This window comes from Acidovorax sp. Root267 (assembly GCF_001429215.1).
Lineage (GTDB): Bacteria > Pseudomonadota > Gammaproteobacteria > Burkholderiales > Burkholderiaceae_C > Acidovorax > Acidovorax radicis.
The window spans coordinates 56,061-167,237 of the sequence record NZ_LMJC01000033.1; the positions used below are offsets into that span (position 1 = coordinate 56,061).

The 111,177-nt window shown below is 64.9% G+C and carries 106 protein-coding genes, 2 tRNA genes and 1 riboswitch (2 of these 109 running past the window's edge); of the genes, 36 read left to right on the top strand and 72 right to left on the bottom strand.

Annotated features, from left to right (window positions below; translation table 11 throughout):
* Together ASE39_RS23680 and ASE39_RS23685 are read right to left on the bottom strand one after the other, a co-directional pair.
* A protein-coding gene (locus ASE39_RS23680) for an NAD(P)/FAD-dependent oxidoreductase (protein WP_057272726.1) crosses the window boundary here: on the bottom strand, window positions 1-168 show its beginning. Its footprint begins 789 nt before the window's first position; only the first 168 of its 957 coding nucleotides appear in the window; it begins with the start codon at window positions 166-168; its stop codon lies off the left edge, out of view.
* The gene (locus ASE39_RS23685) at window positions 155-619 is read right to left on the bottom strand and encodes an Rrf2 family transcriptional regulator (protein WP_057272727.1); all 465 of its coding nucleotides are present in this window, start codon (window positions 617-619) and stop codon (window positions 155-157) included. The genes ASE39_RS23680 and ASE39_RS23685 overlap by 14 nt, the downstream gene beginning before the upstream one ends.
* 248 nt (window positions 620-867) lie before the next feature.
* On the opposite strand from ASE39_RS23685, the gene ASE39_RS23690 reads away from it, so the two are divergent.
* Window positions 868-1,590 carry a class I SAM-dependent methyltransferase gene (locus tag ASE39_RS23690; RefSeq protein WP_057272728.1) on the top strand — a complete coding sequence of 241 codons (723 nt, stop codon included), beginning with the start codon at window positions 868-870 and terminating at the stop codon, window positions 1,588-1,590.
* Window positions 1,591-1,710: 120 nt separating this feature from the next.
* Here ASE39_RS23690 and ASE39_RS23695 read toward each other — a convergent pair whose 3' ends face one another.
* On the bottom strand, window positions 1,711-2,649 hold the full coding sequence (locus ASE39_RS23695; RefSeq protein WP_057272729.1) for a LysR family transcriptional regulator: 939 nt from the start codon (window positions 2,647-2,649) through the stop codon (window positions 1,711-1,713).
* 118 nt (window positions 2,650-2,767) lie between these two features.
* On the opposite strand from ASE39_RS23695, the gene ASE39_RS23700 reads away from it, so the two are divergent.
* Window positions 2,768-3,166, top strand: a complete 399-nt coding sequence (locus ASE39_RS23700; RefSeq protein WP_057272730.1) for a 4-oxalocrotonate tautomerase family protein — start codon at window positions 2,768-2,770, stop codon at window positions 3,164-3,166.
* A gap of 37 nt (window positions 3,167-3,203) precedes the next feature.
* A complete protein-coding gene (locus ASE39_RS23705) occupies window positions 3,204-3,680 on the top strand; it encodes a cupin domain-containing protein (RefSeq protein ID WP_140426869.1) in 477 nt (158 codons plus the stop codon).
* A gap of 173 nt (window positions 3,681-3,853) precedes the next feature.
* Here the strand turns inward: ASE39_RS23705 and ASE39_RS23710 are convergent, their stop codons facing one another.
* Window positions 3,854-5,572, bottom strand: a complete 1,719-nt coding sequence (locus ASE39_RS23710; RefSeq protein WP_057272732.1) for a hypothetical protein — start codon at window positions 5,570-5,572, stop codon at window positions 3,854-3,856.
* 300 nt (window positions 5,573-5,872) lie between these two features.
* Here ASE39_RS23710 and ASE39_RS23715 point away from each other — a divergent pair, with 300 nt between their 5' ends.
* The 6 genes from ASE39_RS23715 (at window position 5,873) to ASE39_RS23740 (ending at window position 13,168) form a co-directional block, all read left to right on the top strand.
* Window positions 5,873-7,081: an ROK family transcriptional regulator gene (locus ASE39_RS23715; RefSeq protein WP_057272843.1), complete on the top strand. Its 1,209-nt coding sequence runs from the start codon at window positions 5,873-5,875 to the stop codon at window positions 7,079-7,081.
* Window positions 7,078-8,568 carry a sugar ABC transporter ATP-binding protein gene (locus ASE39_RS23720; RefSeq protein ID WP_057272733.1) on the top strand — a complete coding sequence of 497 codons (1,491 nt, stop codon included), beginning with the start codon at window positions 7,078-7,080 and terminating at the stop codon, window positions 8,566-8,568. The genes ASE39_RS23715 and ASE39_RS23720 overlap by 4 nt, the downstream gene beginning before the upstream one ends.
* Complete coding sequence (locus tag ASE39_RS23725) at window positions 8,549-9,565, top strand: ABC transporter permease (protein ID WP_010461100.1); 1,017 nt, start codon at window positions 8,549-8,551, stop codon at window positions 9,563-9,565. The genes ASE39_RS23720 and ASE39_RS23725 overlap by 20 nt, the downstream gene beginning before the upstream one ends.
* 128 nt (window positions 9,566-9,693) lie before the next feature.
* Window positions 9,694-10,680, top strand: a complete 987-nt coding sequence (locus tag ASE39_RS23730; protein ID WP_057272734.1) for a substrate-binding domain-containing protein — start codon at window positions 9,694-9,696, stop codon at window positions 10,678-10,680.
* Window positions 10,681-10,795: 115 nt separating this feature from the next.
* On the top strand, window positions 10,796-11,809 hold the full coding sequence (locus tag ASE39_RS23735) for a sugar phosphate isomerase/epimerase (protein WP_057272735.1): 1,014 nt from the start codon (window positions 10,796-10,798) through the stop codon (window positions 11,807-11,809).
* Between the two features lie 171 nt (window positions 11,810-11,980).
* Complete coding sequence (locus tag ASE39_RS23740) at window positions 11,981-13,168, top strand: Gfo/Idh/MocA family oxidoreductase (protein WP_057272736.1); 1,188 nt, start codon at window positions 11,981-11,983, stop codon at window positions 13,166-13,168.
* A gap of 88 nt (window positions 13,169-13,256) precedes the next feature.
* Here ASE39_RS23740 and ASE39_RS23745 read toward each other — a convergent pair whose 3' ends face one another.
* Together ASE39_RS23745 and ASE39_RS23750 are read right to left on the bottom strand one after the other, a co-directional pair.
* Window positions 13,257-13,607, bottom strand: coding sequence for a hypothetical protein (locus tag ASE39_RS23745; RefSeq protein ID WP_057272737.1), 351 nt, complete (start codon window positions 13,605-13,607; stop codon window positions 13,257-13,259).
* Between the two features lie 269 nt (window positions 13,608-13,876).
* The gene (locus ASE39_RS23750; RefSeq protein ID WP_057272738.1) at window positions 13,877-15,130 is read right to left on the bottom strand and encodes a GNAT family N-acetyltransferase; all 1,254 of its coding nucleotides are present in this window, start codon (window positions 15,128-15,130) and stop codon (window positions 13,877-13,879) included.
* An 80-nt stretch (window positions 15,131-15,210) separates the two neighbouring features.
* Between ASE39_RS23750 and ASE39_RS23755 the strand changes: the two genes are divergently transcribed.
* Together ASE39_RS23755 and ASE39_RS23760 are read left to right on the top strand one after the other, a co-directional pair.
* Window positions 15,211-16,869: an NAD+ synthase gene (locus tag ASE39_RS23755; protein ID WP_057272739.1), complete on the top strand. Its 1,659-nt coding sequence runs from the start codon at window positions 15,211-15,213 to the stop codon at window positions 16,867-16,869.
* A gap of 55 nt (window positions 16,870-16,924) precedes the next feature.
* Window positions 16,925-17,263 carry a P-II family nitrogen regulator gene (locus ASE39_RS23760; RefSeq protein WP_007857855.1) on the top strand — a complete coding sequence of 113 codons (339 nt, stop codon included), beginning with the start codon at window positions 16,925-16,927 and terminating at the stop codon, window positions 17,261-17,263.
* Between the two features lie 112 nt (window positions 17,264-17,375).
* On the opposite strand, the gene ASE39_RS23765 is transcribed toward ASE39_RS23760, so the two are convergent.
* Genes ASE39_RS23765 through ASE39_RS23790 form a run of 6 tightly spaced genes read right to left on the bottom strand, consistent with a single transcriptional unit; the run spans window position 17,376 to window position 20,947 of the window.
* Entirely contained in the window at window positions 17,376-17,969 is a 594-nt protein-coding gene (locus ASE39_RS23765) for a TIGR00730 family Rossman fold protein (RefSeq protein ID WP_057272740.1), read from the bottom strand.
* Window positions 17,962-18,372 (bottom strand): diacylglycerol kinase, encoded by a 411-nt coding sequence (locus ASE39_RS23770; protein ID WP_029413728.1) that lies wholly within the window; start codon window positions 18,370-18,372, stop codon window positions 17,962-17,964. Before ASE39_RS23770 ends, ASE39_RS23765 begins: the two co-directional genes overlap by 8 nt.
* A gap of 55 nt (window positions 18,373-18,427) precedes the next feature.
* Window positions 18,428-18,976 carry an RDD family protein gene (locus tag ASE39_RS23775; protein WP_057272741.1) on the bottom strand — a complete coding sequence of 183 codons (549 nt, stop codon included), beginning with the start codon at window positions 18,974-18,976 and terminating at the stop codon, window positions 18,428-18,430.
* A 44-nt stretch (window positions 18,977-19,020) separates the two neighbouring features.
* Complete coding sequence (locus ASE39_RS23780; RefSeq protein ID WP_057272742.1) at window positions 19,021-19,905, bottom strand: DUF3106 domain-containing protein; 885 nt, start codon at window positions 19,903-19,905, stop codon at window positions 19,021-19,023.
* Between the two features lie 23 nt (window positions 19,906-19,928).
* Entirely contained in the window at window positions 19,929-20,381 is a 453-nt protein-coding gene (locus tag ASE39_RS23785) for a DUF3619 family protein (RefSeq protein ID WP_057272743.1), read from the bottom strand.
* Window positions 20,378-20,947 (bottom strand): RNA polymerase sigma factor, encoded by a 570-nt coding sequence (locus ASE39_RS23790; protein ID WP_010461112.1) that lies wholly within the window; start codon window positions 20,945-20,947, stop codon window positions 20,378-20,380. The genes ASE39_RS23785 and ASE39_RS23790 overlap by 4 nt, the downstream gene beginning before the upstream one ends.
* 295 nt (window positions 20,948-21,242) lie before the next feature.
* Between ASE39_RS23790 and ASE39_RS23795 the strand changes: the two genes are divergently transcribed.
* The 6 genes from ASE39_RS23795 to pbpG all read left to right on the top strand — a co-directional run bounded on the left by ASE39_RS23795 (window position 21,243) and on the right by pbpG (window position 28,845).
* Window positions 21,243-23,036: an acetolactate synthase 3 catalytic subunit gene (locus ASE39_RS23795; RefSeq protein ID WP_010461113.1), complete on the top strand. Its 1,794-nt coding sequence runs from the start codon at window positions 21,243-21,245 to the stop codon at window positions 23,034-23,036.
* Between the two features lie 145 nt (window positions 23,037-23,181).
* Window positions 23,182-23,673, top strand: coding sequence for an acetolactate synthase small subunit (gene ilvN, locus ASE39_RS23800; RefSeq protein WP_007857867.1), 492 nt, complete (start codon window positions 23,182-23,184; stop codon window positions 23,671-23,673).
* 161 nt (window positions 23,674-23,834) lie between these two features.
* Window positions 23,835-24,851 (top strand): ketol-acid reductoisomerase, encoded by a 1,017-nt coding sequence (gene ilvC / locus ASE39_RS23805; RefSeq protein WP_010461114.1) that lies wholly within the window; start codon window positions 23,835-23,837, stop codon window positions 24,849-24,851.
* Window positions 24,852-25,043: 192 nt separating this feature from the next.
* A complete protein-coding gene (gene pssA, locus ASE39_RS23810) occupies window positions 25,044-25,877 on the top strand; it encodes a CDP-diacylglycerol--serine O-phosphatidyltransferase (protein WP_010461115.1) in 834 nt (277 codons plus the stop codon).
* Window positions 25,878-26,089: 212 nt separating this feature from the next.
* On the top strand, window positions 26,090-27,628 hold the full coding sequence (locus tag ASE39_RS23815; protein WP_010461116.1) for a 2-isopropylmalate synthase: 1,539 nt from the start codon (window positions 26,090-26,092) through the stop codon (window positions 27,626-27,628).
* Between the two features lie 116 nt (window positions 27,629-27,744).
* Window positions 27,745-28,845, top strand: a complete 1,101-nt coding sequence (gene pbpG / locus ASE39_RS23820; RefSeq protein ID WP_057272744.1) for a D-alanyl-D-alanine endopeptidase — start codon at window positions 27,745-27,747, stop codon at window positions 28,843-28,845.
* A gap of 144 nt (window positions 28,846-28,989) precedes the next feature.
* Here pbpG and ASE39_RS23825 read toward each other — a convergent pair whose 3' ends face one another.
* The 6 genes from ASE39_RS23825 to ASE39_RS23850 all read right to left on the bottom strand — a co-directional run bounded on the left by ASE39_RS23825 (window position 28,990) and on the right by ASE39_RS23850 (window position 32,264).
* Window positions 28,990-29,817: an IclR family transcriptional regulator gene (locus tag ASE39_RS23825; RefSeq protein ID WP_010461118.1), complete on the bottom strand. Its 828-nt coding sequence runs from the start codon at window positions 29,815-29,817 to the stop codon at window positions 28,990-28,992.
* Between the two features lie 56 nt (window positions 29,818-29,873).
* Window positions 29,874-30,632 carry an arginyltransferase gene (locus ASE39_RS23830; protein WP_010461119.1) on the bottom strand — a complete coding sequence of 253 codons (759 nt, stop codon included), beginning with the start codon at window positions 30,630-30,632 and terminating at the stop codon, window positions 29,874-29,876.
* Complete coding sequence (gene aat, locus ASE39_RS23835; protein WP_057272745.1) at window positions 30,629-31,384, bottom strand: leucyl/phenylalanyl-tRNA--protein transferase; 756 nt, start codon at window positions 31,382-31,384, stop codon at window positions 30,629-30,631. Before aat ends, ASE39_RS23830 begins: the two co-directional genes overlap by 4 nt.
* Before the next feature lie 110 nt (window positions 31,385-31,494).
* Window positions 31,495-31,570 (bottom strand) — tRNA-Asn (locus ASE39_RS23840).
* Window positions 31,571-31,621: 51 nt separating this feature from the next.
* Window positions 31,622-31,697: transfer RNA gene (locus ASE39_RS23845), tRNA-Asn, on the bottom strand.
* 147 nt (window positions 31,698-31,844) lie between these two features.
* Window positions 31,845-32,264 carry a YbaN family protein gene (locus ASE39_RS23850; RefSeq protein ID WP_057272746.1) on the bottom strand — a complete coding sequence of 140 codons (420 nt, stop codon included), beginning with the start codon at window positions 32,262-32,264 and terminating at the stop codon, window positions 31,845-31,847.
* 106 nt (window positions 32,265-32,370) lie between these two features.
* Here ASE39_RS23850 and def point away from each other — a divergent pair, with 106 nt between their 5' ends.
* Window positions 32,371-32,910: a peptide deformylase gene (gene def, locus ASE39_RS23855; RefSeq protein ID WP_057272747.1), complete on the top strand. Its 540-nt coding sequence runs from the start codon at window positions 32,371-32,373 to the stop codon at window positions 32,908-32,910.
* Between the two features lie 10 nt (window positions 32,911-32,920).
* Here def and ASE39_RS23860 read toward each other — a convergent pair whose 3' ends face one another.
* The 3 genes from ASE39_RS23860 to map all read right to left on the bottom strand — a co-directional run bounded on the left by ASE39_RS23860 (window position 32,921) and on the right by map (window position 37,181).
* Window positions 32,921-33,358: a universal stress protein gene (locus ASE39_RS23860; protein ID WP_010461123.1), complete on the bottom strand. Its 438-nt coding sequence runs from the start codon at window positions 33,356-33,358 to the stop codon at window positions 32,921-32,923.
* Between the two features lie 306 nt (window positions 33,359-33,664).
* Window positions 33,665-36,274, bottom strand: coding sequence for a [protein-PII] uridylyltransferase (locus tag ASE39_RS23865; RefSeq protein ID WP_057272748.1), 2,610 nt, complete (start codon window positions 36,272-36,274; stop codon window positions 33,665-33,667).
* 91 nt (window positions 36,275-36,365) lie between these two features.
* Window positions 36,366-37,181 (bottom strand): type I methionyl aminopeptidase, encoded by an 816-nt coding sequence (gene map, locus ASE39_RS23870; RefSeq protein ID WP_057272749.1) that lies wholly within the window; start codon window positions 37,179-37,181, stop codon window positions 36,366-36,368.
* 136 nt (window positions 37,182-37,317) lie between these two features.
* Here map and purL point away from each other — a divergent pair, with 136 nt between their 5' ends.
* Window positions 37,318-41,325 carry a phosphoribosylformylglycinamidine synthase gene (gene purL, locus ASE39_RS23875; RefSeq protein ID WP_057272750.1) on the top strand — a complete coding sequence of 1,336 codons (4,008 nt, stop codon included), beginning with the start codon at window positions 37,318-37,320 and terminating at the stop codon, window positions 41,323-41,325.
* Window positions 41,326-41,390: 65 nt separating this feature from the next.
* On the opposite strand, the gene ASE39_RS23880 is transcribed toward purL, so the two are convergent.
* The 6 genes from ASE39_RS23880 to ASE39_RS23905 are packed head-to-tail and all read right to left on the bottom strand — an operon-like array spanning window position 41,391 to window position 46,304.
* Entirely contained in the window at window positions 41,391-41,720 is a 330-nt protein-coding gene (locus ASE39_RS23880) for a non-heme iron oxygenase ferredoxin subunit (RefSeq protein WP_010461129.1), read from the bottom strand.
* 6 nt (window positions 41,721-41,726) lie between these two features.
* Entirely contained in the window at window positions 41,727-42,215 is a 489-nt protein-coding gene (locus ASE39_RS23885) for an aromatic-ring-hydroxylating dioxygenase subunit beta (protein WP_199864326.1), read from the bottom strand.
* A gap of 2 nt (window positions 42,216-42,217) precedes the next feature.
* Window positions 42,218-43,477 carry an aromatic ring-hydroxylating dioxygenase subunit alpha gene (locus ASE39_RS23890; RefSeq protein WP_057272751.1) on the bottom strand — a complete coding sequence of 420 codons (1,260 nt, stop codon included), beginning with the start codon at window positions 43,475-43,477 and terminating at the stop codon, window positions 42,218-42,220.
* A gap of 24 nt (window positions 43,478-43,501) precedes the next feature.
* A complete protein-coding gene (locus tag ASE39_RS23895; RefSeq protein WP_057272752.1) occupies window positions 43,502-44,197 on the bottom strand; it encodes a fumarylacetoacetate hydrolase family protein in 696 nt (231 codons plus the stop codon).
* Between the two features lie 39 nt (window positions 44,198-44,236).
* Entirely contained in the window at window positions 44,237-45,286 is a 1,050-nt protein-coding gene (gtdA, locus tag ASE39_RS23900; protein WP_057272753.1) for a gentisate 1,2-dioxygenase, read from the bottom strand.
* A gap of 34 nt (window positions 45,287-45,320) precedes the next feature.
* Window positions 45,321-46,304, bottom strand: a complete 984-nt coding sequence (locus ASE39_RS23905; RefSeq protein ID WP_057272754.1) for a 2Fe-2S iron-sulfur cluster-binding protein — start codon at window positions 46,302-46,304, stop codon at window positions 45,321-45,323.
* 143 nt (window positions 46,305-46,447) lie between these two features.
* Here ASE39_RS23905 and ASE39_RS23910 point away from each other — a divergent pair, with 143 nt between their 5' ends.
* Window positions 46,448-47,368: a LysR family transcriptional regulator gene (locus ASE39_RS23910; protein ID WP_057272755.1), complete on the top strand. Its 921-nt coding sequence runs from the start codon at window positions 46,448-46,450 to the stop codon at window positions 47,366-47,368.
* Between the two features lie 83 nt (window positions 47,369-47,451).
* Here the strand turns inward: ASE39_RS23910 and ASE39_RS23915 are convergent, their stop codons facing one another.
* Complete coding sequence (locus ASE39_RS23915) at window positions 47,452-48,138, bottom strand: methyltransferase domain-containing protein (protein ID WP_057272756.1); 687 nt, start codon at window positions 48,136-48,138, stop codon at window positions 47,452-47,454.
* Window positions 48,139-48,410: 272 nt separating this feature from the next.
* On the opposite strand from ASE39_RS23915, the gene ASE39_RS23920 reads away from it, so the two are divergent.
* Both ASE39_RS23920 and ASE39_RS23925 read left to right on the top strand, forming a co-directional pair.
* On the top strand, window positions 48,411-49,397 hold the full coding sequence (locus ASE39_RS23920) for a DUF808 domain-containing protein (RefSeq protein WP_057272757.1): 987 nt from the start codon (window positions 48,411-48,413) through the stop codon (window positions 49,395-49,397).
* 130 nt (window positions 49,398-49,527) lie between these two features.
* Window positions 49,528-50,118: an OmpW family outer membrane protein gene (locus ASE39_RS23925; RefSeq protein ID WP_057223739.1), complete on the top strand. Its 591-nt coding sequence runs from the start codon at window positions 49,528-49,530 to the stop codon at window positions 50,116-50,118.
* 138 nt (window positions 50,119-50,256) lie between these two features.
* Here the strand turns inward: ASE39_RS23925 and ASE39_RS23930 are convergent, their stop codons facing one another.
* From ASE39_RS23930 to ASE39_RS23940, 3 genes are all read right to left on the bottom strand, one after another.
* A complete protein-coding gene (locus tag ASE39_RS23930) occupies window positions 50,257-50,889 on the bottom strand; it encodes a LysE family translocator (protein WP_057223741.1) in 633 nt (210 codons plus the stop codon).
* Window positions 50,886-51,134 (bottom strand): DUF1272 domain-containing protein, encoded by a 249-nt coding sequence (locus ASE39_RS23935; protein WP_057272758.1) that lies wholly within the window; start codon window positions 51,132-51,134, stop codon window positions 50,886-50,888. The genes ASE39_RS23930 and ASE39_RS23935 overlap by 4 nt, the downstream gene beginning before the upstream one ends.
* 203 nt (window positions 51,135-51,337) lie before the next feature.
* Window positions 51,338-52,012, bottom strand: coding sequence for a protocatechuate 3,4-dioxygenase (locus ASE39_RS23940; RefSeq protein ID WP_242421549.1), 675 nt, complete (start codon window positions 52,010-52,012; stop codon window positions 51,338-51,340).
* Window positions 52,013-52,334: 322 nt separating this feature from the next.
* Between ASE39_RS23940 and egtD the strand changes: the two genes are divergently transcribed.
* Together egtD and egtB are read left to right on the top strand one after the other, a co-directional pair.
* Entirely contained in the window at window positions 52,335-53,255 is a 921-nt protein-coding gene (gene egtD / locus ASE39_RS23945; protein WP_057272759.1) for an L-histidine N(alpha)-methyltransferase, read from the top strand.
* Window positions 53,256-53,268: 13 nt separating this feature from the next.
* Window positions 53,269-54,540: an ergothioneine biosynthesis protein EgtB gene (gene egtB, locus ASE39_RS23950; protein ID WP_057272760.1), complete on the top strand. Its 1,272-nt coding sequence runs from the start codon at window positions 53,269-53,271 to the stop codon at window positions 54,538-54,540.
* A 27-nt stretch (window positions 54,541-54,567) separates the two neighbouring features.
* Here the strand turns inward: egtB and ASE39_RS23955 are convergent, their stop codons facing one another.
* From ASE39_RS23955 to ASE39_RS24045, 19 genes are all read right to left on the bottom strand, one after another.
* Window positions 54,568-55,017, bottom strand: coding sequence for an energy transducer TonB (locus ASE39_RS23955; protein ID WP_010461158.1), 450 nt, complete (start codon window positions 55,015-55,017; stop codon window positions 54,568-54,570).
* Between the two features lie 82 nt (window positions 55,018-55,099).
* Entirely contained in the window at window positions 55,100-56,383 is a 1,284-nt protein-coding gene (locus ASE39_RS23960) for an aminotransferase class I/II-fold pyridoxal phosphate-dependent enzyme (protein WP_010461160.1), read from the bottom strand.
* Window positions 56,384-56,511: 128 nt separating this feature from the next.
* Window positions 56,512-57,309 carry a Crp/Fnr family transcriptional regulator gene (locus ASE39_RS23965; protein ID WP_010461162.1) on the bottom strand — a complete coding sequence of 266 codons (798 nt, stop codon included), beginning with the start codon at window positions 57,307-57,309 and terminating at the stop codon, window positions 56,512-56,514.
* Between the two features lie 89 nt (window positions 57,310-57,398).
* Window positions 57,399-59,294, bottom strand: coding sequence for a VWA domain-containing protein (locus ASE39_RS23970; protein WP_057272761.1), 1,896 nt, complete (start codon window positions 59,292-59,294; stop codon window positions 57,399-57,401).
* A gap of 1 nt (window position 59,295) precedes the next feature.
* On the bottom strand, window positions 59,296-60,396 hold the full coding sequence (locus ASE39_RS23975) for a 4Fe-4S binding protein (RefSeq protein ID WP_057272762.1): 1,101 nt from the start codon (window positions 60,394-60,396) through the stop codon (window positions 59,296-59,298).
* Window positions 60,397-60,421: 25 nt separating this feature from the next.
* Window positions 60,422-61,231, bottom strand: a complete 810-nt coding sequence (locus ASE39_RS23980) for a CbbQ/NirQ/NorQ/GpvN family protein (protein ID WP_057272763.1) — start codon at window positions 61,229-61,231, stop codon at window positions 60,422-60,424.
* Between the two features lie 19 nt (window positions 61,232-61,250).
* Window positions 61,251-62,687 (bottom strand): cbb3-type cytochrome c oxidase subunit I, encoded by a 1,437-nt coding sequence (locus ASE39_RS23985; RefSeq protein ID WP_057272764.1) that lies wholly within the window; start codon window positions 62,685-62,687, stop codon window positions 61,251-61,253.
* Between the two features lie 15 nt (window positions 62,688-62,702).
* Window positions 62,703-63,137, bottom strand: a complete 435-nt coding sequence (locus tag ASE39_RS23990) for a cytochrome c (protein WP_057272765.1) — start codon at window positions 63,135-63,137, stop codon at window positions 62,703-62,705.
* A 193-nt stretch (window positions 63,138-63,330) separates the two neighbouring features.
* Window positions 63,331-63,603: a cytochrome C oxidase subunit IV family protein gene (locus tag ASE39_RS23995; protein ID WP_057272766.1), complete on the bottom strand. Its 273-nt coding sequence runs from the start codon at window positions 63,601-63,603 to the stop codon at window positions 63,331-63,333.
* An 8-nt stretch (window positions 63,604-63,611) separates the two neighbouring features.
* On the bottom strand, window positions 63,612-64,214 hold the full coding sequence (locus tag ASE39_RS24000; protein ID WP_242421551.1) for a cytochrome c oxidase subunit 3 family protein: 603 nt from the start codon (window positions 64,212-64,214) through the stop codon (window positions 63,612-63,614).
* Window positions 64,211-65,791, bottom strand: a complete 1,581-nt coding sequence (locus tag ASE39_RS24005) for a nitrite reductase (protein ID WP_242421560.1) — start codon at window positions 65,789-65,791, stop codon at window positions 64,211-64,213. The genes ASE39_RS24000 and ASE39_RS24005 overlap by 4 nt, the downstream gene beginning before the upstream one ends.
* Window positions 65,792-65,891: 100 nt before the next feature.
* Window positions 65,892-67,130 carry a heme d1 biosynthesis radical SAM protein NirJ gene (nirJ, locus tag ASE39_RS24010; protein ID WP_057272767.1) on the bottom strand — a complete coding sequence of 413 codons (1,239 nt, stop codon included), beginning with the start codon at window positions 67,128-67,130 and terminating at the stop codon, window positions 65,892-65,894.
* Window positions 67,117-67,614, bottom strand: coding sequence for an AsnC family transcriptional regulator (locus tag ASE39_RS24015; RefSeq protein ID WP_057272768.1), 498 nt, complete (start codon window positions 67,612-67,614; stop codon window positions 67,117-67,119). Before ASE39_RS24015 ends, nirJ begins: the two co-directional genes overlap by 14 nt.
* Window positions 67,604-68,083: an Lrp/AsnC family transcriptional regulator gene (locus tag ASE39_RS24020; protein WP_057272769.1), complete on the bottom strand. Its 480-nt coding sequence runs from the start codon at window positions 68,081-68,083 to the stop codon at window positions 67,604-67,606. The genes ASE39_RS24015 and ASE39_RS24020 overlap by 11 nt, the downstream gene beginning before the upstream one ends.
* Window positions 68,076-69,065, bottom strand: coding sequence for an Lrp/AsnC family transcriptional regulator (locus ASE39_RS24025; protein WP_057272770.1), 990 nt, complete (start codon window positions 69,063-69,065; stop codon window positions 68,076-68,078). The genes ASE39_RS24020 and ASE39_RS24025 overlap by 8 nt, the downstream gene beginning before the upstream one ends.
* A gap of 1 nt (window position 69,066) precedes the next feature.
* Window positions 69,067-70,260, bottom strand: a complete 1,194-nt coding sequence (locus ASE39_RS24030; protein ID WP_057272771.1) for a cytochrome D1 domain-containing protein — start codon at window positions 70,258-70,260, stop codon at window positions 69,067-69,069.
* Window positions 70,257-70,550 (bottom strand): cytochrome c, encoded by a 294-nt coding sequence (locus tag ASE39_RS24035; protein ID WP_242421561.1) that lies wholly within the window; start codon window positions 70,548-70,550, stop codon window positions 70,257-70,259. Before ASE39_RS24035 ends, ASE39_RS24030 begins: the two co-directional genes overlap by 4 nt.
* Before the next feature lie 64 nt (window positions 70,551-70,614).
* Window positions 70,615-70,938: a c-type cytochrome gene (locus ASE39_RS24040; protein WP_057272772.1), complete on the bottom strand. Its 324-nt coding sequence runs from the start codon at window positions 70,936-70,938 to the stop codon at window positions 70,615-70,617.
* 160 nt (window positions 70,939-71,098) lie between these two features.
* Entirely contained in the window at window positions 71,099-72,820 is a 1,722-nt protein-coding gene (locus tag ASE39_RS24045) for a nitrite reductase (protein ID WP_057272847.1), read from the bottom strand.
* A gap of 208 nt (window positions 72,821-73,028) precedes the next feature.
* Between ASE39_RS24045 and cobA the strand changes: the two genes are divergently transcribed.
* Window positions 73,029-73,862 carry a uroporphyrinogen-III C-methyltransferase gene (cobA, locus tag ASE39_RS24050; RefSeq protein ID WP_057272773.1) on the top strand — a complete coding sequence of 278 codons (834 nt, stop codon included), beginning with the start codon at window positions 73,029-73,031 and terminating at the stop codon, window positions 73,860-73,862.
* A 52-nt stretch (window positions 73,863-73,914) separates the two neighbouring features.
* On the opposite strand, the gene ASE39_RS24055 is transcribed toward cobA, so the two are convergent.
* Window positions 73,915-76,587, bottom strand: coding sequence for a cation-translocating P-type ATPase (locus ASE39_RS24055; protein ID WP_057272774.1), 2,673 nt, complete (start codon window positions 76,585-76,587; stop codon window positions 73,915-73,917).
* Window positions 76,588-76,621: 34 nt separating this feature from the next.
* Complete coding sequence (locus ASE39_RS24060; RefSeq protein ID WP_057272775.1) at window positions 76,622-78,625, bottom strand: U32 family peptidase; 2,004 nt, start codon at window positions 78,623-78,625, stop codon at window positions 76,622-76,624.
* A 219-nt stretch (window positions 78,626-78,844) separates the two neighbouring features.
* Between ASE39_RS24060 and ASE39_RS24065 the strand changes: the two genes are divergently transcribed.
* The 5 genes from ASE39_RS24065 (at window position 78,845) to ASE39_RS24085 (ending at window position 83,796) form a co-directional block, all read left to right on the top strand.
* Window positions 78,845-79,519 (top strand): hypothetical protein, encoded by a 675-nt coding sequence (locus ASE39_RS24065; protein WP_057272776.1) that lies wholly within the window; start codon window positions 78,845-78,847, stop codon window positions 79,517-79,519.
* 146 nt (window positions 79,520-79,665) lie between these two features.
* Window positions 79,666-80,895 (top strand): branched-chain amino acid ABC transporter substrate-binding protein, encoded by a 1,230-nt coding sequence (locus ASE39_RS24070; protein WP_242421552.1) that lies wholly within the window; start codon window positions 79,666-79,668, stop codon window positions 80,893-80,895.
* A gap of 134 nt (window positions 80,896-81,029) precedes the next feature.
* The gene (locus ASE39_RS24075) at window positions 81,030-81,284 is read left to right on the top strand and encodes a hypothetical protein (RefSeq protein WP_010461206.1); all 255 of its coding nucleotides are present in this window, start codon (window positions 81,030-81,032) and stop codon (window positions 81,282-81,284) included.
* A gap of 58 nt (window positions 81,285-81,342) precedes the next feature.
* The gene (gene tadA / locus ASE39_RS24080; RefSeq protein ID WP_057272777.1) at window positions 81,343-82,734 is read left to right on the top strand and encodes a tRNA adenosine(34) deaminase TadA; all 1,392 of its coding nucleotides are present in this window, start codon (window positions 81,343-81,345) and stop codon (window positions 82,732-82,734) included.
* A 78-nt stretch (window positions 82,735-82,812) separates the two neighbouring features.
* Window positions 82,813-83,796: an LD-carboxypeptidase gene (locus ASE39_RS24085; RefSeq protein WP_057272849.1), complete on the top strand. Its 984-nt coding sequence runs from the start codon at window positions 82,813-82,815 to the stop codon at window positions 83,794-83,796.
* A 66-nt stretch (window positions 83,797-83,862) separates the two neighbouring features.
* On the opposite strand, the gene ASE39_RS24090 is transcribed toward ASE39_RS24085, so the two are convergent.
* Window positions 83,863-84,216, bottom strand: a complete 354-nt coding sequence (locus tag ASE39_RS24090; RefSeq protein ID WP_057272778.1) for a hypothetical protein — start codon at window positions 84,214-84,216, stop codon at window positions 83,863-83,865.
* 331 nt (window positions 84,217-84,547) lie between these two features.
* On the opposite strand from ASE39_RS24090, the gene ASE39_RS24095 reads away from it, so the two are divergent.
* The 3 genes from ASE39_RS24095 to ASE39_RS24105 all read left to right on the top strand — a co-directional run bounded on the left by ASE39_RS24095 (window position 84,548) and on the right by ASE39_RS24105 (window position 89,151).
* Complete coding sequence (locus ASE39_RS24095) at window positions 84,548-85,477, top strand: adenylate/guanylate cyclase domain-containing protein (RefSeq protein WP_029413749.1); 930 nt, start codon at window positions 84,548-84,550, stop codon at window positions 85,475-85,477.
* A gap of 118 nt (window positions 85,478-85,595) precedes the next feature.
* A complete protein-coding gene (locus tag ASE39_RS24100) occupies window positions 85,596-88,121 on the top strand; it encodes a penicillin acylase family protein (protein WP_057272779.1) in 2,526 nt (841 codons plus the stop codon).
* 22 nt (window positions 88,122-88,143) lie between these two features.
* Complete coding sequence (locus ASE39_RS24105) at window positions 88,144-89,151, top strand: asparaginase (RefSeq protein ID WP_057272780.1); 1,008 nt, start codon at window positions 88,144-88,146, stop codon at window positions 89,149-89,151.
* 71 nt (window positions 89,152-89,222) lie between these two features.
* Here ASE39_RS24105 and ASE39_RS24110 read toward each other — a convergent pair whose 3' ends face one another.
* A complete protein-coding gene (locus ASE39_RS24110) occupies window positions 89,223-89,849 on the bottom strand; it encodes a hypothetical protein (protein ID WP_082615562.1) in 627 nt (208 codons plus the stop codon).
* A 221-nt stretch (window positions 89,850-90,070) separates the two neighbouring features.
* On the opposite strand from ASE39_RS24110, the gene ASE39_RS24115 reads away from it, so the two are divergent.
* A complete protein-coding gene (locus ASE39_RS24115) occupies window positions 90,071-90,802 on the top strand; it encodes a hypothetical protein (protein ID WP_029413754.1) in 732 nt (243 codons plus the stop codon).
* A 219-nt stretch (window positions 90,803-91,021) separates the two neighbouring features.
* Here the strand turns inward: ASE39_RS24115 and ASE39_RS24120 are convergent, their stop codons facing one another.
* The 5 genes from ASE39_RS24120 to ASE39_RS24140 form a co-directional block, all read right to left on the bottom strand.
* Entirely contained in the window at window positions 91,022-92,296 is a 1,275-nt protein-coding gene (locus ASE39_RS24120; RefSeq protein ID WP_057272781.1) for an acyl-CoA dehydrogenase family protein, read from the bottom strand.
* Window positions 92,297-92,348: 52 nt separating this feature from the next.
* Complete coding sequence (locus tag ASE39_RS24125) at window positions 92,349-93,434, bottom strand: phosphotransferase (protein ID WP_010461225.1); 1,086 nt, start codon at window positions 93,432-93,434, stop codon at window positions 92,349-92,351.
* Between the two features lie 25 nt (window positions 93,435-93,459).
* Window positions 93,460-94,179: a Crp/Fnr family transcriptional regulator gene (locus tag ASE39_RS24130; RefSeq protein ID WP_010461226.1), complete on the bottom strand. Its 720-nt coding sequence runs from the start codon at window positions 94,177-94,179 to the stop codon at window positions 93,460-93,462.
* A 185-nt stretch (window positions 94,180-94,364) separates the two neighbouring features.
* Entirely contained in the window at window positions 94,365-95,144 is a 780-nt protein-coding gene (locus tag ASE39_RS24135; protein ID WP_057223795.1) for an enoyl-CoA hydratase, read from the bottom strand.
* A gap of 36 nt (window positions 95,145-95,180) precedes the next feature.
* Window positions 95,181-96,704, bottom strand: coding sequence for a 3-hydroxyacyl-CoA dehydrogenase (locus tag ASE39_RS24140; RefSeq protein ID WP_057272782.1), 1,524 nt, complete (start codon window positions 96,702-96,704; stop codon window positions 95,181-95,183).
* 71 nt (window positions 96,705-96,775) lie between these two features.
* Between ASE39_RS24140 and ASE39_RS24145 the strand changes: the two genes are divergently transcribed.
* Entirely contained in the window at window positions 96,776-98,998 is a 2,223-nt protein-coding gene (locus tag ASE39_RS24145) for a hypothetical protein (protein WP_242421553.1), read from the top strand.
* A gap of 40 nt (window positions 98,999-99,038) precedes the next feature.
* On the opposite strand, the gene thiE is transcribed toward ASE39_RS24145, so the two are convergent.
* From thiE to ASE39_RS24165, 4 genes are all read right to left on the bottom strand, one after another.
* Complete coding sequence (gene thiE, locus ASE39_RS24150; RefSeq protein ID WP_057272852.1) at window positions 99,039-99,941, bottom strand: thiamine phosphate synthase; 903 nt, start codon at window positions 99,939-99,941, stop codon at window positions 99,039-99,041.
* Window positions 99,934-100,746, bottom strand: coding sequence for a thiazole synthase (locus tag ASE39_RS24155; RefSeq protein WP_057272783.1), 813 nt, complete (start codon window positions 100,744-100,746; stop codon window positions 99,934-99,936). Before ASE39_RS24155 ends, thiE begins: the two co-directional genes overlap by 8 nt.
* 83 nt (window positions 100,747-100,829) lie before the next feature.
* The gene (thiS, locus tag ASE39_RS24160; protein WP_057272784.1) at window positions 100,830-101,027 is read right to left on the bottom strand and encodes a sulfur carrier protein ThiS; all 198 of its coding nucleotides are present in this window, start codon (window positions 101,025-101,027) and stop codon (window positions 100,830-100,832) included.
* Window positions 101,024-102,154 carry an FAD-dependent oxidoreductase gene (locus ASE39_RS24165; protein WP_057272785.1) on the bottom strand — a complete coding sequence of 377 codons (1,131 nt, stop codon included), beginning with the start codon at window positions 102,152-102,154 and terminating at the stop codon, window positions 101,024-101,026. The genes thiS and ASE39_RS24165 overlap by 4 nt, the downstream gene beginning before the upstream one ends.
* A gap of 274 nt (window positions 102,155-102,428) precedes the next feature.
* Here ASE39_RS24165 and thiD point away from each other — a divergent pair, with 274 nt between their 5' ends.
* Complete coding sequence (thiD, locus tag ASE39_RS24170) at window positions 102,429-103,292, top strand: bifunctional hydroxymethylpyrimidine kinase/phosphomethylpyrimidine kinase (RefSeq protein ID WP_057272786.1); 864 nt, start codon at window positions 102,429-102,431, stop codon at window positions 103,290-103,292.
* Between the two features lie 68 nt (window positions 103,293-103,360).
* On the opposite strand, the gene ASE39_RS24175 is transcribed toward thiD, so the two are convergent.
* The 9 genes from ASE39_RS24175 to ASE39_RS24215 form a co-directional block, all read right to left on the bottom strand.
* Window positions 103,361-104,641: a cytosine permease gene (locus ASE39_RS24175; protein WP_057272787.1), complete on the bottom strand. Its 1,281-nt coding sequence runs from the start codon at window positions 104,639-104,641 to the stop codon at window positions 103,361-103,363.
* A 72-nt stretch (window positions 104,642-104,713) separates the two neighbouring features.
* A riboswitch (TPP riboswitch) is annotated at window positions 104,714-104,817 on the bottom strand.
* Between the two features lie 35 nt (window positions 104,818-104,852).
* A complete protein-coding gene (locus ASE39_RS24180) occupies window positions 104,853-105,734 on the bottom strand; it encodes a helix-turn-helix domain-containing protein (protein WP_057272788.1) in 882 nt (293 codons plus the stop codon).
* Between the two features lie 12 nt (window positions 105,735-105,746).
* A complete protein-coding gene (locus tag ASE39_RS24185) occupies window positions 105,747-106,106 on the bottom strand; it encodes a nuclear transport factor 2 family protein (RefSeq protein WP_010461256.1) in 360 nt (119 codons plus the stop codon).
* Window positions 106,107-106,231: 125 nt separating this feature from the next.
* Complete coding sequence (locus tag ASE39_RS24190; RefSeq protein ID WP_057272853.1) at window positions 106,232-107,287, bottom strand: NAD(P)/FAD-dependent oxidoreductase; 1,056 nt, start codon at window positions 107,285-107,287, stop codon at window positions 106,232-106,234.
* Window positions 107,288-107,411: 124 nt separating this feature from the next.
* A complete protein-coding gene (gene fdxA / locus ASE39_RS24195; RefSeq protein WP_056744243.1) occupies window positions 107,412-107,741 on the bottom strand; it encodes a ferredoxin FdxA in 330 nt (109 codons plus the stop codon).
* A gap of 114 nt (window positions 107,742-107,855) precedes the next feature.
* Window positions 107,856-109,223: a GTP-binding protein gene (locus tag ASE39_RS24200; protein ID WP_010461261.1), complete on the bottom strand. Its 1,368-nt coding sequence runs from the start codon at window positions 109,221-109,223 to the stop codon at window positions 107,856-107,858.
* Window positions 109,223-110,185: a sulfate adenylyltransferase subunit CysD gene (cysD, locus tag ASE39_RS24205; protein ID WP_010461263.1), complete on the bottom strand. Its 963-nt coding sequence runs from the start codon at window positions 110,183-110,185 to the stop codon at window positions 109,223-109,225. The genes ASE39_RS24200 and cysD overlap by 1 nt, the downstream gene beginning before the upstream one ends.
* A 19-nt stretch (window positions 110,186-110,204) precedes the next feature.
* Complete coding sequence (locus tag ASE39_RS24210; protein WP_010461266.1) at window positions 110,205-110,828, bottom strand: phosphoadenosine phosphosulfate reductase family protein; 624 nt, start codon at window positions 110,826-110,828, stop codon at window positions 110,205-110,207.
* A 40-nt stretch (window positions 110,829-110,868) separates the two neighbouring features.
* On the bottom strand, window positions 110,869-111,177 hold the 3' portion of the coding sequence (locus ASE39_RS24215) for a DUF934 domain-containing protein (protein WP_029413763.1). Its footprint extends 81 nt past the window's final position; only the last 309 of its 390 coding nucleotides appear in the window; the start codon falls outside the window, past its right edge; it ends in the stop codon at window positions 110,869-110,871.

A 111,177-nucleotide genomic window follows, 5' to 3' on the forward strand; every position in this document is an offset into this window, starting at 1 on the left:
TTCGCCGTCTTGCCCAAAGAACCCGTGCGACGCGGCGGCAAACCGGTTGCGCGGCTGGCCTGCGTCCACCACGCACACGCGCCGCCGCGCCCGCGCCAGTTGCATCGCGGCCGACAGGCCCGCAAAGCTGCCACCAATCACGATGGCGTCGTGGTCATAAGTGTTCATGTGCAAAGTCCTTGTGCGCGTGGCCCCTGGCCACCATGCGTTCATGAAACTGGGCAGACAACTGCGCCAGCGTGACCTCGCCCAGCCGCGTCAGCAGCACCTGCTCCGCCGCCTCAAAGGCATCTGAAAGCGCTTCATTCACCGCTTGCTCGACCACGCAGCCAGGGCTCTCCACCCTGTTGCCCACCGCCAGCAACGTGGGCGCGCCCAGCGCTTCATGGATGTCGCGCAGCGTGATGTCCGCCAGCGGGCACGACAGCACCCACCCACCGCCATGCCCCTTGGCCGACGAGACAAACCCCGCATACCGCAGCCCCGCCATCAGGCGGCGGACCACCACAGGGTTGGTCTGCATGGCCTGCGCCAGTGAGTCGGACGTGGCGGGGCCGTCCATCTCTGCCATGTGCAGCAGCGCGTGGAGGACGTTGGAAAGGCGGCTATCTCGTTTCATGCAACATTCAAAGTTGCGTGATGTTAGCATGCAGCCATAAACGATGCTGGAGCACGAACGTACGACTACTGAATTGATAGCGGCTAGCGCTTGATGGATAAGCGCTAGAGGCCAATTCGGCTTGATTTTGTCAAACGTTGCCCACCCCTAACCGTTCGGGTTGAGCCTGTCGAAACCCTGCGCTGCGCTGGCAATCCCGTTGGCCAAGCTCAACGCGAAAGCGCCGTATCCACCACACGCCACACACCATGACCCATCCCACCGCGTCCCCCTTCACCGACCCCGCCGCCGTCGCCCGCTACGCCGAAGGACCGCGCCGCAACGTGCCCGGCTACGACAGCCTGCTGCCCATGGTCCGCATCCTGCTGGCCGAGCGCGTACCTGCCGACGGCCGCGTGCTGGTGGTGGGCGCAGGCGGCGGGCTGGAGCTGGAGGACATGGCGCGGGCGCACCCCGGCTGGTGCTTCGACGGCGTGGACCCCAGCCAGCCCATGCTGGACCTGGCGGCGCAGCGGCTGCAGAGCGCGGGCGTGTCGGGCGACCGCGTGGCGCTGCACCACGGCTATGTGCAGGGCGCACCGGCCGGGCCGTTCGATGGCGCGACGTGCCTGCTGACCTTTCACTTTGTGCCGCGCGAGGAGCGTGCGGCCATGGTGGCCGAGATCCGTCGGCGGTTGAAGCCCGGCGCGCCGTTCGTCGCGGTGCATCTGAGCGTGGCCGATGGTGATGCTGGCGATGACGGCGGGGCAGGGGAGCGCGACCTTTGGCTGTCGCGCTATGCGGCATTTCAGGTGGTGTCCGGCATGGCGCCGGAGATGGCAGACCGGGGGCGGGCCAAGGTGGCTGCGGAGCTGGCGGTGCTGACGCCCCAGGAGGACGAGGCGATCCTGCGCGATGCCGGGTTCGGCGATGTGCGGATGTTTTACATGGGGTTTGCGTTCAGGGGTTGGGTGGCAACGGCCGCCGAGTGACTGCTGAACGGAAGGCGGCCCTTGATCCCGGATGAACCGCGCCTGGCTGATCTCCATGCGGGCTTGCTGCACCGGGCCGTCAGCCCCCGTGCCAGCCAGTTGATGTTGAACAAGCAACCTTCAACGCACAGGCGCCAGCGCCCACCGGTCCTTCGCCGCTTTCGCCAAAAAATCAATCACCGCCTTCACCCTGGCCGCATTGCGCCGGCCCGGTGACGACACCGCGTACAGCGTGTGCACGGTGCCGGACGCAAAAGGCGCCAGCACCTCCACCAACCGGCCTTGCGCCACATCGGCCGCCGCAAGCGGGGCGGACAACATGCCGATGCCCGCGGCGCCCACCAGCGCGTGGTGCACCAGTGCCGAACTGCTGGCGGCCAGGCGCGAGCGCACGGTCACCTCCAGCGGCTTGCCTTGTGCATTGCGAAACGCCCAGGTCACCGCTGGCCCCTGCGCCGTGTGCGTCACGGTGTGGTGCTGCTGCAGATCGCTAGGCTCGGCGGGCGTGCCGTGCTGTTCCAAATATCCAGGGGCCGCGTACAGGCGCCGCTCGAACCGGCCCAGCGCGCGCGCCACCACCAGGTCGCTGTGGCCCACGGTGGTGCGCAGCGCCACGTCGATGCCCTCCGTCACCAGGTCGGCCACGCGGTCATCGGCCAGCAGTTCCACCCGCAGCGCGGGGTAGCGCGCCTGCAGGTCCGCTAGGTGGGGCAGCACCAGCGCCTCGCAGATCTCCTGGCTGGAGGCCAGGCGCAAGGTGCCCGCCACGCGGCTGCGCTGGTCCGACAGCGATGCCCCGATGTCCTCCAGCTGCGCCAGCAAGGCACGCGCTTCCTGCACCAGCTCTGCGCCCTCGGGCGTGGCCGACAGGCCGTGCGTGGACCGGCGCAGCAAGCGCACGCCGTAGCCGGCCYCCAGCCGGTCCACACCGCGCGCTACCACCGACACCGCCACATCCATCTCGCGCGCCGCCGCAGAAAACGAGCGCAGGTCGAGCGACCGCACCAGCCACCGCAGGTCGGCCGGATCGGGGAGGAAGGAGCGAGGTTCTTTCTTCATCGTGCGCGCCTTTGCGTGCGGAGCAAAAGCCATTATCGCCACGGGCGGTTTCCGTGGCGGGGCGCAATTTCTACAGTGAAGGCTCCTTATCAACCAACGCATTCAACAGGAGCCCTCCATGCCCATCCTCAACGTCAAAGTGTCTGCCCAACGCACGCCCGAGCTGTCTGCCCGCATTGCAGAAACTCTGCTGGACCTGACCACCCGCGTGCTCGGCAAGCGGCGCGACCTGACCGCTGTGGTCATCACCTTTGTCGACCCCGCCGACTGGTACGTCGCCGGCCGGTCCCTGGCCGACCTGAAACAGTCGAGCTTCTACTTCGACGTCAAGGTGGTGGACGAGACCAACACCAAGGCCGAAAAGGCGCGCTACATCACCGAGGCGTTCGCAGCCTTCGAGGGCCTGCTGGGCGCGCTGCACCCCGAAAGCTACGTCTACGTGCAGGACGTGCGCGCCACCGCGTACGGCTTTGGCGGCCGCACGCAGGAATACCGCCACCAGCACCCCGAGCAATAAGCAAGCAATCCACCAAAAACTACCCAGGAGCACCGACATGACGACGATGACGACAACGAACAACCCCCTTGCCGACGTGATCGTGGCCCAGACGCTGGGGCGTGCAGGCCTGGCGGGCTGGATCCCCGAAGGCGAAGGCAAGTGGTCCCTGCCCATCCAGTTCCTGCCCGACGATGCTGGTTGGGTGGAACTGATGCGCCTGTCGCCCGGCACGCGGCTGGGCCTGCACCGTCACACGGGCGAAGTGCACGCCCTGACGCTGGTGGGCGAGCGCCGCCTGAACGATGGCCGCGTGGTGCGGCCGGGCGACTACATCCATGAGCCCGCCGGCAATGTGGACTGGTGGGAGGCGACGGGTACCGAAGAGCTGCTGGTGCATGTGGTGGTGAAGGGCAGCGTGGAGTACCTGGGGCCGCACCATGCGGTGTTGCAGCGGATCAGTACGGCCGATAGGCGGGCGGACTACCGCCGATGGTGTGAAGCGGAGGGGGTGGTGCCACGAGATTTGAGTTGATGACGTGTTTCACGCATCGCGCTCGCGGGCGCGCTGCGGTCCGGGGCGGGCTACAGGAGAAATATGAATGAAACCAGGCTCCAGCGCTCTCTGGTCAAGCGCTGGTAGCTCTTAAAACAAGAGCAGACGTGCCCACCGATGGCCGCGTGCCGAAATTCAACTATCGCCTCCCGTCAAACCACAGCGCTAGCGACGGGACCATCCAACAAATGACTTTGTTTCGAGTCAGCAAATAGCGTCTTTATCAGTTTGCCAAGCCGGCCCGTGTTCGGGTCTTGTGCGAGATTTTTGCAGGCCTCAACGAACCGATCCGTGGCTTGGCCGAAATGCTGGCGATAGCCGCCGGGCTGCATCGTCATCTCCAGCATGCGCCGCATAAAAATCCGCAGATCATCGATATCAATATCTCTGATGGTGCTCTGGAAGTCGGCTACGGTAGCCGCCTTCATGGCTAATTCTTGACGCGTGTTCCATCCACTGTTTTTCGCAATAAATACACACGCGTCGAGTAACGTCTCTGTGGCCTGAGCATGATTCTTTACCAACTGGAATTCAGCTTTGATCGCCGGGTGCAATTTGCGTCCGAACATGTCATCGTCGTCAAAGTCTTCGTGCTTTTTTTTCCTGAACTCTGCGATCCAGCGTTCCAGCATGGTTTTCGCCACGACATCGCCTCCCGGTAACTCTTCGACCGATTCGCAAAGGGCAGTGAGGCTATAGGCGTCTATGAAGTTGATCCGCGGAATAATACTCTTCGCTTCTTCGAGCAACTCCGCCTCGGTGAGGCGGTGATTCCAGATCAGTCGTTGGAAAAATTTCTTAAGATTATCCCTGACGGTCATTGCCTCTTCTTCTGTTGCGTATCGGCCGATGATTGCTTTCACTTTTGTCGGATCGAACATGCCTGATTGCAAAAATTCAATTACCAGCACCTCGTACTCGTCACAACTATGGATATCAAGATCATTGAGTAGTAGCTTCCACTTGGACTTGCGTTGGCTTTCTTTATCTACGTCTTTGTCTTCGTGCTGATTTAGATATTTGCTCCAGTCGTTGGGTGTGCCTTGTGCTAGAACGAAATCAAAGTCAGGGCCATCCTCAATACCTTTGTAATGAATGGCTGAGAGTAGAACTGTCGACGGCACAACCCGAGTTAACAGTACATCTGACAAGTCCGCCTGATTTCCTAAGACACGGTTCACCGCTTTGATGACTTTGCGAATGATCCTTATGTTCGTAATGTCGCACCGCTGGATGGCATCCCGTATACGATCCCCGTACTCTGGCGGTGTGAGCCCGCAGGCGATGGCAAATGCCTCTTCAGTAGAGGTGCTCAACCGAAGTTCTTGGTCGACAACTTTCTCTCGAAGAACGTCCCAAACCTTGCGGTTGTCGAGCTGGTCACTATTGAGGATCAGCACGAAGCGAGCTCCATATTGCTGGGTGAATTCGTCGATAAACCCAAGAACTTCTTCGATACTCAGTTTCTCATGCTTGCGCTCAATGTCATCCAGAACAATGACCCTGTCTTTTAGTAGCGTCGGTACGGCAAGCAATGCCAGTTCGTCTAGTGCGGAAAAGCCTTTGTGCAACGAATTCAGCATCTTCCTTGCGGCCTCTGCTCCGATCCGTAATTTCTCCCACATTGCGTTGTTTTTTTCCGCGCTGGGAAGTGCGCTCTGGACGAGTTTGAGCTTGATCTGATTCATATGACTCAGACCGAAGAGCGAAACATACAGAGCACCTTTAACTGCATCGTCAGTCGAATCGGCTTTTACTTCCCGCCAAAGGTGGCTTTTTCCGGTACCCCATTTCCCTGAGAGAGCGATCACTTTGTTGTCTTGATCCGCTAGCAATTGGATCAAATTTTCCTTGGTTATCTTCAGCGTCACAATCTTTCCTTTAAGGCTCTCGCCAATCCTGCTCCAGTGCGGATGAAGTTGTTCCGTGAATAGGACCCATCAACACCCGATATTGCGGCCAAGGAGGGTACTACTCACTTGCTTGTCTGTCTAAAGAAGAGGTCCATACACGCCATCTTTGGGCTAATTTAGGTCAAAGTTCAGTCTTGCCCGGCCAAAGTAGACCGCATAGCATCCCTGTCAAGCACCCACCCCCATGAGGTGCTACACAACAACGACAGGAGACAAGCCTTGCCATCCACCCGCTGGAGTCACTGCGGCACCGAAGACCTGGACGTCTTGCAGACCATCTTCTGGTCCGCAGGCGCGTCGCGCAATGCGCTGGCGCAGCGCCTGGCCTATTCCAAGAGCAAGGCCAACGCCATGGTGGCGGCGCTGCTCGATGAAGGCCTGCTCGACGAGGTGGGCCTGCAGGAATCTTCTGGCGGCCGGCGTGCCGAAACCCTGCGCCTCAGCGAAACCCTGGGCGTGGTGATTGGCGCCGACCTGGGCGCGACCAGCATGCAAGTCGCAGTGATGCGGCCCGATATGACGGTGCTGGCGCGGCACCGTGAGCCCATCGATGTGCGCCAGGGGCCGGGTGTGATCTTGGCGCGGCTGCGGGGCCTTATGCGTGAACTGCTGGCGCGCTGCGGGGTGCAGGCTTCGCAAGTGATCGCCATCGGCATGGGCGTGCCGGGGCCGGTGGATTTTGAAAGCGGCCAACTCGTCAACCCGCCGCTGATGCCCGACTGGGACGGCTTTTCCATCCGCGATTACCTGCGCGAGGCGTTTGCCGCGCCGGTGTTTGTGGACAACGACGTGAACCTGATGGCGCTGGGCGAGCTGTGGCGGCTGCAGCGCAACCTGCCCAACTTCCTCGTGATCAAGGTGGGCACGGGCATTGGCTGCGGCATCGTGTGCCACGGGCAGGTGTACCGGGGCGCCAATGGGTCGGCCGGTGACGTGGGCCATATCTGCGTGGACCAAAGCGGGCCGCGCTGCCACTGCGGCAACCAGGGCTGTGTAGAGGCGATGGCCGCTGCACCCGCCATGGCGCGCATGGCGATGGAGGCCGTGGAGCGCGGCGAGAGCGCGATGCTGGCCGAGCGCCTGCAGGCCACCGGCACGCTGACCACCGAGGATGTGGCCCAGGCCAGCCGGGCGGGCGATGTGGCGGCCAACGCGATCATCCAGCGGGCGGGCAGCCTGGTGGGGCAGATGCTGGCGTCCATCGTGAACTTCTTCAACCCGTCGCACGTGTTCATCGCGGGGCGGGTGACGGACATGGGGCCGCTGTTCCTCGCGTCGGTGCGGCAGAGCGTGTACCACCGGTCGCTGGCGCTGTCCACGCGGCACCTGGAGATCCAATACGCGCCGCTGGCCGACGATGCGGGTGTGGTGGGCGCGGGCGTGCTGGCGATGCAGGAAAGTTTGGCGCGGTCTTCTTCACGCCCGACCGCAACGGTTGGCGTTGCAACGGCAGGAGCAATGCGATGAGTGTTGCTGTCGAGTTCCGCAACGTGACCAAGGAGTTTGGCCCCGTGCGCGTGCTGCACGGCGTGGGCTTTGCGCTGCAGCCGGGCCGGGTCTACGGCCTGCTGGGCGAGAACGGCGCGGGCAAGTCCACGCTGATGAAGATTTTGGCGGGGTACGAGAGCCCCACTACCGGCGAGGTGGTGGTGGACGGCGCGGTGCGCGCGCCCGGCGGCGGATCGCGTGCGGCCGAGGCGCAGGGCATTGTGCTGATCCACCAGGAGTTCAACCTGGCGGACGACCTGACGGTTGCGCAGAACATCTTTTTGGGCCATGAGATCAAGCGCGGCCCTTTCCTTGATGACAAGGCGATGCGTGAGAAGACGCGTGCGGCCTTGGCGCAGGTGGGTTTGCCGCTGGACCCGGACACGCGCGTTCGCAAACTCATCGTGGCAGAAAAACAGCTGGTGGAGATTGCCCGGGCGCTGGCCCGCAATGCGCGCCTGCTCATCATGGACGAGCCCACCGCCACGCTGACCCCTGGCGAGACCGAGCGCCTGTTTGCGCTGATGGCCGAGTTGAAGGCGGCGGGCGTAACCATCATCTACATATCGCACAAGCTCGACGAAGTGGAGCGCACTACCGACGAGGTGGTGGTGATGCGCGACGGCCTGCTGGTGGCGCGCGAGCCCACGGCCAGCGTCACGCGGCGGCAGATGGCCAACCTGATGGTGGGCCGCGAGCTGGCCGATTTGTTCCCGGCCAAGCTGCCTGCGCCTGCGGGTGGAGAGCCGGCCATCCAGGTGCGCGGCCTCTCGGTGCCGGGCTGGGCCGAGGACGTGAGCTTTGACGTGCGGCGTGGCGAGATCCTGGGCTTTGCCGGGCTGGTGGGCGCTGGCCGCACCGAGCTGTTTGAAGGCCTGCTGGGCCTGCGCCCACGCAGTGCAGGCACGGTGGAGTTGGCGGGCAAGCCGGTGAATTTGAAAAGCCCTCGCGACGCGGCGCGCCACGGCCTCACGTATCTGAGCGAAGACCGCAAGGGCAAGGGCCTGCACGTGCACTTCAGCTTGCGGCCCAACCTGACGCTGATGGCTCTGGAGCGCTATGCCAAGCCCTGGCTCGACCCGGCGGCCGAGCAGGCTGCGCTGCGCGATGCGGTGCAGGAGTTCGGCATCCGCACCGGGTCGCTGGAGGTGCGCGCGTCGTCGCTGTCGGGCGGCAACCAGCAAAAGCTGGCGCTGGCCAAAGTGCTGCACCCCGGGCCCAGCGTGGTGGTGCTGGATGAGCCCACGCGCGGCGTGGACGTGGGCGCCAAGCGCGAGATTTATCACCTGGTGCAGCGCCTGGCAGAGCAGGGGCTGGCGGTGGTGGTGATTTCTTCCGAACTGATGGAGCTGATCGGCCTGTGCCACCGCGTGGCAGTGATGCGCGCCGGGCGGCTGCAGACCACGCTCCAAGAGCCAAATTTGACCGAAGAGGAGTTGATCGTACATGCCACAGGTACCCGCTGAAAACGCAACCACCGCAGCGGGCCGCCACGGCGGCGCCACGGCCTGGTGGGGCAAGCTGCACGGGCTGGGCCCCGTCATCGGGCTGGTGCTGCTGTGCATTGCCGGCACGCTGCTCAACAGCAACTTCGCCACCTACGACAACGTGATGAACGTGCTCACGCGCACGGCCTTCATCGGCATCATCGCGGTGGGCATGTGCTTTGTGATCATCTCGGGCGGCATCGACCTGTCGGTGGGCTCCATGGCAGCGCTGATCGCGGGCTCGGTCATCCTGTTCATGAACGCCATGGCGCCCGTGCTGGGCTCGCCCATGGCAGCCGTGGTGGTGGGCATGCTGCTGGCGGTGGTGCTGGGCGCGGTGTTCGGGCTGGTGCATGGCCTGCTCATCACCAAGGGCCGCATCGAGCCCTTCATCGTGACGCTGGGCACGCTGGGCATCTTCCGCGCATACCTCACGTATTTTTCGAACGGCGGCGCCATCACGCTCGAGAACGATCTGTCGGACATCTACAGCCCGGTGTACTACGCCAACTTGCTGGGTGTGCCCATCCCCGTTTGGATCTTTTTGCTGGTGGCTGTCATCGGCGGCGTGATCCTGAACCGCACGGCCTATGGCCGCTATGTGCAGGCCATCGGCTCCAACGAGCAAGTGGCGCAGTACGCCGCGGTGGACGTGCACAAGATCAAGATCCTGACATACATGCTGCTCGGCGTGTGCGTGGGCATTGCCACGCTGCTGTACGTGCCGCGCCTGGGTTCCGCATCGCCCACCACAGGCCTGCTGTGGGAGCTGGAGGCGATCGCCGCGGTGATCGTGGGCGGCACCGTATTGAAGGGCGGAGCGGGCAGCATCACCGGCACGGTGGTGGGCGCGATCCTGCTGTCGGTCATCAGCAATATCTTGAACCTGACCAGCATCATCAGCGTGTACCTGAATGCGGCGGTGCAGGGATTCGTGATCATCGCCGTCGCATTCATGCAGCGCGGCAAGAGGTGACGAAGGGGCTGGAACAACTTGAGTTCTCCAGCCACTTTTCACGCGCATTTTTTCGAAGGTGTTCCCCAGTCGGCCAGGCTTTCATGGCCATTTTTCAGCAAAGCAATAGCAACAGGAGACAACGCATCATGAATAGCAAGACAACTTCTTCCTTCACCCGCCGCCTTGCCCTCTCGGCCGTGGGTGCCGCAGCCGCCTTGGCGCTGGCGGGCCCGGCGATGGCGCAGGCCAACAAGACGGTGGTGGGCGTGGCCATTCCGTCGGCCACGCACGGCTTCACCGGTGGCATCGTGTACTGGGCCAACCAGGCGAAGAAGGACCTGGAAAAGGCCCACCCCGGCCTGCAGGTCATCGTCAAGACCGCAGGTGGCGCGCCTGAGCAGGCCAACCAGCTGCAAGACTTGGTCACGGTGAACAAGATCAACGCGCTGGTCATCTTCCCGTTTGAATCGGCCGCGCTGACCAAGCCCGTTGCCCAGGTCAAGGCCAAGGGTGTATACGTGACGGTGGTGGACCGTGGCCTGACCGACACCAGCGCGCAGGACGCGTATGTGGCCGGTGACAACACCGCGTTTGGCAAGATTCCGGCCGAGTACATCGCCAAGGCGCTGGGTGGCAAGGGCAACGTGGTGGCCATGCGCGGCATTGCGACCACGCTCGACAACGAGCGCATGGACGCGTTCAACAGCGTGCTGAAGAACCACCCCGGCATCAAGCTGCTGGACGCCAAATACGCCAACTGGAACCGCGACGACGCCTTCAAGGTGATGCAGGACTACCTGACCCGCTTCCCGCAGATCGACGCGGTGTGGGCCGCCGACGATGACATGGCCGTGGGCGTGCTCAAGGCCATCGAGCAGGCCAAGCGCAAGGACATCAAACTGGTGTTTGGCGGCGCGGGTGCCAAGGGCATGATCAAGACGCTGATGGACGGCAGCAACCCGCTCATCCAGGCCAACGTGTCGTACAGCCCCAAGTTCATCTACGACTCGATCAAGCTCACGGCCGAGGCGCGCATCAAGGGCGAGAAGCTGCCGGCGACGACCATCATTCCGTCGGTGCTGATCACGAAGGAAAACGCGAAGAGCTTCTACTTCCCAGACTCGCCATTCTGATGGTGTTTTTGAGTCAAATAAGCCTCTAGCGCTTATCCATCAAGCGCAAGCAGCTATCAAAAATATAGCTGCTTGCTGCTTCGCACCTGCAACCCCCCGCCCCTTGGGAGCCGCCATGCCAAGACCCGTCACCCTTTTCACCGGCCAGTGGGCCGACCTGCCGTTGGCAGAACTCGCGCCGCTGGCAAAAAGCATGGGCTACGACGGCCTGGAGCTGGCCTGCTGGGGCGACCATTTCAATGTGCAGGAGGCGCTGTCGTCGCCCCAGTACGTCAAAGACAAACATGCACTGCTGGCGCAGCACGGGCTGCAGTGTTTTGCCATCGGCAACCACCTGGTGGGCCAGGCCGTATGCGATTTGATCGACGAGCGCCACCAGTCCATCCTGCCGCCCCATGTGTGGGGCGATGGCGAGCCTGAGGGCGTGCGCCAGCGCGCCGCCGCCGAGCTGGCCGACACGGCGCGCGCTGCAGCCAAGTTCGGTGTGAAGACGGTCACGGGCTTCACGGGCTCGTCGGTGTGGCATTCGATCTACGCGTTTCCGCCCACCACGCAGGCGTATTGGGACAAGGGCTTTGCTGATTTCGCCAAGCGCTTTGGCCCCATCCTTGATGTGTTCGAAGAGCACGACATCAACTTCGCGCTGGAGGTGCACCCCACCGAGATCGCGTTCGACATCGCATCGGCCGAGCGCGCGATTGCTGCTGTCGGCGGCAACAAACGCTTCGGCTTTAACTATGACCCGAGCCATCTGGCCTACCAGGGCGTGGACTATGTGAAGTTCATCCGCCAGTTTGCCGACCGCATCTACAACGCCCACATGAAGGACGTGTGGTGGGGCAAGGGCGATGGCACGGTGGGCACCTTTGGCGGGCACACCAGCTTTGGCGATGCGCGCCGTAATTGGGACTTTCGCAGCGTGGGGCGCGGAATGATCGATTTCGAATCCATCATCGTTGCGCTCAACGACATCGGCTACCAAGGCCCGCTCTCGGTGGAGTGGGAGGATAGCCGCATGGACCGCGTGCATGGCGCCACGGAGAGCGCGGCGTTCTGCAAGCGGCTGGACTTCAAGCCGGCAGCGGGTGCGTTTGACGCAGTGTTTGCGCGGGACAAGCAGAACGTGTGAGTGCTCTCCACCCATCGCCACCATTCAACCGCCATCCACCACTCCCTCACCGTTCGGGCTGAGCCTGTCGAAGCCAGGGCAGGGTGGTGACAGCCCTTCGGCAAGCTCATGGCGAGCGGCCGGGTGGTGACGACAGCAGCGAATAAAGAACAACAAACAAAGGCCTTCAGTATGTCCAGTGAAGTCAGAAAGCTCCGCTACGCGATGGTGGGCGGCGGCCACGGCGCCTTCATCGGCGCGGTGCATCGCAAGGCCATGGCGCTCGACGGCCAGTTCGAGCTGGTGGCTGGCGCGCTCTCGTCATCGCCTGAGCGGGCCCGCGCATCGGGTGCCGAGCTGGGCCTGGCGGACGACCGCAACCATGGCAGCTGGCAGGACCTGCTGGCCGACGAGCTGCGCCGCAGCCCCGGCGAGCGCATCGACCTGGTGAGCATCGTCACCCCCAACCACGTGCACCACCCGGTGGCCCTGGCCTTTGTGCAGGCGGGCTTCCATGTGGTGTGCGACAAGCCGTTGGTGCACACCAGCGCGCAGGCCGATGAGCTGGTGGCGGCGGTGAAGAAGGCCGGCACCGTGTTCGGCGTGACCTACAACTACACCGGCTACCCCATGGTGCGCGAGGCCCGTCACCTGGTGCACAGCGGTGCCCTGGGCACGCTGCGCAAGGTGACCGTGGAATACAACCAGGGCTGGCTGGCCACGGCGGTGGAGCAGGGCGGCGGCAACAAGCAGGCCGACTGGCGGCTGGACCCCGCGCGCAGCGGCGCGGTGGGCACCATGGGCGACATCGGATCGCACGCCGAGAACCTGGCCGCCACCGTCACGGGCCAGCGGCCCGAGGCGCTGTGCGCCGACCTCACCACCTTCGGCGCAGGCCGCCAGCTGGACGACGATGCACAGCTGCTGCTGCGCTATGCCAATGGCGCACGCGGCGTCATCGTTGCGTCGCAGGTGGCGGCGGGGCTGGAGAACGATGTGCGCCTGCAGGTGTCCGGCACCTTGGGCACGCTGGTGTGGCGGCAGGAGGACCCCAACCACTTGGTGCATTCGCCGGTGGACGGGCCGCGCCGCATCCTCACGCGCGGATCGCCCTGGCTCAGCGAATCGGCGCTGCGCGCAGGGCGCATCCCGGCGGGGCACCCCGAGGCTTTCATCGAAGCGTTTGCCAACGTCTACCTGGGCGTGGCGGCGGACATCCGGGCGCGGGCGTCAGGCAGAACCGCCAGCGCGCTGGAGGCCGATTACCCGCGCGTGGGAGACGGGGCCGAGGGCGTGCGCTTTATTGAAAAGGTGGTGGAGTCTGCCGGCAGCAAGCGGAAGTGGACCGCATTGGCAGACGGCGCCGGCCAGAAAATTTGAATGAAATCAGCCTGTATCGTTTATGCAAAAAGCGCTAAATGCTATCTATTTGTGAGCGTTTTGCAGGCCCTCAGCGCACGCTAACTAGTTAGTTGCCTGCCAGCTGAAACCGCTGGTCAAAGTTCATCTTGCCCAGCACACGCAGTGCCGCCGTGCGGGTGGCGTTGTCGACCTTGCTGATGTCCAGGCTGTAGCGCTTGGCGGTGGACACCACGTCCACGCTTTTGGGGCCCCACTGCACCGCGACCAGCAGGGCGGGGCGCTGGCCCGCTTCGGCGCCCACCGACACGCCGCGCTGCTCGGGCCGCAGCATGAACTCCAGCCGGGGGGTGCGCACCAGTGTGAGGCGGTGGACACCTTGCGGGCCGAGCGCGAACGAGACGACCCAGTCGTCTTCGTCTTCCACCGTCAGAAACGGGACATGCTGGGGAGCGGCCATGAATAAGGGGCTTTGGGGTTACGGGCGGGCGGATGGGCCGCCGTGGTGCACAGCCCGTGGTGCGGGCGGCCGCCAGTATGCCGTTGCAAAAGCTGTGCCGAGGTCGGGAGAACCCGAGGTTGGGCACATCCAACGCGGCGTTGGTGTTGTCAGCTTGGTGCAAGCTGGCGTGGGCCCGGGCTGGCGATGGGCCACATGGGCGACGAAATGTGCCCCGATGCTGGCCGCCCAAAGGTGCTCCGACGGCCATGGAGCGGCTTTGCGCCGGCTCAGCCTGTCTTGAACGGGCTGCGTTCTTGCAGTTCGCTCAGGTAGTGCCCCACCCCCTCGCTTTCGCGCGCCAGAAACCGCTCCACCGCCTCGGCAAAGGCCGGGTGCGCCAGCCAGTGTGCGCTGGTGGCCTGTACGGGCAGCAGGGCGCGGGCCATCTTGTGTTCGCCCTGGGCGCCGCCTTCAAAGCGCTGCACGCCATGGTCGATGCACCACTGCAGGGGCTGGTAGTAGCAGGCCTCAAAGTGCAGGCAGTCAACGCGCTCCAGCGCACCCCAATACCGGCCGTAGGCTACCAATCTATGGTCTTTTTGGCTGCTAGCGCTTGATGGTAAAGCGCTGATAGCTATCAAACTACTAGCAATCGGCAGGCCATCGCGCTCGGCCACAAACAGCAGCCAGGCCTCGGGCATGTGCGCCGCCATGCGGGCAAAGAAGTCCCGCGTGAGGTAGGGCGGGTTGCCATGTTCGAGGTAGGTGCGTTCGTAGCAGCGGTAGAAAAAATCCCAGTCGGCCGCGCTGATGTCCGCGCCGCGTGACCAGCGGAAGGTGACTCCGGCCTCCGCCACGCGGCGGCGCTCCTGGCGGATTTTTTTGCGCTTGTCCTGGGCGAGGCTGGCGAGGAAGTGGTCGAAGTCTGTGAACGGTTGACTCTCGCCACCGGTGGGCGGGGACCCCTCGGGGGGCAGCGAACCACGTGCAGCTGGGAGCGTGGGGGGCACATTCTTCCAATGGAATTGCACGGTGTGCCGCAGCATCAGGTCTTGCTGCGCACTGGTCAGCACATCGTCGTCGCTGGCAAACAGGATGTGCACGGACGACACGTTTTCGTCCTCGCACCACTGGCACACTGCCTGCACCAGCAGCGCGCGCGCGGCATCGTCGCGGGCCATCAGACGGGTGCCCGGCACAGGGGTGAAAGGCACGGCGATCACGGCCTTGGGGTAGTAGGGCACGCCGTGCTGCTCGTAGGCGCTGGCCCAGGCCCAGTCGAAGACGTATTCGCCGTAGGAATGGTTCTTGAGGTACAGCGGGCAGGCGGCAATCAAGGTGTCGCTGTCCCACAGGGTCATGAAGCGCGCCGCCCAGCCCGTGCGCGGGGTGGCACTGCCGCTTTCTTCCAGGGCGGCCAGGTACGCGTGGCGCATGAAGGGCGTGGGGTGGCTTTGCCGGGCCAGCAGGGTGTTCCAGGCCACAGCATCCACCTCCAGCACAGAGGCAAGTACGCGGGCGATAATGGCAGATTCAGCCATGCACACCCCGGTTTTGCTTTGCAAGCTGCGGGCCCGTGTGGGCAGTATTCAACCTGGCCGCAGGGGCCGATTCCAGTTCCATGACGCTCTCCATTTGCACTGCGCAGCTCAACTTTGTCGTGGGCGACATGCCCGGCAACGCCCAAAAGATCATTGCGGCGGCCCGCGAGGCCTATGCCCAGGGGGCAAGATTGCTGCTGACGCCCGAGCTGGCGATTTGCGGCTATGCGGCCGAAGATCTGTTCCTGCGCCCCGCGTTCATTGCGGCCTGCGATGATGCCGTGAAAACCGTGGCCCGCGAGACGGCAGGGTTGAAAGGCCTGGCCATCGTGCTGGGCCACCCGCAGGCCGTGGTGCCCGATGCGCCTGCATTCAGCGCCTGCCTCAACGCCGCCAGCGTGCTGCGCGACGGGCAGATCGAGCAGACCTATGCCAAGCGCGAGCTGCCCAACTACCAGGTGTTTGACGAGCGCCGCTACTTTGTGGCGGGCAGTGCGCCCTGCGTGTTCGAGGTGGAAGGCGTGCGCGTGGGCGTGCTGGTGTGCGAAGACGCCTGGTTTGCCGCCCCCGCACGGGATGCCGCAGCGGCGGGTGCACAGCTGCTGGCGGTCATCAACGCATCGCCGTTCCATCTGGGCAAAGGCGCCGAGCGTGAGCAGACCATGCGTGAGCGTGTGGCCGAGACGGGCTTGCCACTCGTGTACGCGCACCTGGTTGGCGGCCAGGATGAGGTCGTGTTTGAAGGTCGCTCGTTCGCGCTCAACGCCGATGGCTCGGTGGCCTGCCGGGGGCCGAGTTTTGAAGAAAAACTGGTGTTTGCGAAGTTCCATCAAGCGCAAGCAGCTATCAAAATTGAAGCAGAGATAGCCCCAGAGAAAAGCCTGGAGGCCGACCTGTGGGACGCCCTGGTGCTGGGCGTGCGCGACTATGTGGGCAAGAACGGCTTCCCAGGCGCTCTGCTCGGGCTGTCGGGTGGCATCGATTCGGCCCTGGTGCTGGCGGTGGCCGTGGATGCGCTGGGGGCTGACAAGGTGCGCACGGTGATGATGCCTTCGCCCTACACGGCCGACATCAGCTGGATCGATGCGCGCGACATGGCCACGCGTTTGGGTGTGCGCTATGACGAGATCTCGATCAAGCCGCAGTTCGAGGCCTTCAAGGCCGCGCTGGCCAGCGATTTTGCGGGTCTGGCCGAGGACACGGCCGAAGAAAACCTGCAGGCACGCATCCGGGGCACGCTGCTCATGGCGCTGTCCAACAAGTTCGGCTCCATCGTGCTCACCACGGGCAACAAGAGCGAGATGTCCACCGGCTACTGCACGCTGTATGGCGACATGGCGGGTGGTTTTGCGGTGATCAAGGACGTGGCCAAAACCCGCGTGTTCGACCTGGCCCGCTGGCGCAATGCGAACGACCCGTATGGCACGGGCGTGAGCCCCATCCCCGAACGCATCATCACGCGCCCGCCCAGCGCCGAGCTGCGGCCCGACCAGAAGGACCAGGACAGCCTGCCGCCCTACGAGGTGCTGGACGCCATCGTGGCGCGCTACATGGAGAACGATGAGCCCATCGAGTCCATCATCGCGAGCGGCTTTGAGCGCGCCGATGTGGAGCGCGTGACACGCCTCATCAAGCTCAACGAGTACAAACGCCGCCAGGCTCCTGTAGGGATTCGCGTCACGCGCCGCAGCTTCGGCAAGGACTGGCGTTACCCTATCACCAGCAAATTCAGGGCATGACGCTTCGGCGTTGCGCCTTCAGCCCCCATTTTTTACATCCTCCAGGAGACACGCCATGAAAATGATCACCGCCGTCATCAAGCCCTTCAAGCTCGAAGAAGTCCGCGAAGCCCTGGCCGAATGTGGCGTGACCGGCCTCACCGTGACCGAGGTGAAGGGTTTTGGCCGCCAGAAGGGCCACACCGAGCTGTACCGTGGCGCAGAGTATGTGGTGGACTTTCTGCCCAAGGTGAAGGTCGAGGTCGTCGTGAAGACCGAGGACGTGGACCGCTGCGTGGACGCCATCGTGAACGTGGCGCGCACGGGCAAGATCGGCGATGGCAAGATTTTTGTGACGGCCGTGGAACGTGTGGTGCGGATTCGCACCGGTGATTTGGACGACGCGGCGGTATAAGCTCCCCCTGAGTCGCTTCGCGCCTTCCCCCTGAGGGGGACGCCACCAGTGGCCTGGCAAAGCCAGCTCCACGGCGGCACTGGCCTTGCGCTGCGCCAGTTTTTGAAGGCGGTCAGATCACCGAGCGCAGCGGGACGGGGGCTTGGTCTGGCCCCGCGTCTTGCACCAGCGTGCGCAGCAGGGCCTCGGCATCGGTGGAGGCGTGCAGCAGGCCCATTTGCCATTCGCCCATGAAGCCACTGGCCACGCTGGTCTGCAAGAAGCCCAGCAGGCCGTCGTAGTAGCCCGCCACATTCAGCAAGCCCAGGGGCTTGTCGTGGTAGCCCAGCTGGCGCCAGGTCCACACTTCAAACAGTTCTTCAAAGGTGCCGATGCCGCCGGGCAGGGCCAAAAAGGCGTCGCTGCGTTCGGCCATCATGGCCTTGCGTTCGTGCATGGTCTGCACGATGTGCAGCTCGTCGCATTGGCGGTTGGCCAGTTCCTTGTCGACCAGGGCCTGGGGAATCACGCCCACCACACGCCCTCCGCCCAAGCGCGTGGCCTCGGCCACCATACCCATCAAGCCGCTGCGGCCGCCGCCGTACACCAGCTGCCCGCCGTGCTGGCCAATCCACCGGCCCACGGCCTTGGCCGCGTCGGCAAAGGCTGGGTTCTCCCCGGGGCGCGAACCGCAGTACACACAAACGGAAAAAGCAGGTTCAGCCATGAAAAATCCTCTGAAAAACAGCTGCGCCCCAGATGCCCATGCACAGCAGCAGGGCCAGCAGCACAGCGGCGCTGCCCATGTCCTTGGCGCGTTTTGAAAGGTCGTGCCATTCGGGGCCAATGCGGTCGATGGCGGTTTCGATGCCGGTGTTGAGCAGCTCCACGATCATCACGATCACCACAGAGCCTGCCAGCAGGGCCGTTTCTACCCAGTTTTTCCCCAGCCACAACGACACGGGCAGCAGCACCATGGCGGCAACAGCTTCCTGGCGGAATGCCTTTTCGTTCCACCCCGCGCGCAGTCCTTCAAGGGAGTAGCCCGCCGCGTGCCAGATGCGGTTCAAGCCCGTGCGGGTCTTTTGAGGGTTGGCAGGTGCGATGGACTCAGGTGGGGGCAGGGGCATGAAGGTATTGTCTCGCAGCCGCATGACAGCGGGCGCAGCCGCCCGCCCTGGAGCGCTACTTTTTCGGAAGCTCGAAATGCATGAGGCGGGTGCCTGCCATCGCGTCGTGCCAGAACTGCCGCTGTGGATGAAAGCGGCTCAGGATGGCCCAGATGGCCACCCAGCCGAACAGCAGCACCAGCACTTCAATGGCCGAGACACCCAACAGATAGGCTGCCAGGGGCGGCAGGAACCACACCCAGCTCAGCAGATAGCGCAACAGTGCACGCGCCTGGGTAATGGGTTGCCCGGCGGCATCCACGACACGGATGAGCCAGGTCTTCTGGGCCAGGGTCTGGCCCTTGGCCCAGAACCAGGTGAAGTAGATGCCAAACACCACGAACAGAAACGCCTGCAGGGCATGCCGGTTGTCCAGGGCATGGCGGGTCTGGCTGAGGGTGCCGAACAGATAACCGGCAATGAACACCACCCCGAACATCAGCATGCCTTCATACAGCCAGCAGGCCATGCGGCGCCACAAATTGGGCGTGTGGCCGACGGCAACTGCAGAAAGGGTTGCCGAGGGGGTTGCCTGTGGTGCAGATGCGGGAGGGGTGGCGGTCATTCCAGGGAGCGAAAACGAGGCGGAGGGTGCCGGTCAGCGGCGGGTTATTGGGGGTACAGGCCGGAATTGTCGGGGGTGACCGTGGGGGCAGCGGGGGTTGTTTCTGCGGAGCCAGCGCTCAGAGGCGGCAATGCCGCTGGCACCGCCACTGGCACCGAAACGGGTGCCGTCTCGACCACCGTAGGCGCAGGGTTTTGCGCGGATGCGCCCGTCGCCGGGGGCGCTGCGGGGGTGACTGGCGCCGCCACCCGGGGTGCACTGTGGTCGAGCGGCGGGATCTTCGGTGCGTTCGGGCGGCTGGGGTTGGCCTGTGTGGCCGCTGGAACCTGGGCCAGCTTCTTGGGCGACACGGGCTGCAGTGCCGTGGCGGCACCCTTGGGCTTGGGGGCCGCACGTGCTGCCAATGCACGTTTTTCTTCGTCGGACAGTGCCTGGTAGGCCTCCCACTGGGCGCGTTTGTCGTCACGTGCGAGCCGGTTGGTCACGGCGTAGTTCAGCCGGGCCTGGTTGCGCTGCTGCGCGCTCAAACTGGCCCAATCCGTCATGCGGTCATGGAACTTGGCCTGCTCCTCCTCGGGAAGCAGCGAAAAATTGGCTGCCAGCGCCAGCCAGCGGCGCTTTTGAGCCTCGCTGATGAGGGCCCAGCGCTCCGCCAGTGGGTACAACGCCATTTTTTGGGGCGTGGTCAGGGTTTCCCAGCCCGGGCCGGTCTCAACCTGGGGCACCGCCGTGGTGCCCTGCCGGGAGGGTGTGCGGGCATTGTTGGGGCTTGCCACCGCCGCTTCTGCACCCGCCGACAGCAAAGTACCCGGTGCCATGCGCATCTGCACCAGCACCTGGCCACCCACTGCGGCGAGCACGCCCAAGAGCGCCAAAGCCAGCACGAAGGCTGGCAGGGCGGGGGAAGCGTCTGGAGAACTTGGGTGCATGCAGTACGTTGTCGGGGGCGGGCTCAGTTCGACGGTGCAGAGGTTTTGAGGAATTGTACGAAGCCGGGGTCTGCGTAGGCTGCGGGCGGCAGATCATCGGTCAACAGGGCGGCATCCACTTCGGCCACATCGTTGACGCTGTTTTCATCCTGGGCAATGTTGATCACCACCAGCCCCACCACCAGCGCCATCAGCGGAACGGCAGAGACCAGCGCATTCCACCAGCTGCCACCTTCGTTGCCACCACGGCCCAGCGTCGCACTGCCACCCGCATGCACCACCACGGGTGCAGCCAGGCGCACCGGAGCGATGTCTTTCTTGCGCTTGGCCAGTGCCTGCATGCGCGAGGCGCGCAGCCGTTCGGAGATGTCGTAAGGCAATTCGTCGGCGCCGCCCGACAACCGCGCCGCGACGCGCAGCGCAAAGCGCTCTGCCGCAGCTTCTGCCTGTGTCGATGGGGTTTGTACAGTGTTCATGGCTCGATTCCTTTGGCCTTCAGTGCCTTGCTGAGGGTTTGTATGGCACGAAAACAGTGCGTTTTGACGCTGCCCTCGGAGCAGCCCATGGCGGCCGCCGTTTCTGCAACATCCATTTCTTCCCAGTAACGCATGAGGAACGCTTCCCGTTGACGTGGAGGCAGTTCGGCGATTTCGGCTTCGATGCCGTGAAAGATCTGCGCCCGGCGGGTCAGATCCTCGGCGCTCTCTGCCCGTTCCCCATCGTCCGGTCCTGAATACGCTTCCAGCAGATCAAAATCCATGCCATCTTCGCCAGGGCCCTCGAAGTCGCTCATGCTCGAAAACAGTGCATTGCGGGTTTTCTGGCGGCGAAACCAGTCGAGCGTGCAGTTGGAAAGAATCCGCTGGTAAAGCATCGGCAACTCTGCTGCCGGCTTGTCTCCGTAGTGCTCCGCCAGCTTGAGCATGCTGTCCTGCACGATGTCGAGCGCCGCTTCCTCATTGCGAACGTGGTAGACCGAGCGCTTGAATGCGCGCTTTTCTACACTTTTGAGGAAATCGGAGAGTTCTCGTTCGGTTGCCAAGAGGGGTCAGCCCGGGAGGGGATCGTTGCGGGTGTAGCCGCAAAAAATGTGGCTATCCGGTACGTGAAGCCTTTGATTATCGCATCCGCGGGGGTTTTTTTAGACGGTCGGCGGTTTTACATGTGTTGCAGTGCGATAATCGCCCCTGCAATTCAAAAGGCAAACGGGTCACGGTCCGGCGCGGCAATCATCCCGCCCATGTCCTTGGCCTCAAGTTCCAAGCTGGCTTCACAAGAGCGCGTGCAAGGAGCACCCAAGGTTTTTCGTCAGAGAAATTCACAAAGGTTGATCGATCATGGAAATCTCCAAGGCTGAACTCAGTTCGGCGGCCGCTGCTTCGCAGGGCAACACTCCCTCCGCTTCCGGCTCGCAGGACCTCATGGGTTCTGAGATCCTCATCAAGTCGCTTCAGGCTGAGAACGTCCAGTACATCTGGGGCTACCCCGGTGGTGCGGTTCTCTACATTTACGACGCGCTCTACAAGCAAGACACCATCCAGCACGTGCTGGTGCGCCACGAGCAGGCTGCGGTGCACGCTGCCGACGGCTATGCCCGAGCCACGGGCGAAGTCGGTGTGGCGCTCGTCACCTCGGGCCCTGGCCTGACCAATGCTGTCACGGGTATTGCCACGGCATACATGGACAGCATTCCGATGGTGATCATTTCCGGCCAGGTGCCCACGCCCGCCATCGGGCTGGATGCCTTCCAGGAATGCGACACGGTTGGTATCACTCGCCCCATCGTCAAGCACAATTTCCTCGTCAAGGATCCCAAGGATCTGGCCATGACGATGAAGAAGGCCTTCCACATTGCACGCACCGGCCGCCCTGGCCCTGTGGTGGTGGATGTGCCCAAGGACGTTTCCTTCAAGAAGGTGCCGTACAGCGGCTATCCACAAAGCGTGGAAATGCGCTCGTACAACCCGGTGCGCAAGGGCCATGGTGGCCAGATCCGCAAGGCGCTGCAACTGCTGCTGGCCGCCAAGCGTCCCTATATCTATACCGGCGGCGGCGTGCTGCTGGGCAATGCCACCAACGAGCTGCGCACGTTGGTCGACATGCTGGGCTATCCCGTCACCAACACGCTGATGGGCCTGGGGGCTTACCCAGCCTCGGACCGCAAGTTCCTGGGCATGCTGGGCATGCATGGCACCATCGAGGCCAACAACGCCATGCAGAACTGCGACGTGCTGCTGGCCGTGGGTGCACGCTTTGACGACCGCGTGATCGGCAACCCCAAGCACTTCGCCCAGAACGACCGCAAGATCATCCATGTGGACATCGACCCGTCGAGCATTTCCAAGCGCGTGAAGGTCGACATCCCGATCGTCGGCGACGTGAAGGATGTGCTCACCGAGCTGATCTCCATGATCCGCGAGAGCAGCACCCGCCCCGACGCCGGCGCCCTGGCCGCTTGGTGGGACACCATCGAAGGCTGGCGCAAGCGCGACTGCCTGAAGTACAGCATGGGCAGCCCCGACGTCATCAAGCCACAGTATGTGGTCGAGACGCTGTGGAACATGACCAAGGACGTCGACACCTACATCACGTCCGACGTGGGCCAGCACCAGATGTGGGCCGCGCAGTATTACCGCTTTGACGAACCCCGCCGCTGGATCAACTCCGGCGGCCTGGGCACCATGGGCGTGGGCATTCCCTACGCCATGGGCATCAAGCTGGCCAAGCCGGATTCTGAGGTGTTCTGCATCACGGGCGAAGGCTCGGTGCAGATGAACATCCAGGAGCTGTCCACCTGCCTGCAGTACAACACGCCGATCAAGATCTGCTCGTTGAACAACCGCTACCTGGGCATGGTGCGCCAGTGGCAGGAGATCGAGTACTCCGGTCGCTACAGCCACAGCTACATGGATGCGCTGCCCAACTTCGTGAAGCTGGCGGAAGCCTATGGCCATGTGGGCATGCTGATCGAGCACCCTAAGGATGTGGAGCCCGCGCTGCGCGAAGCCCGCAAGCTCAAGGACCGCACGGTGTTCATGGACTTCCGCACCGACCCCACCGAGAATGTGTTCCCGATGGTGCAGGCCGGCAAGGGCATCACCGAAATGTTGCTGGGGTCGGAAGACCTTTAAGTCAAATCGGCCTCCAGCGCTTGTTCATCAAGCGCTAATAGCTATCAAATAGATAGCAATCACTTTTTTTGACGAATCTATTGCCTGCCAAGCCCGTGTATTACCGTGCACGGGGGAGGGCAGCGAAAAGAGGAATCTCTTCATCATGAAACACATCATTGCCGTTCTGCTGGAAAACGAACCCGGCGCGCTCTCACGCGTTGTGGGCCTGTTTTCTGCCCGTGGCTACAACATCGAATCGCTCACTGTGGCGCCCACCGAGGATCCATCGCTCTCGCGCATGACGATCCAGACCACGGGCTCTGACGACGTGATCGAGCAGATCACCAAGCACCTGAACCGCCTCATCGAGGTCGTGAAGGTGGTGGACCTCACCGAAGGTGCCTACACCGAGCGCGAGCTCATGATGGTGAAGGTGCGTGCGGTGGGCAAGGAGCGCGAGGAGATGAAGCGCATGGCCGACATCTTCCGTGGCCGCATCATCGACGTGACCGAGAAGAGCTACACCATCGAGCTCACCGGCGACCAGTCGAAGAACGACGCTTTCCTGCAGGCCATTGACCGCACGGCCATTCTCGAGACCGTCCGCACTGGTGCCAGCGGCATCGGCCGCGGCGAGCGCATTCTGCGCGTGTGACGGATTGGCCTTCGACCGGCTAGCGTCGTTGGGGAGCCTTGCCGTGCTACAGCACTGTCTGCGGCTCCCCGCCTAGCCATCCGGCCGAATCTCAATCCGATGTAAGACAATTGACTGTTTATTTTTCAACCCCCAACAACGCATTTCAACCGGAGCGACCCATGAAAGTTTTCTACGACAAAGACACCGACCTGAGCCTGATCAAAGGCAAGACCGTTGCCATCATCGGCTACGGCTCGCAGGGCCATGCCCACGCACAAAACCTCAACGACAGTGGCGTGAAGGTCGTGGTCGGCCTGCGCAAGGGTGGTGCATCGTGGGACAAGGTCGGCAAGGCTGGCCTGACGGTTCTGGAAGTCAACGACGCCGTCAAGTCCGCTGACGTGGTCATGATCCTGCTGCCCGATGAAGACATCGCAGCCGTGTACAAGAACAACGTTGAACCCAACATCAAGCCAGGCGCCTCGCTGGCATTCGCCCACGGCTTCAACGTGCACTACAACCAGGTCGTGCCCCGCGCTGACCTGGACGTGTGGATGGTGGCCCCCAAGGCCCCTGGCCACACCGTGCGCAACACCTACACCCAAGGTGGCGGCGTGCCCCACCTGGTCGCCGTGCACCAGGACAAGTCCGGCAAGGCCCGTGACCTGGCCCTGAGCTACGCTGCAGCCAACGGCGGCGGCAAGGCCGGCATCATCGAGACCAACTTCAAGGAAGAAACCGAGACCGACCTGTTCGGCGAACAGGCCGTGCTGTGTGGCGGTGCCGTCGAGCTGATCAAGATGGGTTACGAAACCCTGGTCGAAGCCGGCTACGCCCCTGAAATGGCCTACTTCGAGTGCCTGCACGAGCTCAAGCTCATCGTGGACCTGATCTACGAAGGCGGCATTGCCAACATGAACTACTCGATCTCGAACAACGCCGAGTACGGCGAGTACGTGACCGGCCCTGAAGTGATCAATGAGCAGTCGCGCGCTGCCATGCGCAATGCTCTGAAGCGCATCCAGAACGGCGACTACGCCAAGATGTTCATCCAGGAAGGCCGCCTGAACTACCCAAGCATGACGGCCCGCCGCCGCAACACGGCTGACCACTCCATCGAAAAGGTGGGCGGCCAACTGCGCGCCATGATGCCTTGGATCGCCAAGAACAAGCTGGTCGATCAGACCCGCAACTGATGTTTCATTCCTGAAGCGTCAAAAGGCCACTTCGGTGGCCTTTTTCATTGGCGGTGGGCCCTGTGGGCAGGCGCTACACTGCGGCCTTCGCCTTTTGCACGCACGGCGACCTGCCTGTCCTGCGGGAAATTGCTGAATACTATAAATTTAATAGCTGCTTGCGCAATATCGGCAAGCGCTGGAGGTCTTTTAATGCATGACGGCAATGAGTCCACCGACAACCCTGGTGTGATGGTGCGCAAAAGGCGCAAGGGCATCTACATCCTGCCCAACCTGTTCACGCTGGCGGCCTTGTTTGGGGGGTTCTACTCCATCGTGATGGCCATGAATGGTCGTTTTGACATGGCGGCCGTGGGCGTCTTCTGTGCCATGGTGCTCGACAGCCTCGATGGCCGTGTGGCGCGCATGACCAACACACAGAGTGCGTTTGGTGAGCAGATGGATTCGCTCTCCGACATGGTGTCTTTTGGGGCAGCTCCCGCGCTCATTGCTTACGAATGGGCGCTTCAGGGACTGGGTCGCTGGGGCTGGATTGCCGCTTTTGTGTACTGTGCCTGTGCGGCCCTGCGTCTGGCGCGCTTCAATGTGAATACCGGCGTCGTGGACAAGCGCTACTTCCAGGGCTTGCCGTCCCCCGCCGCCGCTGCCCTGGTGGCCGGTTTCATCTGGTTGATGACCGAACTGGGTGTGCATCCGGGCGAAGACCTCTGGCTGTCCTGGAACCAGATCACCTGGACCATGTTTGCCTTCACGCTGTATGCAGGCCTGACCATGGTCACTAATGTGCCGTTCTACAGCTTCAAGGACATCCAGATGAAAAAAAGCGTGCCCTTTGCGGCGATCGTGCTGATCGCGCTGGGTATCGCCATCATCAACATCCACCCCCCCATTGTGTTGTTTGGCGTGTTTGTGTTCTATGGCATCAGTGGCTATGGCGTGTACGCCTGGCGCAAAGCCAAAGGACAGCACAGCAGTGTGATCAGCACATCGACCGATGAGCCCGACGAGCGCGGGCTCCACAAGTGACTGCGGCAGCATTGGCGACATGTGCTACATTGCATTCCATGAACACGTTTGCGCTGGCCCTACTGCTACCTCCCCACGGGCGGAGACAGTAGGCGCACGCGCACACTTTTCCACAAAGGCCCGTATGCACCCGCAACGGGCCTTTTGTTTTGGGCGCCGATTTTTAGCGTTGCGGACCGACCCCGCCACCCACCAGTACCAGGAGAAACCACATGGCTGACAAACTGATTATTTTCGACACCACCTTGCGCGACGGAGAGCAGTCCCCAGGCGCCTCAATGACCAAGGACGAAAAGCTCCGTATTGCCCGCCAACTGGAGCGCCTGAAGGTGGACGTGATCGAAGCCGGGTTTGCGGCCAGCTCCAACGGAGATTTCGAGGCGGTGCAGGCGATTGCAAACGCGATCCGGGAGTCCACGATCTGCTCGCTGTCACGTGCGAATGACCGTGATATTTCGCGTGCAGCCGAGGCCCTCAAAGGGGCGGCCAGTGCCCGTATCCATACTTTCATTGCCACGTCTGCGCTGCACATGGAGAAGAAGCTGCGCATGACACCCGACCAGGTGCTTGAACAGGCCAAACAATCGGTCCGTTTTGCGCGCAATCTGGTGGGTGACATCGAATTCAGCCCCGAGGATGGCTACCGCAGCGACCCGGACTTCCTGTGCCGCGTGCTCGAAGCGGTGATTGCCGAAGGCGCCACCACCATCAACGTGCCCGACACCGTGGGCTATGCGATTCCCGAGCTGTACGGCAACTTTATCAAGACACTGCGCGAGCGGATCCCCAACAGCGACAAGGCGATCTGGTCGGTGCACTGCCATAACGACCTTGGTATGGCTGTGGCCAACTCGCTGGCCGGCGTGAAGATTGGCGGCGCCCGCCAAGTGGAATGCACCATCAACGGCTTGGGCGAGCGTGCGGGCAATTGTTCGCTCGAAGAAGTTGTCATGGCCATCAAGACGCGCCGCGACTACTTCAACCTTGATCTGAATATCGACGCCAAGCACATCGTGGCTGCCAGCCGCATGGTCAGCCAGACCACCGGTTTCGTGGTGCAGCCCAACAAAGCGGTGGTGGGTGCCAATGCCTTTGCCCACGCCAGCGGCATCCACCAGGATGGCGTACTCAAGGCGCGCGACACCTACGAGATCATGCGCGCCGAAGACGTGGGTTGGTCGGCCAACAAGATCGTGCTGGGCAAGCTCAGTGGCCGCAACGCCTTCAAGCAGCGTTTGCAAGAACTGGGGGTGAGCCTGGACAGTGAAACCGAAGTCAACACCGCTTTCACCCGCTTCAAGGAATTGGCTGACCGCAAGAGTGAGATCTTCGATGAGGATATCTTGGCCTTGGTCAGCGACGAGAGCGTGACTGCCGAGAAGGAGCAATACGGCTTTGTTTCCCTGTTCCAGCAGAGCGAAACGGGTGAACACCCCCGCGCCCGCATTGTCTTCACCGTGGACGGCCAGGAAGTGCGCGGCGAATCCGAGGGCAATGGCCCTGTGGACGCTTCGCTCAAGGCGATCGAATCGCACGTCAAGAGCGGTGCGGAAATGGTGCTGTACTCGGTGAATGCCATCAGTGGCTCGACCGAAAGCCAGGGCGAAGTGACCGTGCGCCTGCAGAACAGCGGTCGCGTGGTCAATGGTGTGGGTGCAGATCCCGATATCGTCGTTGCCTCGGCCAAGGCTTACCTGAGCGCGCTGAACAAGTTACAAAGTAAAGCTGACCGGGTGGCTGCACAGGGTTGAATGATCAATTTATAATTTCATTCACTTTCTTGGAAAGTCGTGCAAGGTATTGATCTTGCGCGACTTTTTTTGATTCTGTACACTGCTCAACACTTATTACCGTTTGGAGCACTTTGATGCACCATCGCCACCGCGCCGCAGTGAATCGTTTTCTTCAACTTTTGGGCTTTGTTGTCGTCAGCACGGCGCTGGTAGCGCCGGTTGCGCACGCAGTGGATCGGTCCAAAGCGCCGATCAAAAAGCAGCAAGCCAGCACGACCAACGCCAAGCGTGTCGCGCCAGCCCGCAAGGTCGCTGCCAACACCCGGACGGTTCGCATCACGGCCAAGACTGCCAAGGTCCCGACCCGGGTGGCCTTTGTGCCCGCCAAGCAGTCTTTCGGGCAGATAGCGGGATTGCACGAAGTGAGCGATCCACTGGATCTCAAGTCCAGTGTTGCACTCGTCATCGACCAGGACACGCACGAGGTCTTGCTCAGCAAGAACGATCAGGCGGTGCTTCCCATTGCATCCCTGACCAAGCTCATGACGGGCGTGATCATCTCGCAAGCCAAGTTGCCGATGGATGAACCGATCACGATCACCCAGGACGATGTGGATACCGAAAAAGGCAGTCGCTCGCGACTGATGGTGGGTTCCACGTTGACCCGGGGCGAGATGCTCCACCTTGCGCTCATGTCCAGTGAAAACCGTGCAGCCCATGCGCTGGGTCGCACGTACCCTGGCGGGCTCGAAGCTTTTGTGGTGCAGATGAATGCAAAGGCCCGCCTGCTGGGCATGACTGATACCCGCTATGTGGAGCCCACGGGCCTTTCCAGTCGCAACCAGTCCAGCGCCCGCGACCTGGCCACCCTGGTGAATGTGGCGCATGGCGATCCCTTGCTGCGTGAACTGTCCACCTCTCCTGGGTACGAGGTTGCGGTGGGTCCAAGGACGCTTCAATACAACAATACCAATGGGCTGGTAAAAAATCCCACCTGGGACATTGGCCTGCAGAAGACTGGCTACATTTCCGAGGCAGGGCGTTGCCTGGTGATGCAGACCCAGATTGCCGGGCGCAAGCTCATCATGGTGTTTCTGGATTCCGCTGGCAAATTTAGTCGTCTGGGGGATGCCGAGCGTGTGCGCCATTGGGTGGAGTCGATGCCAGCGCTGGCAGTACCGCTGCAAGCTCGGGCCGTTGCCAACGGTGCGCAGCCGTCCACTTTCGCCCGCTAGCGCTGGCACTGGTGGCCTGCAGGGCCGCCAAGAGTCAGGGGTCTCTGAGAGGTGTGATCAATAGGCCGACCAGGCGTTGCTGTCTGTGTCGGTCTTTTCGTGCGAAGTAGCGCGCCCGCTGCCACTGCAGTGCGCACGGGGTTCTCAGCGGAGATTGGTGCGCAAGCTGGCATCACCAGCTGCTGATGCTTCCACGTTCGGTGTGTGGCCCAGAGCGAAGGAAATCTCGTTGGCGGTGGCTTGGAGTTTCGGAAGCCATCCTTCATCCAGGCGGTCCGCCGGCGCCGATATGGACAGGCCCGCCACCAGCTTGCCTTGGTCGTCGTAGACGCCCGCTGCCATGCAGCGCACGCCCAATTCCAGTTCCTCGTTGTCGCGGGCGATGCCGTACTGGCGCGCTTTGGCGAGTTCCCGCTCCAGAACGGGCAACTGGGTAATGCTGTTGCGGGTGTGTCCTGCAAGCCCCGTGCGGGTAGCGTAGGCCCGCACGCGTTGGGGGTCGTCCAGGGCCAGGAAGAGCTTGCCGGTGGAGGTAAGGTGCAAAGGGGCGCGACCACCAATGGCGCGGACCACCTGCATGCCGGAGCGCTCACTGTAGGCCCGCTCCACATACACAATTTCATCGCCCTGGCGCATGCTCAGATTGACAGGTTGCTGGATGAGTTTGTGCAGATTGCGCATCGGGGTCAGCGCCGCATCACGAACGCTCAGGCGCGCTTTGACGAGGTTGCCGAGCTCCAGCAGGCGCATGCCCAGTCGGTAGCTGCCGGACTCCGGTCGATCCACGAAGCGGCCGATCGTGAGGTCGTTCAGGATACGGTGCGTTGTGGAAGGGTGCAGCCCCGTCTTTTCGCTGATTTCCTTGAGAGAGATTGCCTCTTCGCGTGATGCCAGAACATCGATCAGTGTAAACATGCGTTCAAGCACCTGAACGCTGGGTTTGACGGGGATGCTGGGATCGTTTTTTTTCATGGGCGGCGATGCAGTGACGGCCGCAGCATTTTATCTTGTGAAATGCAACCCTGCATTCATGCGCTCTGATTCACGCCCAAGCTGGCGCGATGCCATTGGCCATCGGTCCGGATCTCGTGGGGGTGAAAGCGTGCCTTGTAGTTCATCTTGGGACTGGCCTCGATCCAGTAGCCCAGGTAAACGTGGGGCAGGCCCAGGGAGCGTGCCTGCGCAAGCTGCCACATCACGTTGTAGGTGCCATAGCTGCAGTGCGGCTCGGGTTCGTAGAAGGTGTAGACCGCTGAAAGCCCGTCGTCGAGCACATCCAGGATGGACACCATCTTGAGTGCACCGGGTTCGCCCGCCGCATCGGTTTCGCGGAACTCCACAAGGCGCGAATTCACCCTGCTTTGCAGCAGAAACTGCGTGTACTGGTCGATGCTGTCATGGTCCATGCCGCCGCCCGAATGGCGACCGTTCTGGTAGCGCAAGTACAGCTGATAGTGCTCGGGGACAAAACACAGGCGCAATACCCTCGCTTGCAGGTTGCTGTGACGCACTGTGGCGCGCCGCTGGCTGCGATCTGGCTGAAATTCGTTCACCAGCACACGCAAGGGGGTGCAAGCCTGGCAACCATCGCAATAAGGGCGGTAAGTGAACATGCCACTGCGGCGGAATCCCTTCGCCACGAGGTCGGAATACACATCGCTCTGAATGAGGTGGCTGGGCGTGGCTACCTGCGACCGTGCCTGCTTGTCCGGCAGATAACTGCAGGGGTAGGGGGCTGTCGCGTAGAACTGCAGGGTCTGCAGTGGGAGGTCGTTGAGTTGCGTCATGCCATGGGCACTGTGGAGGGCAGCAGCTCGTTCCAGTATACGGGGTCAAACAACCATGAGAGCGCCGGGCGATTCTGGGCGTTCTGGATATGGGTCAGGAACTGGGCTCGGGAGATCTCGTGGGCTCCCAGTGAGGCCAGATGCCGGGTGTTCTGCTGGCAATCAATCATTGCCACGCCCTGATGGCGACACAGGCTCACCAGGGCAGCAAGCGCGATCTTCGATGCGTCGGTAGCGTGGGCAAACATCGATTCACCGAACACCGCCTGCCCGAGGGCAACACAATACAGGCCACCGACCAGTTGTCCATCAACCCAGGTTTCGACGCTATGGGCATGGCCTGCTGCATGGAGGCGGGTGTAAGCCTCAACCATCTCGGGCACGATCCAGGTGCCTGCCTGGCCATCCCGCTCTTTGGCGGCGCAGGCCTTGATGACATCCCGGAAGTTGTGGTCCACGCGGATTTCGCAGGATGTATTGGTTCTGAATGCCTGCAGGGTTTTGCGCAGAGACCGATGCAACCTGAAGTTTGCGACGTGCAAGACCATGCGCGGATCGGGTGCCCACCAGAGGATGGGCTGCCCTGGGCCATACCAGGGGAAGGTGCCTTGAGCGTAGGCCGCTTTGAGGTGTGCAGCATCCAGTGCGCCACCCGCGGCCAAGAGTCCGGGGGCGGGATCGGTGGGCCCCCACGCATCCGCAGGAGGGGGTAGCGGGTCTTCGGGCTCCAGCCAAGGCAGTTGCGGGGGCATGGGGTGGCAATGCAAAGAGACTTATTGTCAGGCAGGCTGAGTGTGGGTTGGCGTGTTCAATGGTGGAAATAAAAAAACCCACCATGCGTGAACATGGTGGGTTTTTTGGCTGGCTCCTCGACCTGGGCTCGAACCAGGGACCTACGGATTAACAGTCCGGCGCTCTACCGACTGAGCTATCGAGGAATGATCGGTATGTAAAAGGCCCCGCGTACACATGCAGGGCCTGCAAATTCTTGGCTCCTCGACCTGGGCTCGAACCAGGGACCTACGGATTAACAGTCCGGCGCTCTACCGACTGAGCTATCGAGGAACAAGACTTAGATTATATACATAAAAATGGGGCCTCTAAAGATTCTGCAGCTTGTTCGAGCATGCAATTGCGGTGATACGGAGGGGTGGTGAAGGAGCGATGTAGGAATCACCCCATGCGCCGCCAGCACTCGCTGAGTGGGGCTCTTCAGGGCTCCGGCCGGCGCCACAGCCAGGCCGCCACGCAGACCATGCAGGTGATCGCAATACCTGCCACCCAGGGGCGGGAGCCCGTGGCGAACAGCACGATGCCGCTGAGTGCCATGAGCAACGTGGCGCTCCACTTGGCCCGCCGACTGACCTTGCCGCCCTGGGCCCAGTTGCGCAGCAGGGGGCCGAACAAGCGGTGGTTCCACAGCCAGCGATAGAGCCGTGGCGAGCTGCGTGCAGCGGCCCATGCTGCCATCAAGATGAACACCGTGGTCGGCAGCCCGGGAACGATCACACCAATGATGCCCATGACCAGGCACAGCACGGCAAACGCGAGCAGCAGCCAGCGCACGGGCCAGGGCAGGGTGCGCAGTTGCAGTGTGGTGTCCTCGGGGGACTCGGGTGGGGGCTGGGACATGCCCTGTATTGTGAATGCGCTGGTCGCTCCACGACGGGCGCGCACACGCTATGCTGCCGCAGCTGCGCGTGTGCCGCTTCCTCCCCTTGAACTGAATGCACCTTCGATGACCATCCATACCATCCTGAAGATGGGCGATCCGCGCCTGCTGCGCATTGCCCAGCCCGTCACTGAGTTCGATACCGATGCGCTCCACCTTCTGGTGCGCGACATGTTCGACACCATGCAGTCTGTCAATGGTGCGGGGCTTGCCGCACCGCAGATCGGCGTGGATCTGCAGCTCGTGATTTTTGGCTCTGGCGAGCGCAATCCGCGCTACCCGGACCGGCCGGTGGTCCCTCGCACAGTCTTGCTCAACCCGGTCATCATGCCGCTTGGTGATGAGGAGGATGAGGATTGGGAAGGTTGCCTGTCCGTCCCAGGTTTGCGTGGCAAGGTGCCTCGGTGGTCGCGCATTCGCTATACCGGGTTTGATCCGTATGGAGACCCGATCGACCGCACGGTGGAGGGCTTTCATGCCCGGGTGGTGCAGCACGAGTGCGACCACCTCATTGGCAAGCTCTACCCCATGCGGGTGCGCGACTTCACGCAGTTCGGCTTTACCGAAGTGCTGTTCCCGGACATCAGCGCCACCGAAGACGACTGATCAATCTCCATCACCTGTGCACCAGCACCGGGATCTTGCTGTGGGTCAGGACTTTCAGCGTCTCGCTGCCCAGCAGGAGGCCCTGAAGCCCCCGGCGGCCATGCGATGCCATCAGGATCAGGTCACACCCCTGGGCGTGTGCGGCGTCAATGATGGCTTCGTACGGGTGGTCGCTGATGCTGGTCACGGTGTCGCAGGGCACGCCGTACTGTGCCGCTGTCTCCCGGATGTAATCCAGCACCACTTCGGCGCGGGCGCGGGCCTGGTCCTCCTGGCTTTTGCGCGTGTGTTCCAGCATCTCTGCGTGGTAGGCCAGCGAATGGAACTCGGGCAACGCGTAGAAACCGGTGACTTTGGCATGGGCCTCGCGGGCAAAACGCATGCCGCGCAGGATGGCTGCTTCCGACAGGGCTGTGCCGTCGGAGGGCATCAGGATGTGCTTGTACATGCTGGCTCCTTGGGGCTGCGCAGGCAGCCTCGAAGGGCGCTGGGTGCCCACCTGGGCTGCGGTGGCGCAACGCGGCAGGGCGGACACTGTGGGCGCCTTGAACGCGCCACATTCACGGTTCTCTTATAGGCCGATGACACGCGCAAAGCAAGCACATACCCGAGCTCGCGATGGCGCGGAAATATGGCTGAAAATGGCTCTGCCGCTTATCCGTTATTGAATTTTTGCTATTAAAAATGTAGCTGACATTAGCGCAATTGCATTGCGGGTGTGCAGGCCAGCCGCTGGACTGATTGTCCGCGCCGGTCAGTCGGACAACTCGCGCAGGAGCTCGGTTTCGATCTGGATCTGGCGGGCGTTGTTCTGCAGCTCGGGGCCCTGGATTAGGAACGTGTCTTCCACCCGCTCCCCCAGGGTACTGACCTTGGCCAGCTGCACGCTCAGGTGGTGCTGCGCCAGGATGCGGGCCACCAGGTAGAGCAGGCCCGCCCGGTCGCTGGCCGAGATGGCCAGCAGCCAGCGCTGCGCTTTCTCGTCGGGGCGCAGCGTGACGCGGGGTGCCACCGGAAAACTCTTGACCCGCCGCGAGACCCGCTTGCGTGCGGGTTCTGGCAACGGACCACCGGCCTCGATCACACGTACCAGATCGCTTTCGACCATGTGCGTCAGCTCCCGGTAGTGCCCGGGCTGGGAGGACGCCACCACCTGGAAAGTGTCGAGCGCGTAGCCGTTGTTCGCGGTGTGCACACGCGCGTCCAGGATGGAGAAGCCCGCACGGTCGAAATAGCCGCAGATGCGTGCGAACAGGTCGGCCTGGTCGGCCGCATACACCATCACCTGCAGTCCGTCCCCTGCGAGGGACTGGCGCGCACGCACCACAGGTTTTGCCGTGCCGACATGGCGCGAAAGGTGGCGCGTGTGCCAGGCGATGTCGGCCGCTTCATGGCGCATGAAGTAGCTCACGTCCAGCGTGGCCCACAGCGCCTTGTGCGCCTCGAAGGGCAGGGCGCTCAGGGCCAGCAGCACCAGCGCCTCGCGCTTGCGCGCCTCGATCTCGGCGGCAGCGTCGGGTGCTCGGCCGCCCAGCGTGCGCAAGGTGGAGCGGTACAGGTCTTCCAGCAGCTTGCCCTTCCAGGCGTTCCAGACCTTGGGGCTGGTGCCGCGGATATCGGCCACCGTGAGCAGGTACAACGCGGTGAGGTAACGCTCGTTGCCCACGCGCTGTGCAAAGGCGGCAATCACATCGGGGTCGCTCAGGTCTTCCTTCTGGGCGATGCGGCTCATCGAGAGGTGTTCGCTGACCAGGAACTCAATGAGCTTGGCGTCCTCGCGGTCCACGCCGTGCTGGCGGCAGAAGTGCCGCACCTCCACGGCGCCGATCTGCGAGTGGTCGCCTCCACGGCCTTTGCCGATGTCATGAAAGAGTGCGGCGATGTACAGAATCCACGGCTTGTCCCACCCGGCGGCCAGCTGTGAGCAGAAGGGGTATTCGTGCGCATGCTCGGCCATGAAGAACCGCCGCACGTTGCGCAGCACCATCAGGATGTGCTGGTCCACCGTGTACACGTGGAACAGGTCGTGCTGCATCTGCCCGACGATGCCGCGAAACGCCCACAGGTAGCGCCCCAGCACCGAGGTCTGGTTCATCAACCGCATGGCATGCGTGATGCCCGACGGTTGCTGGAGGATGCGCATGAAGGCCGCACGGTTGGCCGGGTCGCGGCGAAACGCCCCGTCCATCACGCCACGCGCGTTGTACAGCGCGCGCAGGGTGCGGGCCGACAGGTCCTTGAGGCCCACCGTGGTCTGGTAGAGCAAAAAGGTTTCGAGGATGGCGTGTGGGTCACGCGTGTAGAGGTCGTCGCTGGCCACCTCGATGAGCCCGGCCTTTTCGAAAAACCGCTCGTTGATGGGGCGTGGCTCGTGCGTGGAGGGGTTCAGCCGCTCCTCGATGTTGAGCAACAGGATCTGGCTGAGCTGCGACACAGCCTTGGCCGCCCAGTAGTAGCGCCGCATCAGGCTCTCGCTCGCCCGCATGGGCAGGCGTGATCCGTCGGGCGCCTGCGAGCGGTAGCCGAACGACTCGGCCACGGCGGTCTGCAGGTCGAACACCAGACGATCCTCGTGCCGCCCAGCGGCTGCATGCAGGCGCGCGCGGATGAGGCACAGCACCGCCTCGTTGCGTTCGATCTGGCGCACTTCGAAGGCCGTGGCCATGCCGCTGGCGGCCAGTTCCTTCCAGTTGCGGCCCAGGCCCGCGGCCTGGGACACCCACAGGATCATCTGCAGGTCGCGCAGCCCGCCGGGCGACTCCTTGCAGTTGGGCTCCAGCGAGTAGGGTGTGTTCTCGTACTTGTTGTGGCGCTGGCGCATCTCCAGCGTCTTGGCCACCAGGAAGGCCTGCGGGTCCATCTGCGCGCGGTACTGCCGCTGGAACTCCTCGAACAACGCTGCATTGCCGCACACCAGGCGCGATTCGAGCAAGGAGGTCTGCACGGTGACATCGCCCGCACTTTCGGCCAGGCATTCGGCCACCGTGCGCACGCTGGAGCCAATCTCCAGCCCCGCATCCCAGCAACTGCCGATGAAGCCTTCTAGCTGGGTGCGCAGGGCGCTGCCCGCGTCGGGCGCTGCACCGTCGGGCATCAGCAGCAGCACATCGACATCCGAATAGGGAAAGAGCTGGTCGCGCCCGAACCCCCCCACCGCCACCAGCGCCATGTCGGCTGGCAGCTCGGCGCGCTGCCACAGGGTTTGCAGCAGGTGGCCGGCCAGTGTGGAGAGCTTGCGCAGCAATACACGGATGCCGCGCGTGGAGGCTCCCGTGGCCTTCATGGCAGCCAGCAGGGCGGCTTTGTCGTTGCGGTAGGCGTCCCGCAGGGCATGCACTTCAGGCAGGGCATGGATTTTGGTCATGGTCGTTGAGGGTCGCGCTGAAAAAGGGCCATGCAAAAAACCATGCAAGAGTTGTACGCGCCGGCTGGCGATGGGCCATCCGGCGCGCGGGTCAGGTCTTGGTCGCGGTCACAAACGCCGGCAGCGGGGGGGAGCCTGCCGACAGCGTCATCACTTCATAGCCCGTCTCGGTGACCAGCACCGTGTGCTCCCACTGGGCCGACAGGCTGTGGTCCTTGGTCACGATGGTCCAGCCATCGTTGCTGAATTCCTTGACCTCGCGGCGGCCGGCGTTGATCATGGGCTCAATGGTGAAGACCATGCCGGGCACCAGCTCTTCGAGTGTGCCGGGGCGGCCGTAGTGCAGCACCTGGGGTTCTTCGTGGAATTTCTTGCCAATGCCGTGGCCGCAAAACTCGCGCACGATGGAAAAGCCCTGGCCTTCGGCAAACTTCTGGATCGCGTGGCCGATGTCGCCCAGGTGGGCACCTGGCTTGACCTGCACGATGCCATGCCACATGGCATCGAACGTGATGGCCGACAGCCGCTTGGCGGCGATCGAGCATTCTCCAATCAGGTACATGCGGCTGTTGTCGCCATACCAGCCGTCCTTGGTGATGACCGTCACATCCACGTTGACGATGTCGCCCTTCTTGAGCGGCTTGTCGTTGGGGATGCCGTGGCACACCACATGGTTGACCGAGGTGCACAGCGAGGCCGGATAGGGTGGATAACCCGGCGGTTGGTAGCCCACGGTGGCCGAGATGGTGCCCTGCTGGGCCATGCATTCGGCGCCCAAGCGGTCGATTTCCTTGGTGGTGATACCGGGCTTGATGTGGGGGGCGATGTAGTCCAGCACTTCGGAGGCCAGGCGGCACGCAATGCGCATGCCGGCGATGTCCTCTGCGCTTTTGATGGTGATGCTCATGCCTTGATTATCCCATTGGCCCCCGCGCCGTGCAGGCGGCACGGCCTGGGCCGGTAAAATGGCGGGCTCCGGTCCTGGCTGCAAGCTGCTGGGCCGGGTCTCTGTCTACCCCTCACACCCCCAACAGGCCGCTACCGTGACCTTGCACATGACCACGCTGGCGGGCGGCAACGCCCTCAGCACCTTCCGCGCCCAGCAACTTCAACCTGCCCTGGAGGCGATTCACCCCAAGATCAGTGGCATTGCGGCACGTTTTGTGCACTTGGTGGTGACCGACGCAGCCCCCACGGCGGCGGAACAAGAACGCCTGGCCGCGCTGCTGACCTATGGCGACCCGTACGCAGGCCCCGAGGACGGCGCCGTCCTCATCGTCACGCCCCGCCTGGGCACGCTGTCGCCCTGGGCCTCCAAGGCCACCGACATTGCGCGCAACTGTGGCATCGCCATCCGCCGCGTGGAGCGCATCACCGAATACCGCGTCAGCCTCAAATCGGGCCTGCTGGGCAAGACGCCCGAGCTGACCGTCGAGCAACTGGGCCAGGTCGCCGCCTTGCTGCACGACCGCATGACCGAATCGGTGGTGGCTGACCGCAGCGCTGCTGCCGCCCTGTTCACCGAACTGCAGCCCGCGCCCATGGAGCATGTGGACGTGCTGGCCGGTGGCCGCGCTGCCCTGGAGGCCGCCAACACCCGCTTTGGCCTGGCCCTGGCCGATGACGAAATCGACTACCTCGTGACCGCCTTCACGGGCCTCAAGCGCAACCCCACCGATGTGGAACTGATGATGTTCGCGCAGGCCAACAGCGAACATTGCCGCCACAAAATCTTCAACGCCGAGTTCACCATCGACGGCGTGGCGCAGGACAAGAGCCTGTTCGGCATGATCCGCAACACCCACCAGCTGGCGCCCCAGCACACGGTGATCGCGTATTCGGACAACGCCTCGGTCATGGAGGGCCATCAGGTCGAGCGTTTTGTAGCAAAAATGGCCTCTGGCGCCTATCCATCAAGCGCCAATAGCTATCAAAAAAGTAGCGTTACCCAGCATGTGCTGATGAAGGTGGAAACGCACAACCACCCCACGGCCATCTCGCCCTTCCCAGGTGCATCCACCGGTGCAGGCGGCGAGATCCGCGACGAAGGCGCCACCGGCCGGGGCTCCAAGCCCAAGGCGGGCCTCACGGGCTTCACCGTCTCCAAGCTTTGGGGCTCCACCGTGGGCAAGCCCGAGCACATTGCCAGCCCGCTGCAGATCATGGTCGAGGGCCCCCTGGGTGGCGCGGCGTTCAACAACGAATTTGGCCGCCCCAACCTGAATGGCTACTTCCGCGAATACGAGCAGGAAGTTGCTGGTGTGCAGCGCGGCTACCACAAGCCCATCATGATCGCGGGCGGCGTGGGCGTGATCGATGCCGAGCTGACGAAGAAGATCGAATTTCCTGCGGGCTCGTTGCTGATCCAGTTGGGCGGCCCGGGCATGCGCATCGGCATGGGCGGCAGCGCCGCCAGTTCCATGGCCACGGGTACCAACGCGGCCGAGCTGGACTTTGACTCGGTGCAGCGTGGCAACCCCGAGATCGAGCGCCGTGCGCAAGAGGTCATCAACCATTGCTGGGCGCAGGGTACCGATAACCCCATCCTGGCCATCCACGACGTGGGCGCGGGCGGCCTCTCGAACGCCTTCCCAGAGCTGACCAACGATGCAGGCCGTGGCGCACGCTTCGATCTGCGTGCCGTGCAGCTCGAAGAATCGGGCATGGCGCCGAAGGAAATCTGGAGCAACGAGTCGCAAGAGCGTTACGTGCTGGCCATCGCGCCCGAGTCGTTGCCCCTGTTCCAGGCCTTCTGCGAGCGCGAACGCTGCCCGTTTGCCGTGATCGGCACGGCCACGGAAGAGCGCCAGCTGGTGCTGCACGACCCGGCTGCGACGGCCGACGACCAGAAGCTGCCCGTGGACATGCCGATGAACGTGCTGCTGGGCAAGCCGCCCAAGATGCACCGCGACGTGAAGACCGTGGTGCGCGAATTCGCACCGATGGACCTGACCGGCGTGCCGCTGCAAAAGGCCGTGATCGACGTGCTGGCCCACCCCACGGTGGCGTCCAAGCGCTTTCTCATCACCATTGGCGACCGCACGGTGGGCGGCCTGAGTCACCGCGACCAGATGGTGGGCCCCTGGCAAGTGCCCGTGGCCGATTGCGCCGTGACTTTGGCCGATTACAAAGGCTTTGCCGGTGAGGCGATGAGCATGGGCGAGCGCACCCCGCTGGCCGCCATCAACGCCCCCGCCTCGGGCCGCATGGCCGTGGCCGAGGCGCTGACCAACTTGTTGGCCGCCCCGATTGAACTGCCCCGCGTGAAGCTCAGCGCCAACTGGATGGCCGCCTGTGGCGAGCCCGGCGAAGACGCCGCGCTGTACGAAACCGTGAAGGCCGTGGGCATGGAGCTGTGCCCGGCCCTTGGCATCAGCATCCCCGTGGGCAAGGACAGCCTGTCCATGCGCACGCAGTGGAACGAAGGTTCGGACAAGAAAAAGGTCACATCACCCGTCAGCCTGATCGTGAGCGCGTTCGCCTCGCTGTCCGATGTGCGTGGCACGCTCACCCCCCAGCTCAATGCCACCGAGGCAGACACCACGCTGGTGTTGATCGACCTGGGCAAGGGCCAGAACCGCATGGGTGGCAGCATCCTGGGCCAGACGCTGGAGCAAAGCGGCGACGTGGTGCCCGATGTGGACGACCCGAAAGATCTGGTCAATCTCGTCAACGCCGTGAACGCGCTGCGCGCCAAGGGCCAGATCCTGGCTTACCACGACCGCAGCGACGGCGGCCTGTTGGCTGCAGCGGCAGAAATGGCGTTTGCAGGCCACGTGGGCGTGGCGCTCAACGTGGACATGCTGGTGACCGAGGGCGACGGCATCAGCGACAGCCGCATGGAAACCGGTGACGCCAAGAACTGGGCGCAGCAGGTCAGTGCCCGCCGTGAAGAACTCACGCTCAAGGCACTGTTCAACGAAGAGCTGGGCGTGGTGCTGCAGGTGCGCACGGCCGAGCGCAACGACGTGATGCAGGTGTTGCGCGAGCACGGCCTGTCCAAGTTCAGCCACTTCGTGGGCAAGACGCGCCCTGCGTCGTCCGAGATCGATGCTGGCAAGGGCGAGTTGCAGGTCTGGCGCGATGCCAAGTCCGTGTTCAGCGCCCCGTTGGCCGATTTGCACCAGGTGTGGGATGCCGTGAGCTGGAAGATCTGCCAGCAACGCGACAACCCCGCCAACGCCGATGCCGAGCACGCCGCTGCGGGCGAGCCCACTGACCCGGGCCTGCATGTGCACCTCACGTTCGATGCCACCGACAACGTGGCGGCGCCGTACTTGAATCTGTCCCGTCCCAAGGTTGCCATTCTGCGCGAGCAGGGCGTGAACTCGCACATTGAGATGGCCTACACGTTCACGGAAGCAGGCTTTGAGGCCTACGACGTGCACATGACCGACCTGCAGACTGGCCGCGTGAAGCTTGAAGACTTCAAGGGCGTGGTCGCCTGTGGTGGCTTCAGCTACGGCGACACACTGGGTGCGGGCATTGGCTGGGCGCGTTCCATCACCTTCAACCCGGTGTTGGCCGCTCAGTTCCAGGGCTTCTTCGGCCGTTCCGACACCTTCGGCCTGGGCGTGTGCAACGGCTGCCAGATGTTTGCCGAGCTGGCGGACATCATCCCCGGCGCGCAAGACTGGCCACGCTTCACCACCAACCAGAGCGAGCGCTTCGAGGCCCGCCTGTCTCTGGTGGAAGTGCTGGAATCACCCAGCCTGTTCCTGCAAGGCATGGCCGGCAGCCGCCTGCCGATTGCCGTGGCGCATGGCGAGGGTTATGCCAACTTCAAGTACCGGGGCAATGCCGACAAGGCCATTGCCGCCATGCGCTATGTGGACAACCACGGCCGCGCCACCGAGCAGTACCCGTTCAACCCCAACGGCAGCGTGGGTGGCCTCACGGCCGTGACCACGGCCGACGGCCGCTTCACGGCCATGATGCCGCACCCCGAGCGCGTGTTCCGCAACGTGCAGATGAGCTGGACGAGCGAAGACAAGGCGGAGTACAGCGCCTGGATGCGCATCTGGCGCAACGCGCGCAAGTGGGTGGGGTGATGTGGCCTGAGGCATCCTGCTGCGCAGGTTGCCCACTGCCAGCCCATCTGCGATGAATGCTTCTTTCAGGTGGATGAAATGCCCACCTGAAGGAACACACGGCCCCCATCAATGCGCACCGGGTAGCACGTCAGCGGGGCCGTGACCGGAGCACAGGTGGGCTGGCCATCGCGGACATCAAACTTCCCCTGGTGCAGGGGGCACTCGATTTCATGGCCGTCCAGAAAGCCATCGCAAAGACGCGCATGCCCGTGCGTGCAGATGTTGTCGGTCGCAAAAACACTTCCGGCAACCTTGTACAGGGCAATGCTGCGCTCGCCGACCTGCAATCCGATGACATCGTCTTCGGGTACTTCGGCCTCGCTGGCGGCGTCAATCCAGGATGATTCGTTCATGGCGGTTCAGATGGGATAGATGATGGAGTTCGGGATCATTTCGCTGTCGTACACGCAGGTGCGCTTCGCTAATTTGAGCCCTGCGGGAGTGCGTTCGATCACGTCGATGTACCGTCCCACGTTGAACACCGTGGATTCGCGAGAGAGCTTGGTGCGAAACACTGCGTAGTTCGCCTCTGCCTCGAAGCGGTTTTCACTGGCTACGAGGACCACAGGCGCGCCCACCACATGGCGTTGGTAGTAGGGGTCATGGAACAGGGTTTCCCGGATGCCGTACACACGGTCCTTGAGCATCCCCTTGCTTTCAAACAGGAGCGTTGCCAATGGAAATCCGCGCTCGTGGTTCTCGCGGGGCACCAGCTTGTAGATGCAGTCGTCCGTGAAAAACTCGGGCCACAAATCCCAGTCGCCAGAGTCCACAGCCAGTGCGTACTCTGCATACAGGCGCGATATGGCCAGGTAGTCATCAAAGTGAATGTGGGGGGCGGCGCTCATGGTCAGGCCTCCATCACTTCACGCCAGTACGCATACATTCCGCGGATCAGCGTTTCGGTCACCATGTGGTCGGTGTTTTCCACGGTCTTTCCCCCCAACTCCGCCAAGGTGCGGTGGTACGGCTTGCTTTCAAAGCCTTGCTGGGAAAATTCGATCACTTCCCCGTCGTCTGCGGAGACGAACCCGGCAGGGCCGAACAGGTTGGCCTGTCGCAGGCGGCGCTGCGTCATCTCTTCGGTGTCATCCTCAAAGCCGAAGTGCGTCCACACAAAGTCGAAGGCGCCGTGGCCATCCGGCTGGATGTGCCGGGTGGAGACGCTGTTGACCTGCTGCTGAAGGATGACGCTGGGAAACACCGTCATCATGACGGCGGTGGGGCCACCCCACCAGGGCTCTGGCACGATGTCGAGAAACCGGGGATCGTGCAGCTGCATGCTTTCCTTGAAGCTGGACACCTGGGTGACCTGGTCGGCTTTTCCGGCCTGCCCCCGCGTCGAGATCATGGCGGCATGCCGATGGCGCGCATCCATCTTCAGCTCACTTTTGTTGTCCGCCCGCCAGAGGCCAAAGGTCACAAACCAGGTGTGCAGCAAACCAGGGTGGTAGGGGTCCTTGATGTTCTCCTGCATGAGCTTCCAGTTGCCTGGAATGCGCTGGCGGTTGTAGCCGAGAATTTTCAATTGCCGGCCGTTGAAGAGCCGGTCGAAGTACGAGAGGATCTCCGGCCCCAGGAAGTCTTCGAGCGACTCGATGTTGTGGTCGAAGCTGGCAAACACGACGCCACCACGGGTTGCCACTTTCAGCTTGTTCAGGCCGTGGTCCGCTGTCTGGAAATCAGCGGGCATGCCGCCGTTGACCTTTCCGTCCTGCTTGACACCACGGCGAAACGGGACCCCCTGAAGATCCCCTTGCAGGGTATAGCTCCACTGGTGGTACGGGCACACAAAATCTTTCTTGTTGCCATGGCGCTCGCGGCAAAACTGCATTCCGCGATGGGCGCATACGTTCTCGACGACGTGGATGCCATCCGCGTCGCGCACCATGAGGACCGAACGTTCACCCACCACCGTGCGCTTGAAGTCACCAACCTTCGGAACCTCGGCTTCCAAACCGACGTAGTTCCAATGCCGCTGGTAGAAAAAGCGTTCTAGCTCCTTCTTGTGCAGGTCATCGTCGGTGTAGGCCATGAAGGGAATTCGGCTGCTTCCCTCGGTTTCCCATCGCATCTGGGCGGGGAAGACTTCATTTGTCGGTGTGCTCATCGCTATCTCCTTCGCTGCTTTTTCTCAGGCTTCGACAGTGACGGTGATGGCCGACAGGCCATCGATTTCCCCGTGCATCACATCTCCCCGCACCACGGCGTTCACGCCCTCGGGAGTGCCCGTCATGATCAAGTCTCCGGGCTCCAGGGCTTCGTACTGGGACAGATAGGCGATGCACTCCTCGACAGACCAAATCAAGAGACCGACATCCGAGGACTGCCGTGCCGCACCATTGACGCTGACGCGGATGGCACCGTGAGGGACCTGTCCGTGGGATGTGGCTGGAGTGATCGCGCCGATCGGTGCAGACTGAGAAAACGACTTGCCAAACTCCCATGGACGTCCTTTGTCACGGGCTTCCAGTTGGAGGTCGCGGCGCGTCATGTCCAGACCCACGGCGTACCCAAAGACGTGTTCGTATGCCCGGTCTTGTGCAATGTCACGCCCGCCCTTGCCGATCGCCACGACGAGTTCAATCTCATGGTGAAAGTTAGTCGTCTTGGGTGGATAGGGGATGGTTGTAGGCATCGAGGCATCGACCGCGGCATTGGCAGGCTTCATGAAGAAGAAAGGGGGGTCGCGGTCAGGGTCCTTGCCCATCTCACGGGCATGCGCTGCGTAGTTGCGGCCCACGCAGAAAATCCGGTGGACCGGAAATCGCTCGGGCTGCCCTTGAATGGACAACGAAGGCACAGCGGCGGGAGCTATGGCGAAGGACATGGGTGGGTCTTTCAATGCAAAGTGGGAAATGGCAGGACTTCAGGATCGCTGCTCGCGCCACAGGCCAAGTGCCTGTTGCACGGGACGGTCGGAGTAGCTGAACAGCACCGCCTCAGTGAGTGCGCAGAACTGCTGGGAATGCCACGAGGGGACCACCAGCACGTCGTTTTCCTCCAGACGAAAGGTCTGTCCCTCGATGTGGGCTTCTGCCGAACCGGAGAGGCAGACGTACACCGTTCCATCCGTGCAGCGATACGGCTGGGTCTCGAAGCCTGCGGGAATCAGTTGCGCGAAAGCGGCCATCGTTGGCATGGGCGAACGTCCTGTAGCCGGGTTCACGTAGCGCTGCTTGTGGCCGAAATGAGGGTCTGGACTGCCAGCCTTCAGGGCATGCAGCGTGGACAGGGTGCGCTCCCAGGGGTACACAAAGACCTTGGTCGGGTCGGATGGTTGCTGCTGGAAGTCCACCGGGAGCATGTTGGAGCCATACCGGGCCAATGCGTCCCCTTCCGGCCGGGTGACCGCTTGGTACTCGCTATCGCTTTTCTCTGCAAAACCTGCGTCCAGAAATCGGACGATCGGGATATCCAGTCCGTCAAGCCACACCACGGGTTCGTTGCCCGGATTGCCGTGGTCATGCCATGTCCAGGCAGGCGTGATGATGAAGTCACCGCGCCTCATGGTTGTGCGCTCTCCATCCACAGCGGTGTAGGCGCCAGCACCGTCCAGCACCAGGCGCAGGGCGGACTGGGTGTGGCGATGGGCCGGTGCAACCTCGCCAGGCAGGATGAGTTGAAGACCTGCATACAGTGCCTGCGTGATGCTGGACTGGCCTCGCAATGCGGGGTTCTCCAGAATCAGCACGCGGCGTTCCGCCTCTGCTGCGCTGATCAACGAACCAGCCTCCAGCACCTTGGCGCGGACCTGGGCATAGGACCAGGCGTGCGCCACCGCAGGAGATCGGGGCTGTTGCGGAACCAGTGCTCCCAGCACTTCCCACAAAGGGGTCATGCTTTCTTCGGCGATGCGGTCGTAATAGCTTTTGCGCTGCTGGCTTGTTGCAACATTGGCAGACAGGGTGGTGTTCATGGGTTGCTCCTGAAATCAGTGCGAGGAACCAGGTTTACGTGCCGCTGGCATAGAAAGCATCCGCGTAGACCTGTCCGGGAAAAACACCCCTTTGCCGCACCAGCAGGGACGTGGCTTCGACCATGGGCGGTGCGCCGCAGAGGTACGCGCGAAAGCCCGCCAGGCTGGGCCAGTCCTTGGCGATGGCGTCGGTCACCAGGCCTGTGCGGCAACCCTGTGCCTGGCCAGACGCGACCACAATCTGCACCTTGAGGTTCGGGTGCTGACGTTGCAGCGCTTCCAGCCATTCACGGCCATAGATGTCGCGCTCAGATCGGACCCCGAAGTACAGATGGATGGGATTGCCCATGCCTGCGGCAACGGCACCGCGAACAACGGACAGGATCGGTGCCAGCCCCGTGCCGCCCGCTACACACAACATCGGCCCGGTGTGTTTGCGCCGAAGGTACGCAGAGCCCAGTGGGCCGCTCACTCGAACCGAGTCCCCCACGCGAAGTTCGTTCGCGACATAGGCGGTGACACGGCCTTGCGGAATCAGCCTCAGATGGAACTCCAGCGTTTCGTCGTTGGTCGTGCCGGCCATGGAATAGGGTCGCGCGTGGGTCGGTGTGAATTGCAATTGCGCATACTGGCCCGGCGAAAAATCCAAGGCCTTCGCTGGCTTGAGAATCAGTCGCTTGATGTCATGGGTGGTGTCTTCAATGGCCACAACGGTGGCCTTGATGATCCGCGCCGCATGCACGACCACTTCATCAGGCTCGGCAATCTCCACGGTGCAGGGCTCCGTCAAGAAGGTCTGGCACGCCAGGACGTACGAATCTTGCGCGGCTAGAGGTTGCTGCACTTCGCGCCCCGACTCCAGCACGTTCCCCGTGACGATCTTGCAACGGCAAGTTCCGCACCTTCCCGCCATGCAGCTGTACGAAACCGGCACGTCGTTTTCGCGCAAGGCGTCCAGCAGATTGGCGCCGGCTGCGACATTGAAAGTGCGCTCTAGTGGGCGTACGTGGATTTCCATCGTGCGTTGTCTCTGATGTTCTTTTCGGCATCGTTTCCTGCAACAGGAATCGCAGGGTCCGATGATCAGACTCGCGATAAAATCAGTCAACGCGATGGTGTGAATGTTTAATATCATTCAAATCAATATTCAAGGAGACCCCGATGGAGCTCAAAGACATTGACCTGAATCTGTTGGTGGTCTTCAATCAGCTCCTCACCGAACGCAAGGTCTCCAAGGTGGCGGAGAACCTGGGTCTTGGGCAGCCAGCCGTGAGCAATGCCCTTTCGCGGCTGCGCAAGCTGTTTGACGACGAGCTGTTCACCCGCACCGCGAGCGGGATGCAGCCCACCCCGTTTGCGGACCAGCTGGCGGAATCGGTGGGGTATGCACTTGGCATGATTCACGGGGCTGTGAACGCCAGAAATTCATTTGATCCAGGCACCAGCAAACGCAGTTTCACTGTGGGGATGACGGATATCGGGGAGATCTACTTTCTGCCGCAACTGATGCAGCGAATTCAGGAGGTCGCGCCGTTCGTAGCCATCAGCACCGTGCGCAATGCCGCCATCAACCTGAAGGACGCCATGGAGGCCGGCCATGTGGATCTGGCGATGGGCCTGCTGCCGCAGTTGAAGGCGGGGTTTTTTCAACGCCGGCTTTTCGAGCAGAACTACGTCTGCATGTTTCGCAAAGGCCACCGGCTGGATCAGAAAAAAATCCGGTTGCAGGACTTCTTCAGCGCGGACCATGTGGCCATCGTGTCTGCGGGCACCGGCCATGGGCAGGTGGACGAGATACTGGACAACCATGCACCCCAGAGGCAGGTGAAACTCAAAGTACCCCACTTTGTCGCAGTGGGGCATATCTTGCAGTCCACCGATCTCATCGCCACCGTACCGGAAAGGCTGGCCGAGCGCATGGCAGAACCTTTCCAGCTCCAGTACCTTCCTCACCCGGTCAAGCTGCCAAAAATAGCCATCAACATGTTCTGGCACGCGAAATTTCACAAGGACCCTGCGAACCAATGGCTGCGCGCGCTGGTCTTTGATCTCCACGCGGATGCTTCGAGCCTCAGGGCGTAGATGCCGCCGTGGGGCAGCGGTGCCCTGCAAGAAAATACCGCTTGAATCTTGATGGCGGGAGCTCTTCCCTGTGTCTCCATCGCTCAGGCCAGCACGGGTCTTTCGTACACCAGCAGACGCCCCTTGTAGGCCGGAATGCTGCCGAGCGCAGGGTGATCCAGGCGCTCTTCCACCACCTCAAAACGGTGCGCCGCCATCTGCTTGTGAAAGGTGGAGCGGTTGCCCCGGTTCGGGTCCACGATCCAGATCTGTGCGCCTTGGCTGGCGTGGCGGTCCAGAAAACTGGCCAGCGAGGCGCGGGCGTCGCGTTCATACAGCACATCGCTGCCCATGATGAGGTCGAACTCGCCGTGCACGGCACCGGCAGGTGCCGAGGTGTCTGCCCCCCAGTGACCGGTGCGGTACTTGAGGGGCGGCAGACTGTTGAGTCGGGTGTTTTCCTGCAGGAACTGCTGCGCCAACGGATGGCAGTCGCTGGCAGTGACATTGATGCCGCGCCGGTGGCACACCAGACTGGCCAGGCCCAGTCCACAGCCAATCTCCAGTACGCGCTCGCCAGTCTGCAAAGGGCGGCTGGCCATGCGTTGCGCCAACTGCGCGCCTGAAGGCCAGAGCAGGCCGAACAGAGGCCATGCGGCGGACGAAATGCCAAGGGCCTCGGCGGTGCCCAGCGGGTCGGAGAACTGTTGCTTGTCGAGCAGTGATCGAATGATCAGGTCGGCGGCGCCGACGATGGAAATGTCTTCTTGCTTGGTGAGATAGCCGGGCATGGCTCGGGCGTGAAGCCCGGATATGAGCACGTGCTCGAGGACCCCAGAGGTGGTGGGTGAGGGCGCGAGTATGCGCTTCTCCCTTGGAAGGGCCGTGCAGGCTGTCGTTGGCAAAGGAAAACGGCGGCCCGCCGGGGGGTCAATACGAAGGAATGGCCGCCCACGCCGAGGGGACTTTGGTGGGTGATGCAGCAGCCTTGCGCGTTGCTATAGTGCAGCGCACACAGGCGGCATGCCCGCCGCTTTTCACAGACCCATTTCAAGGACTCCCCATGGCCGCTGGCAGCCTGCTTGCCCTGTTGGACGATATCGCCACCATCCTCGACGATGTGGCCCTCATGACCAAGGTGGCGGCCAAGAAGAGTGCCGCCATGGCCGATGACGTATCCGTCATGACCAAGGTCGCAGCCCAGAAGACAGCGGGTGTGCTGGGGGACGACCTGGCGCTCAATGCCCAGCAAGTCACCGGTGTGCGCGCTGAACGCGAAATACCCGTGGTGTGGGCCGTGGCCAAAGGGTCGTTCATCAACAAGGTCATCCTCGTGCCGACGGCGCTTTTGATCAGTGCCTTTGCGCCTTGGGCCGTGACGCCCTTGTTGATGGTGGGCGGCGCCTTCTTGTGTTTTGAGGGTTTTGAAAAGGTGGCGCACAAACTGCTGCATGCGCAGCATGAGGATGACGCCGAGCACGAAAGCCACGCCAAGGCCAATGCCAACCCGGCGGTGGATCTGGTGGCCTTCGAGAAAGACAAGATCAAGGGCGCTGTGCGCACCGACTTCATCCTGTCAGCGGAAATCATCGCGATCACCCTCGGCACCGTGGCAGCGGCACCTTTCACGCAACAAGTGGCCGTGCTGTCGGGCATTGCGGTGATCATGACCATTGGTGTGTATGGTCTGGTGGCGGGCATCGTCAAGCTTGATGACCTGGGCCTGTGGCTGAACGGCAAGGCCAGCAGCGCGGCCCGGGCCGTGGGTTCGGGCATCCTGCGCGCTGCGCCCTGGCTCATGAAGGGCCTGTCCATCGCGGGCACGGCGGCGATGTTCCTGGTGGGTGGTGGCATCCTGGTGCACGGGGTTCCGATGCTGCACCACGCGGTGGACGCCTCCGGTGCGGTGGCCGCGCAATGGCCCGTGGGCGGGCTGTGGGCGGTGCTGGTGCCCAATTTGCTCAACGCCGTGGTTGGGATTGTTGCCGGTGGGCTGGTGCTGGTCGGCGTGAAGCTGGTGCAGCGCCTGCGCGGCAAGTCCACTGCGTGAGAGTGGGTATGTCTTGATGTAGATCTAAGGGTTAGTACGGAGGCCTTGAGATAGGGCAAGGCCGGTGGGTGGGTGCAGCGGTTCAATAGATGCACGGGGGTCGTCCCCGTCCAACCGATGCGAAATCACCATGAAAAAAAACCTGCTGGCTGTCGCCGTTCTTTGTGCCCTGTCTTCTGGCGCCGCCTTGGCGCAACAGGCTGAAGGCCCCTGGATGGTCCGTGCACGCGTGGTGCACCTGGACAGCGCCAACAAGGACAGCACGCCCCTGGGCCTGTCGATCAACGACAAGACGATTCCCGAAGTGGACGTCACCTACTTCTTCAACAAGAACGTTGCGGCCGAGCTGATCCTGACCGTGCCGCAAAAGCACACGCTCAGCGCTGGCGGCGCTGCCATCGGCACGCTCAAGCACCTGCCACCCACGCTGTTGGTGCAGTACCACTTTGATGCCGCTGGCTTCAAGCCCTATGTGGGCGCAGGCCTGAACTACACGCGGTTTTCCAGTGTGAACCTGCCCGCAGGCGTGGACATTGACCGCAACAGCTTCGGCCCCGCGCTGCAAGTGGGTGTGGACATCCCCCTTGCCAAGAATCTGTACCTCAACTTCGACGTGAAGAAGGTTTTCATCAAGACCGACGTGAGCGCCGGCGGTGCCAAGCTGGGTACCTTCAAGGTGGACCCCGTTCTGGTGGGTGTGGGTCTGGGCTGGCGGTTTTGATTGCCTTCCTGAGCTGTCTTTGGCCCCTCAGCCCCTGAGGGGGCTTCACCGGTGGCCCGGCGAAGCCGGTTGCGCGGTGGCGCTGGCTGGGGTTGCGCCAGTTTCATAGTGCTGCGATGGCAAGACGTCGTGGGCTGACTACGTCCGCTTGTAAATGGCCAGTGAGCCCGCCAAGGCCAGCAGGGCGCCGCCGCAGCAGCGGTCCAGCCACAGCACCGCGCGACGGCGCAGCAGCTTGACGGCGCGCGCGCCGATCAGCGCGTAGGCCAGCATCACGGCGAAGTCGAGGGTGGCGAAAACGGCTGCAATGGCGGCGTACTGCGGCCATTGCGGTGTACTGGAGTCGATGAATTGCGGCAGCAGTGCCGAACAGAAAAGATAGCCCTTGGGGTTGGTGACCGCCACCAGGAACGAACGCGCGAAGATGCTGCGCGGCGTGGCCAATGGGCCGGAGGCTGCTCCGCCCGCGGCCGCAATGTCCAGCCCGCCTTGCGAGCGCAGCAGTCGCAATCCCAGCCAGGCTAGGTAGGCCGCGCCCAGCCACTTCACCACCGAAAACCAGAACTCGGACGCTGCCAGCAGCGCCCCCAGGCCCAGCGCCACTGCACCGACCAGCACAAGGTCCGACGCCACGGCGCCCAGCATGCCCGGCAGCGAGCGGCGCATGCCGTAGCGCGAACCATTGGCCAGCGCCAGCAGCACCGTGGGCCCCGGCGTGGCGATAGCCACCAGGGCCACCAGCGCGAAGACAAGCAGTGTGGCGATGGTCATGCCAGCATCCCGCAGCCCTGGGGCTTGAGCACGCGTTCGGTGGAGGCCGGGTACTGGGACAGCTTGGAGGCTGGCCTGCGGGGGCGCTGCACCAGGTCGCCTCCGCAGTTGGGGCAAACGTGGCTCAGCCGCGTGCCGGTGCAGTCACTGCAAAAGGTGCATTCGAAGGTGCAGATGCGTGCGTCGGTGGAGTTGGGCGGCAGGTCCCTGTTGCAGCATTCGCAGTTGGGTCGCATCTGGAGCATGGGGTGTCCTTTGGGAAAGAAGTGGGGGCCGGTTGCGGCAAGCGTATGGCAGGCGGTGCGGCGGGGCAAGGGACAGATGCCGCGATTCCAGGCAGTACACCCGCGCTGCGTATCTGTCCTGCTGGGGCTGGCGAGGGGTTGGGTGGTTGCACTCTGCGCGGGGCCGTCTTTCGGGCCGCAGCAGCAGGGGAAGCTTCGCAGCGTCAGGCCTGCACCACGAGCGTGAACTGGGCACGCACGCCATTGGGCGACGGCGCAAAGGGCATGGTGAGCGCTGCGCGTTCGGCATCGCCCAGGCGGCTCCAGAGGTAGTCGCGTGTGTTGCCGGGATCTCCTGCCACGTACATCTGCGTGGTCAGCAGCTCGCGCCCCGGCAGCCGCACCTTGAAGTGGATGTGCGGCGTGCGCCCGGTGTATGGCGCTGGCCGGATGGTGCGAAAGCGGTAGCGCCCGTCGCGCCCCAGCACCACACGGCCGAAGCCCTGGAACGCCGGGGCCGCCTTGCCGCCGTCGCCTGGGTGGTGGTAGTGGCCGTCGGCATCGCACTGCCAGATCTCGACCGTGCCGCCTGACAGCGGCACGCCCTGTGTGTCTGTGACCCGGCCTTCCACCCAGACAGCCTCGCCCTGGGTATAGCGCAGCATGCCGTTGCGCAGCAGGTCGCCGTCGCTGTCCGCCGGGATGTCCACGGGGTAGTAGGGCCCCTCGGTCTGGCGCGGCGTGGGCATGGCGGGTGCCTGGGCTGCTGCGCGCTGCACCAGCGCCGGTGCGGCCACCAGGGCAGCACCCCGCAGGCCCTGCTGCAGCCACTGGCGGCGTGTGGGGGCGGTGGGGGCAGGGTGCAGTGGCGAAAAACTCGGGGTGGCAATGTCGGGCATGGTGGGCTCCTGCCTGGGGCGGCTGCGGGTGGTGATCGGCTCCGTGCGGGTCGCACGGCGGTAGGAGCCACCCGACGCGTAAAAAGTGCCGCAGTGTCGTGCCGGGCGGCGAGGGCGGCCTGTGCGCCGCAGGCAACGGGGAAATGACCTACACGCAGCATCATCCCGCCGTCGCAGAATGTCCCGATAGCCGTGGGGTTATATTGCCTTTCACGGTCCAGCCTGCGGGCGGGATGGTCGTCTCGGAGCCTGTGGGCTCCACGGCGGTTCCGCTCTTTCACCAGCAGTGGCAAGCCATGCCGCGCGAGACGCTTCAAGATCCATGCCTTTGTCCAGCCTCACCGATGACATCACGCGCGGCCTGAACCAGCGCCCCGCCAGCATCTCCCCCAAATACTTCTACGACCAGCACGGCTCACAGCTGTTCGAAGAGATCACCCGCCTGCCCGAGTACTACCCCACCCGCACCGAAACCGCGCTCATGCAGCAGCACGCAGACGGCATCGCCCGGGCTGTGGGCCCGGGCCGTACGCTGATCGAGCTGGGTGCGGGCAACTGCCAGAAGGCGCGCACGCTGTGCCGCCTGGTGCAGCCCGCCTGCTTCGTGGGGGTCGATATTTCGGCCGACTTTCTACAGGCCGCGGTGCAGGGCTTGCGCGATGACTTCCCCGGGTTGGACGCGCGCGCCGTGGGCGGCGACATGACCCGGGGCGTGGTGCTGCCCGCAGACATTCCGCGCAAGGGGCGGCTGGTGTTCTATCCGGGCTCGTCCATCGGCAACTTCGACCCGCCGCACGCCCTGGAGCTGCTGGCCCACATGCGCGAGCTGGTCGACGACGACGGCGGCCTATTGATCGGCATCGACCTGCCCAAGGACGTGCAGGTGCTGGAAGCCGCGTACGACGACGCGGCAGGCGTCACGGCCGCGTTCAACCGCAACGTGCTCACGCATGTGAACCGGTTGATCGGCAGCGACTTCGACGTGCAGCAGTGGCAGCACCGCGCGTTCTTCAACCAGGACGAGTCACGCATCGAGATGCACCTGGAGGCCCTGGCCGACGCCGAAGTGCGCTGGCCTGGTGGCGCCCGCCGGTTTGACCAGGGCGAGCGCATCCACACCGAAAACAGCTACAAATACCCCCTGCCCGTGTTCACCGACATGCTGGCGCGCGCTGGGTTCTCGCAGGCCCAGGCGTGGACGGATGACCGCAGCTGGTTTGCCGTGCTGCATGCGCGCCCCTGAGAATGGATTGACTATGACCAACATGGATGTGTGCCCCCCGCTGACCGCGCTGCTCTCGCGCTATGCCGCTGTGCGGGACCACAGCGTGGCACTGGTTTCGCCCCTGTCGGCCGAAGACTGCGGCGCGCAGTCCATGCCCGACGCCAGCCCCGCCAAGTGGCACCTGGCGCACACCACCTGGTTCTTCGAAACCTTCGTGCTGGAGCCGAACGAGCCGGGCTTTGCACCGTTCAATCCCGCGTTTCGCGTGCTGTTCAACTCCTACTACAACGGCGTGGGTGCCAAACACCCGCGGCCGCAGCGGGGGCTGCTGACCCGGCCGCCGCTGGATGAAGTACGCGCCTACCGCGCCAATGTGGACCAACGCATGGCGCGCCTGTTGCCCACCGTGTTGAACGACGCTGCGCTGTGCGCGCTCATCGAGCTGGGGCTGCAGCACGAGCAGCAGCACCAGGAGCTGCTGGTGACGGACGTCAAGCACCTGCTGTCGTGCAATTCCACGCATCCTGCGTATAGGGCGGCCGACGATGGTGCGGCCACCAGTGCGGCGGGCGACCTGGCCCTGGTGCCGGCCACCGAACCCTTCGGGTGGTTGAAGCTGGACGGCGGGCTGGTGGACATCGGCCACCGGGGCGATGGTTTTGCCTTCGACAACGAAAGCCCACGCCACCGCACCTACCTTGCGCCGTATGCGCTGGCCTCGCGGCTGGTGACCAACGCGGAATGGCTGGCCTTTGTGGAAGGCGGCGGCTACGACAACCCCGCCCACTGGTTGGCCGAAGGCTGGGACTGGCGCGTGGCCCAGGGGCTTGACCACCCCCTGTACTGGCAGCGGATGGACAGCGGCGTCTGGCATGCGTTCACACTGGCAGGACTGCAGCCGCTGCGCGGCGATCTGCCCGTGGTGCACCTGTCGTACTACGAGGCCGATGCCTATGCCCGCTGGGTGGGCGCACGCCTGCCCACCGAAGCCGAGTGGGAGCATGCTGCGCAAGCCGTAGCGGCTGACGGGCACGATGATGGAGGCCACGATGGCCAAGCCCTGGAACAACTGTTCGGCAGCGCCTGGCAATGGACGCAATCGAGCTACGCCGCGTACCCGGGCTTTCGCACCGCCGAAGGCGCGGTGGGCGAGTACAACGGCAAGTTCATGGTCAACCAGTATGTGCTGCGCGGCAGCTCGTGCGCCACGCCTGCGGGGCATGCACGCAGCACCTACCGCAACTTCTTCCCGGCGACGGCGCGCTGGCAGTACACGGGGCTGCGGTTGGCGCGGGATGCATGAGGCGACTTGCAGCGGTATCTGGCGCGCTCAGGGCTCCATGCGGAAGGTGTGCTGCAGCACCAGGCGGGCGGGCTCGCCATTGCGCAGCAGCGGCGCAAACTTCCAGCGGCGCACCGCGTCAGTCGCGGGTTTGTGCAGGGCATCTTCGCCCGTTCCAGACACTACGCGCGTGGTGCCGACCAGCCCGCTGGGCATGACCTCGAACGACACCGTCACATCGCCGCGCGCCTTGGGCGACGGGTCATTCAGCAGAAACGACGGGTAGCGCGGCAGCGGTGCCTCCAGCAGCGTCAAGGGCGTGTCGAGCGGTGGCGACACCTGCTGCCGCAGCAATTGTTCGTCCTCGCGCTGGCGGAAACTGGTGACTTGGGATTCGGTCACATCCACGCCGCGTGGCGGCGTGAACAGTGAGGAACTGCAGCCGGCCAGGGTCAGCAGGCCGAGGGTAAGCGGTGCAAGAGTAGATAGGCGGAACATGGCGATGGAGGGTCAGGGCGCCCCGCGACTGCGGGGCAATCCCACCAGTATCCCGCAACTGGCGTCGGCTGCGGGCGAATGGTCAGACGGCGTCGAGCGCCTGCACCAGGTCTGCCTGCAGGTCGTCAATGTGCTCGATGCCCACCGACAGCCGCACCATGCTCTCGCTCACGCCCGCCTTGGCCAGCTCTTCGGGGTTGAGCTGGCGGTGCGTGGTCGATGCAGGGTGCGTGGCCAGCGATTTCGCGTCGCCGATGTTCACCAGGCGGGTGAAGAGCTGCAGCGCGTCCAGGAAGCGCGCACCGGCCGCCCGCGGATCTGCATCGGTGCTCTTGAGCCCGAAGCTCAGAATGCCGGATGCCTTGCCGCCCGACTGCCGCTGCACCAGCGCGTGGTCCGGGTGGTCGGGCAGGCCAGCGTAGCGCACCCATTCCACCTTGGGGTGGCTTTGCAGGTATTTGGCCAGCGCCAGCGTGTTGTCGCAGATGCGGTCCATGCGCAGGGCCAGGGTCTCGATGCCTTGCAGGATCAAAAACGCATTGAGCGGCGCCAGCGCAGCGCCGGTGTTGCGCAGCGGCACCACGCGCGCGCGGCCGATGAAGGCAGCGGGGCCCAGGGCTTCGGTGTAGACCACGCCGTGGTAGCTCACGTCGGGCTCGTTCAGGCGCGGGAAGCGGGCCTTGTGCTCCGCCCACGGGAACTTGCCGCTGTCCACGATGGCGCCGCCCACGCTGTTGCCATGGCCGCCCAGGTACTTGGTGAGCGAGTGCACCACGATGTCGGCGCCGTGCTCGATGGGGCGCAGCAGGTAGGGGCTGGGCACCGTGTTGTCCACGATCAGCGGAATGCCGTGCGCATGGGCCACATCGGCCAGCGCGCGGATGTCGGTCACGTTGCCCAGCGGGTTGCCGATGGACTCGATGAAGATCGCCTTGGTGCGCGCGTCGATGTGCTGCGCAAAACTGGCCGGGTCGCGCGGGTCGGCAAAGCGCGTGGTGATGCCCTGCTGGGGCAGTGTGTGCGCAAACAGGTTGTAGGTGCCGCCGTAGAGCGTGCTGGCCGACACGATGTTGTCGCCCGCCTCTGCAATGGTCTGGATGGCGTAGGTGATGGCCGCCATGCCCGAGGCCACGGCCAGCGCCGCGATGCCGCCTTCGAGCGCCGCGACACGCTTTTCCAGCACGTCGGTCGTCGGATTCATGATGCGGGTGTAGATGTTGCCCGGCACCTTCAAATCGAACAGGTCCGCGCCGTGCTGCGCGCTGTCGAAGGCATAGGCCACCGTCTGGTAGATGGGCACGGCCACGGCCTTGGTGGTGGGGTCGGGGCTGTAGCCAGCGTGCACGGCCAGGGTTTCGATCTTCATGGTACGAGGTCCTTGTCAGCGGTTGAATGGGGCGAGGCGGCAGTGCCGCCGCAGGGCCATTCTTGCATCGCCGCGCGCCGCTGCGTTCGAATCGTTGGTGATGAGCTTATGGGGCCGCCCGGCCTGTTTCAGGCGGGCAGGGCCACGGCGGCCTGGGCTGACATGCACCGGCGTGAGCAGGGCTCGGGCCAATTGTGCGCAGCCAGGCGCGCTGCGTCGGGGATGTGAATGTCGCGCCTCGCCATGCGGATGAGGCCTGCGTCTTCCAGTTCGTGCAGCACGCGCGAGAAATACTCGGGCGTGAGGGACAGGCGCGAGGCGATGGTGGCCTTGCTCACCGGAAGGGTCACGTTCAAGCCACCAGGCCCCTGCGGCTGGCCATGGCCGGCACAGGCCAGCGCGAGGCCGGCGGCGTCGTTCGAATCTTCGGGCAGTTCGCGCAGCAAGTAGCTGATCACGCGCTGCATGCCGCTGTGCAGCGTATAGGTCTGCACGTCATGCACCAGTCCATGCAGCCGCCGCGAAATGCCGGCAAGCATGCGCATGGCAAAGCGCGGGTCCGCTTCGATTTCGCGCTCGACCGTGCTTTTGTCGACGCTCAGCAACAGCGTGTCGCTCAGCGCCTGGGCGTTGATGATGTAGGGCTTGCCGGTGAACATGAGCGCCTCGGCAAAGGTGCTTCCGGGGCCCACCAGTTCAATGACTTTTTCCTGCCCTGAGGGCGAGAGCGCAAAAAGTTTGACCTGACCGAGCACCGTCACGTGAAACTCCTCGCACGGTGTGCCCACCCGGAAGATGGTGTCGCCGCGTGCAAAGCGGCGCAGCCGGCAGCCGGTCGCCAGGCGCGCCAGATCGGACGGAGTGGCTTCCTGAAACAGCGGCAGCGCCGACAGGTAGCGTGGGATATCAAATTGCCGGATGTCCATGGCGGGGCACTGGAGAGCGGGGATGCGCCCATTACACCGGCGTCTGCGGGATTCGTTCATGTCCGATGTCAAGGAAATGCTGCGGCGCGTCAAATTCCGTGGCAGGTGATCTGGCTGTACACAGCGGCCAGGCGCAGGGCCAGGTCGCGCGGACGGTGTACGAGCGCATAGCCCTGCTGGCCAAAAAGAAAGGGCAGGTAGTCGTGCCCTGCGTTGTCGATGGTGATGGCAAAGGGCGTGAGGCCCTGCGCGCGCGCCTCGTGCACCGCGTGGCGCGTGTCCTCCAGCCCATAGCGGCCCTCGTACACGTCCAGGTCATTGGGTTTTCCGTCGGTGAGCAGCAGCAGCAGGCGCTGGCGCTCGGGCCGTGCCGCCAGGCGCGCCGTGGCGTGGCGGATGGCAGCGCCCATGCGCGTGTAGTAGCCCGGCTTGATGGCGCCTACCCGCGAACGGGCCGCGCCTGTCCAGGCTTCGTCAAACCCCTTGAGGTGCTGGATGCGCACGTTCTGGCGCCGCACCGAGCTGAAGCCCAGCATCTCGAAAGTGTCTCCTCCGGCCGACAGGGCCTCGCCAAAGACATAGAGCGCGTCGCGGATTACGTCCACCACGCGCATAGGCCGACCGGCACCGGCCACGTGCGCGTCGGTGGAGAGTGACAGGTCGGCCAGCAGCAGTGTGGCCAGGCTGCGCTCGGCGCGCACGCGCCGCTGCCAGACGGCCGGGGACTCGCTGCGCCAGGCGGCTGCGTCTGCGGCGTGGCGTACCCAGGCATCCACGTCCAGCTCATCGCCGTCGGCCTGGGCGTGCGCGCGCGCGGGTGCCGCGCGCAGTACCTCCAGGCGCCTGCGCACTTGCCGCACGGTGGTGCGCAGCTGTGCATCGGGCGTGAACGGGGCGGTATCGCGGGCCACCCTGCATTGCACAGCGCAGTGCGCGGGGCGCAGTGCACCGGCCTTCCAGTCCCACTCGGGCAGGTGCTCGCCGGGGCCCAGGGCCATATCGTCTGCCGCGGCGCTGGGCAGGTCAAGGTCGAAGCGCACACGCGCAGCCAGGCGGCTGGCATTGCCCGGGTCTTCGGCGATGGAGAGCACGTCCATGTCGCGCGCGGCTTCCAGCGCGTTGCCGTCGTCGCTGTCGTCATCGGCCCGCTGCACCTTGGTGAATTCGCCCCACGAGAAGATGGATTCGGCGCGAAAGAACAGCATCAGCGGGGCGGCATGGCGCTCGTCGCGCACCCGCTCGGCTTTGCGGCGCGTGCTGTCTTCTGGCGCGGGTGTGGCGGTATTCCCGGTTGATTGGAGGCCAGGGGGCTGCGCCGGGCGGCGCGGCGCGTCGGCGTCGCTGGTGCCGCAGCTCTCCAGCCAGAGCCAGACTGGGGCCACCTCGGTGGGCGTGAGGCTGGGTGGCAACAGGGCGCCGGGCGCAAGGCCCTGGTCAAATTCGCCCCGCAGGGCGCGCTGCACCCACGCCTCGGCCTCGGCGGCCGGGCCGCGCAAGCGGCCGGGCGCCGGGCGCAGTGCCAGCTGGGCCTGCCGCAGTTGCGCGTACATGGATGCCAGGCCCGGGAAGGTGGCCAGCGTGGCTCGCACTGCGGCGAGGTTGTGACCTATCCAGCCGCAGCCGTGCAGGGGGGCTGCGCTGTTCCATTGCGAGGCCAGGGCCGCCAGCCAGAGATAAAGAGATCGATTCAGCGCTTTATCTGGAAATGCCGCCACGCTGGGCGGCAGGGCCAGCAGGTCATGGTGGAACTCCGGCAGGGCGGCGCGCGTGCCGCTGCCGGCCACGCGTTGCACCCATCCACGCGGCCCGCCGTGGCCGCGCACGGCGGCGGGGCCAATGCGCATGCCGGCCGGCCCGCCGCCGCAGCGCAGCAGCAAGCCCAGCGGCTTGCGCATCTCGTCCAGCGACACGGCAACCGTGGCGTGGCCAGGCTCGGCCCAGCGGGTGATGAGGCGGTGCCATTGCTGGCCGATCCACTCTTCCATGTCAGTGCTCCGCGGCGTGTGCCGCATGGGATGCCGCGGGGGCGGCGTTGGGCAGCACGGCGGTGTGCTTTTCGCCCCCGGGGGCGGGATGTGTGGGGTGTGCGGGATACGGCGCCGCAGCCGGTGCGTCCACGGCCTCGGTGCGCCGCGCCCGCAGCGACTCGCGCAGCGCATCGACGCCAATGCTCCACTGCAGCAAGGGCTCGCGCTGCTGCGCGGCCTGTGACGCCTCACAGGATTGCACGCACAGCCCGCACTGCACGCACGAGAACTTGCGCCGCTTGAACTGGCGCGGCGGCAGGTGCATGGGGCAGGCGCGGTCGCAGGCATTGCCGTGCGGTGCGTCGCAACTGCGGCAGTGAGCGGGGGTGGCGGGCGCGAGGCCACTGGGCGCGCTGGGATGGGCGAGCACGCCCTGGCGCCCCACATCCCGGGAAAAACCGACCACCCGGCCGCGCGGATTGGCCATCCACACCAGGCTCTGGAACAGGCCTACAGCGCAGCCAAAGCGGCAAAACAGGTGACGGGCCAGCAGAAATTCGGCGCTGAAGACCGCGGTACCGGCAACCAGGAAGCGCAATTGTCCCGGGGTCGAGGTGCCGCTCATCAGCCGGCCCCAGACATCGGCGGGCGGCAGCAGGTAGGTGAGCAAAGTGATGGCCCACACAAAACCCATCAGCACGGACAGCAGCACGAACACCGGCCACCAGCGGCGGCGGGGCGTGAGGCCTTGGCGCGGCGTGGCTTTGCGGTCCCACAGCGACAGGCGCCCGCAGGCCTTTTGCAGCACATGGTTGAGCAGCTCCACCAGCGAGAAATGCGGGCACAGCCAGCCGCAGTACAGACGCCCGTAGCGCCACGCCACGGCCAGAAAGCCGCCCACCAGCATGATGGCCGGGAGCAGCGCACGCACAAAGAGCCGCCAGGTCATTTCGCCCGGCCCGATCAGCCCTTGGCGGAAGTCGTCGATCCCCAGGCTCCAACGCTGGCCCAGCGCCCACAGCTGGACCTCGGTGATATCAAGGCGCAGCAGGTTCAGCGCGGGTGCGAGCAGAAACAGCGCGAAGAAGGCGATCTGGAACGTGCGTCGCAGGCGTTGCATGGGGCGCAGACATGGACCGGCGGCCCTAGCCCAGCAGGGCCTGGACGACCTCGCCCAGGGCCGCGGCCGTCTCGGCATCGTCCGTGAGGGCATCCACGATGGCCGCGCGGCACGCGGCCGCCAGCGGCACGCCCGAGACGGCCAGGCGTGCAGCCATCACCAGCAGCCGGGTACTGGCGGTTTCTTCCAGGTCCTGGTCGGTCAACTGGCGCAGGGCGGTGCCCAGGTGCACCAGCGTGGCCGCCAGGTGGGGGCTTGCGCCCGCCTCGGTGCGCAGGATGGCTTCTTCGACCGCTGGAGCGGGGTAGCCCAGGTTGAGCGCCACGAAGCGCTGGCGGGTGCTGGGCTTGAGGCTCTTGAGCAGGCTCTGGTAGCCGGGGTTGTACGAGATCACCAGCATGAACTCGGGCGGCGCGGCCAACTGGTCGCCGGTGCGCTCGATGGGCAGCACGCGCCGGTCGTCTGCCAGCGGGTGCAGCACCACGGTGGTGTCCTTGCGCGCTTCCACCACCTCGTCCAGGTAGCAGATCGCACCCTGGCGCACCGCGCGTGCCAGGGGGCCGTCGGCCCAGACGGTGCCCTCTGCGCTCAGCAGGTGGCGGCCTACCAGGTCGGCGGCGGCCAGGTCGTCGTGGCAGCTCACCGTGATGAGGGGCCGCCCCAGGCGGGCGGCCATGTGCTCCACAAAGCGCGTCTTGCCGCAGCCCGTGGGGCCCTTGATGAGCAGCGGAAGGCGCTGCCGCCAGGCGTGTTCGAACAGTGCGGCCTCATTGCCCTGCTCGGCGTAGAAGGGCAGGGCCGCGGCGGCGATGCGGTGCAGTTCGCTGTGGTCCATGGGGTTTTCCTTGCGCGGCTCAGGCGGTGCCCAGGGCCGTGCGGCCGGGGTTGCCCGTGCGGCCTTCCTCGGTGACGGGATCGCCGCCGATGAAGAAGCTGTAGAAGAACAGCAGCTGGCCCAGCAGGAAGACCACGCCGCCCCCCACGCGCACCCAGTAGAAGATGGACAGCTGGTCCTGCGTAGCCATGAATCCCATGGCGTTGGTCTCGGGGATGCGCTGCAGCCACACTTGCAGGATGCCTGCGCCCGTGAGTGCCAGCACCATCACGGCCATGCCGATGCTCATGATCCAGAAGCTCCACATCTCCGCCGCCTGGGCCCGCGGGCTGTTGGCAATGCGCCCGCGCAGCGTGGGCATGGCGTAGCTGATGAGCGTGATGACCACGAGCACATACGCGCCATAGAAGGCCAGGTGGCCGTGGGCCGCGGTGATCTGCGAGCCATGGGTGTAGTAGTTGACGGCCGACAGCGTGTGGATAAAGCCCCACAGGCCCGCGCCCAGGAAGCCCAGCACGGCGGTGCCCACGGCCCACAGCACGGCGGCTTGATTGGGGTGGTCGCGGCGGCGGCGTTGCACCATGTTGAAGGCGAACACCGTCATCATGAAGAAAGGCACGGGTTCCAGGGCGCTGAAGATGCTGCCGATCCAGTGCCAGTAGCCGGGCAGGCCGATGAAGTAGAAGTGGTGGCCCGTGCCCAGGATGCCGGTCATCAGCGCGAAGGCGATGATCACGTACAGCCACTTGTCGATCACCTCACGGTCCACGCCCGTGGTTTTGACGAGCACGTAGGCCAGCAGCGAGCCCAGGATCAGCTCCCACACGCCCTCCACCCACAGGTGGACCACAAACCACCAGTACATCTTGTCGCGCACCAGGTTGTGCGGGTTCACGAAGCTGAACAGGAACACCAGCGCCAGGCCCCACAGGCCCATCAGCAGCACCAGCGAGATGGCGGTCTTGCGGCCCTTGAGCACCGTCATGCTGATGTTGTAGAGAAAGCCCAGCGCCACGACCACGATGCCCACCTTGGTGGGCAGCGGCTGCTCCAGGAACTCGCGCCCCATGGTCTGCAGCAGGTCGTTGCCCGTCAGTTCGGCGAGCTTGGCGTAGGGCACCGTGAGGTAGCCCACGATGGTCAGCGCGCCCGCTGTGAGAAAGACCCAGAACAGTACCTTGGCCAGCAGGACGGAGTGCAGCTCGGTCTCCGACTCCTCGGGCACCATGTAGTAGGCCGCGCCCATGAAGCCAAACAGCAGCCACACAATGAGCAGGTTGGTGTGCACCATCCGCGCCACATTGAACGGGACGTAGGGGAAGAACAGATCACCCACCACGTATTGCAGGCCCAGCGTGATGCCGAAGATGATCTGCCCGGCGAAGAGCGCCATGGCTGCGATGAAGTAGAGCTTCGAGACCGATTGGCTCTGGTATTTGAGTGTTGGAATGTGCATGGTGTCGGTCCCTCTTCAGCCTTCGATGTTGGGTGGCCACTTCTCGGTGTTGATCTCGCCAGTCCACTTGAGGAACTCGACGAGCTCATCGAGCTGCTGGTCGGTGAGGTTGAATTGCGGCATCTGGCGGCGGTGCGCCACGCCGGTGGGCTGGAGCTTCATCCACACCTTGATGAAGTCGCCGCCCCGGCGCTTGTAGACGTTGCCCAGCTCGGGTGCGAAGTACGCGCCCTCGCCCAGCAGGGTGTGGCAGCCGATGCAATTGCGGGTCTCCCAGATCTTCTTGCCTGCCACCACAGCCGGGGTGATGGCCTGGGCGTTGGAGCGCTCGGGGATGCGGCGCTCGCTGTCGAACACAATGGCGGCAAACAGCAGGGCGAAGAACACAGTGCCCCCGTAGAACATGTTGCGGGCCATCTGTTTGGTGAACCCGCTGTGTGATTGGCTCATTCGAAGCCCTCCTTGAAATGGACGGCTATATCCTCCCAATTTGCTCGGCTTTTTTCCTTGAACCGGTTCAAGGAATGCGCAGCTGCCCCCGGGTTTTCTGCGCGGAGTTTTTGAGCAAAAATGGCCCCTCGCGCTTGTGCGGCAAGCGCAAGCAGCTATTGATTTGATAGTGGTTGGCGAAGGCGGTGGCAGGCTACCGCGGCCAGAGCGTCGCCACTAGCACCAGCAGCACCACGGCGGCCAGCCAGCCCAGCAGCAGGCGGCGCCACAGCGCCGGGGCATGGCGCAGTTCCATGTAGTCCAGGATGATGAGACAGCCCTTGGCGGCGGCCAGGGCCAGCACCAGCACGGCCGCTCCGGTGCCCAGGCCCTCCGCACCCGCGTGCTCGCCCAGCCAGGCGGTGATGGCCGTGGCGGCCAGCAGGGCGATCCAGATGGCGTTGATGCGGTGGTGCGGGTGTTTCATGCAGACCTTTATCGCAGCACGTAGACCAGCGGGAACAGCACCATCCACAGCAGGTCCACCATGTGCCAGAAAACCGCACCCGTCTCCAGCGCATGGCAACCGTGCGGCCCGTAGGCGCCGCGCCGCGTGGGCCCCCACAGCACCGCAAAGATGATGCAGCCCACGGCCGCGTGCAGAAAGTGAAAGCCCGTGAGCATCACGTACAGCAGGTAGAACGTGTTCTCGGCCACGTCGATGCCCTCGCGCCACTTGTGCGCGTACTCCAGACTCTTGAGCAGCAGAAAGCCGCAGCCGCAGGCCAGCGCGCCCAGCAGCCAGCGCGCGCCCTGGGCAGAGCAGCCGTTGCGCGCGGTGTGCACGCTGCGCGCCGCACACCAGCTGGCGGACACCAGCAGCACGGTGTTGGCCGCGCCGGTGGAAAGGTCCAGCGTGGCCTGGCCGGCCGCGAACAGACCCGGTTCGCGCAGCCGCGCAAAGGCAAACGCGGCGAAAAGGATACCGAAGGTGAGCAGCTCGGCCAGCACCAGCAGCCACACCACCAGGTCGCCCACCAGGCGAGGCGATGTCGGCGGGTGGGCCGCCTGGGCCGGGGGCATCGCAGTGCTGCTCAATGCGAAGTCCCTTCCGATCGCGTGATCTTGTTCCACACGTTGTACTTGCCCACGGGCTTGCTCATGGGCAGGCGCTTGACCTCCCTGAACGTGGCGGCGTCGTACACGATGAGGGCGCCCTGCATCTCCCACAGGCTGGCCAGCGCCAGGCGGCCGTCGCGGGTGAACTCGATGTGCGCCAGGGTCTTGCCGGGCTCGCGCACCGTGGCCACGGGCTGCAGCGTGGCCTTGTCGATGATGGTGAGGGTGTCCCTGGCGGTGGCGCTCATCATCGAGTCCGTCCAGGCATAGGGCGTGTTCTCGTGGCTGCGCATGAAGAAGCCCGGCCCCGGTGTGGGGATGCTGGCCACGGGCTTCCAGGTCTTCATGTCGATCACGTCGATGCTGCCGCCCTGCAGGTTGGGCGAGGCCAGCACCGTGGTGCCCTGCCAGGCGAAGGTGATGCCCGAGCCCAAGTGGGGCATGCCGGCAATCGGCAGGTCAGCGATCTTGCGGCGCACGTCCAGGTTCACCACCTGGGCGGTGGCTGGACCCGCGCTGGCCTTGCCGTCCTGGGTGTTGGCCGGGGCATCCCCTTTGGGGCGCGTGGCGCCCAGCACGTGGCGGTAGCTCTGGTCGAAGAAGAAGTCGTCCAGCGGTTCATCCAGCGGCGTGCGGCGCACGCCCAGGTAGCCGGGCTTCGCAATGGCCTCGCCCATCTTGTAGTCGTGCACCAGGCCGTCGTGGAGGGGGGCGGCCTCTGGGTCGTACGAAATCTCCCAGATCTCCGGGATGTCCTTGAGCGCCACGACAAAGCTCTTGCGCGGCGCGGCGTCGTACACGGCCGAGACGCGCGAGCTGCTTTTACCGTCCAGCGTGCGCGCGTCGTAGGTGCGCACCAACTGCAGGTCGCTGTCGAACAGGGCCAGCGTGTGCGGCAGGTAGTTGGCGGCCATCACCCAGCGGCCGTCGCCGCTCACCGCCACGTTGCGCATGTTCAGCCCGGCACGCACTTCGGCCACCACGCGCAGGCGGTACAGGTCGTATTTGGTGATCCAGCCGTCGCGCGAGCCGAAGTACACGTAGCGGCCGTCCGGCGAGAATTTGGGGCCGCCGTGCAGCGCAAAGCGGCTGGCAAAGCGGGTGATGACTTCCAGGCGGTCGCCGTCGAGCAGGCTCACATGGTGGTCGCCACCTTCCACCACCACGAAGAGGTTCATGGGGTCCGCCTGCCACGTTGGCGTAGCGGGCTCGTCGGCCGGTGTGGGATGGAATTCGCGCGATGCGCGGATGTTGTCCTCCGTCCAGCGCGGTGCGGGCACCACGGGGGTACGGATGAACGCGCCCAGCGCCTGGATTTCGGCAGGCGAGAGCGTGCCGGCAAAACCGGGCATCTGCGTGGCCGTGCGACCGCTGGTGATGACCCGCAGGGCTTCTGCGGTCGGCAGGCGGGCCAGGCTCTCGGGCAGCAGGGCCGGGCCCATGGCGCCGGTGCGCTGCGCACCGTGGCAGCTGGCGCAATGCGTGGCGAAGGTACTGGCCGCGCTGGGGCTCGTGCTGGCGGTGGCGCTCGTGCTGGTGCTGTTTTGCTGGGCCATGGCCAGGTCCCAGCCCATCCAGAAAAGGCCAGCTACCAGGGTGGCACGGGCGGCGTCGGCCAGCCACGCGCGCCAACGGTGCGGTGTAGGGACAGGGATGTCAGGCATGGGCTTGCTCCCGGATGGGAATGGTGATGCGTTGGCGCGGGCCGTGCGGCGCGCTGCCTGCTGCGGCCACTGCACCGATCTCTTCGTCTTCCAGATAGCAGCCCGGGTCCTCGGCCCAGGCGTTGCCGGTGAGCTGTTGGGCGCGCACCCGGGTGTTGCCGCCGCACAGCGGCAGGTAGTGGCACTGCGCGCAGCGGCCCTGCACGGGGCGCGGTTGCTGCTTGAGCCCGGCCATCAGCGGGTCGGAGGTATCGCTCCAGATGGCCGAAAAGGGCCGCTCGCGCACATTGCCCAGCGTGTGGTGCCACCACATGGTGTCGGGGTGCACCTGGCCCAGGTTGTCGATGTTGGCCACGTTCAGGCCGCTGGCGTTGCCGCCCCAGGCGGCCAGACGCTGCGCGAGCAGCGGTGCCCAGCGCGGCAGGTGCATTTGCGCCCATTGCAGCAGGAAGGGGCCATCGGCATCGTTGTTGCCGGTCACGTACTCCTCGGCCAGGCCTGTTTGCGCTGCGTGCCAGGCTCGGTCGAACAGCAGCGTGAGCGCATCGCGTGTGGCCTGGAACTGGGCGTCCTTGCCCCGGTGGATGTTGCCGCGCCCGGCGTAGTTCAGGTGCGAGAAATAGAACTTGTCGACCTGCTCTGCGCGCATCAGGGCCAGCAGCGCGGGCAGATCATGTGCATTCATCGCGGTCATGGTGAAGCGCATGCCCACCTTCACGCCCCGCTCGCGCAGCAGCTTCAGCGCGTTCAGGCTCAGGTCGAACGCGCCCTGCATGCGCCGGAAGCGGTCATGGGTGTCGCGCAGTCCGTCGAGGCTGATGCCCACGTAGTCAAAGCCCTGGGCGGCGATGCGGTCGGCCATGGGTGCGTCGATCAGCGTGCCGTTGGTGGACAGGCCGGTATAGAACCCCAGGTCCCGCGCGCGGGCGGCAATGTCGAACAGGTCCGGGCGCATCAGCGGCTCGCCACCCGAGAGGATGAGCACGGGCACGCCATAGGCGCGCAGGTCGTCCATCACACCGAACACCTCGTCGCGCGAGAGTTCACCCGCGTAGTCGTGGTCGGCCGACAGCGCGTAGCAGTGCTTGCAGGTGAGGTTGCAGCGGCGAATCAGGTTCCAGATCACGACGGGCCCCTGCGGGCCTTTCTGCGGGCGGCTGCGCACGGCCGGGTAGGCGCCCGCCGCCTCGGCGGCGGCGAGCTCACGCATGTATTGGCTAATCCTGAACATCGTTGGTGCCTTTCAAGCGCAGGCCGGTTTTTTTGAGAATGGCCGTGGAGTACAGGATGTCGTGTGCACGGCACGCTGGGCCCAGCAGCGCGGCCACCACGTCGGCCTGGCGCTGCACTTCGTCCCGCGAGCGGCCGTGCAGCATGGCGAACAGGTTGTAGGGCCAGTCGGGCAGGTGGCGGGTGCGGCGGTAGCAGTGGCTCACGCCATTGAGCCGGGCGATCTGGGTGGCCAGTGCATCCACCTGGCGGTCGTCCACGTCCCACACGCTCATGCCGTTGGCGGTAAAGCCCAGGCGGTAGTGGTTGGGCACGGCGCCGATGCGGCGCACCAGGCCCTCGTCCAGCATGGAGGCAAGGCGCTCTCGCACCTGTTCGCCGCTCACGCCCAGCATGGCACCCACGGCCTCGTAGGGGCGGGCCACCAGCGGCAGGCCACCCTGCACAGCGGCGATGAGGGCGCGGTCGAAGGCATCAAGGGCCATGGAGGGCTCCTTTCGGCGGGATGAGGGGCAGGCGCAGCTCGACGCGGTATTCGTGCTCCTTGGGGAACTGGAACACCGGCAGGCCGGTCATGTGCTCGATGCGGCGGGCAGCATCGGCCACGGCGCCTGCAGACTCCCCGGCCAGCACGAACCACATGTTGAGCGACGGGTGGTCGCGCCGGTAGTTGTGGGCCACTTCGGGCAACGCGTTCACCAGCGCCGTGACTTCGTCAAAGCGCTCTTCGGGCACGGCCAGCGCTGCCAGCATGAACTGCCCGCCCGCGCGCTCGATCTGGAACAGGGGGCCAAAGCGCGTGAGCACGCCGCTGGCCAGCAACTGGCGCAGGCATTCGATGACATGGTCCTCGCTCCAGCCCAGGGCTGCGCCCACGGCGGCGAAGGGGCGGTCCACCACAGGAAAGCCACCGTGCAGGTAGTCCACGAGGCGAAGCTGGTCCGGCCTAAGCATGAGGTGCCTCCTGGAGGGCTGCAAACCGGCGCGGGCCGCGCTGGGTGAAGCGCCGCAGGGAGAACAGGGTTTCGCGCCGCAGGTGGGCAATGCCGGCCTGCTGCGCGGCCTGCTCTATCAATGCCAGCACCTCGGTGCGCTCTTGCCCGTGAACCATGCAATACAGGTTGTAGGGCCAGTGTTCAGAGCGCTCGCGCTGGTAGGCAAGGGTGATCCCGGGCTGCCGGGCGAGCAGGGCACCACAGGCATCCACCTGCTGGTCGACCACATCAAACACCGTCATCGCGTTGGCGGTGTAGCCCACCTCATGGTGGCGCACGACCATGCCAAAGCGGCTCAAGATGCCTTGTGCCAGCCAGCGGTGCAGGGTCTCCAGCACGGTGGCGGGGCTCCATCCCAGGTGCTCCGCCCAGGCGTCGTAGGGCCGCTCGACCAGCGGCAGGCCCTGCTCGGCCAATGCCGCCAGTCCTGCTTCATGGGCGGGCACGGGCGTGGAGGCTGCCTGCGTAGCGCCCCCCGCTGCGACGGTGGTGGCGCAGAGGTCGAAGCTCAGGTCGATGCGGTAGGGGCGCACCATGGGCAGCCGCAGCACGCGAAGCCCGGTGTCCTGTTCAATGCGGCAGAGCACCTGCTCCAGGGCTGCCGGGTCTGTGGCGGTAGCAACAAACCACAGGTTGAGCGGGTTTTCGCGTTCGTAGTTGTGGTTGACGCCCGGGTGGCTGGATACCAGGGCCGCGACGGCCTCCAGCCGCGCATGGGGCACGGCCATGGCGGCCAGCAGGCCCGCGCCGCCTGCGCCCGGCGCAAACACGGCGCCTATGCGGCCCAGAACCCCCGCGTCCTGCAGGCGCCGGCAATGGGCGATCACGGCGTTGGCGGGGCGGCCCAGGGCGTGCCCCAGCACATCGAACGGTGCCAGGCAGAGCGGGAAATCCCGTTGCCAGGTGTTGAGCAGCGGCAGATCGCTGGTGTGTGCACACATGCTAAAAACCCATGCGCTGGGCGCGCGCCGTGAAAAATATGCCGCTGGGCGCCTGGGCGGCCAGCGATGCCTGGGTGGCCAGCGTGGCGGTGTCCACCACCTGCACCTTGTCGTCGTCGCGGCAGCTGATCCACACCGACTCGCCGCGTGGCGTGAACTCCATGTGCATCACGGCCTTGCCGGGCTGCAGCGTGGCGGCCACGCGCTGGACCAGGGTGTCGATGACCTGCACACGGTGGTAGTCGGGCACCGCGAAGTTCACCCATACCTGGCGGCCATCGGGCCGCGCCATCACGAACACGGGCTGGCCCGCTACCGGGATGCGGCCGACTTCTTCCCACGTCGTGGTATCCACCACCAACACCTCGTGGCGACCGATGGCGGGCAGATAGGCATGGCGCCCGGCTACGGCCCAGCCGCGCAGGTGGGGCATCTTGAACACGGGCAGAGGCTGCTGGCCGCGGCCATAGCCGCCCAGGATGCGCCGGGCGACGGGCTGATCGGCCCAGGTGTCCACCAGGGCCAGGCCGTCTTCGCCAAACAGGCCTGCAATGTAGTGGCGGCCGTTGGGCGTGACCAGCGCGTCATACGGCTGGCGGCCAATGCCGTCGATGCGCGTCATGCGCGGCCGCGCGGTGTCGGTGCAGTCGGCAATGCAGATCGCGTCGGCGTCGAACAGGCTGTAGATGAAGCGCTGGCCGGGCAGGTCGGCCAGGCCCACCACGCGCGAGCGCTGGCCGTTGGGAGTGAGCGCGGGGATGTCCGCCCGCAATGCCAGCGTCTCGGCGTCGAACACCTTCACGCCGCCGGGCGTGTAGTTCTGCGCGGCCACCAGCGTGCCGTCGGCGCTGATGGCGCCGCCGATGGAGTTGCCGGCCTGCTGCTCGCGCGCGGTGATGCGCCGGGTCAGCAGGTCGATGCGCGTGAGTGCGCCGTCGCGGCCAAACACATAGGCGTGGCGGCCATCGCGCGAGAACACGAGCGAGGCATGGGAAAGGTCCCCCAGACCGGTGATGCGTGCCAGGACGGAGCGGTGTGTGGTGTTCACCAGCAACACCGAGCCGGTGGCGCGCTCGATGACCAGGCCCAGGTCGCCGGTGCCCATGAGCGGGGGTGCGGGCTGCTGCAGCGTTGCGCAGCCGCTGGTCAGCAGCGGGAGGGCCGCCAGGCCCAGGAGGAGGGGGCGTCGTTTCATGGCTGGGGGCGCGGGGGCCAAGGAGGGAAGCCACTCGCCAATTGCTCGGCGATCCACAGGGCTTCGGCTTCGGTGACAAAAGTACGCCAGGGCGGCATGGGGGTGCCCGGGCGGCCGTGAAAAATGGTGGCGGCCATGGACGGGACAGGCTTTTCCGCCAGGGCCGCGGTGGTGAGCGGCGGGCCTAGCCCGCCGGTAAGGTGCATGCCGTGACACGAGCCGCAGTCCTGCCGCACCATGCGCACTAGCTCGCGCTGGCGCTCTGGTGGTGTGCCAGTGGCCTGTGCCATGGCCCCGGCACAGGCCAGGACGCACAGCACTGCCAGGGCGGCACGCAGTGGCATGGCGTTGCGCTCAGGACCCGAGGATGAACTCGACGGCCGCCTTGAGGTCGGCGTCACCGATCTTGTCCGGCCCGTTCGGGGACATCGGGACCGGCCCGAATGCGCCCGAGCCGCCCTTGCGCACCTTGTCGACCAGCTGCGCGGTCGCGTCCTTGCCCTTGTACTTGGCCGCAATGTCCTTGAACGACGGCCCGACGAGCTTCTTGTCCTTGGAATGGCAGGCCATGCAGCCCGCCTTGTTCATGGCTTCCTCGGGCGAGGCTGCGCTGGCCGCACCGGCGCAAAGTGCCAGGGCTGCAGCAATGGCCAGAGGCCCGGTCAGATGGTGTCTCATCGTTTGCTCCTGTTATGGGGATGAATTGCCTCGACGCTTGGCATCGCCCCCGGCATGCGCATCCGCGCGGCCTGGGGCCCGCAGCCGCCGGGGAACTGGCTTCGCCAGGCCCCTGGCGGCGTCCCCCTGGGGGGAAGGCGCCGCAGGCGACTCAGGGGGGTCAATAAATGTCGTGCTGGGTGTTGTAGACGTTGAAGTGGCCCGTGGGCGTGATCAGGCGCGGGTCCTTGATCACGGCCTTGAGCTTGAGCGTCTTGTCGTCCACGATCACGAGCGCGCTTTCCTTGTTCTTGGCGCTCCACACCGCAAACCACACCTCATTGCCGGCCTTGTTGAACTCGGGCTGCACAACGCGTTTGGCACCGTCATCCTTCAGGTCCGCCCACTCCGCGATCGGCAAGGTCACAAAGCCCTTGTCGAGGTTCTTGATGTCGTAGACCACGATGGACTGCGAGATCTTGGGATCAGGGTTCAGTGGTGCGTCCGAGTACAGGTGCGTGCTCTTGGGGTGGCTCTTGATGAACAGCGCGCCGCCGCCCGGGCCGGTGAGCTTGGCCACTTCCTTGAAGGCGTATTGCTTGTGCTTCTTGGGGTCGGTGCCGATGAGCGAGATCGTTTCGTCGCCCAGATGGCCGGTGGCCCAGACGGGGCCGAACTTCGGATGCAGCAGGTTGGCGCCTCGGCCGGGGTGGGGAATCTTGCCCACGTCCGTGATGGCGGCCAGCTTGCCTTCCTTGGCATCGATGGCCGCGATCTTGTTGCTGTTGTTGGCCGCCACCATGAAGTAGCGTTTGCTTGAATCCCAGCCGCCATCGTGCAGGAAGGGCGCGGAGCCGATCTCGGTGACCTTGAGCGCGTCGATGTTGGAATAGTCCACCATCAGCGTCTTGCCGGTCTCCTTCACGTTGACCACAAACTCGGGCTTGAAGTGCGAGGCCACGATGGAGGCCACGCGGGGCTCAGGGTGGTATTCCTGCGTGCCCACCACCATGCCGCGGGTGCTCACGATCTTCTTGGGCTCCAGCGTGTCGCCGTCCATGATGGTGAACTGCGGCGGCCAGTAGCTGCCCGCGATGGCCAGCTTGTCCTCATAGCCCTTGAACTTGGAGGTATCCACCGAACGCGCCTCCAGGCCCACGCGCACTTCGGCGACGTTGTCGGGCTTTTCCATCCATAGGTCGATCATGTTGATCTTGCCATCGCGGCCGATCACGAACAGGTAGCGGCCCGAGGCCGACGTGCGCGAGATGTGAACGGCGTAGCCGGTCTTGACGATGTTGATGATCTGCTTGGTGTCGCCGTCGATCAGCGCCACTTCGCCGGTGTCGCGCAGCGTGGTCGAGAAGATGTTCTCGATGTTGTAGTTGTTGAGCTTTTTCTTCGGCCGGTCCTTGGGCTCGACGATGACCCTCCAGGTCTTTTTCATGTCGGCCATGCCGAACTCGGGTGGGGTTGGCGGCTCGTGCTGAATGTAGCGGGCCATCAGGTCCACTTCCTTCTCGTTCATCTCGCCGGAAGTCAGCCAGTTGGGCATGCCTGCGGGCGAACCATACGAGATGAAAACCTTGAGGTAGTCCGTGCCCTTGGCCGTGGTGAGGTCCGGGGTCAGTGGCTTGCCAGTGGCTCCCTTGCGCAGCACGCCGTGGCAGCCCGCGCAGCGCTCAAAGTAGGTCTGGCGGGCCTTCTCGAACTCTGCGGCCGTCATCGGCGGCGCCTTGGGGTTGGTGCTCTGGTGCATGGGCTCGTTCACCAGGGGGGAGCCGCCAGCCTGGTAATTCATTTCGGGTTGCGAGACTCCCTTGCCTGCCTGTGCCATCGCCGTGGCCGCAGCCATAGCGAGGGCTGCCAGGGCCAGGTGCTGGACGGTCTTGATTGCTTTCATCATCGGTCCTCTGCGTCATGGGCAGCGAATGGTTGGCGGGGGATGCGGCTGCTGCGCCCTCCGACCCGCACCACGGCTGCCCTACGTTGCTTGCGGGTGAGGCAATGGTCCTGCGGTCAGCGTGCGTTGTCCTTGAACTGGTTCAAGGACGCGGCATCCGGCCTGTTCCACCATGGCCGCACCCACAAAACACCAGCGAGCCGTACACATGAGCTTCATGGATGACCCCCAATGGCTGAAGAAACCCGCACGCGGCGGGGCAGAGAACAACAACCCAGTGCCTACAGGCCATGTGACGCTGGTGGGTGCGGGCCCGGGCGACCCCGACCTGCTCACGGTGAAGGCCGCACGCGTGCTGCGCGCGGCGAGCCTGGTGCTGTACGACCACCTGGTGGGTGAGGACGTGCTGGCCCTGGTGCCCGCTGGCGCGGAGTGCATCTACGTGGGCAAAGAGTCGTCGCGCCACGCGCTGCCGCAGGAGGACATCATCGAACTGATGTGCCGCCTGGCGCGCAGCGGCCGGGCCCTGGTGCGTCTCAAGGGTGGCGACTGCTACATCTTTGGCCGCGGTGGCGAAGAAGCGCTGGGCCTGGCCCGCGCGGGAATTTCCTTCGATGTGGTGCCGGGCATTACGGCCGCGCAGGCCGCGGGAGCTTGCGCAGGCATCCCGCTCACGCACCGTGACCATGCGGGTACCCTGGTGCTGGCCACCGGGCACCTGCGCGGCGACAACGACACAGCGCTGGACTGGCCCCTGCTGGCGCGCCCACGTCAGACCGTGGTGTTCTATATGGGGGTGGCCACGCTGCCCACCATCTGCGCGCAACTCGCCGCGCACGGCTTGCCGCCGACCACGCCCGCAGCCATCGTCGAGCGTGCGTCCCTGCCGGATCAACGCTGCCTCACCGGCACCCTTGCTTCGTTGCCAAGCCTTGCGGCCAGCCAGGGCGTAAAGGCACCTGCACTGATCATCGTGGGCGAGGTGGTCGCGCTGCAGCCTGCGCTGATTCAGGGCCTGGCGCAGGCTTCAGCGCATCATTGAGCCAAGGCGCCGTGGTGAACTAGCATCGGTGCAAGGCCTACTGAACAGGTTCTCAGGCGTCCAGCGCGGCGTCAGAGGCCGTTGACTGCGGGCGCTGGCGTCGCCAGGCCTTTTCAATTTCCACGACCACCAGCACCACCAGCGCGGCGCCAACGCACAGCGCCAGCTCGCCCAGGCTCAGCGGCTCGGTGCGGAAGATGGGGTTGAGCCAGGGCACATAGATAGTCGCCATCTGCAGCGCAAAGGTGAGCAGCACGGCGCCCAGCAGCGGGCGGTTGCTGAGCAGGCCCAGGCGCCAGATGGGTTCGGACTCGGAGCGGATGGCGATCACATGCGCCATCTGCGCCAGCGTAAGCACTGTGAACACCATGGTCTGCCAGTGTGCATGCCCGGTGTGCAGCGCCCAGGCCTGCACCGCCAGGCACAGCCCGCCAATGAGCAGGCCCACGCCCAATATGTGCTGCCACATGCCGTGGGCAAACAGGCTCTCGCGCGGCGCGCGGGGCGGGCGCTGCATGATGCCGCGCTCGGCCGGTTCGGCCGCGAGCGCAAGGCCCGGCAGGCCGTCGGTCACCAGGTTGACCCACAGGATGTGGATGGGCAGCAGCGGAATAGGCAGGAGCAGCAGCGGCGCGAGGAAGATGGTCCAGATCTCGCCCGAGTTGCCCGTCATCGCGTAGCGCACGAACTTGCGGATGTTGTCGTAGATGCGGCGGCCTTCGCGCACGGCGGCGACGATGGTGGCGAAGTTGTCGTCCAGCAGCACCAGGCTCGATGCCTCGCGCGCCACGTCGGTGCCACCCTGGCCCATCGCAATGCCGATGTCGGCGCGTTTTAGGGCGGGGGCGTCGTTCACGCCGTCGCCCGTCATGGCCACAAAGTGGCCCTGGGCCTGCAGCGCCTCGACGATGCGGATCTTCTGCGCCGGGTCCACGCGGGCGTAGACCTGCACCTGTTCCACGCGGGCGCGCAGGACGGCATCGTCCAGCGTTGCGAGGTCTGCGCCGGTGAGCACGGGGGCATCCGCACTGCGCACAATGCCCAGCCGGTGCGCAATGGCGCGCGCGGTGGCGGGGTGGTCGCCCGTGATCATGACCGGGGTGATGCCTGCGCTGATGCAGTCGCGCACCGCTGCTTGTGCCTCGGCACGGGGCGGGTCGATGAGGGCGATCAGGCCCAGCAGCTCCAGCTGGTTTTCTACCGTGTCGATGTCGTTGGTGTCGGGCAGGCGGGCGTGGCTGCGGCGGGCCAGGGCCAGCACGCGCAGGCCCTGGGCGGCGAGTTGCTGGGCGGTGGCGAGGATCTTGGCGTTGTCGAGTGCGGTAGCGCCGTCGTGCGTCCATTGGACGGTGCAGCGAGGCAAGACCGACTCTGGCGCGCCCTTGGTGTAGGCCACAAAGCCATCGGCAGCGCGGTGAAAGGTCGTCATGCGCTTGCGGTCGGAGTCAAACGGCTGCTCCTGCACGCGCGGCCAAGTTGTGTCGAGTTGGGCCTTGTCCAGCCCGCCTGCGTGGGCGGCCAGCACCAGCGCGGTTTCGGTCGGGTCGCCCTGCCAGTGCGTGCTAGGTTGGCCCTCTTCGTTCTGTGCTTGCAGCGTGGCGTCGTTGCACAGTGCGGCGGCGCGCAAGGCTTCCGCGTGGGCCGGGCCGGGCAGGGAGTCGCCGGGCACCCATCGCGCCCCGTGGGCCACCAGCAGTTCTGCGTGCATGCGGTTTTGCGTCAGGGTGCCGGTCTTGTCCGAACAGATGGTGGTGACCGAGCCCAGGGTCTCGACCGACGGCAGGCGCCGCACCAGCGCATGCACGGCCACCATGCGGCGCGCGCCCAGGGCCAGCAGCACGGTGACCACGGCGGGCAGGGCCTCGGGGATGGCGGCCACGGCCAGGCTGATGGCGGTGAGGGCCATGAGCAGCGGCGCCTCGCCGCGCAGCACACCCACCCCAAAGATCACGAGGCAGATGCCCAGCACCGCCAGCGCCAGCCGCTTGCCAAAGGCTGCCAGGCGCAGTTGCAGCGGCGTGCTGCGGTCGCCGGTGTCGAGCAGCGTGGCCACCTTGCCCAGCTCGGTGTGCATGCCGGTGGCCACCACCAGGCCCCGCGCCCGGCCATGGGTGGCGGTAGTGCCCTTGAAGGCCATGTTGGTGCGGTCGCCCAGCGCGCCCACATCCTCGGCCGCCAGGGCCTCCGTCTGCTTGGCCACCGTGACGGATTCGCCCGTGAGGGCCGATTCATCCACCTGCAGCTGCGCAATCTCGATCAGCCGCAGGTCGGCCGGGATCTGGTTGCCCGCCTCCAGCAGCACGATGTCGCCGGGCACCAGTGCGGTGGCAGGCACCACCTGCACGGCTCCGTTGCGCAGCACGGTGGCATGGGCTGCTGCCAGCTGGCGCAGCGCCGCCATGGCCTGGTCGGCGCGCCAGGCCTGCACAAAGCCGATGACCGCGTTGAGCACCACGATGACGAGGATGACCAGCGTGTCGGTGACCTCGCCCGCCAGCCCCGAGATGACGGCGGCGCCCAGCAGCACCAGCACCATGAAGTCCTTGAACTGGTCGGCCAGCAGGTGCCACCAGGGACGGTCTTGTCCGGTTGCCAGCTCATTGGCGCCGTGCGTGGCGCTGCGGCGCTGGGCCTCGTCGGCATGCAGGCCCGCATCGGGGTTGACGCCATGTGCCTGGGCGACGGCCTCGGCGGTGTGCAGGTGAGGGGCTTGAGAAGGGGGCATGCGGCAATCTGGACAGAGGCCGCACGCCAGTGCGTCAGTGCGCGTTCTGCGGCCGGGCTTTGTAGAAGGTCAGGGGGATCTCATTGGCCTGGTTCAGCACCTGGCGCTTGATTTTGCCCACCACGTGCATTTCACAGGGCTTGCAGTCAAAGCGCAAGGTCAGCTTCTCCTTGCCATTGATCAACATCAAGGGTTCGGCCTTGATCGTGCCCTGCACACCCGTGACGCCCTTGGCCTGCTTGGGGCACAGGCTCATCGAGAAGCGCACGCAGTGCTTGGTGATCATGAGGCTGACTTCGCCTTCTTCCTCGTGCGCCTCGTAGGCTGCGTCGATCACCTTGACGCCGTGGCGCACATAGAAGTCGTGTGCCTTGTGGTTGAACACATTGCCCAGGAAGGAGAGCGTGTCCTCGGGGTAGGGCGCGGGCGGCTCGATGGGCGTGGCGCGCTGCAGGCGCTCGAAGTTGCGCGCGCGGTTTGCTTCCAGGTCGGCCAGCGCGTCGCGGCGCAGCGCGTTGAGCACCGAGGCGGGCACGAACCAGGGCTCAGTCAGTTGCAGGGCAATGTCGTGCACCGCAAAGATGGTGGCGCCGAAGCGGCCGAGCTGCTCGCGCAGGCTGGCTTCGGCCTTGGCGGCGTCGGTGGCGCTCTGGTGGGCGTGCAACACGTCGGCGCAGCCCACGTTGCCGTCTTCATCGGTCAGCATCAGGCTAAAGCCGGTGGGCGTTTCGCTCAGGTGCGCCCACAGGCCGATGCGGCGGTCGCTGGACTTTTTCTCCAGCGTGCGCACCCAGTCCATGTCGCGGTTGCGGTTGACCTCGGTGCCCTTGCGCAGGTCCTTGAAGCCGTCCATCGGGTCTTTGGGGTACACCCGCCACTGGCCCACGCTGCGGGCCGACACGGGCTCGGCCACGTTGATGGCCATGCCCACCAGCTCCTTGTGCAGGTCGTAGTAGCACAGGCCGTCGCCGTTGTGCAACACGGTGGCAGGGTCGCTCACTTCCAGCTCGACGAAGTCAGGACCTACCTTCGTCACCCAGCCGATGGCCTGGCCCGGGTTCTTGGGGGTGTCGAATGCGCCGATGTCTTCCTTGCGGCCGGTCACGAAGTAGTCGGTGAACTCGCGGTTGAAGTTCTGCAGCGGGTCGGGCGTGAAAGTGAAGGTGGTGCTGCCGCTGGACGAGCGCGACAGCGGCCGGCCCGCGCTCTCGCGCTCCTCCAGGATCTCGTCGATGAGCGTGCGGTAGTGGGCGGTGATGTTCTTCACGTAGCCCATGTCCTTGTAGCGGCCTTCGATCTTGAAGCTGCGCACGCCTGCGTCGATGAGGGCGCGCAGGTTGTCGCTCTGGTTGTTGTCCTTCATGGACAGCACGTGCTTGTCGTGCGCGATGAAGCGGCCCTGCGCGTCTGTAACTTGGTACGGAAGGCGGCAGGCCTGGCTGCAGTCGCCACGGTTGGCGCTGCGGCCCGTTTGCGCATGGCTGATGTTGCACTGGCCGCTGTAGGCCACGCACAGCGCGCCGTGGATGAAGAACTCGATGTTGGCGCGGCCCGGCGCATCCACCGGCCCCAGCGCCTTGTGCATGGCGGCGATCTGCTGCACCGTGAGCTCGCGCGCAAGCACGATCTGCGACAGGCCCGCGTCCTGCAAGAAGCGTGCTTTTTCGGGCGTGCGGATGTCGGTCTGGGTGCTGGCGTGCAGCTGGATGGGCGGCAGGTCGATCTCCAAGAGGCCCATGTCCTGGATGATGAGGGCGTCGGCACCGGCTTCGTACACCTGCCAGGCCATCTGGCGCGCGGCCTCCAGCTCGTCGTCGCGCAGGATGGTGTTGAGCGTGATGAAGATGCGGCTGTTGAAGCGGTGCGCGTGTTTCACCAGGCGCTCGATGTCCCGGATGTCGTTGCCCGCGCTGGCGCGTGCGCCGAAGGCGGGACCGCCGACGTAGACGGCGTCGGCGCCGTGGTTGATGGCTTCGATGCCAATGTCGGCATCGCGCGCGGGGGAGAGCAGTTCGAGCTGGTGGGGCAGGAGGGACATGGGGCGTGATTATTTCAGTTTCACCATGCCGTGGGGCGCCCCTCGGGTATCGGGCGCTGCAGCTTTTGGTAACCATGTGGCGAGGCTTTGTGCTGCATGGGTCTGGTACAACGGGCGCAGCGCGCCAGCCTCGGCGCCATGCCATCGCCTCTGTGAAACATGTTTTGCTAGACCACCGGCATCGTCGGCCACTCCGTCAAACCCAGTGAAAGGACTCTGATGAGCACCTCCCGCGTGAAGAAGCCCACCCAGCTCAGCCTGGCGATCAACGACCTTGACTTCTGTTACCTGCCACCCCGGCTCAGCTTGTCTCCCACACGGCACAACGATCTGGTCTGCACGGTGGACTGCTCGTGGTTCTTCTCCGAAGGTGCCAACCACATGGTGTTTGCGCTGGATTGCACAGGTGGGCAGGGCAGCTACAACCCCCACTGCGGGCCTATCTACCGCCACGGCCAGAACCTGTGGTCCGAGGCCCGGGGTTTCATCATCTTTGCAGATGGCACTGTGATGGCCGAACGATGGAACGGCACGGCCATGCCGGGGCTGGTGACAGTCACCAACACGGTGGGGGTGATCTTCAACCCGGCGGTGCACCCCGTCTTCACGCTCCGTATCCAGGCCGGCTACCGGGTAGGTGGGTTTGCCGACCGGATGTGCATCGCCATCCACCAGGGTATTGCTGCCGATGGTCCCATTCTGTTTGAAGGCGAGGTGACCGGGGCTGGGTGGGGCTGGGGCTGGACGGGGTCGCACAAGGTGGCCATTGCAGGTATTGGCCCGCATTTCGTGACCCCCAATGACACGGGCTGTGTGGAAGAACGTGTGCCCCGCGACGCGCCGAACGCCATCCTGCCGTTTGCCAACTTCAAGCTGCGGCTGATAAATGGCTGAGCGCGTGACAGAGATTGCGGTGCTTGCCAAGCAGTAAATCCGGCGAATCAACCCACGCCATTAGCCGTTTTAATGGCCTACCAAATTGCTAAGTCTGCATATCAATTTTCGGTGAATGGGGCCGATGCTGGCTAGGATGCGGGGCTTTGCGCCCCAAAATGGTGCGCAAAAGTTCTGCCCCTACCTTTTTGGAGACTCTCACCGTGTTTCGTGCTTTCACCCGCCAGCCTTTGCGTTCTTTCCCTGTGTCCTTCGTGCAGCTGGCTGCACTGGGTGTGTGTGCGGCCGCCGCTACCGCTGCGAACGCCCAGGACGTGCAGACTGTCAAGATCGCCCACGCCGGCCCCGTGTCGGGCGGTATTGCCCACATTGGCAAGGACACCGAAAACGGCGTGCGCTTGGCGATTGACGACCTCAATGCCCAGAACCTCGTGATCGGCGGCAAGAAGATCAAGTTTGAAATTGCGGCCGAAGACGACGCCGGAGACCCACGCCAGGCCACCGCCGTGGCGCAAAAGCTGTGCGACCAGAAGGTGGCAGGCGTGGTGGGGCACCTGCAGTCGGGCACGTCCATCCCGGCGTCCAGCATCTATGCCAAGTGCGACCTGCCGCACATCACCGCATCGGCCTCCAACCCGGATCTGACCAAGCCCGGCCACAAGACCACCTTCCGCCTGATCGCCAACGACAACGCGCTGGGTGCGGCGCTGGCACTGTTTGGTGCCGACCATCAGAAGCTCAAGAGTGTGGCCATCATTGATGACCGCACGGCCTATGGCCAGGGCGTGGCCTCGGTCTTCAAGGCCACGGCGCTGCAAAAGGGGCTCAAGGTGGTGGGCGAAGAGTTCACCAACGACAAGGCCACCGACTTCATGGCCATCCTCACGGCCATTAAAAACAAGAAGCCCGACGCGATCTTCTACGGCGGCCTGGATGCGCAAGCCGGCCCCATGTTGCGCCAGATGGAGCAGCTCGGCCTGGGCAACGTGAAGTTCTTTGGCGGCGACGCGCTGTGCACCGAGAAGCTGCCCGAGCTGTCGGGCAAGACCCCCGCGCTGAAGAATGTGACCTGTGCCACGGGTGGTGCTTCGGTCGACAAGATGCAGGGCGGCGCCGACTGGAAGAAGCGCTACGACGCCAAGTTCCCCAGCCAGTTCCAGATCTACAGCCCCTATGCCTACGACGCTGCCATGGTGCTGGCCGACGCCATGAAGCGCGCCAACTCGGTGGACCCCAAGGTGTTCACTCCGTTCCTTGCCAAGACCGAGTACAAGGGCGTGACGGCGAACATCGCGTTCACCGCCAAGGGTGAGCTGACCACGCCCGCCGTAACCTTGTACACCTTCAAGGACGGCAGCCGCGTGGCGCTGAACTGAAGCTGAAATCAGACCGGCAGCGCTCGCGCTGTGCTGGACGGCCGCTGCGTGCGGCCGTTTTTGCGTTTTGGATTTGCCTTTACAGTCAGGCGCGTAGCAAACGGGCAGGCCGTGCCCGGCAAAGGAGTGAAAACATGCGCGCAGTGTTTGGGTTGGTGGGGTTGGTGGTGGCGCTGGCCGTGGTGGGCGTGGTGGTCAAAAAGCAGATGTCTGCGATGCGTACGCCCGTGCCCACACTGCAGACGACCGCCACGGGCGCGCCCGCGCCCACCACCAGTGCGGGTTCGGGCACGGTGCGCGACCAGAGCCAGCAGATCCAGCAGCAGGTCAAGCAACAAGTAGAAGGCCTGATGCAGCAGGCCCGGCCCATGCCAGACGAAGAAAAATGAGAAAAATTGACCGCCAGCGCTTATCTACCAAGTGCTAGTAGCTATTATTTGAGTAGCAATGACCCTTGACCAAGATTCGCACTGGATGCGCCTGGCCCTGGCCGAGGCGCAAGACGCCGCAAGCGCCGGTGAGGTGCCCGTGGGCGCCATCGTGGTCAAGGACGGCCAGGTCATTGCGACGGGCCGCAACGCCCCCGTGGAAGGCCACGACCCCACGGCCCATGCCGAGATCGTGGCCCTGCGCGCGGCGGCGCAGCGGCTGGGTAACTACCGGCTCGACGGCTGCAGCCTCTACGTCACGCTGGAACCCTGTGCCATGTGCAGCGGCGCCATGCTGCATGCGCGGCTGGCACGGGTGGTGTACGGTGCGGCAGACCCCAAGACGGGCGCGGCGGGCTCGGTGCTCAACCTGTTTGGCCACGCCGAGCTGAACCACCAGACCCAGGTGCAGGGCGGGGTGCTGGCGCAGGAGTGCGGCCACCAGCTCAGCGGCTTTTTCCGCCAGCGCCGCCATCAACAACGCACCGAGGCCCTGGCCCGCCATCCGTTGCGCGACGATGCGCTGCGCACGCCCGATGCGGCGTTTGCCGGCTTGCCCGGCTATCCCTGGGCCGCCCACTACGTCAGCGACCTGCCCAGCCTGGCGGGCCTGCGTTTGCACACCCTGGACGAAGGCCCTGCCGATGCCCCCCGCACCTGGCTGTGCCTGCATGGCAACCCGGCCTGGAGCTACCTGTACCGGCGCATGCTGCCCACCTTTCTGGCTGCGGGCGACCGCGTGGTGGCGCCCGACCTGATCGGCTTTGGCAAAAGCGACAAGCCCAAGAAGGAGGGCTTGCACCAATTCGGGTGGCACCGGCAGATCCTGCTGGAACTGATCGAGCGGCTGGACCTGCGCAACGTGGTGCTGGTGGTGCAAGACTGGGGCGGCATCCTGGGGCTGACGCTGCCCATGGCCATGCCAGGTCGTTTTGACGGCCTGCTGGTCATGAACACCCTGCTGGCCACGGGCGACGCGCCACTGCCAGCCGGGTTTGTCGACTGGCGTGCGATGTGCCGCGACAAGCCGCTGTATGGGGTAGGGCGCCTGCTGGCGCGTGGCAACCCGCATCTGACGCCCGAGGAGTGCGCGGCCTACGATGCGCCGTTCCCGGACAAAGGCTACCGCGCCGCGCTGCGGGCCTTTCCCGAACGCGTGCCCGCCGCCGTCGATGACCCTGGCGCCGCCCTATCGCGCGCGGCCCGCGATTTCTGGCAGCACCACTGGCAGGGCCGCAGCCTGATGGTGGTGGGCGCGCAAGACCCGGTGCTAGGCCCGCCGACCATGCGCGCGCTGCAGCAGTGCATCCACGGCTGCCCCGAGCCTGTCGTACTGCCCCGCGCCGGCCACTTTGTGCAGGAGCATGGCGAGGCGATCGCTGCGCAGGCTGTGGAATACTTCGCGCACTGACATCCGGCCTGGTGCTTGCGCATCCAGCGTCGGTCATCCCCCTGTTTACGGAGCAGGCCCCCGGTGGGCCTGAGCGCTTTGCACGACCACCATCACGACCATTCCCAGTGCGACCACGACCACGGTCCCAAACACATCTATATCTATTCGCCTTCCAGCGCCGTGCGCGACAAGGCGGCCTTCAAGCGCGGCATTGCCCGGCTCAAGGCCCTGGGCCACGAGGTGGAGGTGGATGAGGATGCACTGGCCACCCACACCCGCTTTGCGGGCGACGACGCCACCCGCCTTGCCGCCATTCACCGTGCTGCGGCCAGCGGCGCCGATGTGGCGCTGATCTCGCGGGGAGGCTATGGCCTGTCGCGCATCCTGCCGGGCATCCGCTACAAGGTGGTGGCCAAGGCCATCGAAAAGGGCATGCACTTTGTGGGCGTGAGCGACTTCACCGCCTTTCAGCTGGCCGTGCTGGCCAAGACGGGTGCCACCACCTGGGCGGGGCCATCGCTGGGGGCCGATTTTGGGGTGGAGGGTGAGCCTGATGACATCATGGAGGCTTGCTTTGACGACCTGTTGACTGGCCACGGCGAAGGCACGGGCTGGCGCATGAACAAGGAGCAGCCCAACGCCGCCACGGGCAAACCGGCCGTGCCCAATGTGTATGTGAAAAGCGCCACGCTCTGGGGCGGCAACCTGGCGGTGCTGGCATCGCTGGTGGGCACGCCGTACCTGCCGCAGATCCAGGGCGGCGTGCTGTTCATGGAAGACGTGCACGAGCACCCTTACCGCATCGAGCGCATGCTGACCCAGCTGCTGCATGCGGGCGTTCTGGCCCAGCAGAAAGCCATCGTGCTGGGGCAATTCACCAACTTCAAGCTGGCACCGCATGACAAGGGCTACAAGCTGCAGTCGGTGGTGGACTGGCTGCGCACCCAGATCAAGGCGCCGGTGCTGACCAACCTGCCGTTCGGGCATGTTGAAACGAAGGTGCTGTTGCCCGTGGGCGCGACGGTGTCGCTGTCGGTGGAAGAGCGCGATGCGCTGATCTACTGGGGGCACCAGCACTGACACGGTGCGGCCTTCACCCACATGGCACCGCCACAACGGCGGTTCGCCACGCGCGCGTGGTGCGCGTCAGGAGGGGGAGTGAGGTGCGGACTGTGCTGGGCGCAGTGCGCGTGGGAGCTGGCCCTGGAACAGCTGGGTGACCTGATCGATCACGCCCCGGGCACCGTGCTCACCCTGCAGCGGCACCAGCGTGCTGAAAAGGTCGGTGCGCAGGTACCACAGCGCCTCGATGTCGCCGGCATAACGCAGCCGCATGTTCATGCGCGCCACCTCGCAACCGGTCAGGCCGGCCAGGCTTTGCAGCATGGCCCGCCGAACATCCTCCAAACCCTGATCGCGCACCCATGCCGTGGACGACGGCTTGTCACGGCCCAGCAGGTCGTGAAGGTTGTTGCGAAGATTGGGCTTGTTCCAGCGCATGGAGGGAGGCAATGTGTTTTTTGTAACAGGGTCGGCCAAAGTAAGCGGGAGCGATGCGCAGCGCAAGGGGCATGCTCCTGTTTTTGCATAAAGACAACAGGTCGCCTCTGTTTGTTGCGAAATTTTACGTGTTGGTGGGTTTTTCGAGAGCGTAGACGGACCCGCCCGGGAGGGACGCTGACAGGCCCTTGGTCGGGTAGTGAGGGGCGCGCGCATCGCACCATTGAAGCCTCGCCGGGCTGTGGCAACGATTCTTGACGCTTTGAAGAGTGCGCAGCCAAGGCGCTTGCACTAAACTGATTCACATGATGTTACCAACGGGCCCGCGTTCATGAGTGTGTTGTCGACGATGGTCTTTGCGGACATTTCGGGCAGCACGGCCTTGTATGAAGCGCTGGGCAACGAGCGTGCCACCGAGGCGGTGACGCAGGTCACGCAGTGGATTGGCGAGACCGTCGAGGCACATGGCGGCCGGGTGGTCAAGAAGCTCGGGGACGGGGTGCTGGGTGTTTTTGGCGATGCCTCCAGCGCGGTGTCAGCCATGGCGGCCATGCTGCGCCAGCACAAGGCTCGGCAGGACCGCTGGCCCCAGCCCTTGCGCATGGACGTGCGCGTGGGCGTGGCCAGCGGCGAAGTGGTGGATGTGGATGGCGATTGTTATGGCGATGCGGTCAACGTCGCCTCCCGTTTGTGCGAACGGGCCGGGCCCGCCGAAATCTGGGCCACCGAAACCACCGTGCTGCTCGCTGGCACTGCGGCGGACGTCTGGTACCGCAAGCTCGGCATGATGGACATTCGTGGCAAGGCCGAACTGCTGATGCTCTATCACGTCGAATGGCGTGAGGACGAAGCGCCCGATTCCCTCACCATGCAGGCCGCACTGGTCAGCAGCTTTGCACCGGCAGACTCCATCCTGGGGCAGATCCAGTTCTCCTGGCATGGGGTGGACCGCACCTTCACCTCATCGGACGCACCGGTCATGGTGGGGCGGGCCCAGCACGCCCAACTGTGCATCAACGACCCGCGCGTGTCGCGCCTGCATGCGCGCATCGACTGGCGCAACAGCGGGTTCGTACTGACCGACATGAGCAGCTTTGGAACCTGGGTGCGGTTCGAGGGCAGCGACTCGCCCGTGCGCCTGCGGCGCGATGCCTGCATCCTGCATGGCACAGGGCACATTGCGCTGGGCGTATCGTTCAACGAGCCCAGTGCGCCGGTCATGAGCTTCCATGTGGCGGGCGGAAGTGTGCACCTGAGCTGAAAAGCCCGGAGCCGGCCACTCCTTCTGCACAGCAGTGTGACCGCAGCACGGGCCCCAAGCCTCCATGGCCCCGTGTGCACAACATCAACCACAAGGCGAACGGCAGGAGACAAGAAACATGGCATGGATGAAGCGGACAGCCCTCGGGCTGGTGGCAGTGGCGCTGCTGGCGGGGGCGGGCGCGGTGGTGTATGTGCAGCGCAGCTTTGCGCAACTCGATGGTTCCCTGGCCGTGGTGGGGCTGGGTGGTCCGGTGCAGGTGCGGCGCGACGGTTCCGATGTGACCCACATCCAGGCGCAGACGCCGCAGGATGCCTGGTTTGCAATGGGCTACGTGCATGCGCAGGAGCGCACCTGGCAACTGGAATTCAACCGCCGGGTCATGCACGGCCAGCTTTCCGAGGTGTTTGGCCCCGCCACGGTCGAGACCGACAAGCTCATGCGCGGCCTGGACATCATGGGTGTGGCCCGGCGGCAATACGCCGGTCTGCCGCTGTATGCCCAAGAGGCCTTGCAGGCCTACAGCAAGGGCATCCATACCTTCCACCAGAAACGGCCCCAGGCCCTGCCGCCGGAGTTTCTGGTGCTGGGCGCCCAGCCCGGTGGCGCCGCCGGAGCGGTGTGGGAGCCCGAGGACAGCGTGGGCTGGGCACTGATGATGGCGTTGGACCTGGGGGGCAATTGGGGTACCGAGTTCGCGCGCCTGTCTGTGGCACGCACGCTGGACACCGACCGGCTGTGGCAACTGATGCCACCCTATCCGGGGGAGCCGCCCGCTGCGTCTGCAGACCTGGCGGCGCTGTATCGCCAGCTGGGGGTTTATCGCGCACCTGCCGCCGGTGCTGCTGCGGCGGCTGTTGCGCCAGCCACCCGCGAAGGTCCGCTGTCCCGGCAGATCAGCGCGGGCATGCTGGCCTGGGCCGACGAGCTCACCCGCAACGCAGGCACCAATGAAGGCAAGGGCAGCAACAACTGGGTCATTGCCGGCACCCGCACCGTGAGCGGCAAGCCGCTGCTGGCCAACGACCCGCACCTGGGCCTGTCGGCCCCCGCCATCTGGTACTTTGCGAGCCTGCAGGCCCCTGCGGGCAAGGCGTCTGACGGTACGCCGATGGGCCCCATCGATGCTGTGGGCGCTACCTTGCCCGGCATGCCCTTTGTGGTACTGGGCCGCACCGACAAGGTCGCCTGGGGCTTTACCAACACCGGCCCCGATGTGCAGGACCTGTACCTGGAGCAGATCAACCCCGCCGATGCCACGCAATACCGCACGCCGGACGGCTGGGCCCCGTTCAACGTACGCAAGGAAACCATCCGCGTCAAGGGCGAAGCCGACGTGCAGCTGCAGCTGCGCAGCACGCGCCATGGCCCCGTGCTGAGCGACGTGCAGAAGTCGCACGCCGAGGTGCTGGATTTGGGCAAATACGTGCTGGCGCTGCGCTGGAGCGCGCTGGACGACGATAACCAGACTGTGCTGGCAGGCTTCAAGACCAATCAGTCCAAGAGTGTGGATGAGCTCTTTGCGGGGCTGGCGCACTACCACTCGCCCATGCAGAGCGTGGTGGCTGCGGACGACCAGGGCAACATCCGCTTCAAGGCCGCAGGCCGTGTGCCGCTGCGCGATGCGGCCAACGACATCCGGGGCGTGGCGCCTTCGCCGGGCTGGGATGCGCGCTACGACTGGAAGGGCTGGGTACCGTACGACCAGACACCGCAGGACGACGGAAGCAAGGGATGGATCGCTACCGCCAACCAGCGCGTGACGGCCCCCGATTACCCGCACTTCCTCACGCAGGACTGGGCCTTGCCCTACCGCTATGAGCGTATTGCGCGCCTCATCGAAGCCACGCCGAAGCACGACGCCGCCAGCATGCAGGCCATCCACCGCGATGTGACCTCACTCGCCACACGTCGCCTGCTGCCGCACCTTCAGCAAGCCCGGTCGTCCCACGCGCTGGCCGCCGCTGCACAAAAGCAGCTGCAAGGCTTTGACGGCCTGATGGACGCTGGCCAAGCCGCACCGCTGATCTTTGTGGCCTGGACGGACGAGCTGGCACGCGGCCTCATCATTCCGCGCATTGGCGAAGACCGGTTCACCGCCACGTATGGCAAGCGCGACTACCGCGCGGCCATCGAAGGCATCCTGGAGCGTAACGACACCTGGTGGTGCCAGCCCACAACGTGTGCCGAGCAATCGGCCGCCGCCCTGGGCCGTGCGCTCGACCGCCTGCAGACTGCCTATGGCGCGGACCCGGCCCAGTGGCGCTGGGGTGCGGCGCACCCAGCGCTCAGTGCGCACCGGCCCTTTGGCAACGTGCCGATGCTGGCGCCTTTCTTTGACGTCAGCGTGCCTTCACACGGCGATGCGTACACCGTGAATGTGGGCCAGTACAACGCGGGCGAAGCCTCTGGCCCGTACGTGAACCGCCACGCCGCTTCACTGCGCGCGGTGTACGACCTGGCCGATCTGGAGCAGTCACGCTTCATTTACCAAACCGGCCAGAGCGGCCTGGTGTTCTCGCCGCGCTACCGCGACATGAGCACCACCTGGGCCGAGACCGGCTATCGCGTGCTGCAGCGCCAACCTGCGCGCTGGGTGCACGCTCTGACGCTGACCCCAGCCACCGCCACCCCGGCGAAATGACGCGGTCTGCAAGGAAGCATCCATGGGTTTTGTACCGTTGATCGAAGTCAACCGCGGTGGCCTGCCCGAGTGCCAGCACTGGGGCGCCATGGCCGTGGTCAATCGCGAAGGCCGGTTGCTGGCCCAGGTGGGTGACCCCTATACCGTCACGTTCACGCGCTCCACCATCAAGGCATTCCAGGCGCTGCCCTTCGTGCAATCGGGTGGTGCACAGGCGCTGGGCTGGGGGCAGGGCGAGCTGGCGTTGCTATGCGCCAGCCACAACGGCGAACCCATGCACGTGGCGCAGGTCGAGCGCATGCTGGCCAGCGCGGGCCAGGACTACCACGCGCTGCGCTGCGGCTGCCACCGGCCGCTGTTTGCAGAACTGGGGCTGGGCGCGCTGCCCGAAGGCTTTGTGCCCGACGAGAGGCACAACAACTGCAGCGGCAAACATGCAGGCTTTGTGGCGTATTGCGTGCAACAGGGGCTGCCGCTCGACGATCACCTCGACCCGGCCCATCCGCTGCAGGTCGCCATCCGCGAACACGTTGCGCAAGCGGTGGGCTTGGCACCTGAACAACTGGCGATGGGCATCGACGGCTGCTCGGCGCCCAACTACGCCATGCCGCTGGCAAGCCTGGCCCGCGGTTATGCGCGCCTAGCGGGCGGCGCGCTGGACACAGACCTGGACGAGAGCCTTACTGCGCTCGCCGATGCCATGGTCGCGCGGCCTGAGCTGGGCTCGGGCACTGGCCGGCACGACCTCGACTTCATGCAGGTGGGGCAGGGCGACTGGGTGTCCAAGACCGGCGCCGACGGCGTGCAGGTGGTGGGCAGCCGCAGCCGGGGCGAGGCCTTTGCGCTCAAGGTCATGGACGGCAGCATGGTGGCGCAGGTGGCCGCTGCCGTGGAGGTGATGGACCAGCTCGGCTGGCTTGACGCCGGGCAGCGCGAGGCGCTGGCGCCGCGCCGGTCGGGCCGCATCGCCAATGCCCGGGGCCTGGAGGTGGGTGGGCGCAGGGCGGTGTTCCGGCTGCAGCCCGCCTGAATCTGGCAGCCTGCCACCGCACCACGGCAGGCTGGATTCTGGAAAATCAGGTAAAAAATGCCTCTGGCGCTTTAAGGGTAAGCGCTGGCAGCTATAAAAATAGTAGCGAACGGCTCCGTGTCGGGCAACACGTAGATCACGCCGCGCGCCTGGCCGAACAAAGGTGCGATGAACTGGTTGTAGAACGCCTCGGGTGCGTTCACGCAGCCGTAGCTGATGCGCTTGTCCTGCGCGCCTTTGCTGGCCAAGCGCTGCTGGCGACGCTCGGCCGCATTGACGCTGCGCACCCGGTGCAGCGATACGGCTGCTTCGTAATCGATCCAGATGATGTCATCGCCTTTCAGATTGCGCCCAGGCTCGGTGACGAACCGGCCGGCGGGTGTGGTGCGCTCCTCCGGGCGGATCTGTGACAGCGGCCGCTGACCAATGTCGGGCGCAGACCGGTCGCCCAGTGCTGCGCCCAGCAGCACTGGCGCGCTGCCCAGCCATTGCCCCCGGGCCGAGAACACATGGATGCGGGCAGCGGGCTTGTCGATCACTGCAAAGGGCAGGCCCTGGTGATCCCCGCTGGCCGTGGCCCAGCGCACCAACTGGCGTGCAGTGGCCGAGGCGTCCCTGGGCAATTCCGCAGCGGCCGCAGGCAAGGTCCCCAGCACACCCGCGGCAGCCATGGCGGTCAGGGCAAAACGGCGGTTCATAGTCAAAAGTGGCATGTCATTCATCCAAGCGCCGTACCAGGCCCCCACCTGCCGAAACTGGCGCGCCCCAGGCCAGTGCACCCGTGGATCTGGCTTTGCCAGTCCACCGGGTGCGTCCCCCTCAGGGGGAAGGCGCCGCAGGCGACTCAGGGGGAAATTCAATTTTCGCCCAATAATGCCTGCACCCGCGACTTTTGCGAAGCCTTGCGCTTCGGCCTCCCATGTTTGACCGACTCCGCAGAGCATTCAGCACCTCCGGCAATTCGGGGTCGGCCCCTGGCCGGCCCGTGACCAACCGGGACGTGGCCCGCTGGGCTGCGAACCAGCAGCTGGCCATCGTGACCCACGCCACCGAGGGGCATTTCGACCTGGGCGGCGACATCCATGGCCACCCGTGGCGGCTGGAGTGTGCGGCCCCCACCCGCGACTATGTGCAGGGTCTGGAGCTGCGCGGGCGGGCCGATGTGGGGGCCGACCCCGATGCCGCAGTGATGGTGATCAACCGTCCTTTGCAGGAAATTCTTGAAGGTACGGCCTACACCGCCATCACCGACACGCTGCAGACCGCCGTGAGCAGCAGCCTGCCGGAGGAAATGCGCTGGCTTTCCATGTACGAGGAAATGGCCTGGCCGGGCCTGCCAGCGTCCTTCCGCGAGCATTTCACGGTGGTGGCAGAGCGCATTGAGCTGGCCCAGCGCTGGATCCATGCGCCCGTGGTTTCGCAGCTGCTCAATGCCGTGGAGGGCGAAGGGGGTACCGAACGGGCGCGGTCGCCTCTGGTGTTGATGCTGGCGCGTGGCAAGGTTTACCTGCGCATGGAGCACACGCAGCGCAGCCTGGCCGAGATTGCGCATGCCAAGCAGTTGCTGCTGGTGGCAGGGCAGGCCGCCTTGCAGAACCTGCCGCCCATGTCGGTGGCAGGGCCGGACGATGTGCCGAACATTACCCGGTAGCGTTGCAGCCAGCGCTTGCCCCAGAGAAAACGCACAACGGGGCCTGGGGCCCCGTTGTGCGTGCTGCAGTATGTTCCCGCAGGTTATGAAACTGGCACGCCCAAGGCCAGTGCACCCGTGGAACTGGCTTGGCCAGGCCACCGGGTGCATCCTCCTCCCGCGCGTAGTGCGAGGGAGCAGGAGGGGAAAGGTCCAAAGGGCCTCAGGGGGAGCCTGAGGTCACCCACCGCGCGTCACGGGCACGCTTGCATCGCGGCCATAGGTGCCGTACTTGCCCAGCTCCCACTTGGCGATCGCGTTGCGGTGCACCTCGTCCGGGCCGTCTGCAAAGCGCAGCGTGCGTGCACCAGCGTAGGCATAGGCGAGCGGGAAGTCGTCGCTCATGCCGCCGCCGCCGTGCACCTGCATGGCCCAGTCGATCACCTGGCAGGCCATGCTCGGGGCCACGACCTTGATCATCGCAATCTCTGTCTTGGCGACCTTGTTGCCAGCCACATCCATCAGCCAGGCGGCCTTGAGCGTGAGCAGGCGCGCCATGTCGATCTTGCAGCGGGCCTCGGCAATGCGCTCCTGCGTCACGGTCTGCTGGGCCACGGTTTTGCCAAAGGCGGTGCGCGAGGATGCGCGCTTGCACATCAGCTCCAGCGCGCGTTCTGCCAGGCCGATCAGGCGCATGCAGTGGTGGATGCGCCCGGGGCCAAGGCGCCCTTGCGCGATCTCGAAGCCGCGGCCTTCGCCCAGCAGGATGTTGGAGACGGGCACGCGCACGTTCTCGAAAGTCATCTCGACGTGGCCGTGGGGGGCGTCGTCATAACCAAACACGTTCAGCGGGCGGATGATGGTGATGCCCTTGGCGTCGGCGGGCACTAGTACCATGCTTTGCTGCGAGTGGCGGGGTGCGTCGGGGTCGGTCTTGCCCATGGTGATGAACACGGCGCAGCGCGGGTCGGCCGCGCCGGAGATCCACCACTTGCGGCCGTTGATCACGTACTCGTCGCCATCGCGCTCGATGCGCGTCTCGATGTTGGTGGCATCGCTCGACGCCACGTCGGGTTCGGTCATGGCGAATGCGGAGCGGATTTTGCCTTCGAGCAGCGGCTTGAGCCAGCGGGCCTTGTTGGCATCGTCGCCGTAGCGCGCGATGGTCTCCATGTTGCCGGTGTCGGGCGCCGAGCAGTTGAACACCTCGCTGGCCCATGGCACGCGGCCCATGATCTCGGCCAGGGGCGCGTATTCCTGGTTGGTCAGGCCCGCACCGTCGTAGCCCGACGCTGCGGCGCTGTCCACCGGCAGGAACAGGTTCCATAAGCCCGCAGCCTGGGCCTTGGGCTTGAGGTTTTCAATGGTGTCCAGGGCTGTCCAGCGCTTGCCAGCCGCCGTGTGGGCTGCCAGTTCGGCCTTGTATTCAGCCTCGGCCGGGTAGATGTGGTCGTCCATGAACTGGAGCAGCTTGGCCTGCAGTTCCTTGGTCTTGGGGGAGTAATCAAAGTCCATGGGGGTCTCCGTCTAAAAATCAGTGGATCGGGGCGCCGCGCGCGGTACCGGTTCAGCCGCGCTGCGCAAACGACCAGGCAAGCTGGGCCATGGGCCGTGCGGTGTCGCCCGATGCCTTGGCCTGGGCGCTGGATGCCGTGCCAGCCTCCACCCGCTTGGCAATGCCTTGCAGGATGGCCGCGATGCGGAACATGTTGTAGGCCAGGTAGAAGTTCCAGTCGGCGCGCAACGCCTCGGGTGTGGTGATGCCCGTGCGCTCGCAGTAGCGGCGGATGTAGCTGTCTTCGTCGGGGATACCGAGGGCGGCAAGGTCCTGTCCCGCAATGCCACGGCCCATGGCGGCCGGGATGTGCCAGCTCATGCAGTGGTAGCTGAAGTCCGCCAGCGGATGGCCCAGGGTGGACAGTTCCCAGTCGAGCACAGCGATCACGCGGGGCTCGGTGGGGTGGAACATGAGGTTGTCGAGCCGGTAGTCGCCATGCACGATGGAGACGTGGCCCTCGTCGCGCGCGCTGGCGGGCATGTTGGCGGGCAACCACTCCATGAGGCGGTCCATCTCTTCGATGGGCTGCGTGATCGAGGCCACGTATTGCTTGCTCCAGCGGCCGATCTGGCGGTCAAAGTAGTTGCCGGGTTTGCCATAGCTGGCCAGGCCCCGGTCTGCAAACTTCACGGTGTGCAACGCGGCAATCACGCGGTTCATCTCGTTGTAGATGTCGCCGCGCTCGGCTGGCGTCATGCCAGGCAATGATTGGTCCCACAGCACGCGGCCCTGCATGCACTCCATCACGTAGAAGGCGCGGCCGATCACCGACTCGTCTTCGCACAGGACAAACATGCGGGGCACGGGCACGTCGGTGCCATACAGGCCGCTCATCACCGCGAACTCACGCTCGATGGCGTGGGCCGATGGCAGCAGCTTGGCCACGGGGCCGGGCTTGGCCCGCATCACATAGCTTGCGCCGGGGGTGATGAGCTTGTAGGTGGGGTTGGACTGCCCACCTTTGAACATTTCCACGGTCAGAGGGCCTGCAAAGCCTTCCATGTTCCGTGCAAGCCATGCGGTCAACGCTTCGATGTCAAAGGCGTGCTGATCCGAAACAGGACGGGTGCCGACGAAATGGTCAAAGTTGCTCATGGAGGAATGGGGTGGGTTCGGTCAGTCAGTTGTCGGTTTCAGCAATGCGCATCAGGGCTTCGCGGTCACGCACCACCAGGCCGCCCGGCTCGATGCGGATGGCGTCCTCGCGCTCCATGGCCTTGAGTTCCTGGTTCACGCGTTGGCGCGATGCGCCCAGCAGCTGCGCCAGTTCTTCCTGCGCCAGTTGCAGTCCGATGCGCATCTCGCTGCCGTCCGACAAGCTGGGCACGCCGTAGCTGCGCACCAAGTGCACCAACTGCTTGGCCAAGCGCGAGCGCAAGGGCAGGGTGTTGAGGTCTTCCACCAGCCCGAACAGCTGGCGAATGCGCCGCGCATGCAGTCGCAGCATGGCTTCGTACAGCTCGGTGTGCACCGCCAGGATCTTGCGGAAATCGGCCTTGGCCACACACAGGATCGTGGTGTCGCCATGCGCGTAGGCATCGTGCGTGCGCCGGTCCCCGTCGAAGATCGCCACGTCGCCGAACCAGATGCCCGGCTCCACGTACGTCAGCGTGATCTGCTTGCCCGAGATGGAGGTCGAGCTCACCCGCACCGCACCACGCGCGCACGCAATCCACTCTTCGGGCGGATCTCCACGTGCGGCGATGAGGCCGCCGTCCTTGAAGCGTTTGACGTATGCACATCGGAGGATGTCGTGGCGTAGAGAAGGTGAAAGAGATGAAAACCAGCGACCTGAGTTGATCGCTTCACGTTCTTCGATAGTAAGAATCGGGTCGTCCATGGCCTGTCTTTTGGGTGACTAGAAACAGACCCATTGTCGCGTCAGGGACCTTCGTGCTGCGTCAGGGTTGTCACCTGCGTGTCTGCCCTGTTGGCCCCAAAGAAAACCCCCGGGCGCTGGGGGCAGCGGACCGGGGGTGAGGGTGTTTGGCGGTGGGTGCTCTCTCTGGGCACCCCGGTGCAGTGCTACTCGTAGCGGGGCACGCGTTTTTCGAGGAAGGCCGATATGCCTGCGCCGCCGTTCGCATGGTGCAGGTTATTCACGAAGTGGTCGCGCTCATGGGCCAGGTGGTGTGTGAGCTGGGCATGGGGTGCCTCGTTCAGCAGCTCCTTGATGCTCGCGAGGGCATTGGGCGCGCGCGCATTGAGCTGCTCGGCCAGCGCCAGGGCTGTCTCCAGTGCGCTGCCGGTTTCCGCAATGCGGTTGACCACACCGAGAGCGTGCAGGCGTTCTGCGCCGATGCGGTCACCACACATGAGGATCTCCGTCGCCACCTGGCGGGGCAGGGCTTGCGACAGGCTCCAGCTGGCGCCACCATCGGGTGACAGGGCCACGTTGCTGTAGGCCATCACAAACACGGCGTTGCGCGCCGCCACGATCAAATCGCAGGCCAGCGCCAGCGAAAAGCCCGCGCCGGCCGCCGCCCCTTCCACAGCCGCAATCACGGGCTTGGGGTAGGTGCGGATGGTCTCGATCCAGTTGTGCAGGCCTTCGATGCTCTGTGCCTGCACCTCCGGGGCTTCCTGGCGGTTAGCCAGCAGACGCTGCAGATTGCCGCCCGAGCAGAACATGCCATCGGCGCCCGTGATGACCACGCTGCGGATGTCGGGACTGCTTTCGGCCACACCCAGCGCCTCCACGCCCGCTGCGTACATCACAGGGTCGATGGCGTTGCGCCGCTCGGGGTTGCGAAGGGTCAGGATCAGGGTCTGGCCCTGGCTGGTGCTCTGGAGTTCTGCGGGCATGGTGGCCTTGGGTAAGGTGGCTGTTCTGCGAAGCGATCAGTCTTCTTCTACGTGGCTCAGGCTCAGGCCGATCGCACCCCGCCTGCGCAGCCAGGGGCTGGGACGGTAGCGGGTGTCGCCATAGACCGTTTGCATGTTGAACAGCACTTCCAGAATGTTGGTGGGGCCCCAGCGGTCGCCCATGGCCAGGGGACCGAGGGGGTAGCCCAGGCCCAGGGTGACGGCGGTTTCCAGGTCCTTGGGGGAGCAGATGCCTTGCTGGCAGATGTCGCTGGCGATGTTCACGATGGTGGCCACCACGCGCTGCGTGACAAAACCACCGCTGTCGCGGATCACGCTCACGGCCTTGCCGTCGCGGGCGAACAGCGCATGCACCGCATTGCGGATGTCCACGCGGGTGGCCGGGTTGGTGGCCAGTACGCGGCGCTTGGTGGCGGCATCGTCGATCAGCATGTCGATGCCGATGGTGCGGGCGGGGTCCAGGCGCTCGACCACGGCGACGGTGGTCACGTCAAAGCCCAGCGGCGCGACCAGCGTGATGGCCTGGGGCGAGGGCGATTGGCCGGTTTCGATGGTGGCGCCCAGCTCCTTGAGCAGCTGGTACAGCTCGGCGCGACGGGCCGCGCGGGGCGAAACCCACACGGGGGGAATCTCGGTCACCACGGGCGGCGGGGCCTCTGCGGGTATTTGCGCCACGCCGTCCACGTAGCGGTAAAAGCCTTCCCCCACCTTCTTGCCCACCACGCCACCCGCCAGGCGCTGCGCGGTGATCACGCTGGGGCGAAAACGCGGCTCGTCGTAGTACTGGCGGTAGATGGATTCCATCACCGGGTGGGAGACATCCAGCGCAGTGAGGTCCATCAGCTCGAAAGGCCCGAGCTTGAAGCCGACCTGGTCGCGCAGGATGCGGTCGATGGTGGCGAAGTCGGCCACGCCTTCGCCTACGATGCGCAGGGCCTCTGTGCCGAAACCGCGCCCCGCGTGGTTCACGATGAAGCCGGGGGTGTCTTGTGCCTGAACGGGGGTGTGGCCCATCTCTTTGGCGTAGGCCGCCAGGGCGGTGCAAATCGCGGGTTCGGTCTTGAGGCCCGCAATGACTTCCACCACCTTCATCAAAGGCACCGGATTGAAGAAGTGAAAACCCGCCAGCCGCTGCGGGCGCTGGAGCGCCGCCCCAATCGAGGTCACGGACAGGGAAGAGGTGTTGGTGGCCAGCACGGCATCGCTGCGCACCACGGATTCCAGTTCGGCAAACAGCTTCTGCTTCACATCCAGCCGTTCGACGATGGCTTCGATCACCAGGTCACACGCGGCCAGATCGGTCACTGCCTGCACCGGGTGCAGCCGCGCAGCGAGTGCCGTGGCTTGATCCGCATCAATGCGCCCTTTGGCGACCAGCTTGGTCCATTGGTCTTGCAGCGCCGCCTGGGCGGCCTGGGCGGCGCCTGGGGTTGCATCGAGCAGAAAAACCTGGCTGCCGGCCTGCGCGGCGATCTGTGCAATGCCCCGACCCATGGCGCCGGTGCCCACGATTGCGATGTTGGGAAACTGAATTTTCATAGCGCCATTATGGCTCTGGCGTTGCGCGGGACTTATGTGCAAGAATGGACCGCACCAAAACAGAACTTATTGTGAAAATCCGTAACGCCATTTTTGGGACCGGTCTGTGGATGGTCGCTGCGGGCGCCTCGGCATTGTCTTTGGGCAGCAGCAGAGGCGCGGTGGTGTTGGGTGCGCCGGTGGATCTGTCGTTCGATATCCAGCCAGACCCGGGCACCGATCTGGCCTCTGCCTGCGTGACCGCCAAGCTGGTGGCAGGGGACACGGCGATTGGCGATGCGAAAGTGCGGGTGGTTCCCTTGCCCGACATGCGGGGACGCTCACCGGCGGTGCGGGTGCAGGCCGCCGTTGCGGTGGACGAGCCGGTATTGATGGTCACCTTGTCGGCGGGATGTACGGGCAAGATCACACGCACCTACACATTTTTTGCCGAGCTTCCGTCCACGGTGGCTCGGTCGGCATCACCGGTCGATGTCTCGCGGCTTCCTTCTGTGGCCGGAATGGGTGTTGAAACACCCCGTCCGGCCCAGGGTTCAACTGGCCCGCGCCCCAGCGTGGCTGCGGCATCTCCTGCCGCACCTTCTCCTTCGGCATTGCCGCCCTCGCGGCCCGAAAACCGGCCTGATTCTGTGCCAGCCCCACCGGCGGCCAAGCCTGCGGCGCGCCTTGCACCCCCACGGCCCGCAGAGTCGGCCACCACACGCTCCCAGACCCCCGCCGTTGCAGCGCCGCTTGCCAAGAACAAGGCGCCAGCAGTGCCCAAGCCTGCCGACCGGGCCCGCCTTGTGATCGAGCCGCTCGATGTCTGGGTGGACCGCCCGCTGGCGCTGCGCACCTCTCCCGAACTGCTGGTCCTGCCGGCAGACCAGCCCTCGGCCCAGCGAGCCCAGGCTGCAGCGCTCTGGAAAGCACTGAACGCCCAGCCCGAGGATGCCAATCAGGACAGTGATCGGCTCAAGGCCTTGGAGGCCGATGTCGCCAACCTGCGGGCGCAGGCCGCCCGGGACCGGGCCGCCGCCGCGCAACTGCAGCAACAGCTGGAGCAGGCCGAGAGCGAGCGATTCCCCGCCACCGTGGTGTACGCGCTGGGCGGGTTGCTGCTGCTGGCGCTGTTGCTGGTGGCGTGGGCTTGGGTGCGGATGCGCAGCGCCTCCGAAAAGGCGGTGCGGGCATGGCGCGATTCCGTGGCGGCGCTGGGAGGGCATGACGCCCTGGCCGAACATGGAGCTGCGCTGGGCCTGGCCCCACACCCCAGTGACGACTGGATGCCGTCTGACGAGCTTGCTGAAGTCCGGGCTCCCTCCGCTGATTCAGCCGCAGCCCCGCTGGTGACACCGTTTGTGGCCACGGCCCCGTTGCCCAGTGCGCCGGCCCCCCTGAAGGCCATGCCCCCGGCAGCACCCCCTGCCGCTGCACCCCGGCCTGCACTGCACATCGTCAGCCCGGAAGAGCTTTTCGACATCCAGCAACAGGCCGAGTTTTTCATCTCGGTGGGTGAACACCAGCAGGCCATCGAAGTGCTGAAGAAGCACATCGCTGAACGCGGCGCGACTTCGCCACTGGCCTATCTGGAGCTTTTGCGGCTTTACCACACGCTGAGCAGGGTGGAGGAGTTCACGCAACTGCGCACGCAGTTCATGCAATCGTTCAACGCGCAAGTGCCAGAATTTGCCAGTTTCCACCGCACGGGCCGCATGCTCTACCACTACACCGATGCGCTGGCCGACATCGAGGCCGAATGGACTTCTCCGTCGGTGCTGCAACTGCTCGAAAAGCTGCTGTTCCGGCACGACGGTGCCGGTTCGGTCGAGCCCTTTGACCTTGCGGCCTACGACGACCTGCTGTTGTTGCTCTCCATTGCACAAACCACGCCCGCGAGTGCCAGAGGGGAACCGGCACCCCGCAAGCGCACCACACCGCTGGCGGCGCCCCGGGTCGAAACGCAGGTGCAGCAAGAACCGCTTCAGAACGTGCTGGCCAAAACAGACGCATTGCCGCAGGACTCGCGCGCGGCCAGCCTGGAGTTCGACTTTGACGGAATGCCTCCCGTTGCGGGACGTCCGCCCCAGGCCGCAGTGGTCGCAGCGCCCTCGGTGCTGGATGGCGACACGCGTGGTGCGGCGCTGGATCTGGACCTTGACCTGTCAGAGCCGCCCCATCTCACGCTCAGTGATTTGCCGGTCGTGCCGGTGACCGCCCCCCCGCCCCCGGGTCAGGCCGTGGGTTTTGGCATGGACAACGACCTGGTCGAACTGCGGCTGGAGCTGGAGCAGAAGAAGACTGGCCGCAAATAGGGCGCCAGGGAGTAGCACCTTTTCAGGGCTGGCCGTTTGTTTACGTTTTCATCTGGCGCATCAGCTGCGCAACGGTGGCCTCGGGGTCAGTCGCATTGACGATGGCGCGAACCACCGCAATCGATCCCACGCCCGTGGCCTGCACCTGGGCAAACTGCTCGGCGCCGATGCCGCCAATGGCCACCTGGGGGTAGCTGCGCAGAAGGCGCGCGTAGACGCCCAGCCGGCCCACCCCCTGCGGGGCCGTGGCCATTTTCTTGAGGGTGGTCGGGAACACGGCGCCCATGGCGATGTAGCTGGGGCCTACGGCATCTGCACGCACCATTTCCGCGTAGCCATGGGTGCTGACACCCAGGCGCAGGCCTGAAGCGCGCAGCGCTTGGAGTTCATCGGGGGCCAGGGCATCCAGATCTTCCTGGCCGAGGTGAATCCCATAGGCACCTGCCTGGATGGCCATGCGCCAATGGTCATTGATGAACAGCAGGGCGTTCGTGCCCTTGACGGCCTGGACCGCCGCGTGCACCTGCTGCGCAATCGCATGGGGATTGGCCGACTTGAAGCGAAGCTGCACCGTGGGTACACCTGCACGTGCCATGCGGCCCACCCAGTCGGCGTCGGGCAACACGGCGTACAGGCCCAACTGGTCAGGACAAGGGGCGAACGCCTGGGCACGTGGCACGGGTTGCAGGCCAAAATCCTCCGGTGTGTCGGGCCATTGCTCTGGCTGGAAGGCGCCGGTGCGCAGGCTCTGGGTCAGCCAGGCCTGGGCGAGGCATTCCGCGTCGTGGGCAATGAAGCCCAGCGTGCTGCAAGCCTGCAGGGCTGCCAGGTAGGCGGGTTCCTGTCGCGTGGGCTCCGGGGCAGGCTCTGCGCCAAAGCCCGCGAAGGTGGCGGCGTGGTGCGCAAGAATGGCCTGCACCATGGCGCTGGTGTCGTCACGCATGTTGTTCATGGTGCCAAAAGGGGGTGCCGAGCACGGGCGTGCTGGGCTGGGCGGCCTCCTGCGCAGCCATGGCACCGGCCTTGCGCGCGGCACGCCCGGCATTCACGGCGTCGGCGAAGGCGCCTGCCATGGCCACCGGGTCTTGCGCGAGTGCGACTGCGGTGTTCAGCAGCACGCCGTCGTAACCCCATTCCATCACCTGGCAGGCGTGTGATGGCAGGCCCAGCCCGGCGTCCACCAGCATGGGCACGTTCAGGCGCTCGCGCAGCGTTTGCAGTGCATAGGGGTTGACGGGGCCACGGCCTGTGCCGATGGGCGCGGCCCAGGGCATCACGGCCTGGCAGCCCACATCCACCAGGCGCTGGCACACCACCAGGTCTTCGGTGCAGTACGGCAGCACCTGAAAACCTTCCTTGATGAGGTGTTCCGCCACGCCCACCAGGTTCAGCGTGTCGGGCTGCAACGTGTAGTCGTCGCCGATCAGTTCCAGCTTGATCCAGGGGGTGTTGAACACCTCGCGCGCCATCTGTGCCGTGGTAATGGCCTCTTGCGCGCTGTGGCAGCCGGCGGTGTTGGGCAGCACGGGTACGTTGAGCTTGCGCAGAAGCTCCCAGAAGCTGCTGCCGCTTTCGGCCGGGTTGCTGCCCTGGCGGCGCAACGACGCGGTGACCATGGCGGGTTGCGCGCGCAACACGGCGGCTTCGAGCACCGCAGGGGATGGGTAGCGCGAGGTGCCCAGCAGCAGGCGGCTCGCGAACTGCTGGCCGTACAGCACCAGAGGGTCTTGGGGCGTCGAAGTGGTCATATTTTTACTATCTTTTTAATAGCTACTCGCGCTTGATGGAAAAGCGCTAGGGGCCAATTTTTCTCAAAATTGCAAGCCAGGGGTCATCCCCCCGTCACGGGCGAAATGATTTCCACGCGGTCACCGGGCTGCAGGGCCTGCGCGGCGTAGCGGGTGTTGGGCACAAAGTGGGTGTTCACGGCCACGGCAAACGGGGGGCGGGCCGCGATGGCGGCCACGGCATCGGCCACGGTGGCACCCTCGGGCAGTTCGTGCGGGATCTGGTTGATGGAGATGTTCATGCGAAGGCGGCGGCCGCGCTGGGTGGGGGCAGGGGGGCGGGCTCCAGTTCCAGCGCGAGGTCAAAACGTTGCGAAAGCTGCGATTGTCCCGCGTTCAGCACTTCCAGCGTCACGTCCAGCAGGGCGGGCGCGATCATGAAGCCGTGGCGGTACAGGCCGTTGATCTCCAGCACGCCCCGGCGTGGCTGGCGAATGGCGGGCAGGTTGTCGGGCAGCGTGGGGCGGCACTGCGTGGCCAGTTCCAGAATGCGGCCCTCTGCAAAGCCGGGGTGCACGGCGTAGGCGGCGGAGAGCAGCTCCAGCGTCGATCGCACGCTTGCGGGCGAGAGGTCGTCCGATTCGATCTCGGTCGCACCGATCACGAACAGGTGGTCCGGCTTGGGGGCGATATAGATGGGGTAGCGCGGGTGCACCAGCCGGGTGGGGCGTTGCAGCGTGACATCCGGTGCGTGGATTCGCACCACCTCGCCCCGCACACCGCGCAAAGCCGGCCATTGGGCCTTGGCGCCGAGGCCACGGCAGTCCAGCACCCAGTCGGGCTGGCCGGGGGCGCCGGGCGCAAAGGCGTCGGGCGACTGGGGGGTGTGCCAGTGCATGCGCACGGACAGCCGCTGCATTTCCACCACCAGCGCCGCCAGTAGCTGCCGGTTGTCGAGCTGGCCCTCGCCGGGCAGGTACAGGCCCTGCGCAAAGCGCTGCGCCAGCGTGGGCTCCGCCTGGGCCAGCGCGGCGCCGTCGAGCTTTTGCAGGGCTGGCAACTCGGGCACCGTCTGCTGATTGGCCTCCAGCTGGCGAGTCAGCCGCTGGGCCTCGGCCGCGTCCTGCCGGTGCCACACGATGAGCGTGCCGGCCTGCTGGAAGAACACGGGCTCGGCCAGCGCCGCCAGCAGCTGTGGCCAGCGGGTGAGGGCATGGTGGCCCATGCGCACCACACCAGGCTCGGTGATGGCCGATTCGGCCAGCGGCGCCAGCATGGCAGCGGCCACGGTCGCGGCCGAATGTTCAGCGGCCGGACTGCCTGCGTCGTAGATGTCGACCCGGTGCCCCTGGCGGGCCAGCTCCACCGCAAGCAGGCGGCCCATGAGGCCCGCGCCCAGAATGGCAAAAGAAGAGGGTTGAAGTGGCATAGGTCCGTCGGTGTGTCCGTGTGTTGGCTGGCAACCATGGACAAAACGGGGCGGTGCCGCTCTTGGAAACTCCCCACGCCAGCATGACCTGGATCGGGTAGCGGGGCCACGGTGTGGTGCAGGCAGTGCCGTGCAGCGCTGCGTGCGGGCCCCAGGGTATTTCTCAGTCGCACACCAAAAGCGGTGGGACACCCCTGTTTCGTCCGGAAAAATCAATTACAGCACAACCAAAGGCAGCCCTTTTTGCGCTAGCGCATAGGCCATAATTTTTGCCATGACTTCTTTGACCCCGCCGTCCTCCACGCCGTCTATGCCTTCCACACACCGCTATGTGCGTGTGCTCTCCATCGCCGGTTCCGACAGCGGCGGCGGGGCGGGCATTCAGGCCGACCTCAAGACCTTCAGCGCGCTGGGCTGCTACGGCATGACGGCCATCACCGCCATCACGGCGCAGAACACCTGTGGCGTGACGGGCATCCACGGCATTCCGCCCGAGATGCTCCGGGCCCAGATCGATGCCGTGGTGCAGGACATTGGCGTGGATGCGGTCAAGATCGGCATGCTGCATTCGCCCGAAGTGGTGCGCGTGGTGGCCGATGCCATCCGCACCTACCAGCTGCCGCATGTGGTGCTCGACCCCGTGATGGTGGCCACCAGCGGCGACCGGCTCATTGCCGCAGAAACCGTGAGCGTGCTGGTGCAGGAACTGTTTCCGCTGGCCGAGGTGATCACCCCCAACCTCGATGAGGCCGGCTGGCTGCTGGGGCGCAGCATCAAGGGCGTGGAAACGCTGGATGAAGCCGCGCAGGCGCTGTGCGCGCTGGGTGCACGCGCAGCGCTGCTCAAGGGCGGCCACCTGCCCGGAGACTGGGTGGTGGACGTTCTGGCCACCCGCAACGGCGCGCGGCAGCGGCTGGAGTCTGCACGCATTCCCACGCCCAACGGGCACGGCACCGGCTGCACCTTGTCTTCGGCCGTTGCGGCCCACCTGGCGCAGGGCCTGCCCTTGCAGCAGGCGGTGGAGCGCGCACGCGCCTACATTCTGGGCGCCATCGCCGCAGGGGCCAATGTGACCACCGGCCGTGGCCACGGTCCGCTCAACCACGGCTATGCGCCTGTGGCGCAGTTGGTGCTGTAGAAATTTGATTGTTTTTGGCCTCTAGCGCTTATCGGGTAAGCGCTAGTAGCTCACAATTCGATAGCTATTCAATGGCCCCGTGGCCGTGTGGCCCAGGCCAGCAAAAAGCTGAACGCCAGCGCCGGCAGCGCTGAACCCGCGCCCGGTACCACCTGCGGAGCCAGGTGGTAGACGGCAATCCCCACCAACCAGATCGCCACCGGGGCCGCATTTACCCGGCGTGCCGCAGCCAGCAGCGCGGGTGCGTTGGTGCCAAACGCCAGTCGGCCCAAGATCACCCCAAACAGCGGCACAAACACCGAGCTGAGCAGCAACAAAAACGGCTCCAGGCTGTGCATGGGCAGCACCAGTGCGAGGCCTGTGCATACGGCTGCCATGGCCAGGCCCCACTTGCGCACGCCCCAGCGTGGCAGCAGGCTGTGGGCCGACACCGCACCCGAATAGGTGTCGCCATAGGCGTTATCCACCTCGTCGATCAGGATCAGCGACAGTGCGATCAGCCCGCCCTGGGCCAGCAGCAGGGCCTGCACCAGGTCCTTGCTCGGCAGGGTCAGCGCCACCAGCACACCCAGCGTGTAGCACCACATATTGGCCAGCGCGTAGCCCAGCCAGGTGCCGCGCAGCGCGGCGCCACCGCTCTTGCCGTGGCGCGCATAGTCGGCCACCAGCGGCAGCCACGAGATCGGCATGGCGATCACCAGGTCCAGCGCGGGCAGCACGCCCATGCCGCCTTCGCCCTTGCGCGTCCACAGCGCTTCAAAACCCTGGGTCTGCGCCAGCGACAGGAACTGCCACGACAGCCACAGAAGCGACAGCACCACCAGCGGCAGCGCCACGCGTGCGATCACCTTGCGCACCAGCTGCACCATCGAGCCGCTGATGAGCAGCATCACCACGCCGCCCCACAGCAGCGTAACCAGCACGGGCCAATGCGCGCCGGCCATGGTGCCGGACTGCTGGCCGATGGCCACGGTGGCGTCGCGCATCACCACCAGCTCGAACGTGCCCCAGCCCACCAGCTGCACGATGTTCAGGATGATCGGCAGGCTGGCAAACGTGCGGCCATACACCGCGTGCATCAGCCCGGCACTGGCCAGGCCGCTGTCGCAACCGATCTTGGCCACCCAGCCCAGCAGGCCCGCGCCCACGATGGAGCCGCAGACGATGGCAATCAGCGCCTCTTGTGTGCCCAGTGCAGGCATCAGGTACGCGCCCACCTGCATGACCAGCAAACCCACGCCCAGGCTGAACCAGAGCGAGGCGTGGTCATGCCACTGGAAGACCCGGCGGTCGGGGGATACGGGGGCCAGCGCTTCGTTGGCGGCGGGCGCGGCGGGGGATGAGGACATGGATGGCTCCGTAGCAGTACAGAGCAGGGGCGGCCCGCCAGCGCGCCCCAAAGTCAATTCATTCTGGGCTGTGCCGAGGCGGACGTGCTTCCCTGCGCGAGGATGATCTCAATCAGGTTCAAAGGGACTCTCTCAGTCGGTTCCGGCAGGCCGGTTCGACACCCCTAGCGATGGCGCCCCAAAGGAGCGCGGTCCTATTGTAGGGGGAGGGTCAGCGCTTGGCCTGGGCAATCGGGATCGCGTAGTGCATCACGGAGTCGTCGGACGTTGGGTGGTACTGGGCACCGTAGATTTCCAGATCCGGCCCCAGGGTGTGCGACGGGCCGGCCGACAGCAGCCAGCTGGAGTAGATGTAGTTCACCGTCGCATCGACATTCTGCGCAGGGCCCCGGTGGGTGAAGCGTGCATAGGTCGATCCGGGGATTTCCAGGGCCACCATGCCCGGTGGCAGCGCACCGGGGCCGCGCACTTCGATGCAGGCCAGGTAGCGCAGCTCTTCCGTGTGGGGTCCTGCTGGCGCCACGGCGCCATAGCAGACCCCGGGCACGGTGTTCGCAATCTCGCCCAGCCGGGGCAGGAACTTCGCCCACAGGGGCGGCAGTTTCTGGCCCAGGTTGTTCTTTTCGGAGTCGATGCCGTAGTAGTCCGTGGGCAGCCCGACCAGCTGCATGGCGGGCTGCTGCTGAATGTCGGGTTCCAGAGAAATGTTGTGGTGAATGTGCGCGAGGTAGCTTTGGTCAAACCGGATCTTGCGCACGAACAGCGAGCGGTTGCCCATCTTGCGGTACTGCGACGGCGTGAGCCGAAAGCAATCGCGGAACGCGCGCGTGAAGCTCTCCTGCGTCTCGTACCCCGACGCCAGCGCAATGTCGAGCACGCTCAGCCGCGTGTTGGTCAACTGCTCCAGCGCCCGCGAGAACCGGCGCGACCGGATATAGGTCTTGAGGGTTTCGTTGGTCAGCGCCTTGAAGATCCGCTGGAAGTGCCACTGGCTCATCCCTGCAGCCCGTGCCACCTCGGAAAGCTGGATATCGGATTCGAGATGGGCCTCGATGAAATCGATGCCCTCCTGGATTTGCCGGAGATAAAGCACAGTGGCGTCCGTTCAAGGGGTTTCAAAGAAACCGGTCATCGCAACCAAGCGATTCTGGTCGTTGTACCGGCCGTAGCTCACGCCTTCCCCGATCACCTGCCCGCTGCCATCCACCATGTTCCACTTGGCGATGCTCTGCTGGTTGTGGCTGGCGAAATAGTGGGTCACAAAATGCCCACCGGGCACTTGGCTGTGAAAGTTGTCCATGTAGGCCGTCAATTGGTCCCAGCCCTGGGCGGTGGCCAGCGGGTCGTTGTAGGTGCAGGCAGGGTCGAGGGACTGGGTAAAAAGGGCTGTGCGGTCCGCGGCCGAGTCGGTCTTCCACGACGCGGTGTAGGTGTCCCAGATGGATTGAAGGGGTTGTTGGCTCATGGTGTGCTCCTGATGGGTGAATGGAGACGCCATCGTGCCGGGCGCTTGTGCGCCTTTTGGACATTTTGTGCTTATTTGTGGGCGCGTCGTTTGGGCACGAAGTGACGAACCCTGGCCCGCCGGGACTACGCGCTGACGGACGGCGCCGATACCGGTGCCACACCCAGCAACTGGTGCAGCCGTGGGCTGGTGGTGGTGTACTGCAGCGCCACCTTGTCGCCCTTGAGGGCCTCGGCGGCGCCAAAGGCGGCCAGAGTGGCCTCGTGGAAGCCGCACAAGATGAGCTTGCGTTTGCCGGGGTAGGTGTTGATGTCGCCCACGGCGTAGATGGCGGGCACGCTGGTGCGGAAGGCTTCGGTGTCCACCACCAGCTGTTTGCGGTCCATGGCCAAACCCCAGTCCGCAATGGGCCCGAGGCGGGGTGAGATGCCCAGCACGGCTACCAGCAGGTCCAGCGCCAGGGCGCGGGTGCTGCCATCGGCGTCCACCACCTGCAAGGCGGTCAGTTGGTCACCAGCGGTTTCGATACCGGTGATCTGCGCGGCCTCGACGTGGATGCGGCCCGCATCGCGCAGTTGCTGCAGGCGCTGCAGCAGGGCGTCGGGCGCCTGGAACACATCGCGGCGGTGCAGCAGGCTGACGCGGGCGGCCTGGCCTTGTTCGGCCAGTTCCACGGCGCGGGCCACCGCGGGCTCGTCGCCGCCGTGCACCACCACATGGTGCCCGGCCACGTTGGCCGTGGAGGGCAGGTTCTGGTAGTGGACCTGTGTGCCCACAAAGCGCTCGACGCCGTCCACCTTGAGCGTGCGTGGCACAAAGGCGCCCACGCCGGCGGCAATGAACACGCTGCGGGCCAGCAGCTGCGCACCTTGCGAGGTTTCGACCAGCAGGCGCCCATCGGTGTGCACGGAGAGTGCGGACACCAGCGTGTTCAGGTGCCACTGGGTCTTGAACGGCGCGATCTGCTCAAGTAGCAGGCCAGCCAGCTCGCGCCCGGTGCACACGGGGATGCCGGGGATGTCGTAGATGGGTTTGTCGCCGTACAGCTCGACGCACTGGCCGCCCGCATGGGGCAGGGCGTCGATCAGGTGGGCGGTGATGCCTTGCAGGCCCAGCTGGAAGACCTGGAACAGGCCCACGGGACCCGCGCCGATGACGACGGCGTCGGTTTCTTGAATCATGCTCAAGCCACGCGCGCAGCGCCCGAAACTGGCGCTGCCAAAGACCTGTGCCACCGTGGAACTGGCTTTGCCAGGCCACTGGTGGCGTCCCCCTTGGGGGATGGCACGAAGCGACTCAGGGGGGTCACTTGACTAGTTCGTTGACCTTGCCCGGCTTGCCGTTCCACTCGTCGGCGTCTGGCAGCGCGGGCTTGCGCTTGGTGATGCTCTTCCAGCCGTCGGCAAAGGACAGATCGGCGTTGAGCTTGATGAAGGCGATCTGGTCGGCCGGCAGGTCTTCTTCGGCAAAAATGGCGTTGGCCGGGCACTCGGGGATGCACACGGCGCAGTCGATGCATTCATCGGGGTCGATGACAAGCATGTTCGGGCCTTCGCGGAAGCAGTCCACGGGGCACACGTCCACACAATCGGTGTACTTGCACTTGATGCAGTTTTCGGAGACGACGTGGGTCATGACAGGAGTTGTGTGGGTCGGTGAAAACCCTCAATTTTAGAAGCTTTCACCGACCATTGGTTACAAGGTCCCTCACCCGGATGGGGTGACTGGGGTTTGGGGCACTGATCTAGATCAGTTGACCAGCACGGCACCGGCCGTTTTGTGGCTGGCGGTGTCCACCAGGATCAGCGATCCGAGCACGCGGGCTTTGCCGAAGGCCGCTGCGGGAATCGCCTCTTGCAGCAGCAGGTCCACATGGCCGATGGCATTGGGGTCGAGCTGGGTGGCGGCTTCTTCGGCCAGCGTGTTGATGTTGAGCTTGTGCACCACGGCTTTCACCTTGGCCTTGACCCAACGGTGGCCGTGCAGCGCCCAGTACACGCGGCCTGCGACCAGGGGTTCGTCGTCCATCCAGGCAATGGTGGTGCGCAGCTCGCGGCTGGCGGGCCAGGCGGGCACGCTGGCCGGCGTGTCAAAGTCGTCTTCGGCGGGGGCGGCGACAGCAGGCGCCGCCAGAATCCAGTCGCCGCGCGAGACATCCACCTCGCGGTCCAGGATGAATCCCGCGCTGGTGCCTGCGGGCACATCCGTGGGGCGGCGTGCATGGTCCAGCACCTGGGCCACGGTGGCCAGCTGGCCGCTGGGGAAGATCTGCACGGGCGTGCCAGGCGCTACATTGCCCGAAGCCACACGACCCCAGAACACGCGGCGGCCTTGGGATGTGTCCGACGACGAGGACGAGGACTTTTCGACCCACTGCACGGGGAAGGCCAGGGGCAGGCCCGTATCGGCCGGGGTGTTGGGCAACTGCTCCAGCACCTGCAGCAGCGTGGGGCCTTCGTAGCCGCACCAGCCCGCGTGGGCGTCCACCACATTCCAGCCCTTGAGGGCGGAGACCGGCACCGTGGCGCGCACGGTGATGCCAGCCGCCTGGGCGAAGGACTGCAGTGCGCCCTGGATGTGTTTCCAGGCCAGCACGGGGTCTTCCACCGCGTCGAGCTTGTTCACGGCAAACACCAGCGAGTGCACGCGCAGCAAATGGGCCAGCAGGCTGTGGCGGCGGGTCTGCGGCAACAAGGCCAGGTCGGCATTCTTCCAGTCGAGCTTGGTGGCATCGACCAGCACCACGGCGGCATCGGCGCTGCTGGCGGCGGTGACCATGTTGCGCGTGTACTGCTCGTGGCCGGGGGCGTCGCCGATGATGAACTTGCGCTCTTCGGTGGCGAAGTAGCGGTAGGCCACGTCGATGGTGATGCCTTGCTCGCGCTCTGCGCTGAGGCCGTCGGTCAGCAGGGCCAGGTCGGTTTCGCCCTGGCGCTGCACGCCAGCAAGGTGGTCCTGCAGCACGGCCTTGCTGTCCACCAGCAGGCGGCCGATCAATGTGCTCTTGCCATCGTCCACCGAGCCACAGGTAATGAACTTGAGGGCGGAAATATGGTTATTTTGGCCGCTGGCGCTTGTCTGGATTGCGCTGGAAGCTATCGAATTCATAGTGGTCATCAGAAGTACCCGTCTTTCTTGCGCTTTTCCATCGAGGCATCGCTGGTCTTGTCGTCCATGCGCGTCGCCCCGCGTTCGCTCACGTCGGCGGCCAGGGTCTCGATCACGATCTCGGCCGGGGTGGCCGCCGTGCTCTCCACCGGCGCGGTGCAGGTGATGTCGCCCACGGTGCGAAAGCGCACGTCGCGCGTCTCCACCACGTCGCCGTCGCGCGGCGGTGTCAGTTCGGTCACGGGCATCAGCAGGCCCTTGCGGTCCACCACCTGGCGCTTGTGCGTGTAGTAAATGCTGGGCAGGCCGATCTGTTCTCGGTCGATGTACTGCCACACGTCCAGTTCGGTCCAGTTGCTGATCGGGAACACGCGGAAGTGTTCGTTCGGCTGCAGGCGGGTGTTGAACAGGGTCCACAGTTCAGGCCGCTGGGCCTTGGGCTGCCATTGGCCAAAGCTGTCACGGTGCGAGAAGATGCGCTCCTTGGCGCGGGCCTTCTCTTCGTCGCGGCGCGCGCCGCCGATCAGGGCGTCAAAGCGGAATTCCTCGATCGCTTCGAGCAGCGTGACCGACTGGTGCACGTTGCGGCTCTCGCCCGGGTGGGCCAGGCGCACCGTGCCGCGTGCCATCGAGTCTTCAACGCTGCGCACGATGAGCTCGGCGCCCAGTTCCTGCGCACGGAAGTCGCGGAAGTCCGTCACTTCCTTGAAGTTGTGGCCCGTGTCGATCATGAGCAGCGGGTAGGGAATGCCACCGCCGCTGGCCTTGGTGCCAAAGGCCTTTTCCGCGCATTTGAGCATGACGAGCGAATCCTTGCCGCCCGAAAACAGCAAGGCGGGGCGCTCAAAGGCGGCGGCCACTTCGCGCAGGATGAAGATGGTTTCTTCTTCCAGAGCATCCAGGTGCGAGTTGTTGAGGTGATAGCTCATGTTGTTGTTCTGCAGCTGTGCTGCATCGGTGCGGGCGTTCATGGTCGGATCTGCGGCGGAGTCAGTGGGCAAGATGCAGCCCGCACTCGCGGTTGTCTTCGCCCTTGGTGGGGTCCACGTAGTCGAAGTTGTTGGGCAGGCCGTGCTTGACGCAGTATTCGTGCAGGTCCTTGGACGACCAGTGCAGCAGCGGGGCCACCTTGATCAGGCCATCAGGGTTGATGCTGACGGGGTCCATCTGCGCGCGCACGGCGGTGTCGGTGGCACGCAGTGCGGTGAACCACACCTTGGGGGCTGTCTCGCGCAGGGCACGGGCAAAGGGTTCCAGCTTCACTTCTTCGGTGAAGAAGGCGTGGCGTGGGTCGTCCAGGGCTGGTGTTGCGCCTTCTACCGCTTCGCGGTGTGCGCGTGAGCGGCGTGGCAGGTAAATCTGCAGCTTCAGGCCCAGTTGCTTCGTCACTTCGTCGGCAAAGCGGTAGGTGGCCTCGGTGTTGTAGCCATTGTCCATCCAGACCACCGGCACATCAGGGTTCACCTGCGTGACCATGTGCAGGATCACCGCTTCGAAGGGGCGGAAATTGGTGGTGACGATGGATCGCTCGCCCAGGCCCAGCGCCCAGGCTACCAGGCCGGGGGCGTTGCGGCCGAGTTCGGCGTTGACGAGTGTGAGGTCGAATTGGCTCATGGTGTGGGGTTCTAGGGTATACGTGGGCTCAGGGCTGCACTCAAGCAGCAGCCCGGCTGACAAACAGCGGCTGGGGGTTCACGGCATCGCCCTGGTAAAAGCCCGGGAACAGCGCAAACTGGCGCTGCGCATCGGCAGCGTCCACGCCCTCGGCCAGCACGGCGCTGCTGAAACCCGTGCGCTGCATCTGCACCAACTGGTCGATCAGCACGTCGCCCGTGGCGCGGATTTCGCCCTGAAAGCCACGGCGGCGGCGCAGCAGGAAGGCCTGGCTGAAGGCGCGGCCATCGGTGAAGTTGGGGAAGTGCAGGTCCACACGTTCCACACCATCGAGCGGCAGGGCCATGGC

What these genes read in the sequence shown, in the direction of transcription:
- fdxA (WP_056744243.1), bottom strand. Translation starts at nt 107,741, where the DNA reads ATGACCCACGTCGTCTCCGAAAACTGCATCAAGTGCAAGTACACCGAT.
- ASE39_RS23920 (WP_057272757.1), top strand. Translation starts at nt 48,411, where the DNA reads ATGGCCGCTGGCAGCCTGCTTGCCCTGTTGGACGATATCGCCACCATC.
- ASE39_RS23740 (WP_057272736.1), top strand. Translation starts at nt 11,981, where the DNA reads ATGTCCAGTGAAGTCAGAAAGCTCCGCTACGCGATGGTGGGCGGCGGC.
- ASE39_RS24140 (WP_057272782.1), bottom strand. Translation starts at nt 96,704, where the DNA reads ATGAAAATTCAGTTTCCCAACATCGCAATCGTGGGCACCGGCGCCATG.
- ASE39_RS23760 (WP_007857855.1), top strand. Translation starts at nt 16,925, where the DNA reads ATGAAAATGATCACCGCCGTCATCAAGCCCTTCAAGCTCGAAGAAGTC.
- ASE39_RS24015 (WP_057272768.1), bottom strand. Translation starts at nt 67,614, where the DNA reads ATGGCCCTTGATGCCTTCGACCGCGCCCTCATCGCCGCTGTGCAGGGT.
- ASE39_RS24075 (WP_010461206.1), top strand. Translation starts at nt 81,030, where the DNA reads ATGCGCGCAGTGTTTGGGTTGGTGGGGTTGGTGGTGGCGCTGGCCGTG.
- pbpG (WP_057272744.1), top strand. Translation starts at nt 27,745, where the DNA reads ATGCACCATCGCCACCGCGCCGCAGTGAATCGTTTTCTTCAACTTTTG.
- ASE39_RS23815 (WP_010461116.1), top strand. Translation starts at nt 26,090, where the DNA reads ATGGCTGACAAACTGATTATTTTCGACACCACCTTGCGCGACGGAGAG.
- ASE39_RS24025 (WP_057272770.1), bottom strand. Translation starts at nt 69,065, where the DNA reads ATGTGTGCACACACCAGCGATCTGCCGCTGCTCAACACCTGGCAACGG.
- ASE39_RS24045 (WP_057272847.1), bottom strand. Translation starts at nt 72,820, where the DNA reads ATGAAAGCAATCAAGACCGTCCAGCACCTGGCCCTGGCAGCCCTCGCT.
- ASE39_RS23720 (WP_057272733.1), top strand. Translation starts at nt 7,078, where the DNA reads ATGAGTGTTGCTGTCGAGTTCCGCAACGTGACCAAGGAGTTTGGCCCC.
- ASE39_RS23700 (WP_057272730.1), top strand. Translation starts at nt 2,768, where the DNA reads ATGCCCATCCTCAACGTCAAAGTGTCTGCCCAACGCACGCCCGAGCTG.
- ASE39_RS23755 (WP_057272739.1), top strand. Translation starts at nt 15,211, where the DNA reads ATGACGCTCTCCATTTGCACTGCGCAGCTCAACTTTGTCGTGGGCGAC.
- ASE39_RS24110 (WP_082615562.1), bottom strand. Translation starts at nt 89,849, where the DNA reads ATGAACCGCCGTTTTGCCCTGACCGCCATGGCTGCCGCGGGTGTGCTG.
- ASE39_RS23765 (WP_057272740.1), bottom strand. Translation starts at nt 17,969, where the DNA reads ATGGCTGAACCTGCTTTTTCCGTTTGTGTGTACTGCGGTTCGCGCCCC.
- ASE39_RS23780 (WP_057272742.1), bottom strand. Translation starts at nt 19,905, where the DNA reads ATGCACCCAAGTTCTCCAGACGCTTCCCCCGCCCTGCCAGCCTTCGTG.
- ASE39_RS24100 (WP_057272779.1), top strand. Translation starts at nt 85,596, where the DNA reads ATGGCATGGATGAAGCGGACAGCCCTCGGGCTGGTGGCAGTGGCGCTG.
- ASE39_RS24005 (WP_242421560.1), bottom strand. Translation starts at nt 65,791, where the DNA reads ATGGCCCAGCAAAACAGCACCAGCACGAGCGCCACCGCCAGCACGAGC.
- ASE39_RS23930 (WP_057223741.1), bottom strand. Translation starts at nt 50,889, where the DNA reads ATGACCATCGCCACACTGCTTGTCTTCGCGCTGGTGGCCCTGGTGGCT.
- ASE39_RS24065 (WP_057272776.1), top strand. Translation starts at nt 78,845, where the DNA reads ATGAGCACCTCCCGCGTGAAGAAGCCCACCCAGCTCAGCCTGGCGATC.
- ASE39_RS24125 (WP_010461225.1), bottom strand. Translation starts at nt 93,434, where the DNA reads ATGAGCAACTTTGACCATTTCGTCGGCACCCGTCCTGTTTCGGATCAG.
- ASE39_RS23735 (WP_057272735.1), top strand. Translation starts at nt 10,796, where the DNA reads ATGCCAAGACCCGTCACCCTTTTCACCGGCCAGTGGGCCGACCTGCCG.
- ASE39_RS23970 (WP_057272761.1), bottom strand. Translation starts at nt 59,294, where the DNA reads ATGGAAGAGTGGATCGGCCAGCAATGGCACCGCCTCATCACCCGCTGG.
- pssA (WP_010461115.1), top strand. Translation starts at nt 25,044, where the DNA reads ATGCATGACGGCAATGAGTCCACCGACAACCCTGGTGTGATGGTGCGC.
- ASE39_RS23955 (WP_010461158.1), bottom strand. Translation starts at nt 55,017, where the DNA reads ATGTTCCGCCTATCTACTCTTGCACCGCTTACCCTCGGCCTGCTGACC.
- ASE39_RS23960 (WP_010461160.1), bottom strand. Translation starts at nt 56,383, where the DNA reads ATGAAGATCGAAACCCTGGCCGTGCACGCTGGCTACAGCCCCGACCCC.
- ilvN (WP_007857867.1), top strand. Translation starts at nt 23,182, where the DNA reads ATGAAACACATCATTGCCGTTCTGCTGGAAAACGAACCCGGCGCGCTC.
- ASE39_RS23745 (WP_057272737.1), bottom strand. Translation starts at nt 13,607, where the DNA reads ATGGCCGCTCCCCAGCATGTCCCGTTTCTGACGGTGGAAGACGAAGAC.
- ASE39_RS24115 (WP_029413754.1), top strand. Translation starts at nt 90,071, where the DNA reads ATGTTTGACCGACTCCGCAGAGCATTCAGCACCTCCGGCAATTCGGGG.
- thiS (WP_057272784.1), bottom strand. Translation starts at nt 101,027, where the DNA reads ATGAACATCTCCATCAACCAGATCCCGCACGAACTGCCCGAGGGTGCC.
- ASE39_RS23730 (WP_057272734.1), top strand. Translation starts at nt 9,694, where the DNA reads ATGAATAGCAAGACAACTTCTTCCTTCACCCGCCGCCTTGCCCTCTCG.
- ASE39_RS23860 (WP_010461123.1), bottom strand. Translation starts at nt 33,358, where the DNA reads ATGTACAAGCACATCCTGATGCCCTCCGACGGCACAGCCCTGTCGGAA.
- ASE39_RS23785 (WP_057272743.1), bottom strand. Translation starts at nt 20,381, where the DNA reads ATGAACACTGTACAAACCCCATCGACACAGGCAGAAGCTGCGGCAGAG.
- ASE39_RS23850 (WP_057272746.1), bottom strand. Translation starts at nt 32,264, where the DNA reads ATGTCCCAGCCCCCACCCGAGTCCCCCGAGGACACCACACTGCAACTG.
- ASE39_RS24175 (WP_057272787.1), bottom strand. Translation starts at nt 104,641, where the DNA reads ATGTCCTCATCCCCCGCCGCGCCCGCCGCCAACGAAGCGCTGGCCCCC.
- ASE39_RS23910 (WP_057272755.1), top strand. Translation starts at nt 46,448, where the DNA reads ATGGAGCTCAAAGACATTGACCTGAATCTGTTGGTGGTCTTCAATCAG.
- ASE39_RS24200 (WP_010461261.1), bottom strand. Translation starts at nt 109,223, where the DNA reads ATGACCACTATGAATTCGATAGCTTCCAGCGCAATCCAGACAAGCGCC.
- ASE39_RS23775 (WP_057272741.1), bottom strand. Translation starts at nt 18,976, where the DNA reads ATGACCGCCACCCCTCCCGCATCTGCACCACAGGCAACCCCCTCGGCA.
- ASE39_RS24135 (WP_057223795.1), bottom strand. Translation starts at nt 95,144, where the DNA reads ATGCCCGCAGAACTCCAGAGCACCAGCCAGGGCCAGACCCTGATCCTG.
- ASE39_RS23795 (WP_010461113.1), top strand. Translation starts at nt 21,243, where the DNA reads ATGGAAATCTCCAAGGCTGAACTCAGTTCGGCGGCCGCTGCTTCGCAG.
- ASE39_RS23750 (WP_057272738.1), bottom strand. Translation starts at nt 15,130, where the DNA reads ATGGCTGAATCTGCCATTATCGCCCGCGTACTTGCCTCTGTGCTGGAG.
- map (WP_057272749.1), bottom strand. Translation starts at nt 37,181, where the DNA reads ATGAGCATCACCATCAAAAGCGCAGAGGACATCGCCGGCATGCGCATT.
- ASE39_RS23705 (WP_140426869.1), top strand. Translation starts at nt 3,204, where the DNA reads ATGACGACGATGACGACAACGAACAACCCCCTTGCCGACGTGATCGTG.
- ASE39_RS23915 (WP_057272756.1), bottom strand. Translation starts at nt 48,138, where the DNA reads ATGCCCGGCTATCTCACCAAGCAAGAAGACATTTCCATCGTCGGCGCC.
- ASE39_RS24105 (WP_057272780.1), top strand. Translation starts at nt 88,144, where the DNA reads ATGGGTTTTGTACCGTTGATCGAAGTCAACCGCGGTGGCCTGCCCGAG.
- ASE39_RS23865 (WP_057272748.1), bottom strand. Translation starts at nt 36,274, where the DNA reads ATGACCAAAATCCATGCCCTGCCTGAAGTGCATGCCCTGCGGGACGCC.
- ASE39_RS24130 (WP_010461226.1), bottom strand. Translation starts at nt 94,179, where the DNA reads ATGGACGACCCGATTCTTACTATCGAAGAACGTGAAGCGATCAACTCA.
- ASE39_RS23940 (WP_242421549.1), bottom strand. Translation starts at nt 52,012, where the DNA reads ATGCCCGACATTGCCACCCCGAGTTTTTCGCCACTGCACCCTGCCCCC.
- ilvC (WP_010461114.1), top strand. Translation starts at nt 23,835, where the DNA reads ATGAAAGTTTTCTACGACAAAGACACCGACCTGAGCCTGATCAAAGGC.
- ASE39_RS23995 (WP_057272766.1), bottom strand. Translation starts at nt 63,603, where the DNA reads ATGAAACACCCGCACCACCGCATCAACGCCATCTGGATCGCCCTGCTG.
- ASE39_RS24155 (WP_057272783.1), bottom strand. Translation starts at nt 100,746, where the DNA reads ATGACCACTTCGACGCCCCAAGACCCTCTGGTGCTGTACGGCCAGCAG.
- ASE39_RS24060 (WP_057272775.1), bottom strand. Translation starts at nt 78,625, where the DNA reads ATGTCCCTCCTGCCCCACCAGCTCGAACTGCTCTCCCCCGCGCGCGAT.
- ASE39_RS24040 (WP_057272772.1), bottom strand. Translation starts at nt 70,938, where the DNA reads ATGAGACACCATCTGACCGGGCCTCTGGCCATTGCTGCAGCCCTGGCA.
- ASE39_RS24165 (WP_057272785.1), bottom strand. Translation starts at nt 102,154, where the DNA reads ATGCCACTTCAACCCTCTTCTTTTGCCATTCTGGGCGCGGGCCTCATG.
- ASE39_RS24090 (WP_057272778.1), bottom strand. Translation starts at nt 84,216, where the DNA reads ATGCGCTGGAACAAGCCCAATCTTCGCAACAACCTTCACGACCTGCTG.
- ASE39_RS23880 (WP_010461129.1), bottom strand. Translation starts at nt 41,720, where the DNA reads ATGAACGAATCATCCTGGATTGACGCCGCCAGCGAGGCCGAAGTACCC.
- ASE39_RS23990 (WP_057272765.1), bottom strand. Translation starts at nt 63,137, where the DNA reads ATGAGCCAATCACACAGCGGGTTCACCAAACAGATGGCCCGCAACATG.
- ASE39_RS23895 (WP_057272752.1), bottom strand. Translation starts at nt 44,197, where the DNA reads ATGTCCTTCGCCATAGCTCCCGCCGCTGTGCCTTCGTTGTCCATTCAA.
- cysD (WP_010461263.1), bottom strand. Translation starts at nt 110,185, where the DNA reads ATGAACGCCCGCACCGATGCAGCACAGCTGCAGAACAACAACATGAGC.
- ASE39_RS23690 (WP_057272728.1), top strand. Translation starts at nt 868, where the DNA reads ATGACCCATCCCACCGCGTCCCCCTTCACCGACCCCGCCGCCGTCGCC.
- ASE39_RS24095 (WP_029413749.1), top strand. Translation starts at nt 84,548, where the DNA reads ATGAGTGTGTTGTCGACGATGGTCTTTGCGGACATTTCGGGCAGCACG.
- ASE39_RS24185 (WP_010461256.1), bottom strand. Translation starts at nt 106,106, where the DNA reads ATGAGCCAACAACCCCTTCAATCCATCTGGGACACCTACACCGCGTCG.
- ASE39_RS23905 (WP_057272754.1), bottom strand. Translation starts at nt 46,304, where the DNA reads ATGGAAATCCACGTACGCCCACTAGAGCGCACTTTCAATGTCGCAGCC.
- ASE39_RS24020 (WP_057272769.1), bottom strand. Translation starts at nt 68,083, where the DNA reads ATGCTTAGGCCGGACCAGCTTCGCCTCGTGGACTACCTGCACGGTGGC.
- ASE39_RS23985 (WP_057272764.1), bottom strand. Translation starts at nt 62,687, where the DNA reads ATGCACATTCCAACACTCAAATACCAGAGCCAATCGGTCTCGAAGCTC.
- ASE39_RS23685 (WP_057272727.1), bottom strand. Translation starts at nt 619, where the DNA reads ATGAAACGAGATAGCCGCCTTTCCAACGTCCTCCACGCGCTGCTGCAC.
- tadA (WP_057272777.1), top strand. Translation starts at nt 81,343, where the DNA reads ATGACCCTTGACCAAGATTCGCACTGGATGCGCCTGGCCCTGGCCGAG.
- aat (WP_057272745.1), bottom strand. Translation starts at nt 31,384, where the DNA reads ATGCCCCCGCAACTGCCTTGGCTGGAGCCCGAAGACCCGCTACCCCCT.
- ASE39_RS24120 (WP_057272781.1), bottom strand. Translation starts at nt 92,296, where the DNA reads ATGGACTTTGATTACTCCCCCAAGACCAAGGAACTGCAGGCCAAGCTG.
- ASE39_RS24030 (WP_057272771.1), bottom strand. Translation starts at nt 70,260, where the DNA reads ATGAAACGACGCCCCCTCCTCCTGGGCCTGGCGGCCCTCCCGCTGCTG.
- ASE39_RS23725 (WP_010461100.1), top strand. Translation starts at nt 8,549, where the DNA reads ATGCCACAGGTACCCGCTGAAAACGCAACCACCGCAGCGGGCCGCCAC.
- gtdA (WP_057272753.1), bottom strand. Translation starts at nt 45,286, where the DNA reads ATGAACACCACCCTGTCTGCCAATGTTGCAACAAGCCAGCAGCGCAAA.
- ASE39_RS23890 (WP_057272751.1), bottom strand. Translation starts at nt 43,477, where the DNA reads ATGAGCACACCGACAAATGAAGTCTTCCCCGCCCAGATGCGATGGGAA.
- ASE39_RS23825 (WP_010461118.1), bottom strand. Translation starts at nt 29,817, where the DNA reads ATGAAAAAAAACGATCCCAGCATCCCCGTCAAACCCAGCGTTCAGGTG.
- ASE39_RS24035 (WP_242421561.1), bottom strand. Translation starts at nt 70,550, where the DNA reads ATGGCACAGGCCACTGGCACACCACCAGAGCGCCAGCGCGAGCTAGTG.
- ASE39_RS23935 (WP_057272758.1), bottom strand. Translation starts at nt 51,134, where the DNA reads ATGCTCCAGATGCGACCCAACTGCGAATGCTGCAACAGGGACCTGCCG.
- ASE39_RS23770 (WP_029413728.1), bottom strand. Translation starts at nt 18,372, where the DNA reads ATGCCCCTGCCCCCACCTGAGTCCATCGCACCTGCCAACCCTCAAAAG.
- egtD (WP_057272759.1), top strand. Translation starts at nt 52,335, where the DNA reads ATGCCTTTGTCCAGCCTCACCGATGACATCACGCGCGGCCTGAACCAG.
- ASE39_RS23980 (WP_057272763.1), bottom strand. Translation starts at nt 61,231, where the DNA reads ATGGACCACAGCGAACTGCACCGCATCGCCGCCGCGGCCCTGCCCTTC.
- ASE39_RS23830 (WP_010461119.1), bottom strand. Translation starts at nt 30,632, where the DNA reads ATGACGCAACTCAACGACCTCCCACTGCAGACCCTGCAGTTCTACGCG.
- ASE39_RS24210 (WP_010461266.1), bottom strand. Translation starts at nt 110,828, where the DNA reads ATGAGCCAATTCGACCTCACACTCGTCAACGCCGAACTCGGCCGCAAC.
- ASE39_RS24190 (WP_057272853.1), bottom strand. Translation starts at nt 107,287, where the DNA reads ATGATTCAAGAAACCGACGCCGTCGTCATCGGCGCGGGTCCCGTGGGC.
- ASE39_RS23885 (WP_199864326.1), bottom strand. Translation starts at nt 42,215, where the DNA reads ATGAGCGCCGCCCCCCACATTCACTTTGATGACTACCTGGCCATATCG.
- thiE (WP_057272852.1), bottom strand. Translation starts at nt 99,941, where the DNA reads ATGCGTGACGACACCAGCGCCATGGTGCAGGCCATTCTTGCGCACCAC.
- def (WP_057272747.1), top strand. Translation starts at nt 32,371, where the DNA reads ATGACCATCCATACCATCCTGAAGATGGGCGATCCGCGCCTGCTGCGC.
- ASE39_RS23925 (WP_057223739.1), top strand. Translation starts at nt 49,528, where the DNA reads ATGAAAAAAAACCTGCTGGCTGTCGCCGTTCTTTGTGCCCTGTCTTCT.
- egtB (WP_057272760.1), top strand. Translation starts at nt 53,269, where the DNA reads ATGACCAACATGGATGTGTGCCCCCCGCTGACCGCGCTGCTCTCGCGC.
- nirJ (WP_057272767.1), bottom strand. Translation starts at nt 67,130, where the DNA reads ATGTTCAGGATTAGCCAATACATGCGTGAGCTCGCCGCCGCCGAGGCG.
- ASE39_RS24055 (WP_057272774.1), bottom strand. Translation starts at nt 76,587, where the DNA reads ATGCCCCCTTCTCAAGCCCCTCACCTGCACACCGCCGAGGCCGTCGCC.
- thiD (WP_057272786.1), top strand. Translation starts at nt 102,429, where the DNA reads ATGACTTCTTTGACCCCGCCGTCCTCCACGCCGTCTATGCCTTCCACA.
- ASE39_RS23975 (WP_057272762.1), bottom strand. Translation starts at nt 60,396, where the DNA reads ATGCAACGCCTGCGACGCACGTTCCAGATCGCCTTCTTCGCGCTGTTT.
- ASE39_RS23965 (WP_010461162.1), bottom strand. Translation starts at nt 57,309, where the DNA reads ATGGACATCCGGCAATTTGATATCCCACGCTACCTGTCGGCGCTGCCG.
- cobA (WP_057272773.1), top strand. Translation starts at nt 73,029, where the DNA reads ATGAGCTTCATGGATGACCCCCAATGGCTGAAGAAACCCGCACGCGGC.